Origin of the sequence: Burkholderia lata, from assembly GCF_902499335.1 — a bacterium.
Taxonomy (GTDB): domain Bacteria; phylum Pseudomonadota; class Gammaproteobacteria; order Burkholderiales; family Burkholderiaceae; genus Burkholderia; species Burkholderia lata_B.
This window is the reverse complement of sequence record NZ_CABVQK010000021.1, coordinates 55589-163497: the sequence shown is the minus strand read 5'-3', so window position 1 is coordinate 163497 and position 107909 is coordinate 55589. Positions and strand designations below refer to the sequence as shown.

99 protein-coding genes and 2 tRNA genes (1 of these 101 cut by a window edge) are annotated in these 107909 nt (G+C 67.7%); 50 read left to right on the top strand and 51 right to left on the bottom strand.

What is annotated here, in order from left to right:
* The first annotated feature begins 84 nt into the window (after window positions 1–84).
* Entirely contained in the window at window positions 85–447 is a 363-nt protein-coding gene (locus BCO18175_RS37660; RefSeq protein WP_089440766.1) for a hypothetical protein, read from the top strand.
* A gap of 191 nt (window positions 448–638) precedes the next feature.
* Here BCO18175_RS37660 and BCO18175_RS37655 read toward each other — a convergent pair whose 3' ends face one another.
* The gene (locus BCO18175_RS37655) at window positions 639–965 is read right to left on the bottom strand and encodes a hypothetical protein (RefSeq protein WP_174988641.1); all 327 of its coding nucleotides are present in this window, start codon (window positions 963–965) and stop codon (window positions 639–641) included.
* Window positions 966–1108: 143 nt separating this feature from the next.
* Between BCO18175_RS37655 and eco the strand changes: the two genes are divergently transcribed.
* Window positions 1109–1609 carry a serine protease inhibitor ecotin gene (eco, locus tag BCO18175_RS37650; RefSeq protein WP_174988639.1) on the top strand — a complete coding sequence of 167 codons (501 nt, stop codon included), beginning with the start codon at window positions 1109–1111 and terminating at the stop codon, window positions 1607–1609.
* Window positions 1610–1648: 39 nt separating this feature from the next.
* Here the strand turns inward: eco and BCO18175_RS37645 are convergent, their stop codons facing one another.
* Complete coding sequence (locus BCO18175_RS37645) at window positions 1649–2272, bottom strand: TetR/AcrR family transcriptional regulator (RefSeq protein WP_174988637.1); 624 nt, start codon at window positions 2270–2272, stop codon at window positions 1649–1651.
* A gap of 115 nt (window positions 2273–2387) precedes the next feature.
* On the opposite strand from BCO18175_RS37645, the gene BCO18175_RS37640 reads away from it, so the two are divergent.
* Window positions 2388–3128 carry an SDR family NAD(P)-dependent oxidoreductase gene (locus tag BCO18175_RS37640; RefSeq protein WP_174988635.1) on the top strand — a complete coding sequence of 247 codons (741 nt, stop codon included), beginning with the start codon at window positions 2388–2390 and terminating at the stop codon, window positions 3126–3128.
* A gap of 48 nt (window positions 3129–3176) precedes the next feature.
* Here the strand turns inward: BCO18175_RS37640 and BCO18175_RS37635 are convergent, their stop codons facing one another.
* A complete protein-coding gene (locus BCO18175_RS37635) occupies window positions 3177–3509 on the bottom strand; it encodes a hypothetical protein (protein WP_254608231.1) in 333 nt (110 codons plus the stop codon).
* A gap of 212 nt (window positions 3510–3721) precedes the next feature.
* Window positions 3722–3798 (bottom strand) — tRNA-Met (locus BCO18175_RS37630).
* 229 nt (window positions 3799–4027) lie between these two features.
* On the opposite strand from BCO18175_RS37630, the gene BCO18175_RS37625 reads away from it, so the two are divergent.
* The gene (locus BCO18175_RS37625; RefSeq protein ID WP_254608230.1) at window positions 4028–4363 is read left to right on the top strand and encodes a hypothetical protein; all 336 of its coding nucleotides are present in this window, start codon (window positions 4028–4030) and stop codon (window positions 4361–4363) included.
* Between the two features lie 273 nt (window positions 4364–4636).
* Here the strand turns inward: BCO18175_RS37625 and BCO18175_RS37620 are convergent.
* A tRNA-Arg gene (locus BCO18175_RS37620) sits at window positions 4637–4711 on the bottom strand.
* A 159-nt stretch (window positions 4712–4870) separates the two neighbouring features.
* Entirely contained in the window at window positions 4871–5053 is a 183-nt protein-coding gene (locus BCO18175_RS37615) for a rubredoxin (RefSeq protein WP_006398668.1), read from the bottom strand.
* A 201-nt stretch (window positions 5054–5254) separates the two neighbouring features.
* On the opposite strand from BCO18175_RS37615, the gene BCO18175_RS37610 reads away from it, so the two are divergent.
* The 5 genes from BCO18175_RS37610 to BCO18175_RS37590 all read left to right on the top strand — a co-directional run bounded on the left by BCO18175_RS37610 (window position 5255) and on the right by BCO18175_RS37590 (window position 13239).
* Entirely contained in the window at window positions 5255–5659 is a 405-nt protein-coding gene (locus BCO18175_RS37610) for a DUF4399 domain-containing protein (protein WP_174915795.1), read from the top strand.
* A 312-nt stretch (window positions 5660–5971) separates the two neighbouring features.
* Window positions 5972–7921 (top strand): ATP-binding cassette domain-containing protein, encoded by a 1950-nt coding sequence (locus BCO18175_RS37605; RefSeq protein WP_438820528.1) that lies wholly within the window; start codon window positions 5972–5974, stop codon window positions 7919–7921.
* Window positions 7922–8156: 235 nt separating this feature from the next.
* Window positions 8157–10139 carry a DNA topoisomerase IV subunit B gene (locus BCO18175_RS37600; RefSeq protein ID WP_011352819.1) on the top strand — a complete coding sequence of 661 codons (1983 nt, stop codon included), beginning with the start codon at window positions 8157–8159 and terminating at the stop codon, window positions 10137–10139.
* Between the two features lie 69 nt (window positions 10140–10208).
* Entirely contained in the window at window positions 10209–12530 is a 2322-nt protein-coding gene (gene parC / locus BCO18175_RS37595; RefSeq protein ID WP_174988631.1) for a DNA topoisomerase IV subunit A, read from the top strand.
* A 250-nt stretch (window positions 12531–12780) separates the two neighbouring features.
* Complete coding sequence (locus BCO18175_RS37590; RefSeq protein WP_085041971.1) at window positions 12781–13239, top strand: CopD family protein; 459 nt, start codon at window positions 12781–12783, stop codon at window positions 13237–13239.
* A 53-nt stretch (window positions 13240–13292) separates the two neighbouring features.
* On the opposite strand, the gene BCO18175_RS37585 is transcribed toward BCO18175_RS37590, so the two are convergent.
* The gene (locus tag BCO18175_RS37585) at window positions 13293–14177 is read right to left on the bottom strand and encodes a LysR family transcriptional regulator (protein WP_039370345.1); all 885 of its coding nucleotides are present in this window, start codon (window positions 14175–14177) and stop codon (window positions 13293–13295) included.
* Window positions 14178–14290: 113 nt separating this feature from the next.
* On the opposite strand from BCO18175_RS37585, the gene BCO18175_RS37580 reads away from it, so the two are divergent.
* Window positions 14291–14737 carry a multidrug/biocide efflux PACE transporter gene (locus BCO18175_RS37580; protein ID WP_174967754.1) on the top strand — a complete coding sequence of 149 codons (447 nt, stop codon included), beginning with the start codon at window positions 14291–14293 and terminating at the stop codon, window positions 14735–14737.
* Window positions 14738–14812: 75 nt separating this feature from the next.
* Here the strand turns inward: BCO18175_RS37580 and BCO18175_RS37575 are convergent, their stop codons facing one another.
* From BCO18175_RS37575 to BCO18175_RS37545, 7 genes are all read right to left on the bottom strand, one after another.
* On the bottom strand, window positions 14813–16021 hold the full coding sequence (locus BCO18175_RS37575; RefSeq protein WP_174915800.1) for a chromate transporter: 1209 nt from the start codon (window positions 16019–16021) through the stop codon (window positions 14813–14815).
* A 196-nt stretch (window positions 16022–16217) separates the two neighbouring features.
* Entirely contained in the window at window positions 16218–18557 is a 2340-nt protein-coding gene (locus BCO18175_RS37570) for a bifunctional diguanylate cyclase/phosphodiesterase (protein WP_174988629.1), read from the bottom strand.
* Between the two features lie 218 nt (window positions 18558–18775).
* The gene (locus BCO18175_RS37565) at window positions 18776–19657 is read right to left on the bottom strand and encodes a PhzF family phenazine biosynthesis protein (RefSeq protein WP_174988627.1); all 882 of its coding nucleotides are present in this window, start codon (window positions 19655–19657) and stop codon (window positions 18776–18778) included.
* A 13-nt stretch (window positions 19658–19670) separates the two neighbouring features.
* Window positions 19671–20129: a RidA family protein gene (locus BCO18175_RS37560; RefSeq protein WP_031402925.1), complete on the bottom strand. Its 459-nt coding sequence runs from the start codon at window positions 20127–20129 to the stop codon at window positions 19671–19673.
* Between the two features lie 42 nt (window positions 20130–20171).
* On the bottom strand, window positions 20172–21353 hold the full coding sequence (locus BCO18175_RS37555; protein ID WP_174988625.1) for a PLP-dependent aminotransferase family protein: 1182 nt from the start codon (window positions 21351–21353) through the stop codon (window positions 20172–20174).
* Window positions 21354–21505: 152 nt separating this feature from the next.
* Window positions 21506–22414, bottom strand: a complete 909-nt coding sequence (locus tag BCO18175_RS37550; RefSeq protein WP_174915804.1) for a DMT family transporter — start codon at window positions 22412–22414, stop codon at window positions 21506–21508.
* A 56-nt stretch (window positions 22415–22470) separates the two neighbouring features.
* The gene (locus BCO18175_RS37545) at window positions 22471–23163 is read right to left on the bottom strand and encodes a VOC family protein (protein WP_174988623.1); all 693 of its coding nucleotides are present in this window, start codon (window positions 23161–23163) and stop codon (window positions 22471–22473) included.
* Between the two features lie 230 nt (window positions 23164–23393).
* Between BCO18175_RS37545 and BCO18175_RS37540 the strand changes: the two genes are divergently transcribed.
* From BCO18175_RS37540 to BCO18175_RS37525, 4 genes are all read left to right on the top strand, one after another.
* Window positions 23394–24854: a PLP-dependent aminotransferase family protein gene (locus BCO18175_RS37540; RefSeq protein ID WP_011352807.1), complete on the top strand. Its 1461-nt coding sequence runs from the start codon at window positions 23394–23396 to the stop codon at window positions 24852–24854.
* 158 nt (window positions 24855–25012) lie between these two features.
* Window positions 25013–26911, top strand: a complete 1899-nt coding sequence (gene htpG, locus BCO18175_RS37535) for a molecular chaperone HtpG (RefSeq protein WP_174988621.1) — start codon at window positions 25013–25015, stop codon at window positions 26909–26911.
* Between the two features lie 8 nt (window positions 26912–26919).
* Complete coding sequence (locus BCO18175_RS37530; RefSeq protein ID WP_174988619.1) at window positions 26920–27516, top strand: chorismate--pyruvate lyase family protein; 597 nt, start codon at window positions 26920–26922, stop codon at window positions 27514–27516.
* Complete coding sequence (locus tag BCO18175_RS37525) at window positions 27516–27992, top strand: DNA-deoxyinosine glycosylase (protein WP_174988617.1); 477 nt, start codon at window positions 27516–27518, stop codon at window positions 27990–27992. Before BCO18175_RS37530 ends, BCO18175_RS37525 begins: the two co-directional genes overlap by 1 nt.
* 62 nt (window positions 27993–28054) lie before the next feature.
* Here the strand turns inward: BCO18175_RS37525 and BCO18175_RS37520 are convergent, their stop codons facing one another.
* The 4 genes from BCO18175_RS37520 to BCO18175_RS37505 all read right to left on the bottom strand — a co-directional run bounded on the left by BCO18175_RS37520 (window position 28055) and on the right by BCO18175_RS37505 (window position 30731).
* On the bottom strand, window positions 28055–28378 hold the full coding sequence (locus tag BCO18175_RS37520; RefSeq protein WP_174967761.1) for a helix-turn-helix domain-containing protein: 324 nt from the start codon (window positions 28376–28378) through the stop codon (window positions 28055–28057).
* On the bottom strand, window positions 28375–28737 hold the full coding sequence (locus BCO18175_RS37515; protein ID WP_174967762.1) for a type II toxin-antitoxin system RelE/ParE family toxin: 363 nt from the start codon (window positions 28735–28737) through the stop codon (window positions 28375–28377). Before BCO18175_RS37515 ends, BCO18175_RS37520 begins: the two co-directional genes overlap by 4 nt.
* A 528-nt stretch (window positions 28738–29265) precedes the next feature.
* Entirely contained in the window at window positions 29266–29520 is a 255-nt protein-coding gene (locus BCO18175_RS37510; RefSeq protein WP_174988615.1) for a hypothetical protein, read from the bottom strand.
* A 173-nt stretch (window positions 29521–29693) separates the two neighbouring features.
* Entirely contained in the window at window positions 29694–30731 is a 1038-nt protein-coding gene (locus BCO18175_RS37505; RefSeq protein ID WP_174988613.1) for a hypothetical protein, read from the bottom strand.
* A 378-nt stretch (window positions 30732–31109) separates the two neighbouring features.
* Here BCO18175_RS37505 and BCO18175_RS37500 point away from each other — a divergent pair, with 378 nt between their 5' ends.
* The 3 genes from BCO18175_RS37500 to mctP all read left to right on the top strand — a co-directional run bounded on the left by BCO18175_RS37500 (window position 31110) and on the right by mctP (window position 34015).
* Window positions 31110–32027, top strand: a complete 918-nt coding sequence (locus BCO18175_RS37500; protein ID WP_174988611.1) for a spermidine synthase — start codon at window positions 31110–31112, stop codon at window positions 32025–32027.
* A 198-nt stretch (window positions 32028–32225) separates the two neighbouring features.
* A complete protein-coding gene (locus BCO18175_RS37495) occupies window positions 32226–32468 on the top strand; it encodes a DUF3311 domain-containing protein (protein ID WP_011352801.1) in 243 nt (80 codons plus the stop codon).
* Window positions 32465–34015 (top strand): monocarboxylate uptake permease MctP, encoded by a 1551-nt coding sequence (mctP, locus tag BCO18175_RS37490; protein WP_174988609.1) that lies wholly within the window; start codon window positions 32465–32467, stop codon window positions 34013–34015. The genes BCO18175_RS37495 and mctP overlap by 4 nt, the downstream gene beginning before the upstream one ends.
* Before the next feature lie 67 nt (window positions 34016–34082).
* On the opposite strand, the gene BCO18175_RS37485 is transcribed toward mctP, so the two are convergent.
* From BCO18175_RS37485 to BCO18175_RS37465, 5 genes are all read right to left on the bottom strand, one after another.
* On the bottom strand, window positions 34083–34538 hold the full coding sequence (locus tag BCO18175_RS37485; protein ID WP_174967765.1) for a VOC family protein: 456 nt from the start codon (window positions 34536–34538) through the stop codon (window positions 34083–34085).
* Window positions 34539–34782: 244 nt separating this feature from the next.
* The gene (tal, locus tag BCO18175_RS37480) at window positions 34783–35736 is read right to left on the bottom strand and encodes a transaldolase (RefSeq protein WP_174915816.1); all 954 of its coding nucleotides are present in this window, start codon (window positions 35734–35736) and stop codon (window positions 34783–34785) included.
* Window positions 35737–35904: 168 nt separating this feature from the next.
* The gene (locus BCO18175_RS37475) at window positions 35905–37116 is read right to left on the bottom strand and encodes a benzoate/H(+) symporter BenE family transporter (RefSeq protein ID WP_174988607.1); all 1212 of its coding nucleotides are present in this window, start codon (window positions 37114–37116) and stop codon (window positions 35905–35907) included.
* Between the two features lie 54 nt (window positions 37117–37170).
* The gene (locus tag BCO18175_RS37470) at window positions 37171–38346 is read right to left on the bottom strand and encodes a vWA domain-containing protein (RefSeq protein WP_034184810.1); all 1176 of its coding nucleotides are present in this window, start codon (window positions 38344–38346) and stop codon (window positions 37171–37173) included.
* A gap of 27 nt (window positions 38347–38373) precedes the next feature.
* Entirely contained in the window at window positions 38374–39216 is an 843-nt protein-coding gene (locus tag BCO18175_RS37465) for an AAA family ATPase (RefSeq protein WP_011352794.1), read from the bottom strand.
* A gap of 246 nt (window positions 39217–39462) precedes the next feature.
* Here BCO18175_RS37465 and BCO18175_RS37460 point away from each other — a divergent pair, with 246 nt between their 5' ends.
* The gene (locus BCO18175_RS37460) at window positions 39463–39822 is read left to right on the top strand and encodes a c-type cytochrome (protein WP_174915818.1); all 360 of its coding nucleotides are present in this window, start codon (window positions 39463–39465) and stop codon (window positions 39820–39822) included.
* 40 nt (window positions 39823–39862) lie between these two features.
* Entirely contained in the window at window positions 39863–40222 is a 360-nt protein-coding gene (locus BCO18175_RS37455) for a c-type cytochrome (protein ID WP_027786804.1), read from the top strand.
* A 106-nt stretch (window positions 40223–40328) separates the two neighbouring features.
* Here BCO18175_RS37455 and BCO18175_RS37450 read toward each other — a convergent pair whose 3' ends face one another.
* Window positions 40329–40811 carry a DUF1841 family protein gene (locus BCO18175_RS37450; RefSeq protein WP_438820529.1) on the bottom strand — a complete coding sequence of 161 codons (483 nt, stop codon included), beginning with the start codon at window positions 40809–40811 and terminating at the stop codon, window positions 40329–40331.
* Between the two features lie 286 nt (window positions 40812–41097).
* Between BCO18175_RS37450 and BCO18175_RS37445 the strand changes: the two genes are divergently transcribed.
* Window positions 41098–42027 (top strand): DMT family transporter, encoded by a 930-nt coding sequence (locus BCO18175_RS37445; protein ID WP_174988603.1) that lies wholly within the window; start codon window positions 41098–41100, stop codon window positions 42025–42027.
* 151 nt (window positions 42028–42178) lie between these two features.
* Here BCO18175_RS37445 and nth read toward each other — a convergent pair whose 3' ends face one another.
* Both nth and rsxB read right to left on the bottom strand, forming a co-directional pair.
* Window positions 42179–42823: an endonuclease III gene (nth, locus tag BCO18175_RS37440; protein ID WP_174988601.1), complete on the bottom strand. Its 645-nt coding sequence runs from the start codon at window positions 42821–42823 to the stop codon at window positions 42179–42181.
* Window positions 42820–43821, bottom strand: coding sequence for an electron transport complex subunit RsxB (rsxB, locus tag BCO18175_RS37435; RefSeq protein ID WP_174988599.1), 1002 nt, complete (start codon window positions 43819–43821; stop codon window positions 42820–42822). Before rsxB ends, nth begins: the two co-directional genes overlap by 4 nt.
* Window positions 43822–43977: 156 nt before the next feature.
* On the opposite strand from rsxB, the gene BCO18175_RS37430 reads away from it, so the two are divergent.
* Window positions 43978–44610 carry a TetR family transcriptional regulator gene (locus BCO18175_RS37430; RefSeq protein ID WP_129512661.1) on the top strand — a complete coding sequence of 211 codons (633 nt, stop codon included), beginning with the start codon at window positions 43978–43980 and terminating at the stop codon, window positions 44608–44610.
* An 88-nt stretch (window positions 44611–44698) separates the two neighbouring features.
* On the opposite strand, the gene BCO18175_RS37425 is transcribed toward BCO18175_RS37430, so the two are convergent.
* Together BCO18175_RS37425 and BCO18175_RS37420 are read right to left on the bottom strand one after the other, a co-directional pair.
* Window positions 44699–46180, bottom strand: coding sequence for a polyhydroxyalkanoate depolymerase (locus BCO18175_RS37425; protein ID WP_174988598.1), 1482 nt, complete (start codon window positions 46178–46180; stop codon window positions 44699–44701).
* 212 nt (window positions 46181–46392) lie between these two features.
* Window positions 46393–48222, bottom strand: coding sequence for a glycoside hydrolase family 15 protein (locus BCO18175_RS37420; protein WP_174971757.1), 1830 nt, complete (start codon window positions 48220–48222; stop codon window positions 46393–46395).
* A 166-nt stretch (window positions 48223–48388) separates the two neighbouring features.
* On the opposite strand from BCO18175_RS37420, the gene BCO18175_RS37415 reads away from it, so the two are divergent.
* On the top strand, window positions 48389–49633 hold the full coding sequence (locus tag BCO18175_RS37415) for a lactonase family protein (RefSeq protein ID WP_174988596.1): 1245 nt from the start codon (window positions 48389–48391) through the stop codon (window positions 49631–49633).
* 97 nt (window positions 49634–49730) lie between these two features.
* On the opposite strand, the gene BCO18175_RS37410 is transcribed toward BCO18175_RS37415, so the two are convergent.
* Together BCO18175_RS37410 and BCO18175_RS37405 are read right to left on the bottom strand one after the other, a co-directional pair.
* Window positions 49731–54527: an FtsK/SpoIIIE family DNA translocase gene (locus BCO18175_RS37410; protein WP_174988594.1), complete on the bottom strand. Its 4797-nt coding sequence runs from the start codon at window positions 54525–54527 to the stop codon at window positions 49731–49733.
* Between the two features lie 177 nt (window positions 54528–54704).
* On the bottom strand, window positions 54705–55250 hold the full coding sequence (locus tag BCO18175_RS37405) for an META domain-containing protein (protein ID WP_174915826.1): 546 nt from the start codon (window positions 55248–55250) through the stop codon (window positions 54705–54707).
* Window positions 55251–55463: 213 nt separating this feature from the next.
* Here BCO18175_RS37405 and purT point away from each other — a divergent pair, with 213 nt between their 5' ends.
* The 4 genes from purT (at window position 55464) to BCO18175_RS37385 (ending at window position 59333) form a co-directional block, all read left to right on the top strand.
* Complete coding sequence (gene purT, locus BCO18175_RS37400) at window positions 55464–56678, top strand: formate-dependent phosphoribosylglycinamide formyltransferase (RefSeq protein ID WP_174971748.1); 1215 nt, start codon at window positions 55464–55466, stop codon at window positions 56676–56678.
* An 18-nt stretch (window positions 56679–56696) separates the two neighbouring features.
* A complete protein-coding gene (locus BCO18175_RS37395; protein ID WP_174915828.1) occupies window positions 56697–56882 on the top strand; it encodes a DUF6726 family protein in 186 nt (61 codons plus the stop codon).
* Between the two features lie 81 nt (window positions 56883–56963).
* Window positions 56964–57344, top strand: coding sequence for an MliC family protein (locus tag BCO18175_RS37390; protein ID WP_174971745.1), 381 nt, complete (start codon window positions 56964–56966; stop codon window positions 57342–57344).
* A 408-nt stretch (window positions 57345–57752) separates the two neighbouring features.
* Entirely contained in the window at window positions 57753–59333 is a 1581-nt protein-coding gene (locus tag BCO18175_RS37385) for a DEAD/DEAH box helicase (RefSeq protein ID WP_174988592.1), read from the top strand.
* Window positions 59334–59526: 193 nt separating this feature from the next.
* Here BCO18175_RS37385 and gluQRS read toward each other — a convergent pair whose 3' ends face one another.
* Together gluQRS and BCO18175_RS37375 are read right to left on the bottom strand one after the other, a co-directional pair.
* A complete protein-coding gene (gene gluQRS / locus BCO18175_RS37380) occupies window positions 59527–60420 on the bottom strand; it encodes a tRNA glutamyl-Q(34) synthetase GluQRS (RefSeq protein ID WP_174988590.1) in 894 nt (297 codons plus the stop codon).
* 22 nt (window positions 60421–60442) lie between these two features.
* Window positions 60443–61297 (bottom strand): sulfurtransferase, encoded by an 855-nt coding sequence (locus tag BCO18175_RS37375; RefSeq protein ID WP_174915831.1) that lies wholly within the window; start codon window positions 61295–61297, stop codon window positions 60443–60445.
* A gap of 216 nt (window positions 61298–61513) precedes the next feature.
* Here BCO18175_RS37375 and dnaE point away from each other — a divergent pair, with 216 nt between their 5' ends.
* From dnaE to BCO18175_RS37360, 3 genes are all read left to right on the top strand, one after another.
* Window positions 61514–65047 (top strand): DNA polymerase III subunit alpha, encoded by a 3534-nt coding sequence (dnaE, locus tag BCO18175_RS37370; protein ID WP_174988588.1) that lies wholly within the window; start codon window positions 61514–61516, stop codon window positions 65045–65047.
* Between the two features lie 307 nt (window positions 65048–65354).
* Window positions 65355–66443, top strand: a complete 1089-nt coding sequence (locus BCO18175_RS37365; RefSeq protein WP_174988649.1) for a glycosyltransferase family 9 protein — start codon at window positions 65355–65357, stop codon at window positions 66441–66443.
* Window positions 66444–66627: 184 nt separating this feature from the next.
* On the top strand, window positions 66628–67806 hold the full coding sequence (locus BCO18175_RS37360) for a glycosyltransferase family 9 protein (RefSeq protein WP_174971733.1): 1179 nt from the start codon (window positions 66628–66630) through the stop codon (window positions 67804–67806).
* A gap of 136 nt (window positions 67807–67942) precedes the next feature.
* Here the strand turns inward: BCO18175_RS37360 and BCO18175_RS37355 are convergent, their stop codons facing one another.
* The 3 genes from BCO18175_RS37355 to BCO18175_RS37345 all read right to left on the bottom strand — a co-directional run bounded on the left by BCO18175_RS37355 (window position 67943) and on the right by BCO18175_RS37345 (window position 71074).
* Complete coding sequence (locus BCO18175_RS37355; protein ID WP_174988586.1) at window positions 67943–69223, bottom strand: O-antigen ligase family protein; 1281 nt, start codon at window positions 69221–69223, stop codon at window positions 67943–67945.
* A gap of 135 nt (window positions 69224–69358) precedes the next feature.
* Window positions 69359–70201 (bottom strand): glycosyltransferase family 2 protein, encoded by an 843-nt coding sequence (locus BCO18175_RS37350; RefSeq protein WP_174988584.1) that lies wholly within the window; start codon window positions 70199–70201, stop codon window positions 69359–69361.
* A gap of 120 nt (window positions 70202–70321) precedes the next feature.
* Window positions 70322–71074 carry a glycosyltransferase family 2 protein gene (locus BCO18175_RS37345; protein WP_174988582.1) on the bottom strand — a complete coding sequence of 251 codons (753 nt, stop codon included), beginning with the start codon at window positions 71072–71074 and terminating at the stop codon, window positions 70322–70324.
* Between the two features lie 224 nt (window positions 71075–71298).
* Between BCO18175_RS37345 and msbA the strand changes: the two genes are divergently transcribed.
* Both msbA and BCO18175_RS37335 read left to right on the top strand, forming a co-directional pair.
* A complete protein-coding gene (msbA, locus tag BCO18175_RS37340) occupies window positions 71299–73050 on the top strand; it encodes a lipid A export permease/ATP-binding protein MsbA (protein WP_254608232.1) in 1752 nt (583 codons plus the stop codon).
* 106 nt (window positions 73051–73156) lie between these two features.
* Complete coding sequence (locus BCO18175_RS37335; RefSeq protein ID WP_174971725.1) at window positions 73157–73537, top strand: RcnB family protein; 381 nt, start codon at window positions 73157–73159, stop codon at window positions 73535–73537.
* A gap of 64 nt (window positions 73538–73601) precedes the next feature.
* On the opposite strand, the gene BCO18175_RS37330 is transcribed toward BCO18175_RS37335, so the two are convergent.
* The 5 genes from BCO18175_RS37330 to BCO18175_RS37310 all read right to left on the bottom strand — a co-directional run bounded on the left by BCO18175_RS37330 (window position 73602) and on the right by BCO18175_RS37310 (window position 78707).
* A complete protein-coding gene (locus tag BCO18175_RS37330) occupies window positions 73602–74168 on the bottom strand; it encodes an FUSC family protein (RefSeq protein ID WP_174971769.1) in 567 nt (188 codons plus the stop codon).
* Window positions 74169–74209: 41 nt separating this feature from the next.
* A complete protein-coding gene (locus BCO18175_RS37325; protein WP_174988577.1) occupies window positions 74210–75469 on the bottom strand; it encodes an MFS transporter in 1260 nt (419 codons plus the stop codon).
* Window positions 75466–76434 (bottom strand): PRC-barrel domain-containing protein, encoded by a 969-nt coding sequence (locus tag BCO18175_RS37320; RefSeq protein ID WP_174988575.1) that lies wholly within the window; start codon window positions 76432–76434, stop codon window positions 75466–75468. Before BCO18175_RS37320 ends, BCO18175_RS37325 begins: the two co-directional genes overlap by 4 nt.
* A gap of 316 nt (window positions 76435–76750) precedes the next feature.
* Window positions 76751–77905 (bottom strand): collagen-like triple helix repeat-containing protein, encoded by a 1155-nt coding sequence (locus BCO18175_RS37315; protein WP_174988573.1) that lies wholly within the window; start codon window positions 77903–77905, stop codon window positions 76751–76753.
* Window positions 77906–78371: 466 nt separating this feature from the next.
* Window positions 78372–78707: a YggL family protein gene (locus tag BCO18175_RS37310; protein WP_041492911.1), complete on the bottom strand. Its 336-nt coding sequence runs from the start codon at window positions 78705–78707 to the stop codon at window positions 78372–78374.
* Between the two features lie 295 nt (window positions 78708–79002).
* Here BCO18175_RS37310 and BCO18175_RS37305 point away from each other — a divergent pair, with 295 nt between their 5' ends.
* A complete protein-coding gene (locus BCO18175_RS37305) occupies window positions 79003–79434 on the top strand; it encodes an STM2901 family protein (RefSeq protein ID WP_174915905.1) in 432 nt (143 codons plus the stop codon).
* 1 nt (window position 79435) lies between these two features.
* Entirely contained in the window at window positions 79436–79816 is a 381-nt protein-coding gene (locus BCO18175_RS37300; protein WP_174915842.1) for a DUF1493 family protein, read from the top strand.
* Between the two features lie 82 nt (window positions 79817–79898).
* On the opposite strand, the gene rng is transcribed toward BCO18175_RS37300, so the two are convergent.
* The 9 genes from rng to upp all read right to left on the bottom strand — a co-directional run bounded on the left by rng (window position 79899) and on the right by upp (window position 87766).
* The gene (gene rng / locus BCO18175_RS37295) at window positions 79899–81368 is read right to left on the bottom strand and encodes a ribonuclease G (protein WP_174971716.1); all 1470 of its coding nucleotides are present in this window, start codon (window positions 81366–81368) and stop codon (window positions 79899–79901) included.
* An 8-nt stretch (window positions 81369–81376) separates the two neighbouring features.
* The gene (locus BCO18175_RS37290; protein WP_174988572.1) at window positions 81377–82009 is read right to left on the bottom strand and encodes a Maf family protein; all 633 of its coding nucleotides are present in this window, start codon (window positions 82007–82009) and stop codon (window positions 81377–81379) included.
* 51 nt (window positions 82010–82060) lie between these two features.
* On the bottom strand, window positions 82061–82531 hold the full coding sequence (rlmH, locus tag BCO18175_RS37285; protein WP_011352746.1) for a 23S rRNA (pseudouridine(1915)-N(3))-methyltransferase RlmH: 471 nt from the start codon (window positions 82529–82531) through the stop codon (window positions 82061–82063).
* Between the two features lie 25 nt (window positions 82532–82556).
* Window positions 82557–83003 (bottom strand): ribosome silencing factor, encoded by a 447-nt coding sequence (rsfS, locus tag BCO18175_RS37280; RefSeq protein ID WP_174915845.1) that lies wholly within the window; start codon window positions 83001–83003, stop codon window positions 82557–82559.
* A gap of 4 nt (window positions 83004–83007) precedes the next feature.
* Entirely contained in the window at window positions 83008–83736 is a 729-nt protein-coding gene (locus BCO18175_RS37275) for a nicotinate-nucleotide adenylyltransferase (RefSeq protein ID WP_254608229.1), read from the bottom strand.
* 9 nt (window positions 83737–83745) lie between these two features.
* Window positions 83746–84669: an oxygen-dependent coproporphyrinogen oxidase gene (hemF, locus tag BCO18175_RS37270; protein WP_174971710.1), complete on the bottom strand. Its 924-nt coding sequence runs from the start codon at window positions 84667–84669 to the stop codon at window positions 83746–83748.
* Window positions 84670–84787: 118 nt separating this feature from the next.
* Entirely contained in the window at window positions 84788–86065 is a 1278-nt protein-coding gene (gene purD, locus BCO18175_RS37265; RefSeq protein WP_174988570.1) for a phosphoribosylamine--glycine ligase, read from the bottom strand.
* A 104-nt stretch (window positions 86066–86169) separates the two neighbouring features.
* Window positions 86170–86898, bottom strand: a complete 729-nt coding sequence (locus BCO18175_RS37260) for a YebC/PmpR family DNA-binding transcriptional regulator (protein ID WP_174915847.1) — start codon at window positions 86896–86898, stop codon at window positions 86170–86172.
* Between the two features lie 217 nt (window positions 86899–87115).
* A complete protein-coding gene (gene upp, locus BCO18175_RS37255) occupies window positions 87116–87766 on the bottom strand; it encodes a uracil phosphoribosyltransferase (protein ID WP_043188934.1) in 651 nt (216 codons plus the stop codon).
* 228 nt (window positions 87767–87994) lie between these two features.
* Between upp and BCO18175_RS37250 the strand changes: the two genes are divergently transcribed.
* Complete coding sequence (locus BCO18175_RS37250) at window positions 87995–88774, top strand: SDR family oxidoreductase (protein ID WP_174988568.1); 780 nt, start codon at window positions 87995–87997, stop codon at window positions 88772–88774.
* A 48-nt stretch (window positions 88775–88822) separates the two neighbouring features.
* On the top strand, window positions 88823–89215 hold the full coding sequence (locus BCO18175_RS37245; protein WP_011352738.1) for a methylglyoxal synthase: 393 nt from the start codon (window positions 88823–88825) through the stop codon (window positions 89213–89215).
* A 94-nt stretch (window positions 89216–89309) separates the two neighbouring features.
* Here BCO18175_RS37245 and BCO18175_RS37240 read toward each other — a convergent pair whose 3' ends face one another.
* Window positions 89310–89717: a hypothetical protein gene (locus tag BCO18175_RS37240; protein ID WP_174988566.1), complete on the bottom strand. Its 408-nt coding sequence runs from the start codon at window positions 89715–89717 to the stop codon at window positions 89310–89312.
* Window positions 89718–89984: 267 nt separating this feature from the next.
* On the opposite strand from BCO18175_RS37240, the gene BCO18175_RS37235 reads away from it, so the two are divergent.
* From BCO18175_RS37235 to BCO18175_RS37170, 15 genes are all read left to right on the top strand, one after another.
* On the top strand, window positions 89985–90959 hold the full coding sequence (locus tag BCO18175_RS37235; protein ID WP_174971698.1) for a quinone oxidoreductase family protein: 975 nt from the start codon (window positions 89985–89987) through the stop codon (window positions 90957–90959).
* A 192-nt stretch (window positions 90960–91151) separates the two neighbouring features.
* Window positions 91152–91274 carry a hypothetical protein gene (locus tag BCO18175_RS40920; RefSeq protein WP_258403958.1) on the top strand — a complete coding sequence of 41 codons (123 nt, stop codon included), beginning with the start codon at window positions 91152–91154 and terminating at the stop codon, window positions 91272–91274.
* Window positions 91271–91363, top strand: a complete 93-nt coding sequence (kdpF, locus tag BCO18175_RS37230; protein ID WP_006752209.1) for a K(+)-transporting ATPase subunit F — start codon at window positions 91271–91273, stop codon at window positions 91361–91363. The genes BCO18175_RS40920 and kdpF overlap by 4 nt, the downstream gene beginning before the upstream one ends.
* Window positions 91360–93165, top strand: coding sequence for a potassium-transporting ATPase subunit KdpA (gene kdpA, locus BCO18175_RS37225; protein ID WP_174988564.1), 1806 nt, complete (start codon window positions 91360–91362; stop codon window positions 93163–93165). Before kdpF ends, kdpA begins: the two co-directional genes overlap by 4 nt.
* 54 nt (window positions 93166–93219) lie before the next feature.
* A complete protein-coding gene (kdpB, locus tag BCO18175_RS37220) occupies window positions 93220–95304 on the top strand; it encodes a potassium-transporting ATPase subunit KdpB (RefSeq protein ID WP_174988562.1) in 2085 nt (694 codons plus the stop codon).
* Between the two features lie 25 nt (window positions 95305–95329).
* Entirely contained in the window at window positions 95330–95911 is a 582-nt protein-coding gene (gene kdpC, locus BCO18175_RS37215) for a potassium-transporting ATPase subunit KdpC (protein WP_174988560.1), read from the top strand.
* Window positions 95912–96073: 162 nt separating this feature from the next.
* On the top strand, window positions 96074–98917 hold the full coding sequence (locus tag BCO18175_RS37210) for a DUF4118 domain-containing protein (protein ID WP_174988558.1): 2844 nt from the start codon (window positions 96074–96076) through the stop codon (window positions 98915–98917).
* On the top strand, window positions 98910–99608 hold the full coding sequence (gene kdpE, locus BCO18175_RS37205; RefSeq protein WP_174915856.1) for a two-component system response regulator KdpE: 699 nt from the start codon (window positions 98910–98912) through the stop codon (window positions 99606–99608). Before BCO18175_RS37210 ends, kdpE begins: the two co-directional genes overlap by 8 nt.
* A gap of 158 nt (window positions 99609–99766) precedes the next feature.
* On the top strand, window positions 99767–100051 hold the full coding sequence (locus BCO18175_RS37200; protein WP_174988556.1) for a putative hemolysin: 285 nt from the start codon (window positions 99767–99769) through the stop codon (window positions 100049–100051).
* A 145-nt stretch (window positions 100052–100196) separates the two neighbouring features.
* On the top strand, window positions 100197–100517 hold the full coding sequence (gene sugE / locus BCO18175_RS37195) for a quaternary ammonium compound efflux SMR transporter SugE (RefSeq protein ID WP_174915858.1): 321 nt from the start codon (window positions 100197–100199) through the stop codon (window positions 100515–100517).
* A 211-nt stretch (window positions 100518–100728) separates the two neighbouring features.
* Entirely contained in the window at window positions 100729–101346 is a 618-nt protein-coding gene (locus BCO18175_RS37190; protein ID WP_011352729.1) for a DUF4126 domain-containing protein, read from the top strand.
* Entirely contained in the window at window positions 101343–103958 is a 2616-nt protein-coding gene (locus BCO18175_RS37185; protein ID WP_174988554.1) for an ABC transporter permease, read from the top strand. Before BCO18175_RS37190 ends, BCO18175_RS37185 begins: the two co-directional genes overlap by 4 nt.
* A gap of 43 nt (window positions 103959–104001) precedes the next feature.
* Complete coding sequence (locus BCO18175_RS37180) at window positions 104002–104412, top strand: group II truncated hemoglobin (RefSeq protein ID WP_174988552.1); 411 nt, start codon at window positions 104002–104004, stop codon at window positions 104410–104412.
* Window positions 104413–104517: 105 nt separating this feature from the next.
* Window positions 104518–105249 carry an alanyl-tRNA editing protein gene (locus BCO18175_RS37175; RefSeq protein ID WP_174988550.1) on the top strand — a complete coding sequence of 244 codons (732 nt, stop codon included), beginning with the start codon at window positions 104518–104520 and terminating at the stop codon, window positions 105247–105249.
* Window positions 105246–105863 carry a DUF924 family protein gene (locus BCO18175_RS37170; protein ID WP_174988548.1) on the top strand — a complete coding sequence of 206 codons (618 nt, stop codon included), beginning with the start codon at window positions 105246–105248 and terminating at the stop codon, window positions 105861–105863. The genes BCO18175_RS37175 and BCO18175_RS37170 overlap by 4 nt, the downstream gene beginning before the upstream one ends.
* 180 nt (window positions 105864–106043) lie before the next feature.
* Here the strand turns inward: BCO18175_RS37170 and BCO18175_RS37165 are convergent, their stop codons facing one another.
* Window positions 106044–107909, bottom strand: the 3' portion of a protein-coding gene (locus tag BCO18175_RS37165; protein ID WP_174988546.1) for an ArnT family glycosyltransferase. Its footprint extends 27 nt past the window's final position; 1866 of the gene's 1893 nt are visible here — the last part of the coding sequence; its start codon lies beyond the right edge, outside the window — the gene reads right to left on this strand; the stop codon is at window positions 106044–106046.

Sequence of the window (107909 nt, the reverse complement as noted above, 5' to 3'; positions counted from 1 at the left end):
CCTTTGCCGGCATTATCGCTGGCTCAGGCCCCGGCCGTTCCACTTATCTGGCTGTCCGATTTTGCGAGGCCACCTCTGTCCATCATGAAAAAAATTGCCGCAGTGTGTGTCCTCGCCGGTTCGCTTGCCGTGGCCGGTCCGGCGTCCGCGCATGGCCGCGACGGTGGCGCCGTCATCGGCGCGCTGATTGGCGGCGCGGTGCTGGGCGCGATCGTGACGTCCGCGATGAATCCGCCCGTTGCGTATCAGGCGCCCGCGTACCAGGCACCGGCCTATCAGCCGCCGACGTACTACCAGGCGCCTGCCTACCAGCAGCCTGCGTATCCGACCTACCAGCAGGCGCAGTATCAGGACGACGGCCCGAACTATTGCTACGACCGCTACCAGCGCGCGTATGTCTGCGGCGCGCCCGTATCGGGCGGTTACGCGCAGCCGGCCGGCTGGTAAGCAGGCAGACGCGCGACGCGTAAACGGGCGGTACCGTATGGCCGGCGCCGCCGACGTTCGCTTCACCGCACCGGACGACAAAAGGCCCTCGCTTCAAGCGAGGGCCTTCGTTTTTTTGCGCGGCCGTTCGTGTGCGTGACGCGTCGGCCGTCGGCGGGCCGTGTGCGGATACAAACGGTTGCAAATGCGCGTCAGTGGCGATGGCCGCCGCCGTTTCCGCCGCCGTCGTTCCAGTCGCCGCGGTGTCCGCCGCCGCGCCCCCAGCCGTTACCGCGGTTGCCTCGATCGCCACGATCGCCACGATCGCCGTCCCAGCGATGGTAATCGCGCCGGCCGCGATCCCAGTCGCGTCCGCCGCCACCGCCCCAGATATTGACCGTGCCGTACACGGGCGACGGGCTGTACGCGTAGCCCGGCGAGGAATAGTAGGGCTGGCCGTAGCCGTATCCGGCGTCCGGGGCGACGACGCAGCCGGCCAGCAGGGTGGCGACGCCGGCGGCAGCAATGAGCTTCAGCATGATGTTCTCCGTTGGTTCCCCTATAAGTACCGCGCAAGGGGATTGCCAGCTGTTTGCAATTGTGTCGTCAAATTACAGCGCCGTAAGGTCGTGCGGCGGAAGTGTTAGCATCCGGGGCTCATTTGTTTTTCAGGAGCACATCGATGAAATTCGCGATCCGGGCCGTGCTGGCCGCTTTCTGCGTGACGACTGCCGCCGCCTGCGTGGCCGGGCCTGCGTCGGCGCCCGCCGTGACGGCCGAGTCGATCAAGATGTTTCCGCAGGCAGTGGCCGGCCAGCAGCGCGTCGTGATCGCGCTGCCCGCGCTCGAGAACGAAGGCGATGCACGCGTCGAACTGATGATCGGCAAGACGCTGCAGACCGACTGCAACCAGCAGTGGTTCGGCGGCGAGCTGACCGCCGAGGACGTGAAGGGCTGGGGCTATACGTACTACCAGCTCACCGACGTGAAGGGGCCGGCATCGACGCTGATGGCGTGCCCGGGACAGGCGCCGCAGCAACGGTTCGTGCAGGTGCGCGGTGACGGCCAGCTGCTGCGCTACAACAGCCGCCTGCCGCTCGTCGTCTATGTGCCGGATGGCTTCGAGGTGCGCTATCGCGTGTGGCATGCGTCGAAGGACGTGCAGCACGCGGCGAAGCAGTAACGTTACGGCGCGGTTGCGCGCGGCGGGGGCGTCCGGCCGTTAAGCGCCGCCTGCGCCACCCGTACCGACGAGCGCTGGCCACGCAGCCAGCGCGGCTTGCGCGACGGCCTCCAGATCGCGGCGACTTGCACCGTCGCGCGCCTGGATCGACATCCCCTGCTGGACCGTCACGTAGTACCGTGCGATCGCGTCGAGGTTCGCTTGTGCGGCGATTTCGCCGGTCGCGACACCTTGCTTGAGGCGCTCGCGCAGATTCTGCACCGTGCGCTCGCGCATCGCGATCAGCGTTTGCCGGACCGTATCGGAGCGCTCGGCCGGGTGCAGTGCTGACAGCACGACCAGGCAACCGGCCGGCTTCGAACGCCGCGTGAACACGCGTGCGGTATCCATCAGGTAGTTCCGCACGGCGTCGTGCGCGTTGCCGGCCTGTTCGACGCCCCCCCAGATTTCCCGTCCTTCCGTTGCGCGGTAGTGGTCGAGCGCCTGCCGGAACAACGCTTCCTTGCTGCCGAACGCCGCATACAGGCTCGGCGACGCGATGCCCATCGCGGCCGTCAGGTCGGTCATCGATGCGCCTTCGTAGCCGAGGCGCCAGAACACCTCCATCGCGCGCTCCAGCGCCGCTTCCTTGTCGAAGCTTCTCGGTCGGCCCCGTTCAGCCATTGCGTCCGTTCCTTCGTCGATATCTGTATCGATCGATAAATTAAATCAATTGACTGTGTCGCGCAACCTGCCACATTCTGTGTTGGTCGTTACATAAATGAGGGAAGGAATCGACATGAACCGACTTCAGGGCAAGCGTGCACTCATCACGGGCGGCAGCCGTGGCATTGGCGCGGCGATCGCGAAACGGCTGGCGGCCGATGGCGCGGACGTCGCGATTACCTACGAGAAATCGGCCGAGCGGGCGCAGGCCGTCGTCGCCGGCATCGAGGCGCTCGGCCGCCGCGCCGTCGCGATCCAGGCCGACAGCGCCGATCCGGTGGCCGTGCGCGACGCGGTCGATCGTGCGGCGGAGGCGTTCGGCGGTCTGGACATCCTCGTCAACAACGCGGGGATTTTCCGGGCCGGCGCGCTGGACGACCTCACGCTCGACGATATCGACGCGACGCTGAACGTGAACGTGCGTGCGGTGATCGTCGCGTCGCAGGCGGCGGCGCGGCATCTCGGGGAGGGCGGGCGCATCGTGTCAACCGGCAGCTGCCTCGCCACGCGCGTGCCCGATGCAGGGATGAGCCTCTATGCGGCGAGCAAGGCCGCGCTGATCGGATGGACGCAGGGGCTCGCGCGTGATCTCGGTTCGCGCGGCATCACGGTCAATATCGTGCATCCGGGGTCGACGGATACCGACATGAATCCGGCCGACGGCGAACATGCCAGCGCGCAGCGTTCGCGGATGGCGATCCCGCAGTACGGCAAGGCCGATGACGTGGCGGCGCTCGTCGCGTTCGTGGTCGGGCCGGAAGGGCGGTCGATCAACGGGACCGGGTTGACGATCGACGGTGGTGCGAACGCGTGAATGCGGACGCCCGGCGCGATTTGACCTAGCCGGGCGGTGTTGCGTTCGTTATCGGCAGCCGAGCCGCTGGTGCTCGGCTTCGAGATCGGCCCGCTTGTCGTAGGCGTGCAGTTCGTTGCGCGGCTTGCCGTCCGGGCCCATCCCGCGCACGACCTTCTGGCCGCGGTCGGGGGTATGCGTGACGGCGTCGATGCCGGCGGCCAGTTCACGGCAGCGCGCGTCGGCGGAGGTGGTTTCAGGGCGCGGTGCCGCTGCGCCCGTGACGTTGGCGATGCCGGGGCTGACATAGCGCTGCGTTGCAGGCGCGGTGAGGGTGTCGGCGGCGTTTGCCGTGCCGGCCATCGCTGAAAGCGCGGCGAGTGCCGCGATTGCTCGAATCATTGCGGGAGTCCCGATGCTGAAGAAAGTTCGGAATTCTACGCAATTTCTGGCGCAGGGCCGTGGCGATTGGACAGGGTGTGGTCGTGTGTCGCAGGTGATGCCGGCGTCTGAATATTCCGCAATCCGTGTGCAGTGTGGCCAGTCCGTGCACACGCAGCCGTGCATGCGGAAAGCAAGAAGCCCGCTTGCTTTCGCAGAGCGGGCTTCGGTATTGGTTGCGGGGGTAGGATTTGAACCTACGACCTTCGGGTTATGAGCCCGACGAGCTGCCAGACTGCTCCACCCCGCGGCGCGAAGTGTACTAGGGCTGATGTGGAGAGTCAATCGATCTGTGATTTGCGTCGAATGGAAGCCGCGGTTCACCGGCAGGATCGGCACGCTTCGAGAAGGGTGAACTGCCCACGAAAGCCCAAACTTGGCTGATCGACAACGGTCGGTAGATCGTCAACAATCACGATTCGCTCCACACGCCGTGAAGAGCCAATGTTTGAATGAGAAAAATAACGGAGTAAGTTCGAATGAGCTTTCACACTCAGGTTTCGGTTCATCCGTTCGATGGTGAGCCGTTGAACGTTGCCAGTGTCCGTGAGGAACTCTTGAAGTTTCTTGACGAATATTCGCTAAGCCACGACGTATTGACCAACCTCACCGAAGCATGTGGTTCGGCTCTACCCACTTCAACTCGCTTCTTTCTGGACAGCACGGCGATCGTCATGCTGTTCGACAAGCTGGCTTCATACCTGCCGAATGCGTCGTTCGGAGTAAAGGGCTCTGGCGAGGACCACCGCGATATATGGGTGCGAGAGTATGCCGACGGAGCGGCCACCTTTGAAGCCGGGCCGTTCGACGAGTAGGCTGGCGGCAGTCCAACATCGTCACGCCCCGCCCGTCGCCGGCGGTATGGCGGAAAGGGCGAGTTGGCGCGGCCAATGTTGATGCGTTATCGAGCTGATGCGATATCTGTACGTCAGCCAGAGGCATTGTTGGTATCGGCTGATACCAACAAGCATATCCACACCTTCTCCGACCGTTACTACAGTCTCGGGTAAGGCCGGGAGCTAGAACGTCACCAGACGGGGCGAAGCGGGGAGTTTCTTGTGAATCTTGCGGATGGCTGGAAGCTTGGCTGGTCCCCCCGACAGGAATCGAACCTGTATCTAGCGCTTAGGAGGCGCTTGTTCTATCCATTGAACTACGGGGAGAGCCATGTCCGAATGATCGCGCGAAAAAACGCGAACCGGACGGCAGTGTGGACAGCGCGCAGAGTATAGCAAACGCGCGGCGCGTCGGCGGGGCGGAATGCGTGCCGACGCGCGTGATCGCGCAATCAGCCGCGATCAGAAAACCAGGGAATCAGCGAATCAGAAATCGACGACGACGAAATCTTCCTTGCCCACGTCGCACAGCGGGCAGCGCCAGTCGGCGGGGATGTCGGCGAAACGGGTGCCGGGCGCGATGCCTTCGTCGGGCAGCCCTTCCGCTTCGTTGTAGACCCACCCGCAAATCAGGCAGACCCAGCTCTGGTATTCGGTTACTTCGCTCATGTAGTGCTCGGGAAAAATGGAAATCCGGTGATGCCCGTCCGCGGCCTGGCCGGCGGACGAAAGGCGCAATGGTACCGGAATTTCGCCGAACGGCTCCGCAACGTCGTTTTAAACGTACGCATCGCGAACAACGCAACCGAAACACATATGCCGTGCGTGCGGTGTATGCTTCCCGGGCTGTCCAATCATAAGGAGAATGCGATGCTGAACAGAAAGTGGATCGCAGGTGCGGTGTGCGTGGCGGCGATGGCCGTGTCGACGATGGCGCGGGCCGAGGCGCGCGTGTATTTCGAAGCGCCGAGCGAGGGCGCGACGGTGTCGAACCCGGTGCACGTGAAGTTCGGGCTTGAAGGGATGGAGCTTCGGCCCGCAGGCGACATGACGCCGAATACCGGCCATCATCACCTGCTGATCGACGGCCGGCCGATTCCGAAGGGCGACGTGATCCCTGCGAGCGAGCGCTCGCTGCACTTCGGCAAGGCGCAGACCGAAACCGAGATCAAGCTGCCGCCCGGTCAGCACACGTTGACGCTGCAGTTCGGCGACGGCGCGCACCGCTCGTACGGCCCCGAAATGAGCTCCACGATCATGCTCAACGTGAAGTAATCGCGCATGCCGCGTACGGGCGCCCGAGGCGTCCGGCGCGGAATGGTCGATCGGCCGGCCGCAGGCATCCGGTCGGAATTGGACCTTCCACATAGAGCCTGCGCGCGGCGTCCGCTACCCGAAGCCGGGCGCACCCGATAGGCCATCGCATCGCGCCGATGCGCCTCGATGGACACCGCCGGTCTGCCGCCAAAAGCACGATCCAACCCGCCTCTCAACCCGTTTGCCGGTCTTATCCATCCGGCCATACCGGTGGCGCCGCCCGCGACCGGTACAATGGGCGCTTCCGATTTCTCTCTTCGCCGTCTCCCCATGTCGCTCTATTCCATTTCCGGCGCGCAGCTCGCGTTCGGTCACGTCGCGTTGCTCGATCACGCGGATTTCTCGCTGGAAGCCGGCGAGCGCGTCGGCCTGATCGGCCGCAACGGCGCGGGCAAGTCGTCGCTGCTGAAGATCGTCGCCGGGCTCGCGAAGGCCGACGACGGGCTGGTCACGCGCCATCAGGAACTCGTGACCGTCTACGTGCCGCAGGAGCCCGAATTTGAGCCGGGCGCGACTGTGTTCGATGCAGTGGCATCAGGGCTCGCGCACACGCGCGAACTGCTCGAAGAATACGATTCGATCGCGCACCGCCTCGCGGATATACCCGAAGGCGCCGAGCACGATGCGTTGCTCGCGCGGATGAACGCGCTGCAGTCGTCGCTCGACGCGCACGACGCCTGGAGCTGGCGCACGCGCGTGTCGATGACGCTCGCGCAGATCGGCCTGGCGGACGTCGATGCACCCGTCGACGCGCTGTCGGGCGGGATGCAGAAGCGTGTCGCGCTGGCGCGCGCGCTGGTGCTGCAGCCCGACGTGCTGCTGCTCGACGAACCGACCAACCACCTCGACTTCGACGGCATCCGCTGGCTGGAAGAGCTGCTCGTCGCGCAGCGCGCGGGCCTGCTGTTCATCACCCACGATCGCGCGTTCCTCGACCGCGTCGCGACGCGCATCGTCGACCTCGATCGCGGCCGGCTGCTGTCGTACCCGGGCAATTTCTCCGCGTACCAGACGCGCAAGGCGCAGCAGCTCGAAATCGAGCGCGTGGAAAACGAGAAGTTCGACAAGTTGCTCGCGCAGGAAGAAGTGTGGATCCGCAAGGGCGTCGAAGCGCGCCGTACGCGCAGCGTCGGCCGCATCGCGCGGCTCGTGCAGATGCGCAACGAGCGCGCGGACCGCCGCAACACGCTGGGCAACGTGAAGCTGGATGTCGCGCAGGGCGAGAAGTCCGGCAAGATCGTCGCGGAGCTGACCGACGTGACGAAGCGCTACGGCGGCCGCGCGGTCGTCGATCGCTTCTCGACGACGGTGATGCGCGGCGACAAGATCGGCTTCATCGGCCCGAACGGCGCCGGCAAGACGACGCTGCTCAAGCTGATTCTCGGCGAACTGAAGCCCGACGAAGGCACGGTGCGTATCGGCACCAACCTGCAGGTCGCCTATTTCGACCAGATGCGTGCGCAGCTCGACCAGGAAAAGAGCCTCGCGGATACGATCAGCCCCGGCAGCGAATGGGTCGAGATCGGCGGCGTGCGCAAGCACGTGATGAGCTATCTCGGCGATTTCCTGTTCGCGCCGGAACGCGCGCGGTCGCCGGTGAAGTCGCTGTCGGGCGGCGAGCGCAACCGGCTGCTGCTCGCGCGCCTGTTCGCGCGTCCGGCCAACGTGCTGGTGCTCGACGAACCGACCAACGACCTCGACATCCAGACGCTCGAACTGCTCGAGGAGCTGCTGGCCGACTACGACGGCACGGTGCTGCTCGTCAGCCACGATCGCGCGTTCCTCGACAACGTCGTGACGTCGGTGATCGCGGCCGAGGGCGACGGCAAGTGGCGCGAATACGTGGGCGGCTTCACCGACTGGCAGATCCAGAGCGCGCGTGCCGATCAGCTCGCGCAGCAGGACGCCGCGAAGCGCGCGGTCAAGGACGCGGCGCCCGTCAAGGAAGACGCGGCGAAAAGCGCCGCGGGCCGCAACGCGCAACGCACGGTGAAGCTGTCGTTCAACGAGCAGCGCGAGCTCGATTCGCTGCCGGAGAAGATCGCCTCGCTCGAAGAGGAGCAGAAGACGATCAACGCTAGGCTCGAAGACGGCTCGATTTTTGCGAAGGATCCGCAGGAAGGCACACGCCTGACCGAGCGGTTCGCGGCGATCGACGACGAATTGCTCGAAGCGCTCGAACGGTGGGAAACGCTCGAGGCGAAGCGCAAGCCGGCGTGATACGCGTCGCGCGGCCGGCGGCCGCCGCGCGCGATTCCGCGATTGGCGTGCCACGCGGAACCAGTAAAATACCGCGCGTCCCGGGCAGCGCAGCGCACGCCGCGCGCCCGCTTTCGGAGCAGTCCAAGCACACCGTTGTTTCGATTCGCTTTTTTACGGAACTCAACGTTTTGTCCACGACGTTATCCACACGAGGTGTGGACAACGTCCCGATGAATGACGAAATTCAGCGCCTATGTCAACGAAGAAACCCAGCGCGGCCTATAGCGAAGCATCGATCAAGGTGCTCAAGGGTCTCGAGCCGGTCAAGCAGCGTCCCGGCATGTACACCCGTACCGAGAATCCGCTGCACATCATCCAGGAAGTCATCGACAACGCGTCCGACGAGGCGCTCGGCGGCTACGGCAAGCAGATCACGGTCACGTTGCACGCCGACCAGTCGGTATCGGTCGAGGACGACGGCCGCGGCATCCCGTTCGGCATGCACCCGGAAGAGGGCGTGCCGGTCGTCGAGATCGTATTCACGCGCCTGCACGCGGGCGGCAAGTTCGACAAGGCCGCGGGCGGCGCCTACACGTTCTCGGGCGGCCTGCACGGCGTCGGCGTGTCGGTGACGAACGCGCTGGCGACGCGCCTCGACGTGACGGTCTGGCGCGACGGCAAGATCGCGGAGCTCGGCTTCGCCGAAGGCGATGTGGTGAAGCCGCTCGCAACGCAAGGCGCGGGCCGCGGCGAGAAGAAATCCGGCACGCGCGTGCAGGTGTGGCCGAATCCGAAGTACTTCGATTCGCCGAACCTGCCGCTCGGCGAACTGCAGCGCCTGCTGCGCTCGAAGGCTGTGCTGCTGCCGGGCGTCGAGGTCGTGCTCGTCAACGAGAAGTCGGGCGAGCGCCAGACGTGGAAATATGAAGACGGCCTGCGCGGCTACCTGCTCGACGAAATGAACGGCAGTGAGCTGCTGATCCCGCTGTTCGAAGGCGAGCGTTTCGCCGATTCGCGTTCGGGGGACGACACCTTCGCCGAAGGCGAGGGCGCGTCGTGGGTCGTTGCATGGAGCGAGGAAGGCTCGCTCGTGCGCGAGTCGTACGTGAACCTGATCCCGACGCCGGCCGGCGGCACGCATGAATCCGGCCTGCGCGACGGTCTCTACCAGGCGGTGAAAAGCTTCGTCGAACTGCACAACCTGCAGCCGAAGGGCGTGAAGCTGCTCGCGGAAGACGTGTTCGCGCGCGTGTCGTTCGTGCTGTCCGCGAAGGTGCTCGATCCGCAGTTCCAGGGGCAGATCAAGGAACGCCTGAACAGCCGCGACGCGGTGAAGCTCGTGTCGTCGTTCTCGCGTCCCGCGCTGGAGCTGTGGCTGAACCAGCACGTCGAGCACGGCAAGAAGCTCGCCGAACTCGTGATCAAGCAGGCACAGGCGCGCACGCGTGCGGGCCAGAAGGTCGAGAAGCGCAAGAGCTCGGGCGTCGCTGTGCTGCCCGGCAAGCTGACCGACTGCGAAACCGAAGATATCGCGCGCAACGAACTGTTCCTCGTCGAGGGTGATTCGGCAGGCGGCTCCGCGAAGATGGGCCGCGACAAGGAATACCAGGCGATCCTGCCGCTGCGCGGCAAGGTGCTGAACACGTGGGAAACCGAGCGCGACCGCCTGTTCGCGAACAACGAGGTGCACGACATCTCGGTCGCGATCGGCGTCGATCCGCACAGCCCGGATGAAAGCGTCGACCTGTCGAACCTGCGCTACGGCAAGATCTGCATCCTGTCGGACGCGGACGTCGACGGCTCGCACATCCAGGTGCTGCTGCTCACGCTGTTCTTCAAGCATTTCCCGCAACTGATCGAGCGCGGCCATGTGTGCGTCGCGCGGCCGCCGCTGTTCCGCGTCGATGCGCCCGCGCGCGGCAAGAAGGCCGCGCAGAAGCTCTATGCGCTCGACGACGGCGAGCTCGAAGCGATCCTCGACAAGCTGCGCAAGGACGGTGTGCGCGAGACCCAGTGGAGCATCAGCCGCTTCAAGGGTCTCGGCGAAATGAGCGCCGAGCAGCTGTGGGATACCACGATGAACCCCGACACGCGCCGTCTGATGCCGGTGAAGCTCGGCGAGCTCGACTACGAGGCGACCGTCGCGCGCATGACGATGCTGATGGGCAAGGGCGAGGCAGCCGCACGGCGCGGCTGGCTCGAGGAAAAGGGCAACGACGTCGAAGCGGACATCTAAGCCGAGCACCTGCGCGGCCGGGCCTCACGCCCGGCCCGGCCCCACGCCACTTACGAATACGGAATTCAGATGGACGACAATACTTCCGATCTCTTCGCCGCGTCCGACGCACCGGATGCCGATGCGCTGACGCTCGGCAACTACGCGGAGCAGGCGTACCTCAGCTACGCGGTCAGCGTCGTGAAGAGCCGCGCGCTGCCCGACGTCTGCGACGGCCAGAAGCCGGTGCAGCGCCGGATTCTCTACGCGATGAACGAAATGGGCCTCGGCCCGGACGCGAAGCCGGTGAAGTCGGCGCGCGTGGTCGGCGACGTGCTCGGTAAATACCACCCGCACGGCGACCAGTCGGCGTACGACGCACTGGTGCGTCTCGCGCAGGATTTCTCGCTGCGCTACCCGCTGATCGACGGGCAGGGCAACTTCGGCTCGCGCGACGGCGACGGCGCGGCGGCGATGCGATACACGGAAGCACGCCTCACGCCGATCGCGAAGCTGCTGCTCGACGAGATCGACCAGGGCACGGTCGACTTCATGCCGAACTACGACGGCTCGTTCGAGGAGCCGAAGACGCTGCCGAGCCGCATGCCGTTCGTGCTGCTGAACGGCGCGTCGGGCATCGCGGTCGGTCTTGCGACCGAAATCCCGTCGCACAACCTGCGTGAAGTCGCAGCGGCGGCGGTCTCGCTGATCCGCAATCCGAAGCTCACGCACGCGGAGCTGATGAACCTGATCCCCGGCCCGGATTTCCCGGGCGGCGGCCAGATCATCTCGAGCGACGCGGAAATCGCGGCGGCCTATGAAACCGGCCGCGGCAGCCTGAAGGTGCGCGCGAAATGGAAGATCGAGGATCTTGCGCGCGGCCAGTGGCAGCTCGTCGTCACCGAGCTGCCGCCGAGCACGTCGGGCCAGAAGGTGCTCGAGGAAATCGAGGAACTGACGAACCCGAAGCTCAAGCTCGGCAAGAAGACGCTGACGCCCGAGCAGCTCAACACGAAGAAGGCGATGCTCGACCTGCTCGACGCGGTGCGCGACGAGTCGGGCAAGGAAGCGGCGGTGCGGCTCGTGTTCGAGCCGAAGTCGCGCACGATCGACCAGACGGAATTCGTGAACACGCTGCTCGCGTACACGAGCCTCGAATCGAATGCGACGCTGAACCTCGTGATGATCGGCGCCGACGGCCGGCCGGGCCAGAAGGGCCTGCTGACGATCCTCGACGAATGGGTGAAGTTCCGCCAGCTGACGATGACGCGCCGGTGCCGCCATCGTCTCGCGAAGGTCGACGACCGCATCCACATCCTCGAAGGGCGGATGATCGTCTTCCTGAACATCGACGAGGTGATCCGCATCATCCGCGAGTCTGACGAGCCGAAGGCCGCGCTGATGAGCGCGTTCGGGCTCACCGACCGGCAGGCGGAAGATATTCTCGAAATCCGGCTGCGCCAGCTCGCGCGGCTCGAGAAGATCAAGATCGAGAAGGAACTCGAAGCGCTGCGCGACGAGAAGGCGAAGCTCGAGGAACTGCTCGCGAACGAAAGCGCGATGAAGCGGCTGATGATCAAGGAGATCGAGGCCGACGCGAAGCAGTACGGCGACGATCGCCGCACGCTGATCCAGCAGGAAAAGCGCGCGACGTTCGAGGCGAAGGTGGTCGACGAGCCGGTGACGGTGGTCGTGTCGCAGAAGGGCTGGGTGCGTGCGCTGAAGGGCCACGGACTCGACCCGGCCAGCTTCTCGTTCAAGGCCGGCGACAGCCTGTATGCGGCGTTCCAGTGCCGCACGCCGGATCGCCTGATCGCATGGGGCAGCAGCGGCCGCGTGTATTCGGTCGACGTGTCGGTGCTGCCGGGCGGGCGCGGCGACGGCGTGCCGGTCACGTCGCTGATCGAGCTCGAATCGGGCTCGCACCTGATGCACTACTACGCGGCGCCGGCCGATCAGCAACTGCTGCTCGCGTCGAGCAACGGCTTCGGTTTCCTCGCGAAGGTCGGCGACATGGTGAGCCGCGTGAAGGCCGGCAAGGCGTTCATGACGATCGATGCGGGCGCGGCGCCGCTCGCGCCGATGCCCGTGCTGCCGAACGCGACCCAGGTCGCGTGCCTGTCGAGCGGCGGCCGCCTGCTCGTGTTCGGGATGGACGAGATGAAGACGCTGTCCGGCGGCGGTCGCGGCGTGATCCTGATGGCGCTCGACGACAAGGAAACGCTCGTCCAGGCACTTGCGATCGATCCGGCGGGCGTCGTGCTGATCGGCACCGGCCGCGGCGGCAAGGCGATGGACGAGACGCTGTCGTATGCAGGGCTCGCGCCGCACGTCGGCAAGCGCGCACGCAAGGGCCGCACGCCGGAGACAAAGGTCAAGGTCGTCAACGAGCTGCGTCCGCTGCTCGGCTGACGCCGCGTACGTTCGATCGTCCGGTTCGGCCGCGATCGAAGGCCGCACCTCCGCTTCGGCGGACGTGCGGCCTTTTCTTTTGGCATGGGGATTCGGGTAAGCAAGTGTGGCGCTGTCACGCGGAACTTGCAAAATAGTGTGAAATCGCGCCTGGGGTCTGAACCGCGCAGCGACAATCCGGTCGAACGTCGCTCGATGCCGCGTGCGACGCGGCCGTTCGCCGCACCCAACTCCTCACAGGATTGCCGTCATGTCCCATGCTGTCTCCGTCGCGCTGTTTCTTCATCTGCTGGCCGTCGCCGTGTGGGTGGGCGGGATGGTCTTCGCCAACTTCTGCCTGCGTCCGGCGCTGTCCGACCTGTCGCCGCAGCTTCGGTTGCCGCTGATCGAGGGCGTGTTCGGCCGCTTCTTCAACTGGGTATCGGGTTCCGTGATCGTGATCCTGCTGTCCGGCGGCTTCCTGCTCGTGGAATTCGGCGGCGCGCACGCGACGTGGTCGCTGCACGCGATGGCCGGGCTCGGCGTCGTGATGATGCTGATCTTCGGGCATATCCGGTTCGCGCTGTTCCCGCGCATCCGCCGCGCGGTGCAGGCGCAGAAGTGGCCGGACGGTGCGCGTGCGGTGAATACGGTGCGCCTGCTCGTCCTTGTGAACCTCGTGCTCGGCGTCGTCACGATCGGCGCGGCGGTGCTGTCGCGCGGCTTCTGATCGGACCGGAGCCGGCCGCCGGCGCGTAGCCGCGGGTGCGTCGGCAAGCGCCGCTAAGCAGCCAGCATCGCATCGAGCAGCCATGAGCCGACCGGGCCGAGCGGCCGGTTGCGCGACCAGACCGCATCGACCCGCACACGGCGCGGCCAGCCGCGCGCACGCAGTTCGCACAGCCGATCACGCGCAAAGTGATCGACCATCCAGCGCGGCAGCTCGGCCCAGCCGAACCCCAGCACGGCCATCTCCAGCAGCATCAGGTAGCTCGGTGCCAGCCAGTGCTGCGTGCCGACGACGATCCGGTCGTCGGCGCCGCGGCCTTCCGTTTTCACATAGGTATTGAGGCGCAGTTCGCGCACGTCGCGCAGCGCGGCGTGCGGCACGTCGGCGTCGCCGTATTCGGCGAGCGCATGCGTGCGGCCGACGAACAGCCCGATCTCCGATTCCTCCGCGATGGTCGCCGCGCCGATATCGGCCGGGTAGGCCGCGCGCGCGGCCATCAGCCCGAGCTGCGCGCGCCCCTGCTGGATCAGGTCGAGCACGTCCTCGTGCTCGGCGATCTGGCATTCGAGCTCGAGTGCCGGAAAGCGCCGTTCGAGCGCCATCAACGTTTCCTCGTAGCGCTTCGACTGGTACGTATCGGACACGACGAGCGTCAGCCGCGCTTCCTCGCCACGCGCGAGCCGCGCGGCCGTGCGGTCGATCGCCGCGCCGGCCTCGAGCGCGCGCTGGACCTGCGGCAGCAGTGCGCGCCCGGCGTCGGTCAGCGTCGGCGCGCGCGTCGAGCGGTCGAACAACTGCACGCCGAGATCGATCTCGAGGTTCGCGATCGCCTCCGACACGGTCGACTGGCGCTTGCCGAGCTTGCGCGCGGCGGCCGTGAACGAGCCGAGCAGCGCGGCTTCGGCGAATGCGAGCAGGGCTTCGGGGGCGTGGCGCATGCGGCGCTCCTGGTAGTGATATATCGGTAAAACCGATGATATCAAACTGGATTCATACGGTTACGCCGATCAAAATGGCTGCCATGAACGAAGTAGACGAATCGGAGGGAATCATGAAACAGGTCAATAAAACGGTGACGGAACGGCTGCTGCATGCACTGACGTTCGAACTGGTCGCGATCGCGTTGTGCGCGCCGATCGGCGCTTGGCTGCTCGACATGCCGGTGTCGCACGTCGGCGTGCTGACGGTGATGGTGTCGCTGATCGCGATGGCGTGGAATATGGCGTTCAACACGCTGTTCGACCGCTTCGAGCGACGCGCGGGGTTGTCGCGCACGCTCGGCATGCGGATCGCGCATGCAGTCACGTTCGAGCTCGGCCTCGTGGCGATGGTGGTGCCGGTAGCGGCGTGGTGGCTGAACGTGAGCCTCGTCGAGGCGCTGCTGCTCGACCTCGGCATCGTGCTGTTCTTCCTGCCTTACACGTTCTGCTTCAACCTCGCATACGACGCGCTGCGTGCCCGCTGGATGGCCCGCCGGGTCGCGGTGCAGGCAGGTTGAGGACGGGCGGAACGGGCGAGATGGGCTAGATGGACGAATGCCGGTCGAACCCGGCAGGGCGGCGGCGGTCGCCCGTCAGCGCGCGGCGGCCCACAGCCACACGCCGCACGCAACCGCGACCGTGCCGTACACGGCATAGACGGGCACCTTGAAGCGCGCGAAGCACAGCGTCGCGAAGGCGCCCGTCAGCCAGTAAACGGGGTCGGCCGGTTCGCGATGCAGGATCCTCACGACGGCGACGACGAGAAAGCCCGTGGTCGCCGCACGCAGCAGGCGCATCCCGTGTTCGAAGCGCGAATGGCGCTTGAGCCGGGAAAGGTGATTCTGCGCGAACACGACGAGGCACCCGGACGGAATGAACAGTGCGGCCGTCGCAAGCAGCGCGCCGACCCAGCCGTCGGTCAGGTAGCCGAGAAACGGCACCACGTTCAGCAGCGGCCCGGGCGCGACGGGTGACAGCGCGAACGCCAGCGTGAAGTCGTGATCGGAGATGCCCGTTGCCGGCGTGACGAACAGCGTCTTGAGCACGGGCAGCGCGGAAAAGCCGCCGCCGAACAGCGTCATGCCCGCGCCGGCGAGGCGCGGCCACAGCAGCGTCGCCTGGTAATCGCCGGGCAGCGGCACCGCGAACAGCACGACCAGCACGCCGAGCAGCACGAGCAGGTTGCGGTCGCGCTTCGACAGCGCGAAATCGACCGCGTCCTGTTGCGTCGGCCCTGTCAGCCAGCCTGCCGCGAATGCCGCGAAGAGAATCCCGACGAAGGCGGCCGGATTATGTGCGAAAGCGAGCAGAATCGTCGACAGCGCGGCGATCAGCTGCTCCCGCCGCGTGCGCGCAAGCGAACGCACTTGCTTGACCCACGTGACGCCGATCAGCGCGGCGAGCACCATCCCGAAGTGATTGATCAGCATCGGCGCGGCAAGTGAACGCACGAGCGGCGTCTGATAGAAGATCGCGAACAGCGTCATCAGGAAGGAGAACGGCAGCACGCTCGCGATGCCGGCGACCCATGCGCCGACGCGGCCGTGCAGGATCTGGCCGACCTGTACCGCCACGTTGCAGCCGACGGGGCCCGGCACGAGCCAGGCAAGCGCGACGAGGTCGCCGAATACGTGGGGCTCGATGCGCCTCAGGCGTTCCACGTAGTGGCGTTCGAGCTGCGCCATCATCGAAAGCCCGCCCCACGAGACCGCCGAAATGCTGGCCACGACCTTGAACAGGTCCCACAGGGAAGCCTGTGCCTGTTCGACATCAGCGGTCGCTTCGATTTCGACGGTTGTCATGTTGGTGGTTTGGGCACGGGGCCCGATCTCTCGCGTGTGACCATGCCGGCGGCCCGCCGACACGTCGGCCCTCCTGATTGTCCGCTGCGCGCAGTGACACTGCCATGCGCGAAAACGCTAGTTCATGAACTAAACAATCGGATCGGAAAACGAAACAATGACCGCGCGCGCAACGCCTGCCGCGGTCGCGGTGCGCTTACGCGCCCGTGCTGCCGGTCGCGCGGTGCGCAATCACGTTCGGCGGGTCGCTGCGCACGCCGAAGCGTGCGATCAGCGCGGGAATCGCGTCGGCCGGCACCGGTCGCGAGAACAGGAAGCCCTGCGCCTCGATCTCACCGAGCGCGGCCAGCCACGTGATCTGCTCCTCGGTTTCCGTGCCTTCGACGACGACGGTCAGGCCGAGCGAGCGCGCGAGATGCACGATCGACGACACCATCACGCACACGCTGCGATCGTTCGGGATCGCCTGCACGAACGAGCGGTCGACCTTCAGCGTATCGACGGAGAAGCGGTGCAGGTACGACAGCGACGAATATCCGGTGCCGAAATCGTCGAGTGCGATCCGGATGCCGAGCTTCTTCAGCGCGACGATCTTCTCGGACACGAGTTCCGGATACTCCATCATCGCGGTTTCGGTGATCTCGATCTCGAGCCGGTTCGCGTCGATGCCGGTTTCCAGCAGCGTGCGCGAGATCGTCTCGATCAGGTCGCCGCGCCAGAACTGCACGGGCGAGATGTTGACCGCGAGCGTCAGCGTGTCGTGGCCCTCGTCGCGCCAGCGTGCGATCTGCTCGCACGCGGTGCGGATCACGAAATCGCCGATCGGCACGATCAGGCCGGTCGATTCGGCGATCGAAATGAATTCGTTCGCGGAGATGATCCCGTGCTCGGGGTGATCCCAGCGCGCGAGCGCCTCGAAGCCGGTGATGTAGCGGTGCGTGAGGTCGATCTTCGGCTGGTACGCGAGGAACAGTTGCCCCTCGGCCAGCGCGACGCGTAGTTGCTGCTCCCAGCGCATCAGGTGGTCGGCGCGGTGCGACAGGTGCGGCGCGTAGAACTGGTAGCAGTTCTTGCCGGCGTCCTTCGCGCTGTACATCGCGAGATCGGCCTTCTTCAGCAGGTCGATTTCGCTTTCGTTCGCAACCGAGTGCAGCGCGATGCCGATGCTCGCATGCAGCACGAACGAGCTGCCGCGCACGTCGAACGGCTCGCCGAACATCCGGATGATCGCCTCCGCCAGCCGCACCGCGCGCCGCTCGACGTCGTCGCCTTTCATCACCACGACGAATTCGTCGCCGCCGATGCGCGCGAGCGAGCCTTCGTCGCCGACCGCATCGGACAGGCGCGACGCGGTCATCTGCAGCACGATGTCGCCGGCGTTGTGGCCGAGCGTGTCGTTGACCGTCTTGAAGTTGTCGAGATCGATGAACAGCAGCCCGAGCCGCGACAGGCTCGTCGGCATCGACACGTCGTTGCGCAGCCCGCGCAGCGTCGCATAGCGGTTCGCGAGGCCCGTGAGCAGGTCGAATTCGGCGAGCTGCGTCATTTCGCGCTCACGGCCGAGCAGCTTGCCGATCAGGCCCGTCGCGACGCCGAAGAACGCGAGCATCGCGAGCGTGATGAAGCTCGTCATCAGCAGGTAGACGTTGCGCGTGTGGTAGTAGTCCGCGAATTCCTCGGTTTGCGACAGCCCGACCATCACCGCGAGCGGGTAGCCGTCGAGGTGGCGGTACGACACGATGCGCGTCACCCCGTCGATCGGGTCGATGATCGTGCCCGTCACGCGCTCGGCGATCGGGTAGACGCCCGACGCGGAAAACGCGCCGGGCGCGTTGCTGACCGAGCCCGTGCGCCGCGCGAGCACGGCGCCCGTATCGGACACGACCGCGATCACGCCTTCCTTGCCGATCGCCGCGTTGTTGTAGAAGTCGTTCGTGAAGTAGCTCGGGTCTTCCGACACGACGACGATGCCCGCGAAGCTGCCGTCCGGGTTGTTCAGGCGCCGCGTCATCTGCAGCGTCCAGTGGCTCGACACGCGGCCGAGTACCGGTTTGCTGATGAAGAGGCGGTCGTCGTTGTGCGAGAGGTGAACCTTGAAGTGCTCGCGGTCGGACAGGTTGATCGGCTGCGGATGAAGCTCGGCCGTGTTCGCGAACAGGATGCCTTTCGCGTTGACGAGCGACACCTGGATCAGCGTGTCGCTCGGCACGACGCCTTTCTCGACGGCGCTGGCGAGATTGAAGCGCGCGGGCGACTTCTCGAATTCGAACTTGACGAAGCGGGTGATCTGGTCGACCTGGTGGATCGCCTTGACCGTATGCTGCTCGAGCGCGGAGGACAGGATCGCCGCGGAAGCCGCTGCTTCCTTGTACGCGCTGTCCTTTTCCACCGACAGACGCGCGATGATCACGGCCCACAGCAGCGCGAGCGCCAGCATCCCGAGCAGCGGGATCGCAAATAGCGCACGCCGGCGCGATTTGCGCGGCGCGCGTAGCGGCCGGGTCGGCGGCGTGTGGTTGGACCGGGCGGAGCTCATCGAAGAGGGTGGCGTCCTGCTCGCGTGCGCCATCCGTCTGGATGGCTGACTATGATTGGGGTTGTCCCGACGTCTGTTCGCTCGCGGGACACGCAACCATGGACAGACCTCCGAAACAACGGATTAGGCCCGATATTACTGGCTGGAACGTTTTTGCGATAGTTGGGCGAATCGTAGGGGGCGCCGGACGGGCCGGCGCCATCGCACATCGCGAAATGTCAGGCGGGTGACAGGAAGGTGCCGTCGACGACCGTGACGACATGGCCGCCGATCCACGTGGCGCCGTTTTCGTCATAGCTGACGAAGATGCGGCCGTCGCGGCCGATCGCCGTACCCTGGCGGGCCGTATACGACTGGCCGGGGCGGCGTTCCTGCCGCGTCAGCAGCCCGGCCAGCGCGGCGTTTGCGCTGCCGGTGACGGGATCCTCGCCGAAGCCGAAATTGCCGCCCGTCATCAGGCAGCGGATTTCGAACGTCGTGGGGCCGCCTTCGGCGTGCGGTGCGTAGACCGCGAGGCCGTCCGTGCCGTAGCGGCGCGTGAGGGCCTCCAGCGCGGCCGGATCGGGCGTCAGGCCGATGCAGGCATCGGCCGACTTCAGCCGCACGACCAGCCACGGCGCGCCGTTGTCGACCGCGCACGGCTCGGCCTCCAGGTCGATCGCGTCGCTGCGCAACGCGGCAGCCAGCGCCGCGTAGTCCGAACGGTCGAGCGGCGTGACGCGTGCCGGCGGCGCGGCGAACGCCCAGCCGTCGGCCTGCTCGCGCAGCGCGACCCGGCCGACCCCGCACTGCTGGATCAGCCGGCCCGGCGTGCGCGGCTGCGCGCCGCTTTCCAGGAACGCATGCGCGGTGCCCAGCGTCGGGTGGCCGGCGAACGGCAGTTCGCCCTCCGTCGTGAAGATCCGGACGCGGTAGTCGGCTTCCGGATCGGTCGGCGTGCAGACGAACGTCGTTTCCGACAGGTTCGTCCAGCGGGCGATCGCGAGCATGTCGTCGTCGCCGAGCGAATCGGCGTCGAACACCACGGCGAGCGCGTTGCCCTTGAACGGCACCGCCGTGAACACGTCGACCTGCTTGAAGCGGACGAGATGACCGGACATCGCGCTGCGCCCGTTACGCTACTTCGGCGATCAGCTCGATCTCGACGCACGCGCCGAGCGGGATCTGCGCGACGCCGAATGCCGAACGCGCGTGCTTGCCCGCGTCGCCGAACACTTCCGCGATCAGTTCCGACGCGCCGTTCGTCACCAGGTGCTGTTCGGTGAAGTCGAGCGTCGAGTTGACGAGGCTCATCAGCTTGACGATGCGCGTGACCTTGTTCAGGTCGCCGGTGTGCGCGTGCAGCGTCGCGAGCAGGTCGATCGCGATCGAGCGGGCGGCGGCCTTGCCGTCTTCCGTTTGCAGATCCGCGCCGAGCTTGCCGGCCCAGACCTTGCCGTCCTTCTTCGCGATGTGGCCCGACAGGTAGACCGTATTGCCGCTTTGCGCGCTCATCACGTAGGCGGCGGCCGGTGCGCCGGCGGTCGGGAGCTCGATGCCGAGCGACTTCAGTTTGTCGTAGACGTTAGCCATGTATTCGATTCCTCGTAGAGAGTCGTGACAGGAAAAAGGGGATCAGAGGCGCTCGCGCAGCAGCTTGCCGAGGCGCGCGACGCCTTCCTCGATCTTCTCCGGCGGCACCGTCACGAACGACAGGCGCAGCGTGTTCTGCTGCGCGTTGTCCGCGAAGAACGGTGCGCCCGGCACGAAGGCGACGTGGTCGTCGACGGCCGCGGCGAGCAGCTTCATGCTGTCGATCTGCGCGGGCAGGTTCACCCAGATGAACATCCCGCCTTCCGGGCGGTTCCACGTGACGCCTTCCGGCATGTGGCGCTCGAGTGCGCCGAGCATCGCGTCGCACTGCGCGCTGTACAGCTCGCGGATCGTCGGGATGTGCTCGTCGAGGAAACCGTCCTTGATCACTTCGTGCGCGATGCGCTGCGTGAGCGTCGGCGTATGCAGGTCGGTGGCCTGCTTGGCCTGCACGAGCTTGAAGTGGAGTTCCTCGGGCGCAATGATGTAGCCGATCCGCAGGCCCGGCGCGAGCACCTTCGAGAACGTGCCGAGGTGCACGATGTGATCGGGCGCCATCGACAGCATCGTCGGCAGCGGCTCGCCGCGGTAGTTCAGCGCGCCGTAAGGATCGTCTTCCAGCACCGGGAACGGGCTCGACTGCGCGAACGCGGCGAGCGCGCGGCGGCGCTCGACGGGCAGGCGGCGGCCGGTCGGGTTCTGGAAGTTCGGCTGTGCGTACAGCAGGCGCGCGCCTTGCGTGAGTTCGGGCGTCAGGCCGTCCGGCAGCAGGCCCTGCTCGTCGGTCGGCACCTGCACGTAGCGCGGCTCGTACAGCGAGAACGACTGCAGCGCGCCGAGGTAGGTCGGGGTTTCGACGAGGATCGGGCTGCCCGGATCGACGAGCGCCTTGCCGAGCAGGTCGAGCGCCTGCTGCGAGCCGGTCGTGATCAGCACCTGCGACACGCGCACGCTGTAGCGCTCGGCGATCCATTCGCGCAGCGGCAGGTAGCCTTCGGTCGCGCTGTACTGGAGCGCGGCGGCCGGCGCGTCGCGCAGCACGCGATCGGCGGCGGCGCGCATGCGTTCGGCCGGGAACGTCGAAGGGGCGGGCAGGCCGCCGGCGAACGAGATGACCTCGGGGCGTTCCGTGACCTTCAGGATTTCGCGGATGGCAGAGCTCGTCAGCTTGCGTGCGCGTTCGGAAAGCTGCCAGTGCGGCGGATGCAGGTCGCTCGGATTCATAGTCTCCTCGTTCGGATATCGTGGTCAGTCAAGAAAGGTCGTTCGGGCAAATCGCCTCGACGCTGCCGGGTGGGCAGGCGCGAGCGCGATCGAGCCTTCGCGGCCGGGTGGGCAAAACCGATCAGGCAAAACGTCCATTATGGCGCAGCTGTTCAGCCGGCGCGAGCCGGTTGCGCGGCGGTGGCGACCGCCGAGCGGCGCCCGAGCACCACGGTGGCGATCACCGCGGCCGCGAACAGCCACGTCGTCGACGTGACCGTTTCGCCGAACAGCAGCGCGGAAAAAGCGATCGTGAAGAAAATCTGCAGCAGCTGCACCTGGCCGACGCGCGCGATGCCGCCCATCGCGAGCCCCGCGTACCACGCGAAAAAGCCGATGAATTGCGAAAAGAGGGTCACGTAGCCGAATGCGAGCCACGTGCGCAGGGCGAGCGGGCCCGGATGCGCGGCATGCTGCATCCACGCGAGCCAGCCGACCGGCAGCACGAGGAACGGCGCGGACACGACGAGCGCCCAGCAGATCACCTGCCAGCCGCCGATCTGGCGCGCGAGGCGCGCGCCTTCCGCATAGCCGAGCGCGCCGATGCCGACCGCGACGAGCATCAGCGCGTCGCCGGCCTGCACGGTGCCGCCGCCGTCGCGCAGCGCGAACGCGATCACGAGCGCGCTGCCGGCCACCGCGCTGGCCCAGAACGCCTTCGACGGCCGCTCGTGCGACAGCCAGGCCGCGTACAGCGCGACGAACAGCGGCTGCAGGCCGTTGACCACCGCGCCGTGCGACGCCGGTACCGTTTTCATCGCCCACGCGGAGAACACCGGATACGCGATGATCACGCCGGCCGACGTGATCGCTAGGCTTTTCAGCTGCGCGCGGGTCGGCAGCGGCTCGCGGCGCCACCACAGCAGCAGGCCGGCCGGCACCGCGGCGGCGAGCGCGCGGCCGAGCCCGTTGAGCAGCGGATGGAGTTCGGAGACGACGATGCGCGTCATCGGCAGCGTCAGGCTGAAGATCATCACGCCGATGAGGCCGAGCAGCATGCCCCGGGTTTCGCGCGAATTCATGTGAAGGGTGTCTCCGTGTTGCCGGTATTGGTTTAGTTCAGGGGGCGACAGGGCGCTCAGCGCAGCGTGCGCGGGCCTTGCGGCGTGTCGAATTCGGCGACCAGCGCGGGTGGGCCGTCGGCGGCTTCGAGGTCGAGCAGGTGGGCGGCGCCGAGCCAGTCGAGCTGCTCGCGAATCGCGTCCGCACGCGGGTGGGCGCCCTTGAGCGCCTTCAGCGCGACGCCGTCGCCCGGCAGCGATTCGGCCGGGTGGCGCGCGCTGTCCCACTGGATCAGCGACGGCAGGAGGCCGTCGCCCGTGCCTTGCCATGCGGGGAACGTGCCGTCGTCGGGCACCGTGAGGCCCCAGCCCAGGTCGCCGCGCCGCATTGCGACAACCGGCGGGATGCGCGCCGGGTACTGGCTCTGCCACAGCGCGAGCTGGCGCGGACGGTCGACACGCGCGACCCAGTGCGCGAGAAACGGCCCCTGCGCGAGCCGTGCGTGCATGGCCGGATCGTCGAGCCCGAACAGCCGCGCGCGCGGCGGCTCCGCGCCGTCGTTCGGCGCCGGCGCGTCGGGGTCGATCGCGATCACTTCGAGGTAGAGCCCGCCCCATGCGCCGAACAGCGCATTGTGGGTCCGCATCAGCGGATGGCGGCCGCCGCCGGCCGGTTCGATACCGAGCGCGTCGGCGACGTGGCGGACGCCTTCGTCGAGCGTGCGCGCGGCGATCACGAGATGGTCGAGTGTCAGGGAGCGGGCTGGCATGAACGTCGGTCGGGAAGCGAAAGTGTCATGGTGGGCAGGCGATGCGCCGGGCGGTGGCCGGACCGGCCGGCGTACCGGCCGCGATGCGGGCCGGTGGGCGCGGCGCCAGGTGCGGCGGGGCCGGAACGACGGCCGCACGGTCGCCATTCCGGTCAACTGTAATCGTCGCTACCGGCACAGTAACGGTACAATCGGCGCGATAGCCTTCGGTACAGTTGGAGCTGCCGCCCATGTCCACCGTCCCACTCGCCCAGATTCCCGTGCCGCACGACACGGCCACCCTCACGCTCGTCGACCAGCTTGTCCAGTGGGCAAGGCGACGCATCGACGAACGCGTGTTCCGGCCCGGCATGCGGATGCCGTCGATCCGCAAGCTCGCGCTCGACAAGAGCGTGTCGCGCTTCACCGTCGTCGAGGCTTACGAGCGCCTCGTCGCGCAGGGTTACCTCGACTCGCGGCGCGGCTCGGGCTTCTACGTGCGCGAGCGCACGGCCGCCGGCCCGCAGCCGGCCGACAGCGTTGCACGCGTGGCCGAGGCCGCGCCGGTGCACAACACGATCGACGTCGTCTGGCTGCTGCGCAACATGCTGCACACCGTCAGCCCGGAAAAGGGGCCGGGTCTCGGCTATTTGCCGGGCCGCTGGCTCGACGGCGAACTGATCACCGGCGCGCTGCGTGCGCTGGGGCGCCAGTCCGGCGCGCAGATGCTCGGCTTCGGCACCGCGCAGGGCTTCCTGCCGCTGCGCCAGCAACTGCAGACGCGCCTCGCCGAAGTGGAGATCGGCGCGAAGCCGGAACAGATCGTGCTGGTGTCCGGGATCACGCAGGCGATCGACCTGATCTCGCGGATCTACGTGAAGCCCGGCGATGCGGTGATCGTCGGCGATCCGGCCTGGTTCCAGATGTTCGGCCGCTTCGCGGCGCAGGGCGCGCAGCTCGTCGGGATGCCGTACACGCCGGACGGCCCCGATCTCGACGCGCTCGAGACGCTCGTGCAGATGTGGCGGCCGAAGATGCTCGTGATCAATTCGGTGCTGCAGAACCCGACCGGCACGTCGCTGTCGGCCGCGCAGGCGTTCCGGATCCTGAAGCTCGCGGAGGCGTACGACTTCCTCGTCGTCGAGGACGACGTGTACGGCGACCTGTGCCCGCCGAGCTATCCGGCCACGCGCCTCGCGAGCCTCGACCAGCTGAAGCGCGTGATCTATCTCGGCAGCTATTCGAAGACGCTCGCGGCGAACCTGCGGGTCGGCTACGTCGCGTGCGCGCCGGAGATCGCGAAGGCGGTCACCGACCAGAAGATGCTGGTCGGGATGACGACGCCCGAGCTCAACGAGCGCGTGCTGTACAAGATCCTGACCGAAGGGCATTACCGGCGCCACGTCGAGCGGCTGCGCGCGCGGCTCGACGGCGTGCGCGACAAGACCGCGCGGATGCTCGAGCGCACGGGGCTCGGCCTCTTCACGATGCCGGCGGCCGGGATGTTCCTGTGGGCCGACACGGGCGTCGATTCGGACGCGCTCGCGGCGGTCGCGCACGAGGCCGGCTTTTTGCTGACGCCGGGCAGCCTGTTCTCGCCGCAGCAATCACCGTCCACGTGGATGCGCTTCAACGTCGCGAACTGCGGCGATCCGGCGCTGCCGGGGCTGTTGTCGCGCTATATCGATTCGGCCGTGCGCCGCGCGTCGTGACGCGGCGCGGCACGCCCGCCCTTGAAATCGGGCGTGCCGTCCCCAGATACGCGCGCAAACCGCTTGCGCCAGGCGGCCGCCTTTCACGGGCCCGCCGGCATCGCGCGCCGGGCGCTCGCGCCACACCATTCAAGTTCAAGTAAGAGGAAACAGCATCCATGGCACATGAAACGATGAGCTTTCAGGCAGAGGTCAAGCAACTCCTCCACCTGATGATCCATTCGCTTTACAGCAACAAGGAAATCTTCCTGCGCGAACTGGTGTCGAACGCGTCCGACGCGGCCGACAAGCTGCGTTTCGAAGGGCTCGCGGACAACGCGCTGTATGAGAACGATCCGAACCTGCGCATCCGCATCGGCTACGACAAGGCCGCGCGCACGATCACGATCGACGACAACGGCATCGGCATGAGCCGCGATGAAGCGATCGCGAACCTCGGCACGATCGCGCGTTCGGGCACCAAGGAATTCTTCACGAAGCTGTCCGGCGACCAGCAGAAGGATGCGGCGCTGATCGGCCAGTTCGGCGTCGGGTTCTACTCGGGCTTCATCGTCGCCGACAAGATCACCGTCGAGACCCGTCGCGCGGGCCTGCCGGCGAGCGAAGCCGTGCGCTGGGAAAGCGCCGGCGAGGGCGATTTCACGATCGACGCGATCGAGCGCGCGCAGCGCGGCACGACGATCACGCTGCATCTGCGCGAAGGCGAGGACGAGCTGCTGTCGTCGCACCGCCTGCAGTCGATCATCCAGAAGTATTCCGACCACATCGCGCTGCCGATCCTGATGCAGAAGGAAGAATGGGATCAGGAGAAGGGCGAGATGGTCCTCAAGGACGAGGACGAGACCGTCAATCAGGCGAGCGCGCTGTGGACGCGTTCGAAGAGCGACGTCACCGACGAGCAGTACACGCAGTTCTACCAGCACATCGCGCACGATCACCAGGATCCGCTCACGTGGACGCATAACCGCGTCGAGGGCCGCAGCGAATACACGCAGCTTCTGTTCGTGCCGTCGCATGCGCCGTTCGACATGTGGAACCGCGACTATCGCGGCGGCCTGAAACTGTACGTGAAGCGCGTGTTCATCATGGACGACGCTGAGCAACTGCTGCCGCAATACCTGCGTTTCGTGAAGGGTGTCGTCGATTCGGCCGACCTGCCGCTGAACGTGTCGCGCGAGATCCTGCAGGAAAGCCGTGACGTGAAGGCGATCCGCGAAGGCGTGACGAAGCGCACGCTGTCGATGCTCGAAGAGCTCGCGAACGCGGAAGAGGATGCCGGCAAGGAGAAGTACAAGACGTTCTGGGGCGCGTTCGGCCAGGTGCTGAAGGAAGGCCTCGGCGAAGATCACGCGAACCGCGAGCGCATCGCGAAGCTGCTGCGCTTCGCGTCGACGCACGGCGACACCGACGCGCAGGACGTGTCGCTCGCCGACTACGTGTCGCGTATGAAGCCCGAGCAGAGCAAGATCTACTACGTGACCGCCGACGCGTGGCTGGCCGCGAAGAACAGCCCGCATCTCGAGGTGTTCCGCAAGAAGGGCGTCGAGGTGCTGTTGCTGACCGATCGCGTCGACGAATGGATGCTGTCGTTCCTGCAGGAATTCGACGGCAAGCCGCTCGCGAGCGTCGCGCGCGGCGACCTCGATCTCGGCGAGCTGAACGACGAGGAGAAGAAGGTGCAGGAACAGGCGGGCGAAGCGATCAAGCCCGTCGTCGAGAAGATGAAGGAAGCGCTCGGCGACAAGGTGAAGGAAGTGCGCGTCACGTTCCGCCTGACCGATTCGCCGTCGTGCCTCGTCGCGGACGACAACGACATGAGCGGCTACCTGCAGCGCATGCTGAAGGCGGCCGGCCAGAACGCGCCGGCGATGCAGCCGATCCTCGAGATCAATCCGGAGCACGCGCTCGTGAAGCAGCTGAAGGCAGACAGCGCCGATTTCGGCGACTGGTGCCATCTGCTGTTCGATCAGGCGTTGCTGGCTGAAGGCGGCATGCTCGACGATCCGGCGAGCTTCGTGAAGCGGACCAACGCGCTGCTGCTGTCGCGCGCCGCGTGAACACACGCATGCGATTCGACGGCGGGCAGGCCGGCTGGCGCGAGACGCCGCGGCCTGGCTGCACGCTCGACCAGCGCGACTGGCTGACGCGCGGCGGATCGCTGACCGCGCACCTCGCGCGGCTCGGCCGGGTGGCCGTGCGCGTGACGCGCGAGGCCGTCGACTGCCCGTGGTTCGACGAGCCGGACGCGCTCGCCAGTGCACCGCGTGCGCCGATGTGGGTGCGCGAGGTGATCCTGTCGGTCGACGGCACGCCGTTCGTCGCCGCGCACAGCATCGCGCCGCTTTCCGCCAGCAAGGGTGTGTGGCAGGCGATGCGGCGGCTGCGCACGCGGCCGCTCGCGGAGCTGCTGTACAGCGATCCGCAGGTCGAGCGTTCGGCGCTCGTCAGCCGGCGCGTGATCGCCGGCCATCCTTTGTATGCGCTGGCGAGCCATGCGCTCGGCGGTGCGCGAGCGCCGCATTCGTTCGCCGCGCGGCGCTCGGTGTTCCAGCGTCACGGCAAGCCGTTGATGGTCACCGAATGCATGTTGCCGGCGCTGTGGCGCCATCTCGATGCGTACGGCGACGGGCCGCGCTCGGGCGGGCCGGGCGGGAGCGCGTAATGCTGCGGGGTTTTCCGCCGGTCGTCGCGGCGAACACGCACACGATGATCCTCGGCAGTTTTCCGGGCGAGGCCTCGCTCGATGCCGCGCAGTACTACGCGCATCCGCGCAACCAGTTCTGGCGGCTGCTCGGCACGGTGCTCGGCGAGCACGGGCTGCACGAACTCGCGTACGACGCGCGGCTCGAGCGCGTGCTGTCGCACGGGATCGGCGTCTGGGACGTGCTGGCCGCGTGCCATCGCGAGGGCAGCCTCGATTCGGCGATCCGGCATGCGAAGCCGAATGATTTCGATGCGTTGCGCGAGCATGCGCCGTTGCTCAAGCGCGTGTGCTTCAACGGCAAGACGGCGGGGCGGTTTGCGGAGGTGATCGGCGCGGCGGGGTACGACACGCTCGTGCTGCCTTCGTCGAGCCCGGCGAATGCGATACTGTCGTTCGAGCAGAAGCTGGAACACTGGCGCCGGGTTGTCCTTTGACCGACAGCGCTGCTGGCGTCACGCTCGGCCGGCGATCCGAGGCAATCGGCAGGGCCCTGACGTCAGGCGGCGAATACGACTTCGATATGCCCTTCGACTTCCGACTGACGATCTGGCCCGACGACAATCTGCACGTCGCGTCCGAGCTTCGCCAGACATTCGAGCATCTTCGTTTCACTTACGCCGCGAAACTGCCCGCGCAGCATGTTCGATAGCTTCGGCTGCGTCATGCCGAGCAACCGGGCCGCGTGCTGCTGCGTCCATTTGCGCGCCTTGATGATCTCCGCGATCTTGGCGGCGAGTTGGGCCTTCACTCGCATTTCGTCGGCATCGCGCATGCCCAGATCCGCGTAGACGTTCTCGCTGCCCTGTTCGATTTCGATCATCGCCTTTCTCCTTTTGCGTGTGCTTCGGCCGCTTTCAGACGTTCGCGAACCAGATCGCTGTCCGGCCTCGGTGTCGCGATGCCGTTCGATGATTTCTTCTGGAAACAGTGCAGCACATACACGCTGTTCCCGAGCTTCACCGTGTAGACGGCACGGTACGTGCCGTTGTCTTCCGATTCCACGATCTCGAGCACACCAGCCGATCCGAATCCCCTCAATGGCTTGGCCTGATCATGCTTGCGTCCTGTTTGCGCCAGGTACAGCGCATAACCGAACGTGTCCTGGACGGCTTCGGGCATTGCTTTCAGGTCCTTGCGCGCCGAGCCGAGCCAGTAGAGTGGTTTGGTGTACGGATCCATCGATGAAATTATCCCTATTTGGGTATATTTGCAAGGTGCACGCAGAAAAAGGATGCGCAGTTCGTACTCGGCGGCGGTGCCGTCACTGGGGGATTCGCAGCGTCGGGAGCGGGCAGGCGGGCGGTGACGACCGACGGGCGATGCCGGTTTGGCATCGGGGGCGTGGCATCGAAGGCGAGCGCATAGGCGACATCCCGGCTTGCGGCCGCTCCTTCGCATTTTTGCGTCGTGTGGAGACCTGGGACAATTCAGCCGTTCGACAGGTGCTGTCGCTGCGTATCGATGACGGAGTGGGGCGCTTGTTCCTTGCTTGACGAGCCGGCGCGGTGTGAATTTGCTTATGCCGCCTGGCTGCGGTGCGCGCTTTTGCGCATGCATGACGCGCGCATTTGCGACTTGCGCGTTGCTTACTGTCGTGAAGAGCGGTGTGCTTTGGTGATCGGATATACGTAGCCGAACGACTTCGCGTCGTTACGGAGGCTCGAATTCACTTGCCGATCGGGCAAGCGAGCATATCGCGCTTGATGCTCAATCGTCCTTGCCCCATCGCCAGTGGGGCGTCTCTCCCTTGATCCAGCACACCACGGTCAGCAGCGCGACCAACGCCACGATGCAGGCGCCGTACGCAATCGGAGACCGGCGCGGCGGCAGCAGCCACGCGCTTGCAATGACCCCGATCGCGAACAGCAGCAACACGACCCAGCCTTGCCACGCGACCGGCAATCCCCAGCCCCAGCCGTAGCGTTTGGCCGGAAACCAGATCTTCTTGTCGGTCGATGCCATGGAATCTCCGAAATGCCGCGCAGGCCGGCCGACGCTGAATGCCATTGTGCGCCGATTTTCGATCCGGGCACCGCGCGTCGCCGGCCGATTGCTCCGTCCTTGTTGCGAAGGGCGGCGGCGAACCATCCGCCACCGTTTCCATCGTTGCATGCGCACCCGAAAGTGGCACTGCGTCAGAACGTGATCGCTGCTTTCACGGACTGGACCGCCGCGCTGTTCAGCAGGATGTAGAAGTTCTGCGCCGTCGTGCTGCCGGTAGACGTAATCGCGAGCGTCGTGCCGTCGCGGATCACGACCCCGACGTTGATCTGCCCGTTGTACTGATAGAAGACCCGGTACTCGGTCGTCGGGGCATTGCGTGCCGCATTGGCGACCCAAGCGCGGACACCCGCGAGCGTGACGATCTGCCCGTCGCTCAGGTTGTAAGTCTTGCCGTCAGCTGCACTCGCATACGGGAAGAACGCTTCAAGCGTCGACGCCGTCGTGCTGCACGGTGTCAGGCTCGTACCGGTCGTCGACGGTGCGGCGCAGTCGCCGGTGGCGACCGTGTCGCCGGCCACCTGTCGCGTGATCTTCAAGTAGGCAGCGCCCGATTGCCAGCTCGCCTGCTTGTTGTACAGCGACGTGCCGTTGATTGTGTTCGTGATGGCGCCGAGCGCGCTGCCGTTGAACAGTTCGGCTGGCGAATTCGCAAGGACGCCGGACAGCGGCACGACCGTGTAATTCGTGCCCATCATCGTCATCGCGGCGGTATGGCCGTCCGCGGCGAGATCCGTGAGCAGGACATTTGCACCGCTGTAGCTGACCTGTTCCTGCGTGCTTGTGACGACCGTACCGTTGACGACATAGCGTGAGGCGGCGAGCGTCGGCACCGGCAGCGACGGATCGACCGACGACAGGCCCTTCGTCAACAGTTGCGCGCCACCGGACGGGCTTTGCGCGAGGCTCTGATCCTCCGTGAAGAAGTAGCTGGCCGAGTCGTTGATGCTCGCCGCACCGCTGTTCGACGTGGAAAAAGACAATTGAGCATGCAGATAGTGCAGCCCGCCGTTGGCGGCCAGCGCGAAGCTTTCGTAGTTCTGCTGGGCGGTGCTGAGATTGCTGGCGGGCGTACTCGATGCGCCGTTGTCGCCGCCACATGCGGCGAGCAGCAGGGTGCCGGTCAATGCGGCTGCGTAGCCAGCGTGTGCCAGGCGCGCATTCTGTGTCATGAGGTCTCTCGCTTTTTGTTTGTAATCCGTAAGATTTGAAGCGTCGCGGCGCATGGCCGACGCCGGAGCATAGCGTGTCGCGGGCGCAGTGACGAGCGACAGGCGGGCTGTCTGATGTGGCCGCCGGCATGCCTGGATTACGGAATATTTCCGGAGCGGTGCGAGTGTGTCCGTGCGCTGGCGCGACGGACGTTGCGTGCGAAAGAATCGGCCTGATGGCGAGGCCCTGCTTTCGCACCATCGAGCGGTGCGATTTCGATGAGGTAGCCCTACGGTAATTGCGCAGAAGCGGCGGATGCGCGTCCGTCCGGCGGCGGAATCTCCGCCAATGCTATCCTCTCGTCCGCTAAAACCAGCTTCACCCAGCGAGATTCACACATGACCCGACTGATCAAGCGCGCGTCCGCCGAGGCGCGCGCGTCCAAGCGCAGCAAGCCGTCCGCCTACAACGGCTCCGAAAAACTCCAGCCGCCGCGCGTGAAGCGCCGCCCGGAGATCGACGAACACGACGACGTGCCCGTGCTCGAAGCGCCGCGCAAGCCGCGCTTCGCGCCCGTCACGTTCTCGGAAGAGGGCGGCGTGCGCTTCCTGCATTTCGGCACCGAGTGGGTACAAGGCGCGATGCGGATTTCGAAGCCGCTGCATATCGAGCTCGAATACGCGCAGCAGATGATGGCGTGGCTGCTGTTCCTCGAAACGCCCGAGCGGATCGTCCAGCTCGGGCTCGGCACCGGTGCGCTGACCAAGTTCTCGCACCGCTTCCTGCCGCACGCGAAGATCGAGGCCGTCGAACTGAACCCGGCCGTGATCGTCGCCGCGCGCACGATGTTCGCGCTGCCGCCCGACGATGCACGTCTCGCCGTGCATGAAGCCGATGCATGGGATTTCGTCAACGATCCGGCCAACCGCGGCACGACGGGCGCGATCCAGATCGACCTGTACGACGCGACCGCGCGCGGCCCCGTGCTCGACAGCGTCTCGTTCTACCGCGCGGTGCGCGGCTGCCTCGCCGACGCAGGTATCGCGACGATCAACCTGTTCGGCGATCATCCGAGCTTCGTGCGCAACATGAAGCACCTGAACGCGGCATTCGATCACCGCGTGATCGCACTGCCGGAAGTGCATGACGGCAACCGGATCGCGATCGCGTTCTCGGGCCCCGCACTCGACGTGCCGTTTGCGCAGCTCGACGCGCGTGCGAAGCTGATCGAGGACACGCTGAAGCTGCCCGCACGCAAGTGGGTGAAAGCTTTGAAAGAAACGACCGGCGCACGCGACACCGCGTTCGCGATCTGACGCTTCATGCACCGGCGGCATGCCGGTGCAACCACGCGACAAGGGGCGGATCACCTCGGGTTCGCCCCCGCTTGACCGCGTGCTCGCGGCTCCTATACTGGCGCGAAGCCAGGGGAGCCGCAGCCTACCCGTTTTGCGCTCCTCTCGGCGCCGTACCCGCTCAACAAGATCGATAACCGGGAAAGATGAGGAGACGTCATGGCTCACGATGCCGACGCCAACCGGGCCGCCAAGCGCTGGCTCTGGCTGCTGGTACTGCCGCTGATTGCGATGGTCTGGGTACCGTCGTACAGCAAGATCGAACCGCAATGGTTGGGTTTTCCGTTTTTCTACTGGTACCAGTTGCTCTGGGTCTTCATTAGCGCGGTGATCACCGCGTTCGTATACTTCAAGACCAAGAACGCGTGGAAGGCGAGCGGCCCGCAGGGAGGTGCGCGATGAATCTCGGCGCAACCTTCGTCTTCGTCCTGCTGTTCATCGGCGTCACGATCATCGGTTTCCTGGCCGCGAACTGGCGGCGCGGCGATCTCGCCCATCTCGACGAATGGGGCCTCGGCGGACGCCGCTTCGGCACGATCGTCACGTGGTTCCTGCTCGGCGGCGACCTCTACACGGCGTACACATTCGTCGCGGTGCCCGCGCTCGTGTTCGGCGCCGGCGCGATGGGCTTCTTCGCACTGCCTTATACGATCCTGATTTATCCGTTTGCGTTCGTCGTGTTCCCGAAGTTGTGGAGCATCGCGAAGCGGCACGGCTACGTGACCGCCGCCGACTTCGTCAACGCGCGCTACGGCAGCCGCATGCTCGCGCTTGCGATCGCGGTGACGGGCATCGTCGCGACGATGCCGTACATCGCGCTGCAGCTCGTCGGGATCGAAGTGGTGATCGGTGCGCTCGGCTTCGACACGACCGGCTTCGTCGGCGACCTGCCGCTGATCATCGCGTTCGCGATCCTCGCCGCGTACACGTACACGTCGGGCCTGCGCGCGCCCGCGATGATCGCGATCGTCAAGGACATCCTGATCTACATCACGATCGCCGCGGCGGTCATCGTGATCCCGGCGAAGCTGGGCGGCTTCGGGCACATCTTCGCGAGTGTGCCGCCTGCGAAGCTGCTGTTGAAGGCGCCCGACGCGATGAGCCTGAACGGCTACAGCGCGTATGCGACGCTCGCGATCGGCTCGGCGCTCGCGCTGTTCCTGTATCCGCACTCGGTCACGGCGATCCTGTCGTCGTCGTCCGGCAACTCGATTCGCCGCAACATGGCGATGCTGCCCGCATATTCGTTCGTGCTTGGCCTGCTCGCGCTGCTCGGCTACATGGCGCTCGCATCGGGCGTGAAGGACATGCCGCAGTACGCGCCGTACTTCAAGGCGTTCGGCCCGAACTTCGCGGTGCCCGCGCTGTTCCTCCAGTATTTCCCGTCGTGGTTCGTCGGCGTCGCGTTCGCGGCGATCGGCATCGGCGCGCTGGTGCCGGCGGCGATCATGTCGATCGCGGCCGCGAACCTGTACACGCGCAACATTCACCGCGAGTTCGTGAACCGCAACATGTCGCACGAGCAGGAAACGCACGTCGCGAAGCTCGTGTCGCTGATCGTGAAGGTCGGCGCCGTCGCGTTCATTCTCGGGCTGCCGCTGACGTACGCGATCCAGCTGCAACTGCTCGGCGGGATCTGGATCATCCAGACGCTGCCCGCGATCGTGCTCGGCCTGTACACGCGCGTGCTCGACCATCGCGGCCTGCTGGCCGGCTGGGCGGCGGGCATCGTGTGCGGCACGTGGATGGCGGTTTCGCTGAAGCTTGCCAGCTCGATCTTCACGATCCACCTGTTCGGTCTTGCGATTCCCGGCTACGCGGCCGTGTGGTCGCTGGTCGTGAACCTGGTGGTGGCGGTGGTGGTGAGCGTGCTGGTGCGCGTGATGGGCATGGCGCATGCGGAGGATCGCACGCGGCCGGAGGACTATCTCGACGTGGTGGAAGGCTGACGCTGCCTGCACGGCCACGCAATGAAAAAGCCCGCCACCGGCAAGGTGGCGGGCTTTGTCTTTCGTGTTATCCCTGCGCGCGTTGCGCGAGGTCCTCGCGCTGCGACAGGTCTTCGACGTTGACCATCCAGTGCACGCCGAAACGATCCTTCGCCATCCCGAAGCCGAGCGCCCAGAACGTCTTGCCGAACGGCATCGTCACTTCGCCGCCGTCGGCGAGCGCATTGAACAGCTTCTGGCCTTCCTCGACCGTCGCCGGGTTCAGCGACAGCGAATAGCCGGCGTGCATGCCGCCGCCGGGCTGGCTGCAGTCGCCGTCCGAGCACATGATCATCGAGTCGCCGATCGTGAAGCTCGCATGCATGACCTTGTCGGCCATCTCCGGCGTCATCGGGTAGTCGGGATTCGGCGGCGCATCCTTGAAGTGCATCTTGAACATCGTCTTTGCACCGAGTGCCTTTTCGTAGAACTGAAGGGCTTCGTCGGCGCGACCGTAGAACGTCAGGTACGGTTGGACTTGCATCGTTGTCTCCTGTATTGAGGGGGCCGGCCTGCGCTTCCGCGCGGGTTCGGCGTCGTACAAGACTGACTGGGAAAGGGTGCCTCGGGAGGCGGCCGTCGCACCCGTGACGTGGATTGTAGTGCGCGTGCTTGACGATGGAATGAAAAATAAAAACGGCCGCGAACATGACGTTCGCGGCCGTGTGCGGTGTGCGTGCTGACGGCTGTTGCCAGTGTTGCTGACAGCCGCTGACGCGTGTCGCGGCTTAGCGCAGCGAGTCGATCAGCTTCTCGAGCTTCACCGCATCGGCGGCGAATACGCGGATGCCTTCGGCGAGCTTTTCGGTCGCCATCGCGTCGTCGTTCAGCTGGAAGCGGAACGCTGCCTCGTCGATCGCGACGCGCGCGGCGGGCTTGTCCTGCAGCGCCTCCGGCGACAGCTTGCGCGTGACCGTCTCGTTGCTGTCCTGCAGCTTCTGCAGCAAATCGGGACTGATCGTCAGCAGGTCGCAGCCGGCGAGTTCGGTGATCTGGCTGGTTGTGCGGAAGCTCGCGCCCATCACTTCGGTGTTGTAGCCGAACGTCTTGTAGTACGTGTAGATGCGGCGCACCGACAGCACGCCCGGATCGTTCGCGCCGCCGTCCTTCTCTTCATTCCACTCCGCGCCGGCCTGCTTCTTGTACCAGTCGTAGATGCGGCCGACGAACGGCGAGATCAGCTGCGCGCCGGCTTCCGCGCATGCGGCGGCCTGCACGAGCGAGAAAAGCAGGGTCATGTTGCACTTGATCCCTTCCTTCTGCAGCACTTCGGCCGCGCGGATGCCTTCCCACGTCGATGCGAGCTTGATCAGGATGCGCTCGCGGCCGATACCGGCTGCTTCGTACAGCTTGATGAGCTCGCGGCCCTTGTCGATCGAACGCTGCGTGTCGAACGACAGGCGTGCGTCGACCTCGGTCGACACGCGGCCCGGGATCAGCTTCAGGATCTCGGTGCCGAATGCGATCAGCAGGCGGTCGATGATGAAATCGGTGCTTTCGTTGCGATGATCGCGGACGGTTTTCTCGAGGATCGGCTTGTACGCATCCTTCTGGACGGCCTTCAGGATCAGCGACGGGTTCGTGGTCGCGTCCTGAGGCTGGTATTGCGCAAGCTGCTGGAAATCGCCCGTGTCGGCGACGACGGTCGTGTACTGCTTCAGCTGGTCGAGTGCGGTAGTCATGGCGATTCGGAAGAAGGGCGCAAGGCGCCGGGTTCTCACGGGCCGCGCGAGCGCGGCGGCGAAGCGAGGCGGCGCTGGGCACCGCCTCCGATCCGCTATTCTAGGCCCGATTCGTGTCGCGCACGTTCTGGCGTGTCCGAAGGCCGCGGCGGCGGGCGCCGTGCCGCGTCACGCGGGGCGGCGCGCGTTCAGGATCACCTGCGTGACGATCCCCGCGACGAGCCCCCAGAATGCCGAGCCGATCGACAGCAGCGTGAGGCCCGACGCGGTGACCATGAACGTGACGAGCGCGGCTTCGCGCTGCTTCACGTCCTGCATCGCGTTCGCGAGCCCGCTCATGATCGAGCCGAACAGCGCGAGCGCGGCGACCGACACGACAAGCGCCTTCGGCAGCGCCGCGAACAGCGCGGCGATCGTCGCGCCGAAGATCCCCGCGATCAGGTAGAACGTGCCGCACCATACGGCGGCCGTATAGCGCTTCGCGCGATCCTCGTGCGCTTCCGGGCCCGTGCAGATCGCGGCCGTGATCGCCGCGAGGTTGACCCCGTGCGAGCCGAACGGTGCGAGCAGCAGCGACGCGAGGCCGGTGGTCGCGATCAGGGGCGACGACGGGGTCTGATAGCCGTCCGCGCGCAGCACCGCGATGCCCGGCACGTTCTGCGACGCCATCGCGACGACGAACAGCGGAATGCCGATGCTGACGATCGATGCGATCGAGAACGCGGGCATCGTGAACACGGGCTTCGCGAACGCGATGTGAAAGCCACTGAAGTCGAGCAGGCCGAGACCGCCGGCGACCGCCGTGCCGACGATCAGCGTCGTCACGATCGCATAGCGCGGCGCGAGCCGCTTGACGATCAGGTACGTGAAGAACATCGCGAGCACGAGCGCCGTCTGGAACTGTGCGGCGCGGAAGATCTCGATGCCGATCTCGAACAGGATGCCCGCGAGCAGCGCGGCTGCGATGCCGGCCGGAATCTTGCGCATCAGCGTATCGAACAGCCCGCTCACGCCGACGGCCGTCAGCAGCACCGCGCAGACGATGAACGCACCGATCGCCTCGGGGTAGGGCACGCCGGGCAGCGACGCGATCAGCAGCGCGGCGCCGGGCGTCGACCATGCGACGACGACGGGCGCGCGAAAGCGCAGCGACAGGCCGATCGTCGTCAGCGCCATGCCGATCGACAGCGCCCAGATCCACGACGAGATCTGCGCATCGGTGAGGTGGGCGGCGCGGCCGGCCTGGAACATCAGCACGAGCGAGCTCGTGTAGCCCGTCATCATCGCGACGAAGCCGGCGACGAGTGCCGACACGGAGGTATCGGCGAAAAAGCGGCGGCCGCCGGCGCGGCTGGCGCTCGCGGTGGGCGAGGGGTTCATGCTATCTCCGGGGGGAGGCCGCTCGGACGCGGCCTTCGTGCTGGGTGGGTGTCGTTACTTGCTGAGTGCGCGCATCGCGGTTTCGAGGCCCGCGAGCGTGAGCGGATACATGCGATGGCCGAGCAGGTCGCGGATCACCGCGACCGACTGCCGGTATTCCCATAGCCGCTCGGGCTCGGGGTTCAGCCACGCATGATGGGGGAACTGGTCGGCGAGGCGGCGCAGCCACACGGCGCCCGCTTCCGGGTTGTTGTATTCGACCGAGCCGCCGGGCTGCAGCACTTCGTACGGGCTCATCGTTGCATCGCCGACGAAGATCAGCTTGTAGTCGGGCGTGAACTTGTGCAGCACGTCCCACGTCGCGGTGCGTTCCGAGTGGCGGCGGCGGTTGTTCTTCCACAGGTGGTCGTACACGCAGTTGTGGAAGTAGAAGAATTCCAGGTGCTTGAATTCGGCCTTCGCGGCCGAGAACAGCTCTTCGGTGCGCTTGATGTGATCGTCCATCGAGCCGCCGACGTCGAGCAGCATCAGCACCTTCACGTTGTTGTGGCGCTCGGGCACCATCCGCAGGTCGAGCCAGCCCGCGTTCGCGGCGGTGCTGCGGATCGTGCCGGGCAGGTCGAGCTCCTCGGCGGCGCCTTCGCGCGCGAAGCGGCGCAGCCGCCGCAGCGCGACCTTGATGTTGCGCGTGCCGATCTCGACGGAATCGTCGTAGTCGCGGTACGCGCGCGCTTCCCACACCTTCACCGCGGTGCGGTTGCCGTTCGACGGGCCGCCGATGCGCACGCCTTCCGGGTTGTAGCCGCCGTGCCCGAACGGCGACGTGCCGCCGGTGCCGATCCACTTGTTGCCGCCTTCGTGGCGTTCCTTCTGCTCGTCGAGCAGTTCCTTCAGGCGCTCCATCAGCTTGTCGAGGCCGCCCATCGCTTCGATTTGCGCCTTCTCCTCCGGCGACAGCTCGCGCTCGAGGCGCTTCTCGAGCCAGTCGAGCGGAATGTCGAACGCTTCGGACGGCAGTGCGGACACGCCATGGAAATACGCGCCGAACGCCTGGTCGAACTTGTCGAAGTACTGCTCGTCCTTGACGAGCGTCATCCGCGCGAGAAAGTAGAACGCGTCGATCGACGGCGAGATCAGCCCGGCCTTCAGCGATTCGAGCAGCGTCAGGTATTCCTTCACCGAGACGGGCAGCTTGGCTGCGCGCAGCGCGTAGAAGAAATTGAGCAGCATGGCCGGGCCTTCGCGGATGGGGGAGGATTACCGGTTGTGCCGGTTCATGTAGACGAGCCGTTCGAGCAGGCTCAGGTCCTGCTCGTTCTTCAGCAGCGCACCCGCGAGCGGCGGCACGATCTGCTTCGCGTCCACGCCGCGCAACTGGTCGGCCGGGATGTTCTCGGCGAGCAGCAGCTTCAGCCAGTCGAGCAGCTCGGACGTCGATGGCTTCTTCTTCAGGCCCGACACGCCGCGCAATTCGAAGAAACTCTCGAGCGCCGCGCGCAGCAGCTCCTCGCGGATGTCCGGGAAATGAACCGCGACGATCTTCTGCATCGTCGCCGGGTCGGGAAACTGGATGTAGTGGAAGAAGCAGCGGCGCAGGAACGCGTCGGGCAGCTCCTTCTCGTTGTTCGACGTGATGATGACGAGCGGGCGGTGCTTCGCGCGGACCGTTTCACGGGTTTCGTACACGTGAAATTCCATCCGGTCGAGCTCGCGCAGCAGGTCGTTCGGGAATTCGATGTCGGCCTTGTCGATTTCGTCGATCAGCAGCACGCTCGGGTGCTCGGCATCGAACGCCTGCCACAGCACACCCTTGACGATGTAGTTCGAGATGTCCTTCACGCGCTCGTCGCCGAGCTGCGAATCGCGCAGCCGCGACACGGCGTCGTATTCGTACAGGCCCTGCTGCGCCTTCGTGGTCGACTTGATGTGCCACTGCAGCAGCGGCATGTCGAGCGCGGCGGCCACTTCCTCGGCGAGCATCGTCTTGCCGGTGCCGGGCTCGCCCTTGATGAGGAGCGGGCGTTGCAGCGTCAGCGCGGCATTGACCGCGAGCTTCAGATCGTCGGTGGCGACGTAGTGCGAGGACCCTTCGAAACGCATGGCGGCGCTCTTCTCAATCGGGGAAAAAAACCCAGTATAAGTCAGAAGGGCTGTCCGGTTGGGCCGCGCCCGCGTATCGTTGCGGGGCTGTGGCGGGGCGAACCGGGGCGCCTTGTGGACGCGTTCCCCGCCGACGCGGTACAATCTGGCCGTTTTTTTTGGCCTGCGTGGCGACCTGACAAGCATAACGGCGCGGGCCGTTGCCGCTTTGGCGCCAGTTTCCCCTCAAGCTAGGTTACAAGAGCTATGAACAAATTCGTCGGCAAACACGTCGTTGTCGCAGCGCTCGTGGCGCTCGCGGGCAGCGCGCAGGCGGCCGGTGTGGTCGGCAACCCGAAGGACGGGGCGAGCAAGGCCGCCATGTGCATCGGTTGCCACGGCATCCAGGACTACCGCGCGGCGTACCCGGAGGTCTACCGGGTGCCTGTCCTCGGCGGCCAGAACCAGCAATACCTCGAGAACGCGCTGAAGGCCTACCGCAAGAAGGATCGTCACTTCCCGTCGATGAATGCGATCGCCGGTTCGCTGACGGACCAGGACATCGCGGATCTGTCGGCGTACTACGCCGTCCAGAAGGCCGACACGAAGGACAATCCCTACAAGTAAAGCGCGCGCCGCCGATCTGACCGGCGGGACAGGAGCATTCATGAACAACGCATTCAAGACGGCGGCGGTTGCACTGGCGGCCGGCCTCGCGATCGGTACCGCACACGCGGCGGACATCACGAAGGGCAAGGAACTGGTCGAATCGCACAACTGTGCCGCCTGCCACGGCGCGCAGATGAACAAGCCGATCAACGCAGAATATCCGCGCCTCGCCGGCCAGCATGCCGACTACCTCGTGTGGGCGATGCGCCAGTACCAGATGGGCCTGACGAACCCGCTGCTCGGTCGCAACAACGCGATCATGCAGGCGCAGGTGCAGAGCCTGTCGGTCAGCGACATGAAGGACATCGCGGCCTACATCGAGTCGCTGAAAGAAACCGATCTCGTGTTCAAGAAGTAAGCACGACGGGCCCGACGGGCCCGCGTAGCAAAAATACCCCGCCTCGGCGGGGTATTTTTTTGTCCGCGCTCCGGCCGCCACGTGGCGTGGGCGGGCGTCTCGGCGCTCAGTCGCGCGATGCGCGGCGCAGGATGCGCTGCAGGTACGCGTCGGTGTCGGGCGGCGTGCCGGTGCGCTGCGCTTCCCAGATCGTCTCGCCGAGGCATTCCATGATCGAATGCTGCGCTTCGTGGGTCGAGTCGAGCTTGGCCGCCAGCTTGTCGTGCGCAGCGCGGATGCCGGGCGGCTGGTCGATCGACAGCTGCTCGCTGATCGCGAGGTGCATCGACAGGTGCAGGAACGGGTTCGTGCGGCCTTCCTCGGGCGTGTACTCGCGCGCGGTCGCGCCATCGGCGTCGGCGAGTTCGTCGTGGTATTCGGGATGCTCGACGATCCAGTCGGCTGCCATCGCTTCCAGCGGCGTCAGGATCTCGCCGGCGCGCTGCTTGCGCCAGGTCTCGGTGAAAAAGCGACGCACTTCGTCGCGGCTTGGATTGAACATGGTGGGGGAAACGTCGTGATTCGGACGGCGTGATGCCGCGTCGCGCATTGTACGCCGGGTCGGCGGACGGCGCTGGCGGCGGGCGGGAGCGGGTTGTGCGGCAGCCGTGGCGGCGACGATTGCCCGCCAGCCGCCAGCCGCCAGCCGCCAGCCGCCAGCCGCCAGCCGCCAGCCGCCAGCCGCCAGCCGCACGCAGTACAGGTGCTCGGTGCCGGCCGGTCGCCAGCGTCCTCCCTCGGCATCCGGGAACGGGTAAGCGCGGGCTAGGCTCGCCACCGTCGCACCGTTACACTCCGACGATTTCCGTCGCCACGCCGCTCGCACCCGTTCCGTCATGACCGCCACCGCCCGCCCATCGTCCGCCGCCCTGCAGGGCACGCTCTACGTCGCGCTGTCCGCCGCCGCGTTCGGCGCGATGGCGATCTTCGGCCGCTACGCGTACGCGGCCGGCGTGGATGTGCTCGGGCTGCTGATCGTGCGCTTCGCGATCGGCGGGGCGGTGCTCGCCGCGATCGCACGGCATCGCCGCGTCACCTGGCCGCGCGGGCGCGCGCTCGCGCCGCTCGTGGCGATGGGCGCGCTCGGCTACGTCGGGCAGTCGTTCTGCTATTTCAGCGCGTTGCAACACGCGCAGGCGAGCCTCGTCGCGCTGCTGCTGTACCTGTATCCGGCCTTCGTCACGCTGCTGGCCGCCTGGTGGCTCGGCGAGCGCCTCACGCGCGCGAAGGCCGTCGCGCTCGTGCTCTGCGTCGCGGGTTCGGCGCTGATGGTCGGCGGCGGGCATGGCGAGCCGCTCGGGATCGCGCTCGCGCTGGCCGCCGCGGTGATCTATTCGCTGTACATCGTCGGCGGCACGAAGGCGACGCGCGGCGTCGATCCGCTTGCGACCACCGCGATCATCTGCCTGTCGGCGACCGCGACGCTCGTGGCGATCGCCGTCGTGCGAACCGCGGCGTTCGGCGCGCCGCCGCGCTGGCCCGCGACGTCCGGCGGCTGGGCGTCGATGCTCGCGATCGCGCTCGTGTCGACGGTCGCGGCGATGCTCGCGTTCTTTGCCGGGCTCGAACGGCTCGGGGCCGCGCGCACGTCGATGCTGTCGACGCTCGAACCGGTCGTGACGGTCGCGCTCGCGGCGCTGCTGTTCGGCGAAGCGCTGTCGCCGCTGCAGTGGGCGGGCGGCGTCGCGATTCTGGCTGCCGTGCTGGCGCTGGTACGCGCGGGCGGCGCGGCGGCCGACGACGCAACGGCGACGTCCAACGCGTAGCTTGGAAGGGGAAAGCAGGGGCGATGGCGCGGGTGGCTACGCTGTCGCGGCTGCAGGTTACCGGCGGAACAACGGCCGATGGGGCATGCAACGAGTGTCCGGCCGCATGACGCCGGGCGGCAGCCTGCGGCCGGTCAGCCGCGGCTGCGCGTCACTCCATGGGCGGTGGCGTCTTCGGCCTGAATTCGCACAGCGGCTCGATCGCGCAGTGCCAGCATTCAGGCTTGCGGGCCTTGCACACGTAGCGCCCGTGCAGGATCAGCCAGTGATGCGCATCCTGCAGGAATTCCTTCGGCGTGAACTTCTCGAGTGCGGCCTCGACGGCGCGCACGTCCTTGCCCGGCGCGAGCCCCGTGCGGTTCGCGACCCGGAAGATATGCGTGTCGACCGCGATCGTCGGCTGGCCGAACGCAGTGTTCAGCACGACGTTCGCGGTCTTGCGGCCGACGCCGGGCAACCCCTCGAGCGCTTCGCGATCGGCCGGCACCTCGCCGTCGTAGCGGTCGAGCAGGATCCGGCACGTCGCGACCACGTTCTTCGCCTTGGTCCGGTACAGGCCGATCGTCTTGATGTACTCGGTGACGCCTTCTTCGCCGAGTGCGACGATTTGTCGCGGGGTGTTCGCGACCGGAAACATCTTCCGCATCGCCTTGTTGACCGATACGTCGGTCGCCTGCGCGGACAGCATCACGGCGATCAGCAGCTCGAACGGCGTCGAGTACTCGAGCTCGGTGGTCGGATGCGGATTGAGGCTCTGCAGCGTTTCGTAGATCGCGCGTCGTTTGCTGGCGTTCATGGCGTGTTCTGGTCGGGCGGTGCGGACGGGCCGCCCGGGCCGTCGTTGCCTGCGTCGTTCTCGTCGTCGCCGTTCGCGGCCGCTGCTTCGGCGTCGCGTTGGGCCTGCTGTTCGGCGAGCCGTTTGCGGCGTGCCTCGGCCGCGTCGATCTGTGCCTGGACGGCCGCGCTCACACCTTCGGTGTTCTTCGGCCCGGCGTCTTGCCCGGACAGTTCTTCCTTCTTCTTGCGCGCCCGTTCGAGCGCGGCGGCGATGATCGCGCGCTTCTTCGCTTCGGCGTCGTCAGCGGCCGGTGCGGCGGCCGGCGCGGCAGATTGCGTTTCCGCTTGTGCCGCAGCCGGCTTCGCGGCACTGGCCGCGCGGCGTGCTGCTGCGCGCGCTTCGGCGGCCTCGCGTTCGCGGCGCTGGCGCGCGAGCCGCAGGTCGTGGCGTTCGCGCGCGGCATCGGCCTGTTCCTGCGACCACGCGTCCCAGCCGGTGCGATCGCCGGTCACCGGCAGCATCGCGATGCAGTCGACCGGGCAGGGCGGCACGCACAGGTCGCAACCGGTGCACAGCGACTCGATGATCGTGTGCATCTGCTTCGGCGCGCCGACGATCGCGTCGACCGGGCACGCCTGCATGCACAGCGTGCAGCCGATGCACAGGCTTTCGTCGATGAAGGCGACCGCGCGCGGATGCTCGCTGCCGTTGACGGGGTTCAGCGGAATCACCGGTTTGCCGAGCAGGCTCGAGAGGCGCGCGATGCCTTCGGCGCCGCCGGGCGGGCACTGGTTGTAGTTCGCGTCGCCGGCGGCGATTGCCTCGGCGTACGGACGGCAGCCGTTATAGCCGCACTTCGTGCATTGCGTCTGGGGAAGCAGATCTTCGATGCGATCTGCGAGTGTCTTGGAATCGGTCACGGTGACAACGGGCGCAGCGGCGCCGAATGGCTCTCGGCCGCGTCGGGCGCGGCCGGAAAGGTTTGCCAAAGCTCGATTATCGCCGATTTCCCGCATTGCGCTGGACGCCGTCTGTGCGCATAATCGAACCGCTTTTTTGCAGGGGCTCAGCAGGAGGGCGGCCGCACGCGGCGCGCCCGTTCCAGGGCGGCCGGCGCCAAGGCGGTGGGGGTGCCGGTCCGGATCAAGCGGCTCACATAGCAAAACGCCACCATGAATCAGCCAAAAATCAAAAGAGATCCTGAAGGTACGCGCCGCCGCATCCTGATGGCGGCAGCCGAAGAGTTCGCGAGTGGAGGGCTGTTCGGCGCACGCGTCGACCAGATTGCGCGTCGGGCCGAAACCAACGAGCGCATGCTCTATTACTACTTCGGCAGCAAGGAGCAGCTGTTCACGGCCGTGCTCGAACACGCGTTCTCCGCGCTGACCGAGGCCGAACGCGTGCTCGACCTCGACGGCGTCGCGCCGGTCGAAGCCGTCACGCGGCTCGCGCATTTCGTTTGGGACTACTACCGCGACCATCCGGAATTGCTCAGGCTCATCAACAACGAGAACCTGCACGAGGCGCGCTACCTGCACAAGTCGACGCGGATCCGCGAAATGATGTCGCCGATCGTCGCGAAGCTCGGCAACGTGCTGACGCGCGGCCAGAAGGCCGGGCTGTTCCGCACCGACGTCGATCCGCTGCGCTTCTACGTCACGCTGTCGGGGCTCGGCTACTACATCGTGTCGAACCGCTTTACGCTCGCCGCCACGCTCGGCCGCGATTTCACCGACACCGACGAGCGCGCCGAGATGGTCCGGATGAACACCGAGGTACTGCTCGCGTATCTGCTGCGACGCTGATGCGCTGACCGCGCTGAAGCGGCCGCCGGATACAAAAACGCCGCCGTGCGCAGGCAACGGCGGCGTTTTTTCGTCTGAACGCGGTGCGTCAGGCGGCCTTGCGCGTGCGCACGGCTTTTGCGCGCGGGCTGCCGGTGGCGGCACGTTTCGCGGCCGGAGCAGCCTTGACGGGAGCCGGTGCGGCAGCCTTGGCCGGCGCCTTCGCGCGCGTGCGCTTCGCCGCGGTGGCACGCGACGTTTCGGCCGGTGCGTCGCCTGCCGGCACGGCGGAGAGCGTCGTGGCGGCAGGCGCTTCCGGGACATCCTTCGTCGCGCCGTGCTTCGGCTCCGGCGCATGCTCGCGGATGAAGTCGCGCAGCTGCGGATAGATGATCGTGCGCCAGCGGCGGCCCGAGAAAATCCCGTAGTGACCGCACTTCTCGGCGGTCAGGCTGCGGCGATCGTCTTGCGGGATGCCCGTGCACAGCTCGTGCGCGACGTGCGTCTGGCCGCTGCCGGAGATGTCGTCGAGTTCGCCTTCGATCGTCATCAGCGCGGTGCGCTTGATGTCCTGCGGACGCACGCGCTCGCCTTCGACATCCCACGTGCCTTCGGCCAGCCGGAATTCCTGGAATACGACGCGAATCGTCTCGAGGTAATACTCGGCGGCCATGTCGAGCACCGCGTTGTACTCGTCGTAGAAGCGGCGGTGCGCTTCGGCGTCATCCTCGTCGCCGCGCAGCAGGCTCTGGTAGAAATCCCAGTGCGATTGCGCGTGCCGCTCCGGGTTCATCGCGACGAAGCCCGTGTGCTGCAGGAAGCCCGGATACACCTGGCGGCCTTCGCCCGGATAGTTCGCCGGCACCGTATGGATCACGTTGTTCTCGAACCATGCGGTCGAGTGCTGCGTGGCAAGCGAATTCACCGACGTGGGGCTGCGGCGCGCATCGATCGGGCCGCCCATCATCGTCATCGTGAGCGGCGTGTCCTCGCCGCGGCTCGCCATCAGCGAGATCGCCGCGAGCACCGGCACCGTCGGCTGGCACACCGAAATCACGTGCAGGTTGCGCGCGCCGATGTGACGGATGAACTCCTGGATATACGCGATGTAGTCGTGCAGATGGAACGGGCCGGTCTCGATCGGCACCATCCGCGCGTCGATCCAGTCGGTGATGTAGACCTTGTGATCCTGCAGCAGCGTGCGCACGGTGTCGCGCAGCAGCGTCGAGTGGTGGCCCGACAGCGGCGCGCAGACCAGCACGACCGGTTCGTCCTTCAGCTGCGTGACGGCGTCGGCGTCGTCCGAATAGCGCTTGAAGCGCAGCAGCCGGCAGAACGGCTTCTCGACGATCGTCTGCTCGACGATCGGGATGTTGTGGCCGTCCTTGACGATCTGATGAATGTTGAATTCAGGCTTCTCGTAATCCTTGCCGAGCCGGTACATCAGTTCGTACGCGGCGGCCATCCGCGTCGCGCCCGGCATCAGCGAGAACGGGCTGGACGGATTGGCGAACGATTTGGACGCGGCCTGGGCCCAGGCCGTCAGCGGGCTCAGCATGGCGCGCTGGAATTCGTGCAGTTGGTAAAGCATGCAGACTACTCCCGCGTGGGGGACGGTGCGCAAGGGCGGCGTGGGGCGTCGCGGCGTGCCGTGTGGGTCAGCGACCGGCCATGTTGCACTGCAGCCGGACAATCGCGTCGATCATATCGGACAACGATGGGTGGTGCAATGCAACATTTCCCCGATTTTTCATCAAAGTTTTGTGATTTGACGTTCTCTGACCAAGCCGCTCGTGCCCCCGTTCAGCGCCCCGTCGCGACGGCCGGCGCGGGCTGGCCGGCTGCGCGCGCCATTGCGTCTTCGTGGTGCATCAGATTCATCGCGGTATGCACGAGCGCCACGTGGGAGAACGCCTGCGGGAAGTTGCCGACGAGCCGCCCGGCCACCGGGTCGTACTCCTCCGCGAGCAGCCCGAGGTCGTTCGACAGCGCGAGCAGTCGGCTGAACAGGCGGTGCGCGTCGTCGATTCGGCCCAGCAGCGCATAGTTGTCGACCAGCCAGAAGCTGCAAGCGAGAAACGTGCCTTCGCCGGGCGGCAGGCCGTCGTCGTAGTCGGTCGTGCGATAGCGCATCACGAGCCCGTCGTGCAGCAATTCCCGCTCGATCGCCTCGACCGTGCCGACGATGCGCGGATCTTCCGGCGGCAGGAAGCCGAGCAGCGGCATCAGCAGCACGCTCGCGTCGAGCTCGTCGCTGCCGTAGCTCTGCGCGAACGCCTGTTTGCCTTCGTGCCACGCGTTGTTGCACACGTCTGCATGGATCTGGTCGCGCAGCGCGCGCCAGCGGTCGAGCGAGCCGGGCAGCCGGAACATCTCCGCCGACTTGATCGCGCGGTCGAACGCGACCCACGCCATCACCTTCGAGAACGTGAAATGGCGGCGGCCGCCGCGCGTTTCCCAGATGCCTTCGTCGGGTTCCTGCCAGATCTTCTCGAGATGGTCGAGCAGCGCGCACTGCACGGACCAGACCGTGTCGTCGGCCTGCAGGCCGCCCACGCGTGCGAGGTGCAGCGCGGCCATCACCTCGCCGAACACGTCGAGCTGGAGCTGGTTCGCGGCGCCGTTGCCGACGCGCACCGGCTTCGAGTCCTGGTAGCCGGGCAGCCAGTCGAGCTCCATTTCCGGCAGCCGGCGCTCGCCGGCGATCCCGTACATGATCTGGATCTGTTCGGGCGAGCCGGCCATCACGCGGCCGAGCCACGTGCGCCACGCGCGCGCTTCGTCGTAGTAGCCGCCGCGCATCAGCGCGAGCAGCGTGATCGTCGCGTCGCGCAGCCAGCAGTAGCGGTAGTCCCAGTTGCGGTTGCCGCCGATCTTCTCGGGCAGCGACGTGGTCGGCGCGGCGACGATGCCGCCGGTCGGCTCGTACGCGAGCGCCTTCAACGTGATCAGCGACCGGCGCACGGCGGCCGCGTAGCGGCCCTGCACCTGGCAGCGGCCCGACCATTCGAGCCAGTAGTTTTCGGTGCGCGCGAGCATCGACAGCGGATCGCGCGCGGGCGGCAGCCGCAGGTGCGACGCCGCGTAGCTGAGCGAGAACGGCACGCGCTCATCGGCGCTCACCGTGAATTCCGCGAGCGTATGGAGGTTTTCGCCGGTGAGCGGCACCGGCGTGCGCAGCACGACGGTGTCGGGGCCGGCGATCGCCTTCATGCCGTCCTCGCGGGTCAGCTGCGTGACCCACGGGATCGAGAAGCCGTAGTCGAAGCGCAACACCAGCTCCATGCGCATCTTCATCGTGCCGTGGCGGCCGACGACGATCCGCACCAGTTCGGACCAGCCGTTGCCGGGCGGCATGAAGTCGACCACGGTGACGGCACCGTCGGCGCTTTCGTAGTCGGTTTCGAGAATCAGCGTGTCGCCGCGATAGCGGCGCGTCGTGTGCGTGATCGCGGCGTCGGCGGCCGGCGCGAGCAGCCAGCGGCCGTGCTCGGGGGTGCCGAGAAGCGCCGCGAAGCAGGCGCCCGAATCGAAGCGGGGCCAGCACAGCCAGTCGACGGAGCCGTCTTTAGCGATCAGCGCGGCGGTGTGGCCGTCGCCGACGAGGGCGTAGTCTTCGATCAGGGCAGGCATGGGCAGGCGATCCTTGGGTATTCGAGTTCACAATGCGGACGGCGGTGGCCAAGGCTTCACGCGCTGGCACCGCGCCCCGTATACTCGGCCGGGCGGCGGAGCGCATGAACGGCCGGCGTTTCGTCCTATCTCAACACTTGAAGCGACTCGATGCAAGGAGGATTCAATGCCCAACCGTTTACGCGAGCGTGACGCACGCGCTTCGACACGAGGGTTCCCGCTTAGGCTCGCTCACTGGATGAAAGGTTTCGCGATCGTGCTCTCCCTTTCCGCGACCCACGCATTTGCGCAGCAATCGCCCGCCCCGGCCGACGGCGTCTACAACCTGCTCGTCGGCACCTATACGGGTGGCGGCAGCGACGGAATCTATGTTTACCGCTTCGATACGAAAACCGGCAGCGTCGCGCCCGTGTCGTCGGCGAAGACCGTGAATCCGTCGTACCTGTTGCCGAGCCGCGACGGTCGCACCGTCTACGCGGTCAACGAACTGCCCGGCGACGACGGGCCGGCGACGACGCGCGGCGGCGTCAGCGCATTCCGCTTCGACGCGAAGACGGGCGCGCTGAGCTTCATCGACCGTGTGTCGTCGGAAGGGAACGATCCTTGCTATCTCGCGCTGTCGCCGGACGGCAAGTACCTCGTGACCGCCAACTACTCGGTCGCGAAGGATCCGGGCGGCAGCTTCGCGGTGTTTCCGCTGCGCGACGACGGTGCGGTCGGCCAGGCCGTGCTGACCGTGCACCATGAGGGCACGGGGCCGGTGAAGGGCCGCCAGGACGGCGCGCACGTGCATTCGACGGTATTTTCGCCGGACGGCCGTTACCTGTTCGTGCAGGATCTCGGCGCGGACAAGATCTACGGCTACCGCTACACGGTGGACGGCAGCCGCGGGCTGATCGGCCCGACCGACACGCGCTACACGCCGGTGAAGGCCGGCTCGGGCCCGCGTCACATGGTGTTCGGCGCCGACGGCCGGTACGCGTACGTGACGAGCGAGCTGAACGCATCGGTCGAGGTGTTCGGCTACCACGACGGCAAGCTGACACCGGTCGAGACCGTGTCGATGACCGCGCCGGGCTTCAAGGGCAAGGTCGGTGGCGGCGCGATCCACCTGTCGCCGGACGGCCGCTTCCTGTACGTGAGCAACCGCGGCGACGCGAACGACCTCGTGATCTACGCGGTGAATCAGGCCGATGGGCGGCTGAAGCACGTCGGCCGCCAGTCGAGCCTCGGCAAGACGCCGCGCGAGTTCCTGATCGATCCGACCGGCAAGTGGCTGATCGTCGGCAACCAGGACAGCGATACGTTCTACGTGTTCAGCCGCAATGTCGAAACGGGTCAGCTCGGCCCGAATCCGCAGAAGGTGGCGGTCGGCAAGCCGGTCGACTTCAAGCTGGTGCCGGTGCAGTAAAAGAAAAAGGGCGCTGCCGATGCAGCGCCCTTTTTTTGGGGCGGCCGGTTTCCCGGGGCGCCCGTATCGATTGGGGGCGGCCGACCGGCCGCCGCGCTCAGTCGGCCGCAGCCGGCACGAGCACCTCGCGGCTGCCGTTGATGCCCATCGGCGACACGAGCCCGGCCGCTTCCATCTGCTCGACGAGGCGCGCGGCGCGGTTGTAGCCGATGCGCAACTGCCGCTGCACCGACGAGATCGACGCGCGCCGCGTGCGCACGACGAACGCGACGGCTTCGTCGTACAGCGGATCGGCTTCCGCGTCCGGCGCATCGCCGAACAGGTCCTGCGTCGCGCCGTCGGCGGCCGGGCCGTCAAGAATCCCTTCCTCGTACTGCGGCTCGCCGAACTGCTTCAGGTACTCGACGACCCGGTGTACTTCCTCGTCGGCGACGAACGCGCCGTGCACGCGCTGCGGATAACCGGTGCCCGGCGGCAGGAACAGCATGTCGCCCATCCCGAGCAGCGATTCGGCGCCCATCTGGTCGAGAATCGTGCGCGAGTCGATCTTCGACGACACCTGGAACGCGACGCGCGTCGGGATGTTCGCCTTGATCAAGCCCGTGATCACGTCGACGGACGGACGCTGCGTCGCGAGGATCAGGTGGATGCCGGCTGCACGCGCCTTCTGCGCGAGGCGGGCGATCAGCTCTTCGATCTTCTTGCCGGCGACCATCATCAGGTCGGCCAGCTCGTCGATCACGACGACGATCAGCGGCAGCGTCGACAGCGGCTCGGGATCCTCGGGCGTCAGCGAGAACGGGTTGCCGATCTTCTTTTCCTTCGCTTCCGCATCGCGGATCTTCTGGTTGAAGCCGGCGAGGTTGCGCACGCCGACGGCCGACATCAGCCGGTAGCGCTTCTCCATCTCGCCGACGCACCAGTTCAGCGCGTTCGCCGCGAGCTTCATGTCGGTGACGACCGGCGCGAGCAGGTGCGGGATGCCTTCATAGACCGACAGCTCCAGCATCTTCGGGTCGATCATGATGAGCCGCACGTCCTCGGGCGTCGCCTTGTACAGCAGCGACAGGATCATCGCGTTGATCGCGACCGACTTGCCCGAGCCCGTCGTACCGGCGACGAGCATGTGCGGCGCCTTCGCGAGATCGGTGACGACCGGGTGGCCGGTGATGTCCTTGCCCATCGCGATCGTCAGTTGCGAGGCCGAGTGCTGGTACTGGCGCGACTCGAGGATTTCCGACAGGCGGATCATCTGGCGCTTCGCGTTCGGCAGTTCGAGGCCCATGCAGGTCTTGCCGGGAATCGTCTCGACGACGCGGATCGACGTGAGGCCGAGGCCGCGCGACAGGTCCTTCATCAGCCCGACGATCTGGCTGCCGCGCACGCCGAGCGCGGGTTCGATCTCGAAGCGCGTGATCACGGGGCCGGCCGACGCGCCGACCACCGTCACCGGCACCTTGAATTCCTGCAGCCGCTGTTCGATCACCTGCGCCGTCTGCGCGAGTTGTTCGTCGGTGATCGTTTCGATGTCGCCGGATGGAGGCTCGAGCAGGTCGAGCGTCGGCAGTTCGACGCTGAACGACGCGGGTGCGTGGAATTCGAAGGCGTTCGGGCGCGGCGCGCGCGCGGGGGTGTCGGGGGCTGGGGAGGCGGCTGCGGCAGGTTCGATTGCCGTGGTGGCCGCTTCGGCCGGCGGGGCAGTGGGGATCGCCGGTACGGTCGTGACGGCCGCCGGTGCGGACAGGCTCGCGCCGGGGATCGTTGCTACGGGTTGCGGAGCCGTGGCCGATGGGACTGCCGGTACTGCGGAGACATTCGACACGGACCAGCTTGCCGGCGACGAGGCCGAGGCGGGCGGGGGGGCGAACGTCGTGACTTCGATTGCTGCAGGTGCGGAAGCGGTCGACGGAGCCAGCGCCGCGGTGGTTGCGCCGAAGGACGTCAGCGAGCCGGTCGGAGCGACGGGCGAGCTGGCGATCGGTTGCGCTGGAGTCGCCGCGGCGGTGGTGATCGGTGCGACTGCGCCGGAGGACGTTGCCGTCGTGGCGGTAGGGGCCGGCGGCACGGGCAGGCTTGCGGCCGGCTGCGATGCGATTGCACTGGAAGGGCCGAATGTGCCGAATGTCGTACCCGTCGACGAGGTTGACGGGGTGGCCGGATGCATCGGGGTGGGCACCGACGACGGTGCAGCGACCGAGCCGGACACAACATTCACGGGCGTCGCGGTGGCGATTGCCGGCGTGCTCGAACCGGATGTCGAGGCCGTCGGGCTGGCCGTCGACGGCGTCACGGCGGGCGCGACGGGCGATGCGGGTGTTGATGCGCGGGGGAACGAACCGTAAGTCGCGTTCGCAACGCTAACCGGGGGCGCCGACGCGACGGCTGCAGCGTTCGATGTCGAAGTGGCCGGCTGCGAAAGAGGAGCCGACGCAGCGCCGGTCACGCCAATCGGTGATGTCGGCGCGACGGATGCAGCGGTCGATGCCGGAGCGGCCGGCTGCGAAATCGAGGTCGACGTAGCGCCGGTCACGCCGAACGAGGATGTCGACGCGGCCGGCTGCGAAAGCGAAGCCGACGAAGCGCCGGTCACGCCAATCGGGGATGCCGGTGCGACGGCTGCAACGGTCGATGCAGCCGGTTGAGCCAGCGAACCCGATGCCGTGCCGATTACACCATCCGACGAGGCGGTACCGGTGACAGGCGCAATGCCCGCGGCGGATGCGGGTGCTTGCACCGTCGAACCGTGGGCGGTGCCGACGAGCGGCGACGCGGTGCTGGCCGAAGCCGTTTGCGCGGCGGCAAACGGTTGAGCCGCAACCGGCGATTTCGGCAATTCCGCGGTGACGGGCGTATTCGTCGTGGCCGGCTGCGCTGTCGAAGGCGTCCACGTCCATGCGGCTGCCGGTGCGGTGCCTTGAGCGATTGCCGTCAGCGGCGCTGCAGGTTCCACCGCGTCCGACTTGGTGGCTTCCAGTGCGGCACTCGATGCGGCCGGTGCCGACGCAGCCGCAAACGGCCTGGTTTCGGTAGTTGCGCGCGGCGTCGTTTCGCCGATCGGCGAAGAGGCGAGGGCCGCGAACGGCGTGATGTTCCCGGCGGGTTTTACGTCAGCGTGTGCATCGGCAATACCCTGCGGCACGCTGGGCGATGCCGTGCGATCGATTGCGGGAGCCGGTTGCGCCGTGTACGTGTTGCCAGTATCGAGCGATGCCGGCGGCTTGCTCCCGGCGATATCGGGAGCAGCCTCCGTCCCGGGTTGGGCGGACGCGGCATTGGCCGGTTCCGATCCTGTCACGTCCGTCGTCGACTCGGCGACCGGGTTCCAGGCGGACGCGTCGAACGCGGAAACCGGCCGGCTGGCCAGGTCTTCCCACGGCGCGAGGTCGATGGGCGCGTCGAACGCCGGCGCGGGCGTGACTTCCGGCGCAGGCGCGGCAGGGCCATCGTCGGCGAGCCGGATCTCGTCATCGGCGTGATGCGGGGACGCGGCATCGTCAATGCCGGTATTCCAGTGCGCGTGCGGTGCGGTGGCGTCGAACGCCACGGCGCCCGCATCGGCAACCGGTGCATGGACTGCGGGCGCTGCCGGCATGAACGCGTCGAGCACGATCGGTGCGTTCTCGTCATACGCCGGCGCCGCATCGTGTGCAAGCGGAACACCGGCGTCATGCGCCGCGAGGTCGTGGGCCGCAAAGGCGGTTCCGGTCGGCACGGCCGCTGCAGCCGGCGTTGCAATGCCGGCTGCTGCCGCGGCCATACCGGCCACGGTTGCAGCTGCCGCCGCCGCGTGCCCGGCATCGTCCGACTGCGCACCACTCAGCGTGGCCCATTGTGCGGTGCTGGCCTCGATCGAGCGCAGCGTGTCGTGCACGCTCGGCGCCGGCGTGATCGGCGCCGCGGGCTTTTCCGTCCAGGCATAGAGCGGCGCACGCGCCGGCGTTGGCGGTGCCGGGCGACGTCGTGCCGCATCCGACGGCAGGCCGGCCGAACCGGATCCTGCGGCGGGGCGTACCGGCGGGCGCTGCGGTTGCGCGATGGCTGGCCGTGGCGTGACCGTGGCGCGTGGCGGGGTCGGCTTCAATGCGGCGGTGGCCGGTCGCGCGGCCGTCGGCCGCGGGCGGACGGGTTCGAATCCGACAGGAAGCGGGGCCGGATCGGGGCGCGGGACTTGCGAGTTCGCTGCCGCGCGCGCGAGGCTGGCGGTGCTGCCGGTCGTGGGCGGCGGCATCGCGCTGGCCGGGGGGATCGGCGCGGGCGGTGTCGGCATGGTGCGCTGGGGTGTGGTCGGCTTCAACCAGCCCGACGGCGCCACGGGTTCCACGTGAGGACGCGGGGGCGTGCTGCTGCGCGGCTTCGGCCGCGCCTGCGGGTCGGGTTTCCACAGCGTCGGGCGCGAATACCGGCCGTTCTGGCGCGGCGCCATCGAATTGACGGTGTGCGCGGTGGTCGGCTGGACGACGTCGTCGTCGCGATGCAGCGCGCTGCGCGGCAGGTCGGCGATGCCGCGCGCGTCGTCGTCACCGCCGTCGCGCGACAGCTTGACGCCGAACGACGTATCGACCCACGCGGCGAACTGCCGCCAGCCGATGCCGGTCAGCCAGGGTAGCCCGGCAAAGAACAGCACGACCATCGCGACCGGCGTGCCGATCGGGCCGAGCACGTGGGCGAAGCCTGCCGAGAACGCATGGCCGAGCGCGTCCGTGTCGGGGCCCGACAGCGGGCTCGTCAGCGTGCAGCTCGCCACGAACACCGCGGCGAAGCCGAGCCACAGACGGATCGAACCGCGGCCGGCGAGCCCGCCGCCGCCGGGCAGCATCGCCTGCACGAGACGCCAGAAGAGAAGGAGGAACCAGACGGCGGAGATGCCGAACCAGCCGAAGACTACCGTGTGCATGCTTTGAAACAGGAGTGGGGAGGGGCGCGCGGGGCGCGACCCGCCGAGTTTAACCGGCCGGCGAACAAGACTCTAACGCGGCGTGCATTCGATTCACGCCGCGCGACGCGTGTGCGCGGCACACGCGCGTGGCGCGCCACGCGAAGGCGGTCGGTCGGCCTTCGCGCGCGCCGCGCATCAGGGGCTCCGGTGCGTGAAGGTCAGCGTTGCGCCGGAAGCGGTCACGATCTGCAATTGCTGCGGCTCGCGCATCTGCACGCCGGTCTTGTCGACGTGGGCGAGTGCGTCGAGGTACGCGGCCTCGAGCTGGCCGCCGAGCGTATTCGGGCAGGCCATCCGCGTGCCGGCGAGCGGCCCGAAGCTCAGCAGGCCGTTCTTGATCGCGTAGGTGCCCATGTAGCGGTTGCAGCCCGAGAACCCGCTGGCGCGCCGGATGCCGGAATCGGTCGACAGCGCGAGCTTGATCGGCTCGCCGTTGTCGCCGTGCGGGATCGCGCGCTGCGTGCCGTCGGCGTTCAGCCAGCTGGTGAGTTCCCAGCTCGTGTCGTCGAGCAGCTGGACGGCGGCCGGGTTGTACGGGTCGGGCGCGGGGGCGGCGGAATCGGGATTGGTCGGCATCGCGCAGGCGGCGAGAAGCGTGGCAAGCGTCAACGCGCAGAGCGGCGCGCGCAACGGGCGAAGCAGGCCGGTGCGTGCGCGTGCGGCGGCGGACAGGTGGGACATGAGCCTCGTTCCTCATCGGATTCTGATCAAGGCGTAAGAGTAACGCACCCGCCCCGCGGCAGGCGAGCCGACACTTCGTGCGTGAAAACGTTCGCAGCCCGCTCGCGAGCGGCCCGCGACCGGGCGCCGGCGCGGCGAAACGCGCCAAACGGGTGTCGTGGCGCGTGTTAACATCGGAGCCGTTTTCGTCCTCCACCAGAAGCGGGTAATCACATGCAGATCGGTCAGCGGCTCGGTACGCCGCTCTCACCCTCGGCCACGCGCGTCATGCTGCTCGGCGCCGGCGAACTCGGCAAGGAAGTCATCATCGCGTTGCAGCGGCTCGGCGTCGAAGTCGTCGCGGTCGACCGCTATCCGGACGCACCGGGCCATCAGGTCGCGCATCGCGCGCACGTGATCGACATGACGGACGCCGCCGCGCTGCGGGCAATCGTCGAGGCCGAGCGCCCGCACCTGATCGTGCCCGAGATCGAGGCGATCGCGACCGACGCGCTCGCGGCGATCGAGGCGGCCGGCCTCGCCGAGGTGATCCCGACCGCGCGTGCGACGCAGCTCACGATGAACCGCGAAGGGATCCGCCGGCTCGCGGCCGAGGAGCTCGGCCTGCCGACGTCGCCGTATGCGTTCGCGGATTCGTTCGAAGCGTTCAGCGCGGCCGTCGCGAAGATCGGCATGCCGTGCGTCGTGAAGCCCGTGATGTCGTCGTCGGGCAAGGGGCAGTCGGTCGTGAAGACCGACGCCGACGTGAAGCCGGCGTGGGACTACGCGATGGCGGGCGGCCGCGTGAACCACGGCCGCGTGATCGTCGAGGGCTTCATCGATTTCGACTACGAGATCACGCAGCTCACCGTACGCGCGATCGATCCGGCGACGAACGCCACGCGCACCTACTTCTGCGAGCCGGTCGGCCACGTGCAGGTCGCGGGCGACTACGTCGAGTCGTGGCAGCCGCAGCCGATGAGCGCCGCGGCCCTCGAGAAGTCGCGCGAGATCGCGCACAAGGTCACCGAGGCGCTCGGCGGGCGCGGGATGTTCGGCGTCGAGCTGTTCGTGCGCGGCGACGACGTGTGGTTCTCCGAGGTGAGCCCGCGGCCGCACGACACGGGCCTCGTCACGCTCGCGTCGCAGCGCCAGTCGGAATTCGAGCTGCACGCGCGCGCGATTCTCGGGCTGCCGGTCGATCCGGCGCTCGGTACGCCGGCCGCGTCGGCCGTGATCTACGGCGGGCTCGACGAGCGCGGGATCGCGTTCGAGGGCGTGCGTGAAGCGCTCGCGGTGCCGGGCGCCGACCTGCGCCTGTTCGGCAAACCGGAAAGTTTTGCGAAGCGGCGCATGGGCGTCGCGCTGGCAACCGGCGCGACCGTCGACGAAGCCCGCGAACGCGCGAAGCGCGCCGCCGCGGCCGTCCGGCCCGTGTCGGCCCGCTGACGTAACCAGGAGAGGACGATGACGCCGAACTGGTTGCGTATTGGAAAACTGGCCGCCGCGCTGGCGCTTGTCGCGAGTCTCGCGGGTTGCGGCGTCGCGGCCGCACCCTGCCGGGTGGCCTCGGCCGGGCTCAAGATCGTGCCGCTCGTCGGCCACCTCGCGGCCGCGCCGACCGACGCGTGTGCCGACGTCATCGATCCCTGATCACGACACCCGACGCGATTGCCCACAATAATCGCGCGCCCCGCGAGGGCGCGTTTCCACCCGTCTCGTGAGAGGACCTGCATGATTCGCCAAACCCTCGCCGCGCTCGCGCTCGCCGGCACGGCCGTTTCCGTCGCGCATGCCGCGCAACTGACCGTCGAAGAGATCGATGCCGATGCGCGCCAGTTCGCCGTCTACCAGTGCGCGAACCAGAAACAGCCGGTGCGCGTGTCGTACTGGCTCGCAGGTAACGGCCAGAGCTTCGCGCTCGTGCCGGTCAACGGGAAGCAGATGCTGTTCGTCGACACCGTGTCGGCGTCGGGTGCGCGCTACCAGGCCGGCCGCTATACGTGGTGGACGAAGGGCAAGGAAGCGACGCTGCGCGACGAGATTGCCGACCAGAACTCGCCGCCGCTGCTGGGCGACTGCGTGCAGGTCGAGAAGAAAAAGAAGAAGGGCTGAGCGTCTGGCGCGATCGCGGGGCGCGCCTGTCGGTGCCTGCCGGCGACCGGCTCCCGGGCCTGATGGCCCGGCATGCGTGCTGAGGTGGCAGGCCAGCCGTGGGTGACCGGGCAAGACGAGCCATGATCAGGCCCCTAAAGTCGCCCATTGGCCGATCGGTATCGCCCGACCGGGCCATTCACCGACCGCGCGGGCCTGCCCGGGCCCGCCGCGCGAACCGCCGTTGCGGGTGTTCGCGGCGTTGTCACGGACAGATGGCCGCGCAGTGCTACAATACGGCCCTTTCCGCCGGCATTCGCGCCGAACGGAGTCCGCACGGCCTGGCGTCCAGCGTTCACATTGAACCGGTCCCAAGCGCCAGAGCGGCGCCGCGCGGCGCGCCGCGGCTCCGTCTATTTCCGAATTGTGATGAGCGCAGGCCCGGCTGGCCTGACGCACGATGTCCCCGCCGCGCCTTTTGAGCGAAACGCCACCATGTCCGATTCTGTCGCCAAGCCCGTCGACGCAACCTTCGATCAATTCGGCCTTGCCGCCGATATCCTGAAAGCCATTGCGGAGCAGGGCTATACGACGCCGACGCCGATCCAGGCGCAGGCCATTCCGGTCGTGCTCGCCGGCCGCGACGTCATGGGCGCCGCGCAAACGGGTACCGGCAAGACCGCGAGCTTCTCGCTGCCGATCATCCAGCGCCTGCTGCCGCAGGCCAACACGAGCGCGTCACCGGCGCGCCACCCGGTGCGTGCGCTGATCCTCACACCGACCCGCGAACTCGCCGACCAGGTCGCCGCGAACGTGCACGCGTATGCGAAGCACACGCCGCTGCGCAGCGCGGTCGTGTTCGGCGGCGTCGACATGAACCCGCAGATGGCCGAACTGCGCCGCGGCGTCGAGATCCTGATCGCGACGCCGGGCCGCCTGCTCGACCACGTGCAGCAGAAGACGGCCAACCTCGGCCAGGTGCAGATCCTGGTGCTCGACGAAGCCGACCGGATGCTCGACATGGGCTTCCTGCCCGATCTGCAGCGCATCCTGAACCTGCTGCCGAAGGAGCGCCAGACGCTGCTGTTCTCGGCCACCTTCTCGGGGGAAATCAAGAAGCTCGCGTCGACCTACCTGCGCAATCCGCAGACGATCGAGGTCGCGCGCAGCAACTCGACGAACGCGAACGTCACGCAGATCGTCTACGACGTCGCCGAAGGCGACAAGCAGGCGGCCGTCGTGCAGCTGCTGCGCGATCGCGCGCTCAAGCAGGTGATCGTGTTCTGCAACAGCAAGATCGGCGCGAGCCGGCTCGCACGCAACCTCGAGCGCGACGGCGTGGTTGCGTCGGCGATTCACGGCGACAAGACGCAGCTCGAGCGGATGCAGGCGCTCGACGCGTTCAAGCGCGGCGAGATCGAGGCACTGGTCGCGACCGACGTGGCCGCGCGCGGCCTCGACATCGCCGAACTGCCGGCCGTGATCAACTTCGACCTGCCGTTCAGCGCGGAAGACTACGTGCACCGGATCGGCCGTACCGGCCGCGCGGGTGCGACGGGCGACGCGCTGTCGCTGTGCAGCCCGAACGAGCGCAAGCAGCTTGCCGATATCGAGAAGCTGATCAAGCGTCCGCTCGAAATGCAGACGCTCACGCTCGACAAGCCGGCGCGCCATCGTCACGACGAACGCGGTAACGACCGCGGCGGCGACCGCAACAGCGAGCGCGGTGGCGAACGGGGCGGTGAACGGGGTGGCGAACGAGGCGGCCGTCGCGATCGCGACGAACATCGTGGCGCTTCGGGGCGCCGGCCGGGCAGCTCCGAGCGCGGTCATCACCGTCGCCACGAAGCGCCGGTCGACGATTTCTTCCTGAAGCCGTACGAGCCGTCGGCGCCGGCGAAGCAGCACGACGATGCGCAGCCTGCGCAGCAGCCCGAGAAGAAGGGGCCGAAGCGTCAGGTCGCCGCGCTGCTCGGCGGGTTCGGGATGCCGCGCAAGCCGTCGGCGTAAGTCCGGCGGATGTGACGGAGCGGCGCGAGAGCGCTGCGGGAGAAGCGGGTGCATGCGATGAGCATGTGCCCGTTTTTCATTGGGGCCGTGGTTCGATGGGGAAGCGGAAGAGGGCGTGGGGTACCGGTGGCGAGCGATGCAGTCGGCACCCGGCGGGCACCCGATCGCCGCGAAACCGGCGCGCTGCCGTGCGTTAGCCGGCCTGCGGCCCGAAGCGCGTCGCCCACGCGGCCGTTGCGGCTGCGTAGAACGCATCGAGCGTCGTGCCCGCGATCGCGCCGTCGGGCGCGAGGCCCAGGTGCGCGGCCGCGGCCTGCAGTGCCGGCAGCGGATCGTCGCGTTCGAGCGCGATCGCGCCCGTCTGCTTGCTGAGCTTTTCGCCGTTCGCATCGACGACGACGGGCACATGAAGGTATTGCGGGGTCGGCACGCCGAGGCAGTGCTGCAGGTGGATCTGGCGCGCGGTCGAGTCGAGCAGGTCGGCGCCGCGCACGACGTGCGTGATGTGCGCATCGGCATCGTCGACGACGACCGCGAGCTGGTAGGCCCATTGGCCGTCCGCGCGCTTCAGCACGAAATCGCCGACTTCGGTCGCGAGGTTCTGCGATTGCATGTGCTGCCAGCGATCGTCGAACGTGACGATCGCGTCGCCGCCATCCGGCACGCGCAGCCGCCACGCGCGCGCGGGCTTGCCGTGCAGGCCGGTGCGGCAGGTGCCCGGATAGGCGAGCGTCGTGTGGCGCTCGTGCGCGGCGCGCAGCGAATCGGCGATTTCCTTGCGCGTGCAGCCGCACGGATAGACGAGCCCGGCCGCGACGAGCCGTTCGAGTGCGGCCGTATAGGCGGCATCGCGTGTGCTTTGCCAGACGGGCGGCTCGTCGGGCGTCATGCCGAAATGTGCGAGCGTCGCGAGGATGTCGTCGGCCGCGCCGGGCACCGTGCGCGGGCCGTCGAGATCCTCGATGCGCACGAGCCATGCGCCGCCGTGCGCGCGCGCGTCGAGCCAGCTCGCGAGCGCGCCGACCAGCGAGCCGAAGTGCAGCGGGCCGGTGGGCGACGGCGCGAAGCGGCCGCGATAGGCAGTCATCGGGGCGCGGGGCAGCGCGCGGTTACGCGGCGCTGGCTGCCGGTGCGCAGGCCGGGCACGACTGGCCGGGCACGTAGCTCGGCGACTGTTGCGCTTCCGGCGTGACGACCGCACGGCACGCGAAGCACGTGACGTTCTCGGTGGGCTGGAGTTGCGGGTTCAGCGCGGTGCGATAGTCGAACACGAAGCAGTCGCCGTGATAGTGCGCGCCGCCGACTTCCTCGAAGTACTTCAGGATCCCGCCTTCGAGCTGGTACACGTTCTCGATGCCGATTTCCTTCATGTGGATCGCGGCTTTCTCGCACCGGATGCCGCCCGTGCAGAACGACACGACCGTCTTGCCTTCGAGGTCGGCGCGGTTCGCGTCGATCACTTCCGGGAATTCGCTGAACTTGTCGATCCGGTAGTCGAGCGCGTCGTCGAACGTGCCGACGTCGATTTCGAATGCGTTGCGCGTGTCGAGCATCACGACCGGGCGGCCCGTGTCGTCGTGGCCGCGGTCGAGCCACGTCTTCAGCGTGCGCGCGTCGACGAACGGTGCGCGGCCGAGTTCCGGCTTGATCGCCGGTTTCTTCATCGTAATGATCTCGCGCTTCAGGCGCACGAGCATGCGGCGGAACGGCTGCGAGTCGGACAGGCTTTCCTTGAACTGCAGCGTCGCGAACTTGCCTTCGAACAGCGGATCGTGGCGGATGTACGCGATGAACGCGTCGGCGGCTTCGCGCGTGCCGGCGATGAACAGGTTGATGCCTTCCGGCGCGAGCAGGATCGTGCCGCGCAGGCCGAGTTCGTTGCAGCGGGCGGTGACGAGCGGGCGCCATTGCTCGTTCGCGTCGAGCGACACGAAGTGGTAGGCGGCGAGGTTGACGATGGTCATGATGGTCCGACGGGAAAACGGCCGCACGGCGGCCCGCAAAAAAGGGTGCGAAGCCGGGGCGCTGATTCGAAAAACCGTATTATCCCGCAAACCGCGCTCAGGCCGGCATCCTGCCGTTTGGCCAGCCGCGCGGCGTGTGGTCGCGCGCATCGGCCGAACGGCCAGAGCGGGGATTTTTTGGGCAGCCTGCGCGGCGGGGCGGCTACAATAGCGCCCATGTCAGATCCCCGCTTCGTCCATCTTCGCGTCCACTCCGAATTCTCGATTGCCGACGGCATCGTGCGCATTGACGACATCGTCAAGGCGGCGGCCGCAGACGGTCAGGGCGCGCTCGCGCTCACCGATCTCGGCAACGCATTCGGCCTCGTCCGTTTCTACCAGGAAGCCCGCGGCAAGGGCATCAAGCCGATCGCCGGTTGCGACGTCTGGATCGCCAATCCGGACGACCGCGACAAGCCGTCGCGGCTGCTGCTGCTCGTCAAGGACAAGGTCGGCTACCTGAATCTCTGCGAGCTGCTGTCGAAGGCGTGGCTCACGAACCAGTACCGCGGCCGTGCGGAACTCGACGCGAGCTGGCTCGACGGCGAGCTCGCGCAGGGGCTGCTCGCACTGTCGGGCGCACAACAGGGCGACATCGGGCTCGCGCTTGCCGCGGGCAACGAAGAAGCCGCGCGCCGTCACGCCGAGCGCTGGGCGAAGGTGTTCCCGGGCGGCTTCTACATCGAGCTGCAGCGTTACGGCCAGCCGGGCGCCGAGGCGTACATCCAGCAGGCAGCGACGCTCGCCGCGGCGCTGAAGCTGCCGGTGGTCGCGACGCACCCGACGCAGTTCATGACCGACGACGATTTCACCGCGCACGAGGCGCGCGTGTGTATTTCGGAAGGGGACATCCTCGCGAACCCGCGGCGCCAGAAGCGCTTCACGACCGACCAGTATTTCCGCACGCAGGACGACATGGCCGCGCTGTTCGCCGACCTGCCGTCGGCGATCGCGAACACGGTCGAGGTCGCGAAGCGCTGCAACCTGAAGCTCGAGCTCGGCAAGCCGAAGCTGCCGCTGTTCCCGACGCCGGACGGCATGTCGCTCGACGACTACCTGGTCCAGCTGTCGAAGGAAGGGCTCGAGACCCGTCTCGCGCAGCTCTATCCGGCCGAAGCCGAACGCGACGCGCAGCGCGACACGTACTACAAGCGCCTCGAATTCGAGTGCGGGACCATCACGAAGATGGGCTTCCCGGGCTACTTCCTGATCGTCGCAGACTTCATCAACTGGGCAAAGAACAACGGCGTGCCGGTCGGCCCGGGCCGCGGCTCGGGCGCCGGTTCGCTGGTCGCATACGCGCTCGGCATTACCGACCTCGACCCGCTGCGCTACAACCTGCTGTTCGAGCGCTTCCTGAACCCGGAACGCGTGTCGATGCCCGACTTCGACATCGACTTCTGCCAGCACGGCCGCGACCGCGTAATCCAGTACGTGAAGGAGAAGTACGGTGCGGACGCCGTGTCGCAGATCGCCACCTTCGGCACGATGGCCGCGAAGGCGGCCGTGCGCGACATCGGCCGTGTGCTCGACCTCGGCTACATGTTCACCGACGGCATCGCGAAGCTGATCCCGTTCAAGCCGGGCAAGCACGTGACGATCGCCGACGCGATGAAGGAAGAGCCGCAGCTGCAGGAGCGCTACGACCACGAGGACGAGGTGCACCAGCTGCTCGATCTCGCGCAGCGCGTCGAAGGCCTCACGCGTAACGTCGGGATGCACGCGGGCGGCGTGCTGATCGCGCCCGGCAAGCTGACCGATTTCTGCCCGTTGTACACGCAGGGCGACGACGGCGGCGTGGTCAGCCAGTACGACAAGGACGACGTCGAAGCCGTCGGCCTCGTGAAGTTCGACTTTCTGGGTCTCACCACGCTGACGATCCTCGACTGGGCCGAGCGCTACATCCGCCGCCTCGATCCGTCGAAGGCCGACTGGTCGCTCGCGCAGGTGCCGCTCGACGATCCCGCGTCGTTCCAGATCCTGAAGAAGGCCAACACGGTCGCTGTGTTCCAGCTGGAAAGCCGCGGGATGCAGGGCATGCTGAAGGATGCGCAGCCCGACCGCTTCGAGGACATCATCGCGCTCGTGTCGTTGTACCGTCCGGGCCCGATGGACCTGATCCCGAGCTTCTGCGCACGGAAGCACGGCCGCGAGAAGGTCGACTATCCGGATCCGCGCGTCGAACCCGTCCTGAAAGAGACCTACGGCATCATGGTCTATCAGGAGCAGGTGATGCAGATGGCGCAGATCATCGGCGGCTACTCGCTCGGCGGCGCAGACTTGCTGCGTCGCGCGATGGGCAAGAAGAAGCCCGAGGAGATGGCCAAGCACCGCGAGATCTTCGCCGAGGGCGCGGCAACGAACGGCCTCACGCGCGAGAAGTCCGACGAAATCTTCGACTTGATGGAGAAGTTCGCGGGCTACGGCTTCAACAAGTCGCACGCGGCCGCCTATGCGCTGCTCGCGTACTACACCGCGTGGTTGAAGGCGCACCATCCGGCCGAATTCATGGCGGCCAACATGACGCTCGCGATGGACGACACCGACAAGGTGAAGATCCTGTTCGACGATTGCGTCGTGAACAACCTCGCCGTGCTGCCGCCGGACATCAACCAGTCGCATTACCGCTTCGAGCCGGTCGCCGAAGCCGACGGCAAGCGCTCGCGCACGATCCGCTACGGCCTCGGCGCGGTGAAGGGCAGCGGCCAGAACGCGATCGAGGAAATCCTGCGCGCCCGGGAGGAAAAGGCGTTCACCGACCTGTTCGACTTCTGCGAGCGGATCGACCGGCGTGTCGTCAACCGCCGCACGGTCGAGGCGCTGATCCGCGCCGGCGCGTTCGATTCGCTGAATGCGAACCGTGCGCAGCTGATCGCGTCGGTGCCGCTGGCGATGGAAGCGGCCGACCAGGCCGAGGCGAACGCGATGCAGGCCGGCCTGTTCGACATGGGCGCCGAGTCGCCGCACGCGCATGCGCTCGTCGACGAGCCCGCGTGGGATGACAAGCGTCGCCTGCAGGAAGAGAAGGGCGCGCTCGGCTTCTACCTGTCCGGCCACCTGTTCGACGCGTATCGCGACGAGGTCCGCCGCTTCGTGCGGCAGAAGGTCGGCGACCTGAAAGAAGGGCGCGACAAGCTCATGGCCGGCATCATCGCGTCGCTGCGCACGCAGATGACCCAGCGCGGCAAGATGCTGATCGCGCTGCTCGACGATGGCTCGGGCCAGTGCGAGATCACGATCTTCAACGAGCAGTTCGAGGCGAACAAGGCGCTGTTCAAGGAAGACGAGCTGCTGATCGTGCAGGGGCAGGCGCGCAACGATGCGTTCACGGGCGGTATCCGCTTCACGGCCGATACCGTGATGGATCTCGAACGCGCGCGCAGCCGCTATGCGCAGGCCGTGCGGCTGACGATGAACGGTAACGCCGACGCGGCCGCGCTGCGCCGCGTGCTCGAGCCGCACGTGTCGAAGGACGATCCGGCAGCGGCGAACGTGGTCGAAGCGCCTGCGCCGCGCGGCGGCGGTCGTGATGGCGGTCGTCGCCCACAGGCGCCGCTGCCGAACGGGCTCGCGGTCCAGGTCCACTACAGCAACGCGCGGGCACAAGGCGAAATGCGTCTCGGCGATGCGTGGCGCGTGAAGCCGAGCGACGTGCTGCTCGCGGAGCTGCGTGCGACGTTCGACGGCAGCGTCGTAGAAATCACGTACTGACCCCGCGTCAGCCAGGCGGTTGTCGCACCATGCGGCCCGTCGCATCGCCCTTGTGCGGTGCGGCGGGCCGTTTTTGCATGTTCGGGCAAGCAGGTCTTGGGCTGGCCATCCGGACGCTATACAATCCGGCGCTAGCCGCACGAACGCGGCGCCGACCGCCGCTCGTCCTGCGGGGGGCGCCGGTATCGCGCACATAAACGGGGTTGGATCCGTGCGGCGAACGGCGACATGCGACAAGGCCGTCCCGGAACCGGATGCCGTGGAATGCCCATCGCGTCGACAAAAAACTGACAGTCACCACATGACCATGGCCAATGGGAACCCGACGCAGCGGATCCTCGTGATCCGGATTGATTTTCTGGGCGACATGCTGTGCACGACGGCGTTTCTCGGCGCGCTGAAAGAGCGCTGGCCCGGCGCGGAGCTACATGTGGTCGCGAACCGCTACAACGCGGCCGCGCTGGCCGGAAACCCGGACGTGGACACGATCCACACCTACGTCTATAGCCGCCAATGCGAACGCAACGACCGTCCCGGGCGGATGCGCGCGTTCTTCGACCGGCTGCGGCTCGTGCGCCGTCTGCGTCGCTTGCGGTTCGACCTCGTGGTCGTGCCGAACGGCGGCATGCATCGCAGCAGCATGCAGTTCGCGCGTCAGATCGGTGCGAAGGATTGCCGCTGGCACGATGCCGAGACCGAATTCGACGATCGCAAGCCCGAGCATGTCGCGCAGCGGCCGATGTGCCACGAGGCGCTGTCGGGTTTCCGGCTCGTGCCTGAACTCGGCCGCGCCGATCTCGACCGCCTCGAGTTGTCGGTTCATCCCGATCGCGCGCTGCAGGACGCGTGGTATCGGCTGCTTGGCGCGCGCACGAAGCCGCGCGTCGGGCTGTTCGTGACGAACAAGGCGGCCGAGCGCCGCTGGCCCGCGGACCGCTGGCGCGACCTCGCCGAGCGGCTTGCACCGTGCGCCGACTTGATCGTGTTCCGCGACCCGGCCGTCGGCCATGCCCCCGAGGACGACTCGTGGCGCGACGTGTGCGCGCGCCATGTCGCGCCGTCGTCGGTTGCCGAGCTGGTGGCTGCCGCGAGCCTGCTCGACGCGATCGTTTCGGCCGACAGCGCCCCCGTGCATCTCGCATCGGCGCTCGGCGTGCCCGTCGCCGCGCTGTTCGAGGATCGTCCCGAGAAATACCTGCGCTGGCATCCGCTCGGTGTGCCGCACGTGATCCTGCGTGCCGGCGCGACCGTCGACGCGATCGACGTCGACGCGGTCGAACGCGCGGTGCTTCACCTGCTGCCGCAGGGCACCCATCGCGACGAACCGCCGGTCGACGCAGCACACGCGCGGCCAGTTGCTGCTGCGACACCAGGGATCATGACGATCGCTTCGTAGCACTGCGGGCATCGCAAGCACCGCGTACGGCACCGACGCCGGCGCGCGGTGCGCCTGCCGCGCGGCACTTCACGCGCGGGGCCGTATCGGGGCAGCCGCACGGCCGATTCGCCATGTCGCGCCGGCTGCTGCAAAATCCTGTACATTGCCAGCCTTGTTCAGCCAGCCAGACACACCCATCGCCGTGGCCCTGTTTTCTTCTGCCCGCCCGCCCAGAACCATCCTCGTTGCCGCGCCGCGCCGTATCGGCGACGTGCTGCTGACCACGCCGCTCGTCCGTTCGTTGAAGGCCCGCTGGCCGGAAGCGCAGATCGACATGCTGGTGTTTCGCGGCACCGAAGGCGTGCTCGAGCACAATCCGGACGTGCGGCGCGTAATCGTCGTCGCGCAGCGCGCGGGATTCGGCGAGCGGCTGCGCGACGCGCTGTCGATGTGGCGCCGCTACGATCTTGCGTGCGCGGCGCTGAGCTCCGATCGGCCGCGCTTCTACAGCTGGTTCGCGGGCCGCAAGCGGGTAGGCCTCGTCGATCCGAACCGCGTGACGTGGCTCACGCGGATGATGCTGAACGGGATCGCGATCAATCATCACGAATCCGCGCACACGGTCGTCAGCACGCTCGCACTCGCGCCGGTGATCGGCATCGAGCCGGTGTCCGAGGTCGTTGCGCCCGGCATCGGCGACGATCCCGCACGGCGCGCGCGCTTCGACGCGTGGCTCGCCGAGTCGCCGGCGATCCGCGACGGCAAGCCGTTGGTCGTCCTGCATCCGTATCCGATGTTTCGTTACAAGCAATGGCGGCTCGACGGCTGGGTCGAGATGATCGGCTGGCTGCGCGAGCACGGTTTCGCGGTCGCGCTGTCGGGCGGCCCGGCCGACAGCGAGCGCGAGTATGCGGAACAGGTCGCGGCCGAAGCGGGCGGCGACGTGCTGAACCTGGTCGGACGCCTGACGTTCGGCGAAAGCGCCGAACTCGTGCGGCGAGCACGGCTCTTCATCGGGCCCGACACCGGCGCGACGCACGTCGCGGCCGCGACGGGCACCGACACGATCGCGCTGTTCGGCCCGTCCGACCCCGTGCGCTGGGGGCCGTGGCCGCAGCACTGGCCCGCGACCGAGAATCCGTGGCCGCTGCGCGGCTCGGGGCGGCACGGGAACGTGTGGCTGCTGCAGGGGGAGGGCGATTGCGTGCCGTGCCGGCATGAGGGCTGCGAGCGCAAGGTCGACAGCCGCAGCGACTGCCTCGTCAATCTTGGTGCGCAGCGCGTGAAAGCCGCGGCGGCCGAGATGCTCGGGCTGAATCCGCCGGGCCCGGCCGAATCCGTCGTCGATACGTCGCGACTGCATCGCACCGGGTCCGACTGACGCGCGGGCGACGCGCGTTTCTTGCTGGACGCAGGCGGCTTGTGTCGCGACGCGCCGCGCAGCCCGTTTTCCTTCGAAGGTCGTGAACTCCGCTGCGGCCTAAGCCGGCCGCCAGCGGAGCATGGGCCGTTGCGCGTTACGCGCTGCGCCGGATCGCCGACGTCTCGCGCGGCAGCGCCTCACCGCGCTCGCCGCAGCCGAGCAGGATGCCGGCCAGCAGCACGATCAGGTGCCCTTCGGCGAAATCGAGCAGCAGCGAATTCGCGAGACTGCCGATCGCGAAAATCGCGAGCCAGGCGAGCAGCAGATGCCGCGAGCGCGGATCGAGCGTGCGGCTGCCGCGTGCGATCTGCACGATCAGGTTGATGAACAGCAGCAAGCCGAGCGTGCCGAGCTGCACGGCCATCAGCAGGTATTCGTTGTGCGGGTTCGACGTGAGCTGGCCTTCGGCTGCCGTCTTGCCGGCCGTCAGCCGCTCGAACTCCGACTCCAGGCCGCCCGCGCCATAGCCGATCACGGGGCGCTGGCGATACAGCTCGAGCCCCTTCTTGTACCACTCGAGGCGAAGCCCGGTGGACGTGGCCGCATCGCTCTGCCGGTACTGCTGCACTTCCGTCACGACCTTCGTGAGCCGGCCGTTGTGAACCGTGCACGCGGCGACCACGAGCGCGATGCCGGCCAGTACGAACACGCCGGCGGCGAGCCCCGCGCGCAGCGCCGATTGCCGGCGCAGCAACAGCACGAAACGCACGGCGACGACGAGGATCAGCAGCAGCGCGATGACCTGCCCGGTACGTCCCTGCAGCATCACGAACACGTTGACGAGCGACCACGCGGCGACGCCCGCATACGCGGCGCGCGACAGCGCCGTGCGGGCCGCCAGCGCGAGATCGGCCGCCTGGTAGAACAGCAGCGCGCCGAACATGCCGGCGGCGATGTGGTTCTTGAACACCCAGGCGCGCGACAGCGGCAGCTCGGTCGCATGTGCGGGCCCGATCGCGGTCAGGCCGAGATAGTTGGTGGTCGACAGCAGCAGGATCACGCACAGCGTGCCGAACCAGCAGCGCCGCACGATCGGCGCCCAGTTCGAATGGCGGAACGCGAGCACGGCGAACGGCAGCAGCAGCAGCTTGTCGTATTTGGCGACCCAGTTCCACGCCTTGTTGTGCGGCGCGACCGTATAGGTGACGCTGGCAGCCAGCGCGGCCAGGATCAGCAGCGCCGCGAGTGAAGCCGGGTCGGTGACGAACGAGCGCAGGTCACGCCAGAATTCGGGTGAAATCACGAGCGTGGCGGCGAACAGCCCGCAGAACACGTTGGTCAGCGCGGTCGAGACGGGCACCATGCAGAGTGCGGCGACGGCGAATGCACGGGCGGCGGTCAGGCGCCGCGAGGCGGGAGCGGAAAACGAAAGCATCGGAACCTGTCGAATGGACGAATGCGGCTTGCGGACTTCGTACTGCGCGCCGCGCGCTCCGGCGGGAGATCCGGGGCGAACGGCGCAGAGTATACGCGAAGCAGGGGGCGTTTCCGTGCTGTTTTCGGGGTCTGATCAGCTGAAGGCGCGCTTGATCCGCGAGCGCAGCAGCGCGCGCTTCAGGCGGCCTTCCACAGCCGGCGTGTCGAGCACGATGTTCGTGCCGGCCGGCTCGCCGCGATGCAGGTAGTAGCGGTCGAACGTCGCCTGGGTCATGCCCCATTTGTTCAGGAACTGGCGGCGGCCGTCGTTCTTGACGATCTTGCCCGTGCTCTTCTGCTGGAAGTGGTAAACGAGGCTGTCGCCGACGCCGACGAAGATCCGGCAGCCGGCATCCCAGAATTTCATCGAGAAGTCGTTGTCGCTGCTCATGCCGGGCGACAGTTCGCTGCTGTAGCCGCCGATCCGGTTCCACCAGTCGCGGTGCACGAGCGTCGGCGGCCAGGTCGAGCCGAGCCAGTCCGCGCGCGCGAGCTTCGGGGCCGCCGCGACGAGGCCCGCCGCGTCGAAATGTTCGGCGTCGCGGCCGAAATTGCTGACCACGACGCACGGGTTGCGCGTGTCGACCGGCTCGACCATCGTGCCCGACAGCATGAAGAGGTCGGTCGGCATCTGTTCGATGCGGCGCACGAGCGCCGTGTCCCAGCCGGGGCAGCAGAACATGTCGTCGTTCATGTAGACGACGTAGTCGCGCGTGGCGCGCGCGGCGGCCCAGTTCACCGCGTGGCAGATGCCGATGTTGGTCGGCGACGCGGTGTGTTCGATGCCTTCGCTGCGCACCCAGTCGAGCGTGCCGTCCGAGCCGTCGTTCACGTGTACGATGATCTGGTGGTCGTACGCGGAGTGGCGGCGCAGGCTGTCGACGACGAGCTTGAGGTACGGCAGGTTGTTCCAGGTCGGAATGATGATGGAGAACATGGCGGTCGGATTCGGTGGTCGTCGTGGCGGGCGGCGCGCGGCACCGCCGGTCGGGCGGGCACGCGCGGCGCGGGCAGCCCGGCATTGTAACGCCGGGCCGGTTGCGTGCCGGTTGGGCGCTCAGCGCGCCCGTTCGTGGCCGAGCTTCAGGAAGCGGTAGTACACGGTTTCCGCGTTGAACACGGCGATCATGAAGCCTGCGCGGCCGTCGAGGAAGCCGCGTCGCAGCACGTAGGTGCGCACGAACGCCCAGGCGCCGCGCGCGAGCGCCTTGCCGAAGCCGCCGCGCTGGCCGGCCGTGCGGCGCTGGCGGGCGCCGGCCGTCGAATATGCGTCGAGCTTGCGCACGACGGTTTCGAAATCCTCGTACGAGTAGTGCATCAGCTTGCCGGACAGGCGCTGCGCGGCGCCGTCGAACACGAGGCGCTCGTGCACGAGATCGTCCGAGAAGCGCGCGGCGCCGCGCCGGAACAGGCGCGGGATCCAGTCCGGATACCAGCCGCTGTGATGGATCCACTGGCCGCAGAAGCTCGACAGCCGGTCGACCGCAAAGACCTGCGCGGCCGGCGCGCGGATCGTGTCGCGGATCGACTGCGCGAGTTCCGGGGTGACGACTTCGTCGGTATCGAGGGACAGGATCCAGTCGGTGTCGAGCGCGTCGAGTGCGCGGTTCTTCTGCGGGCCGAAGCCCGGCCAGTCGCGCTCGACGATCACACGCGCGCCGTGCGCCTGCGCGATCGCGACGGTATCGTCGGTGCTGCCGCCGTCGATGACGACGACGTCGTCGGCGAACGACAGCGCGGCCAGGCACTGCGCGAGCCGCGCGGACGCGTTGAGGGCGATGAGGGCGACGCCGAGGGAGGGTTCAGCCATGAAATCGTCGGAAAAGGCGGAGAAAACGGTGAGCGGCAGTATACCCGCGGCCCGGCCGCCGCCCGCGTCGGCCATGACCGTGCCGGCCGGGGCGGTGCGGCTATAATGTTGAGCCCTTTTCGGCACCCGCCCGACAGGGCGAAATCCCGGGCGGCCACGTCCGGGCGCCGCTTCGCGGCTCAAGAAGGATTGCCTTGGAAACCCAGAACACTCTTCGCAAACCGATGGACGGCACGGGCACCTCGCCCGTGACGGTCCTCAAGCGCCTGTGGCCGTACATCCGGCCGCTGATCGGCATCGTGGTGCTCGCCGTGATGACGATGGGCGTCGTCGCGGCCACCGAGGCCGGTATCCCGGCGCTGCTCAAGCCGCTCCTCGACCACGGCTTCGGCGCGCATGGAAGCGACAGCGCGAAATGGTACGTGCCGGTCGCGGTGATCGGCCTCGCGCTCGTGCGCGGCGTGTCGCAGTACACGTCGAATTACCTGCTCAACTATGTATCGAACCGCATCCTGCTGCAGTTGCGGCTCGAAATGTTCCAGCGGATGCTCCACACGAGCGCGTCGTTCTTCCAGCGCGAGACCGCGAGCACGGTGATCAACGCGATCGTGTTCGAGGTCAACCAGATCCTGTCGGTGCTGACGGGCGTGATGGTCACGCTCGTGCGCGATTCGCTGACGGTGATCTTCCTGCTCGGCTACCTGTTCTACCTGAACTGGCGGCTCACGCTGATCGTCGCGGTGATCCTGCCCGGCATCGGCTGGCTCGTCAGCAAGATCAACCGCCGCCTGCGCCGCCTGAACCGTGAGCACCAGACGCTGACCAACGAGCTGTCGTACATCGTCGAGGAGACGGTCGGCGGCTACAAGGTCGTCAAGGTGCACAACGGCGAAGCGTACGAGATGGACCGCTTCACGCAGATGAGCAAGCGCCTGCGCGGCTACGCGATGCGCATGACGGTCTCCGGCGGCCTCGCTCAGCCGCTCACGCAGTTCCTCGCGTCGATCGCGCTCGCGGTCGTGATCACGATCGCGGTCGTGCAGTCGTCGAACGACCAGACGACGGTCGGCGGCTTCGTCGCGTTCGTCACGTCGATGCTGCTGGTGATCTCGCCGCTCAAGCACCTGATCGACGTCAACCAGCCGCTGCAGCGCGGGATGACGGCCGCCGAGCTGATCTTCGGGCTGATCGACGAACCGGCCGAGCCGCAGGGCGGCGGCCGGCCGCTGGCACATGCGCGCGGCGACATCGAGTTCCGCAACGTGTCGTTCGACTACGGCGCGGCCGAGCGGCCGACGCTCGACCGCATCTCGTTCAAGGTCGCGCCGGGTGAAATGATCGCGCTCGCGGGCCCGTCCGGCAGCGGGAAGACGACGCTCGTGAACCTGCTGCCGCGCTTCTTCGACCCGACCGGCGGTGCGATCCTGGTCGACGGCGTGCCGGTTGCCGACTACGACCTCCACGCGCTGCGCAGCCAGATGGCGATGGTGAGCCAGGACGTCGTGCTGTTCAACGACACGATCGCCGCGAACGTCGCGTACGGGCAGACGCCCGACCGGGTGCGCGTGCAGGCCGCGCTCGAGGCCGCGAACCTCGCCGATGCGGTTGCTGCGATGCCCGACGGGCTCGACACGCTCGTCGGCGGCAACGGGATGCGGCTGTCCGGCGGCCAGCGCCAGCGGCTCGCGATCGCGCGCGCGATCTACAAGGACGCGCCGATCCTGATCCTCGACGAAGCGACGTCGGCGCTCGATTCGGAGTCGGAGCGCCACGTGCAGGCCGCGCTCGAACGGCTGATGGAAGGCCGCACGACGCTCGTGATCGCGCACCGGCTGTCGACGATCGAGCGCGCGGACCGCATCCTCGTGCTCGAGGCCGGCAAGATCGTCGAAGAGGGCAGCCACGACGAATTGCTGCGCCACGGCGGCCTCTACGCGCACCTGCACCGGATCCAGTACCAGCAGCAGGCGGCGTAACGCGCGGTCATGTTCGCGGTCATGTGGCCCCGCGAAAGCGTGTGCTAGTCTTCATCGGGTAGTTCGAGTGGTTTCGTTCGACGTGACAACACGGAGGGAAGGCACGATGAAGAAGATGCACGGGATGATGCTGGCCGCGCTGATCGCGGCAGGTTTCGCCGCGCCGGCCGCGATGGCGCAGGACCACGACAACCACAACGACCAGGGCGGCCACGGCATGCAGCGCGGCCATGGCCCGAAACACATGCCGCCCGGCCAGATGCGTCATGAGGACGACGTGCCGCCGCGCTGGGCCGACCAGCCGCGCCGCGAGTGGCACAAAGGCGACCGGCTTCCCCCCGAGTTCCGCGATCGCCAGTACGTGATCGACGACTGGCGCGGCTATCGCCTGAGCCCGCCGCCGCGCGGCTATCAATGGGTCGGCGTCGGCGGGGATCACCTGTTGGTGCAGATCGGCTCCGGCATCGTGCTGCGCATCGGCGACTGAACTTGCCGATCGCCCGGCACGTATCGCGACGCCGCGATGCGGGCCGGGCAGCCGGTCTACCGCGTTACTTTGCCGCTGCGTGACGGAACCAGCGGCGCTCGATTTTCGACATCACCCAGCACACGCCCAGCGCACACACGGTGCCGAGCGTCACCTCGCCGAGCCGTATCAGCGGAATGTCCCACAGCGGGCCGTTGCCCGGAAACAGCAGCACGATCGTCGCGGTCACGCCGCCGAGCCGTGCCGCGCTGCCGACATTCAGGCACCAGCAGCAGACGATCACGACCGCGACGGTAATCGCATACGCGACGAGGCGGTCGCCGCCGAGCGCCGCGCCGGCGAAGCCGAGCACGCCGCCGACCATCGCGCCGACGAACTGGTCGCGCGACAGTGACATCGTGTCCGAGTAGTTGTGCTGGGTCACGGCGATCGCGGTGATCGCCGCCCACACGGCCTGCTCGGAGTGCAGCGCGCGGCCGATCGCATACGCGAGGCACGCGCCGCACACGGCCTGGAGCGCCATCAGCCCGCCTTGCGCGAGCCGTTCGCTGAATGACAGCCCCTTGAACAGATCGAAGATCGACTGCTGGATCTGCTGGCGGGCTTCGTTGAGTGTCCTGATCGTATCCATCATGCGTTGGCCAAGAAGCGGGTAACGATGGCGCGCCGGTGTCAGCGCGCCTGTTCGGGCGATGGGGCGGCCGGTTCGTCGGCGGCCGCGTCGCCATTCTCGACGCGCGTTTCGGGCATCACGAGCCAGACCAGCAGCACTGCGAGCGCACCGGCGCCCGCGAGCCCGAAGAAGCTGACGGCATTGCCGAAATGATCGGCAACATAGCCGGCCGCGGCCGTGCTGAGCGTCGCGCCGATCCCGGCCGCGAGCCCGAACAGCCCGATGCACAGGTTGTAGCGGCCCTTGCCGCCCGCGACGTCGGCCGCGATCAGCGGCAGCATCACGCCGAACACGGCCGCGCTGATGCCGTCGAGCATCTGCACGGGCACCAGCAGGTACGGGCTGCTCACGCCCGCGAACAGCAGCGCGCGCACCGGCAGCGCGGAGAAGCCGAGCAGCAGGATCGGCCGGCGCCCCCAGCGTTGCGCGGAGCGGCCGACCCACGGCGACAGCATCGCGACGATCGCCTGCGGCACGATGATGCACGCGGCGATCACGAGCTGCACGTTCTCGCCCATCCCGGCCGTGACTTCACCGGCCGCGAGGTTCAGCATCGCGGCGTTCGACAGGTGGAACAGCACGACGCACGCCGCGAAGATCAGCATCCGGCGGTCGCGCAGCAGTTCGAGCAGCGTTTCGCGTTCGCCGGCCTCGTCGTGGTCGTCGGGTTTCGACGACTGCGGGATCACCTCGTGCGTCGGCTGGATCATCGCGAGCGCGAACAGCGCGGGCAGCGCCAGCACGGCGGTCAGCCAGAACACTGCGCGCGCGGAGAAGTATTCGCCGGTGAGCCCCATCAGGCCCGCCGCGACCGCGCTGCCGATCGATGCCCAGCGCGCGTTGCGGCCGAGCCGGTCGCCGAGGTCGGCGCGGCCGACGAGCGAGAACGAGATCGCGGCCATCGCCGGCACGAGCATACAGCTCGCGAAGCCGTGGAATACCTCGGCGGCGATCACCGGCACGATCGTCGGGCTCGACGCGAGCAGCACCGCGGACAGGATGATGGCCACGATCGCCCATGCGGCCGCGCCTTTCTTGTTCTTCAGCGCATCGACGGCCGCGCCGCCCGGCACCTGGCTGACCATCGCGCTGATCGTGCCGATCGACAGCACCATGCCGATCTCGCCCTGCGTCCACTTGTGCGACGCGAGGTAGGACGCGATGAACGGACCGAACCCTGTTTGAACGTTTGCAACGAAGAAGTTGAGCCAGTCGAGGGACCGGAGACTGCGTACGCTGACGGAATGCTTGATCGTCATCGGGTCGCACTCGCAGACGAAGCCGGCACCGGTGCCGGGGCAACGGGCGGGAAGACCGCGACGATCGGCTTGTCGGCCGCGTAGGGCGGCGACGCCTTGATCTGTGCGTCGTTGAGGTCGAGTTGCGGGCGCAGCGCCTTGTCGCGCGTGACGAAGCGCAGCGCGCCCCAGCTCGCGGCGATCGAACGGCGGTCGGTATTGACGAGGCCGCCGAGGTCGAGCACGACCGCCTGCGGCTGCGATGCGCGGTCGATCAGCACGTCGACGATGCGGCCGATCTTCGTGCCGTTCGGGCGCTCGACGTCGCTGTCGAGCATCGGCAGTCGCGTTGCGGGCGAGGCCGCGGCCGAACCCGACAGCGGCACGGCCTTGGGCCGCGCGGCCGGCGTCAGGTCGCCCGACGGCACATCGAGCACGATCGGCTCCTGTTTGCCGCCCGGCGTGAAGCGGAACACGTTCCACGGGAAGATGACCTTGCGGTCGCCGACGCCCATGAAGCCCTGCAGGTTGACGATCATCTCCCGCGGCTTGCCGCTCGCGTCGATCACCATGTCGACCGCGCGGCCGATCACCTTGCCGTTGCGGCGCGCGACTTCGCTGTCGAGCAGCGCATGGATCTGGGTGCGGTCGAGCGGGCGCGTCGCCACGATCGGCGGGGGGGGAGGCGGCGGCGGTGTCGGCGATTCGGGGCGCTGCACGGGCTTCGGCCGCGTGACTTCGCGGTGCGGCTTCTTCGGCGCTTCCGGTTCTTCCGGATGCGTCGGGGCCGGCACGGGCGGCATCGTCAGCGGTTCGCCGGCGGTTTCCTCGACGGGCTCGACGAGCGCCTCGCTGATCGGCGCGGGCGGATTCTGGACCGGCAGCAGCCCGCAGCCGGACAGCAGCGTGGCGGCGGCGAGGATCAGGAAGACCGTCGAGGACGGCAACGACTTGCGGGATGCGGGAAACGGAAGTCCGCCGCTCATTGACACTCACTCCATGGGTCGGGGGCGGCCCGAGGGCACGCGGCTGGCGATGGATGGCGGGTGCGGGCGGCGCACCACGCGAGGTGAGATTTTAACGTGTCTTGCTTTCAGGACCGATTTCGATGGCTTTCTGGAGGCGGACTGTCGGGAAAAGGAAGGGATCGCGGGGTGGGGGGAAGTGGTTGGATACCGGCTTCGGCTTCGGCTTCGGCTTCGGCTTCGGCTTCGGCTGAGGCTGAGGCTGAGGCTGAGGCTGAGGCTGAGGCTGAGGCGCCCGATCGTCTGCGACGATGCGGGCGCCGTGCCGGCCGGCCGCTTACTTGACCAGCGCGCCGAGCGTCGTCGTCACGGGCGCGAGCACGCCGCTGCCCGTCTTCGAGAGCGCACCGGTGCCGCTGCCTCCCGTCAGCCCCGCGACGGGCGAGCCGCCGGCCGCGCCCGATACCGCTCCCGTCACCGTGCCGACCGCCGACGTGAGCGCGCCTGCCGGGTTGCTGCCGCCCGTCGCGCCGCCGAGTGCGCCCGTCGACAGGAGCCCCGTAACCGGCGCGAGCGGGCTCGGCGCGGCGCCGCCACCGCCCAGCAGTGTCGTGCCGGCGGTGGCCACCGTGTTGCCGGTCGCAGTTACGACGTTGCCGACGCCGGTCGTCACCGGATTTCCGCCGGTTTTCGCGATCGTCGTGCCGGCGTTCGCGACGCCGTTGCCGACCGTCGTCACGAGGTTCGTGAGCGGTGCGCCGAGCGGCGTGCTCGACGCGACGGTCTGCGTGACCGACCCGACCTGCGTCGTGATCGGCGTGATCGCCGAACTTGCGGCGCCTGTCACCTGCGCGACGGGGCCGGTCGACAACTGCGTGCCGAGCGTCGCGCCGCCGCCCGCGATCGTATTGCCGAGCGTCGTGATCGCACCGCCGACGGGCGACGTGACGGGCGCGAGCGGCGCCAGCGCCGAACCGCTGCCACCGAGGCTCGACACGACGCCGCCGGTCGCCGCGACCGCGTCGCCGAGGTTCGTGACCACGCCGCCGGTGCTCGCGACCGTCGTGCCGACCGGGTTCGACGATGCGCCGAGCTGGCCGAGCCCCGACCCGAGCCCGGTGCCGAGTGTCGTGACGGCGGCGCCGGCGTCCTGCACGACGGTGCCGAGCCCTTGCGTGGTCGCAGCGTTCGTGCCGGGCAGCGACTGGCTGGCGATCGTCGCGCCGACGCCCGACACGGTGCCGCCCGCGGCCGTCACGACGTTGCTCGATGCCGCGGTCGTCTGGCCGACCGAATTGGCCTGCGTGCCGCCGGAGCCGCTGCCGGTGCCGCCGGTCGTGGCCGTCGTGTCGCCCGACCCCGATCCTGCGCCGCCGGTGCCCTGGCTCAGCGAGCCGGAGCCGCCGCACGCGGACAGCGACACCAGCGCTGCGACGCCCGCCGCGATCATGATCATTCGGAGTCCTGCCTGATTGGTGGTCGGCGTATCCATGTCGTCCTCGTATTCATTGAAGAGTGGGGTCAGGCGGTCTTCGCGTGCGTCAATGTGTCGCTGCGATGGGGAAGCGGCTGGCGCATCGTTGGTTGTCTCCCTGATTGACCTGTCGCCGTGTCGCGTTTTCGCCTGTGCCGGAATCCGGAACACCTGTCGGGAGAGCGGTTTGCATTCTTTCGTCTTGCTTGCCGATCGCACCGGAAAACACCGGATTCCTGGCGATCAGAGTAGGTCCGCCGGCGTGAGACGTCTTTTAATCAACGTTAAATTGAAGTAAGCGTCCGATTCACTGCTGGAATCGGGGTAATTACCGTCGACGCGGCGCGAATCGTGTGAGTTGGTGCCGGTGGCGCGGTAGAGCGCGACGGCGGGGGAGGAGCGGAGGGAGCGGGGCGGCGCCGGCCTCACCCGCCGTGAGGGCGGGCAGGCGTGGGCGCTGCGCGAGGGGAGTGAAACTGGAAACTCAGGCTTCCGGGTACCACGCGTCGGTGAATTCGCTGACCTTGACGTCGGTCAGTTCCGGCCGTGCGGCCAGCCAGCCGCGCACGAGCTCGCGGTCGGCGTCGGTCGTGGTGCCGCGCGGCGCACCGGAAATCACGTAAGCGCCGATGCCTTCGTCCGCCGACGCGACGGTCAGCAGCCCGTTCGCTTCGACGAAGTCGATGAACGCGTCGATCAGTTCGCCGCGCTCGAGGTCGGTCATTTCATTGCGGTAATGCGCGGTGGCGTTGAACGCGAGTTCCTGGAATTCGCCGATGTGGAGTTTCTTGCGCTGGCGGCGGTTGTGGCCTTGGCTCATGGTGTGTGGTGAATGAATGAGAGGTGAGAAAGGGTAGCGCGCCGGCTGGCGCAGGCACCATGTCGACGTGCCGCACGGCCGAGGCTGGCGGCGAAAGGGTAGAGCGTCGAGCCGTCGCGATGTGTCGTGATCGCGGGGCTCGTCTGGAAACTGTTCTTAAACAATTGCCCGATGCGCCTTTCGCCGTGTGGCCTGGTCAAGGGGCCCAGTGCACGCATGACCGAATGATACAGGGATGGCGCGCGTGTTCGTCTTTGCTAAGGTCTGCGGCTATTCGAACAACAACGAGGGCCGTATGTCGGACAATCGCTATTCGTACGAGGGGCGTGTCGATCTCACGCCCGGGGATCTGTTTTTCCGGGTTGCCGTGAATCAGGTTTGCAAACGGTTTGGCGTTCACGACCTCGGCGCTGCGGCAGCCGTCCTGTTGGGACAGAACGATGTACCGATTCCCGGCAAGCTGCGCGGCGCGGTGGCCGGCACATCCGTTGCGTCGATTGCCGCTCGCAAAGCGCTGCCGTTCAACGTCGGAATTCGGTTGCCGACCATCACGAAAGCCGGTGCAGGTGGTGTGCGAATCGCGATGACTCGTAACCTCGGTGCGTTCGTCGGGCGTGCCGTGCCGGTTGTCGGCACTATCATGCTTGCCACAGATGCGGCAGTCGTCATGTGGAATACGGTGCAGGTCTACAACAGCATTGCAAAACCGGAAGACAGGGTGCTCTGAAATGACGGACACGGCATGGGATCGGCTCGAAACATTCGCGCGGGAGGAATTGGGGCGCCCGCTCTTCGGCGGTCCGTTGAAGCTGTCACGTTCAAGCCGGATGGAAGAGGACCTCCGCATCACGGGAATCGATGCGATCGAATTTATCGACAAGTGGGGCGAGACCTTCGGGATCGACGTCGAGCGTTTCCCGTATCAGCGATACATCGGTCCGGAAACGCTGGATATGGTCCGAACGTTCCTTGGGCTGCTTTCGTCGAAATTTCGTGATCCGGAACGCGTGCCGCTTACGCTTGGCATGCTGGAGGAAGCCATGCGTCTCGGCCGATGGGATACCGAAGCGATCGAGCGCTTCGCACGGGAAGCAACCCGCGCGGAATAGCCGTTCGCCAACGCATGCATGCAGGCTGCGCGAAATCCGTGCCGGGCCGGGCAGGATTCGCGCAACCGCACTCGAACGGCCGTTACATCAGCACGATATCGTACTGCTCCTGGCTCAGGTTCGACTCGACCTGCAGCGACACCGGCTTGCCGATGAAGTCGATCAGCATCGCGAGATGCTGCGATTCCTCGTCGAGGAACAGGTCGATCACCTGTTGCGCGGCGATCACGCGGAATTCGCGCGGGTTGAACTGCCGCGATTCGCGCAGGATCTCGCGCAGGATGTCGTAGCACACGGTGCGCGACGTCTTCACCTGGCCCTTGCCCTGGCAGGTCGGGCACGGCTCACACAGCACGTGCGCAAGCGATTCGCGCGTGCGCTTGCGCGTCATCTCGACGAGCCCGAGCTGCGAGAAGCCGTTGACCGTCACGCGCGTGCGGTCGCGCGACAGCGCCTTCTTCAGTTCGGACAGCACCGCGTCGCGATGCTCGGCGTTCTCCATGTCGATGAAGTCGATGATGATGATCCCGCCGAGGTTGCGCAGCCGCAGCTGCCGCGCGATCGTGTGCGCGGCCTCGAGGTTGGTCTTGAAGATCGTGTCGTCGAAGTTGCGCGCGCCGACGTAGCCGCCGGTGTTCACGTCGATCGTCGTCATCGCCTCGGTCTGGTCGATCATCAGATAGCCGCCCGACTTCAGGTCGACGCGGCGCGACAGCGCGCGCTGGATCTCCGTCTCGATGTTGTACAGGTCGAACAGCGGCCGCTCGCCCGTGTAGTGGTGCAGCTTCGGACTCACGGCCGGCGTGAACTCGCCTGCGAATTCCGAGAGGCGCTGGTACGTTTCGCGCGAATCGACCTGGATGCGCGTCGTGTCGTCGTTTGAGAAATCGCGCAGCACGCGCTGCGCGAGATCGAGATCCTGGTACAGCAGGCTCGTCGCCGGCAGCCGCTGCGCCTGCGCGACGATCGTCGCCCACGTCTTGCGCAGGTACGTGACGTCGCCGGCGAGTTCGTCGGAGGTCGCATCCTCGGCGATCGTGCGCACGATGTAGCCGCCTTTCTCGTCCGCCGGGATCACGGCCGTCAGGCGCGCGCGCACGGCCTCGCGCTCGGCCTCGCTCTCGATCTTCTGCGAGATGCCGATATGCGGCTCTTGCGGCAGGTAGACGAGCGTGCGGCCCGCGATGCTGACCTGCGTCGACAGCCGCGCGCCCTTCGTGCCGATCGGATCCTTGATCACCTGGACCATCAGCGTCTGGCCCTCGAACACGGTCTTCTCGATCGGCTGGTGCGGCGCGCCCGACTGCGGCTCGCCCGCGAGGCGCGGATGCCAGATGTCGGCGACGTGCAGGAACGCCGCACGTTCGAGGCCGATGTCGATGAACGCCGACTGCATGCCGGGCAGCACGCGCACGACCTTGCCGAGATAGATGTTGCCGACCCGCCCGCGCGACAGCGTGCGCTCGACGTGAAGCTCCTGCACCGCGCCTTGCTGGACGAGTGCGACCCGCGTTTCCTGCGGCGTGAGGTTGATCAGGATTTCTTCGTTCATGGTGGGGTTCAGAAGGCGACGCGCGCGGTGCGTAGCAGCGCGGCAGTCTCAAAAAGGGGCAGACCCATGATACCTGAATGGGAACCGTCGATTCGCTCGATGAATTCGGCCGCGCGCCCCTGGATCGCGTACGCGCCGGCCTTGCCGAACGGTTCGCCCGATTCGACGTAGCGCGCGTACGCGTCGCGCGATGCGGCTGCGAAGCGCACCGACGAGCGCGACAGCGCGAGCGGCAGCAGTTCGCCGTCGGCATCGATCACGGCGACGGCGGTCAGCACCGCGTGTTCGCGGCCCGCAAGGCGCGTCAGCATCGCGAGCGCGTCGTCGGCGTCGGCCGGCTTGCCGAGGATCGCGCCGTCGATCGTGACGGTCGTATCGGCGACCAGCACCGGCGAGGCCGGCTTGCCGCTCGCGACGAGGCGCGCACGCGCGGCCTCGGCCTTCGCGACGGTCACGCGCCGCACGTAGGCATCGGCGGCTTCGCCGGGCAGTTCGGCCTCGAGCGCTTCGGCGTCCTCGTCGGGGCGCGGCAGCAGCAGCTCGAAGCGTACGCCGATCTGCTGCAGCAGCTCCTGGCGGCGCGGGCTTTGCGAAGCGAGGTAAAGGGTCGGGAAAAGCGCGGGGGGCGTGCTGGACGGCATGGTGTCGTTATCTCGGTGTGCGCGCGTGGCGCGCGTCTCGAGGACGACACGTCATGCGCGATGGTAGGGGTGATTCTGCGTGATGCTCCACGCCCGGTAAAGCTGTTCGGCGAGCAGCACGCGCACCATCCCGTGCGGCAGCGTCATGCTCGAGATGCGCAGCAGCGTGTCGGCGCGCGCTTTCAGTTCCGGATCGAGCCCGTCGGCACCGCCGATCACGAACGCGACGTCGCGGCCGTCCTGCTGCCAGCCGGGCAGCGCCTGTGCGAGCTGCATCGTGGTCCAGTCGCGGCCGCGCTCGTCGAGCGCGACAAGGCGCGCGCCCTTCGGCAACGCGGCCTCAATCTTCTGCCGCTCGGCCGCCATCACGCTTTCGGCGCTGCGGCCGCCCGAACGCAGTTCGGGCTTGATCTCGCGCAACTCGATGCGCAGCTCGGGCGGCATCCGCTTCGTGTATTCGTCGAAGCCGGATGCGATCCAGCCCGGCATCTTGTGGCCGACCGCAAGGATGAAAAGCTTCATCGGGAGACGCGTAACGACTCGGGGCTCAACGGCGGCGGGCGGCCGTCTTGCGCGCCGGGCGGGCGGGCGCGGCTTCCTCTTCGTCTTCCTCGCTTTCGCTGGCCGTGGCGAAGCCGTTGCCCTTGCCGCCGCCGAGCTTCATCCGCACGGGCTTGTCGCCCCAGATTTCCTCGAGGTTGTAGTACTGGCGCAGGGCCGGTTGCAGGATGTGCACGACCGCATCGCCGCAGTCGACGAGCACCCATTCGCCGGTGTCTTCACCCTCGGAGCTGACGATGTCGCCGCCGGCTTCCTTGACCTTGTCACGCACGCTCGACGCGAGGGCCTTGGTCTGGCGGTTGGAGGTGCCCGAAGCGACGACCACGCGGTCGAACAGTTCGGTCAGGTGGCTGGTGTTGAACACCTTGATGTCTTGCGCCTTGACGTCTTCGAGGGCGTCGACGATCACGCGCTGCAGTTTGCGAATATCCATGGATTCAGGAATGGTAGAGGCGATGTTGAAGAATATAGGCCCATACGGCGGCCGGCACATGCTCGGCCGACGCGTCGGGCATTTGCGCATGGCGCGCGATGCATTCGCGCAGGTGGGCGCGGATGTCGGTCGCGGCAATGTCGAACGAAAGGGTCGTATCGATCAGCAGGCGGCCAGCCGGCGTGGCCTTCAGCACGTCGGCGCCGGCCTGCCGCGCGGCGATTTCCTGCGCGACGTCCGGCGGCGCCGCGCCGAGGTCGAAACCCGGGCGCGTCGACACGCAGATGTGCGCGTAGTCAAACAGGTTGCGCCAGTCGCGCCACGTATCGAGGCGCACCAGCTGGTCGGCCCCAATCAGCAGCGACAGCGACGCGTCCGGGCCGATCCGCTCGCGCCAGCGCGCGAGCGTCTCGACCGTGTAGGTCGGGCCGACGTGCTCGATCTCGTCGGTGGCGACGGTCACGGTCACGCCCGGCACGGACAGCGAGCCGGCGGCCGCGCGCGTCATCGCGAGCCGATGCTCGGCGGCCGACACGTCGCGCTTCTGGTACGGCTGCCCGGCGGGCAGCAGCACGAGTTCGGTCAGGCCGAGCAGCTCGGCGAACCGGCGCGCGAGCGCGAGATGGCCGTCGTGGATCGGGTCGAAAGTGCCGCCCAGCAAGCCGATACGACGCGGCAGCGGGGCGGGGCGGGCGGTGGTGTCCAGAAACGCGTCCTTTTTTTGAAGCAACACGTGTGCGGGTCAGACCCAGTCGCGCGGCACGATGAAGTCGCTGTACAGGCGCGCTTCCGGCGAACCCGGCTCGGGCTGCCAGTTATAGCGCCAGTTCGCGACCGGCGGCATCGACATCAGGATCGACTCGGTCCGGCCGCCGCTTTGCAGGCCGAACAGCGTGCCGCGGTCGAACACGAGGTTGAATTCGACGTAGCGGCCGCGGCGGTACGCCTGGAAATCGCGCTCGCGCTCGCCGTACGGCAGCTCGGCGCGACGCTCGACGATCGGCAGGTAGGCCTGCAGGAACGCGTCGCCGACGCTTTGCATCATGTCAAACGAGCGTTCGAAACCGGGCTCCGAGAAATCGTCGAAGAAGATCCCGCCGATGCCGCGCATTTCGTTGCGGTGCTTCAGGAAGAAATACTCGTCGCACCATTTCTTGAAGCGCGGGTAGAGCTCGACGCCGAACGGGTCGAGCGCATCCTTGCAGGTCTGGTGGAAATGCCGTGCGTCGTCCTCGAAACCGTAAACCGGTGTCAGATCCATGCCGCCGCCGAACCAGAACACGGGCTCCTCGCCCGGTTTCGTCGCGATCAGCATCCGCACGTTCATGTGGACGGTCGGGCAATACGGATTGCGCGGGTGCAGCACCAGCGACACGCCGAGCGCCTCGAAGCCGCGGCCCGCGAGCTGCGGGCGTGCCGCGCTCGCCGACGGCGGCAGCGCATCGCCCGCGACGTCGGAAAAACCGATCCCCGCGCGTTCGAACACGCGACCGCCTTCGAGAATCCGCGTGCAGCCGCCGCCGCGCAGGCGTTCGGCCGGCCCGCGCTGCCATGCGTCGGTCGCGAGCGGCGTGCCGTCGAGCGCGCCGAGCGCGTCGGCGATGCGTGTCTGCAGGCTCTGGAGGTACGTGCGCACGCGCGCTACGTCGTAGGTCGAATCGGTCATGTCTGGACTGGCTGCCCCCGCTCGAAGCGGGGGCCGTAAAAAAGGCCTCTGCCGGGCATTCTATCGAACCCCGGCAGAGGGGCCGCCACCGCGCGAGGGCGGGGCGGCGATTGCGACGTCACGCGCTCTTGCGGTTGAGCGCGCGGAAGCCGATGTCGCGGCGGTACTGCATGCCTTCGAAATTGATCTGGTTGATCGTCTCGTACGCATGCTGCTGCGCTTCGCGCACCGAATCGGCGAGGCCGACCACGCACAGCACGCGGCCGCCGGACGTCGTCAGCTTGTCGCCGTCGAGCGTCGTGCCTGCATGGAACGTGACTGCCTGTTCGGTCTCGGCCGGGATCCCGTTGATGCGGTCGCCCTTGCGCGGTGCGTCCGGATAACCGTGCGCGGCCAGCACGACGCCAAGCGCGGTGCGGCGGTCCCAGTCGAGCTCGACCGTGTCGAGCGTGCCCGCGATCGCCTGCTCGACGATCTTCGAGAAATCGCTCTTCAGGCGCGCCATGATCGGCTGCGTTTCCGGGTCGCCCATCCGGCAGTTGAACTCGAGCGTGCGCGGATTGCCTTCCTTGTCGATCATCAGGCCCGCATACAGGAAGCCAGTGAAGCGGATGCCGTCCTTCTCCATCCCGCGCACGGTCGGCATGATGATCTCGCGCATCACGCGTGCGTGCATCTGCGGCGTGACGATCGGCGCGGGCGAATACGCACCCATGCCGCCGGTGTTCGGGCCGCGGTCTTCGTCGAGCAGGCGCTTGTGGTCCTGGCTGGAAGCCAGCGCCAGCGCGTGCTTGCCGTCGACCATCACGATGAAGCTCGCTTCCTCGCCATCGAGGAATTCCTCGATCACGACGCGCGCGCCTGCATCGCCGAGCTTGTTGCCCGACAGCATCATGTCGACGGCTTCGTGTGCTTCTTCCAGCGTCATCGCAACGACGACGCCCTTGCCGGCCGCGAGGCCGTCGGCCTTCACGACGATCGGCGCACCCTTCGCGTCGATGTACGCGTGCGCGGCGGCCACGTCGGAGAACGTTTCGTACTCGGCGGTCGGGATGCCGTGGCGCTTCATGAACGCCTTCGCGAAATCCTTCGAGCTCTCGAGCTGCGCGGCTTCGCGGGTCGGGCCGAAGACCTTCAGGCCGCGTGCGCGGAACAGGTTGACGATGCCGGCCGCGAGCGGCGCTTCCGGCCCGACGAGCGTGAACGCGACGCCTTCGCGTTCCGCGAAATCGGCGAGTTCGTCGAGCGCCGTGATGTCGACGTTCTTCAGGCGCTCGTCCTGCGCCGTGCCGCCATTGCCGGGCGCGACGTAGACCATCTGGACGCGCGGCGACTGCGCGAGCTTCCACGCCAGCGCATGTTCGCGGCCGCCGGAACCGACGACGAGTAGTTTCATGGGATTCCCCGCAGACTAGAAAACAGGGCGGCCGGCACGCTCAGGCGCGCCGGCCGCGGATTCGGTCGGGCCGCCGCCGCGACAGGAGCACGGCGGCCGGCACATCATTCCTCGACGATGACGGCGTTCGTATACACGTCCTGCACGTCGTCGAGGTTCTCGAGCGCGTCCAGGAGCTTCTGCATCTTCGCCGCGTCGTCGCCGGCGAACTCGACTTCGTTCTGCGGCTTCATCGTCACTTCGGCGAGTTCGGCCTTGAAGCCGCCGGCTTCGAGCGCGTCCTTCACCGCCGAGAATGCCTGCCAGTCGCACAGCACCTCGATCGAACCGTCGTCGTTCGTGTTCACGTCGTTCGCGCCGGCTTCGAGCGCGGCTTCCATCAGCGCGTCTTCCGACGTGCCCGGTGCGAACAGGAACTGGCCGACGTGATCGAACATGAACGCGACCGAGCCGTCGGTGCCCATGTTGCCGCCGAACTTGGAGAACGCATGGCGGACTTCCGCGACCGTGCGGGTGCGGTTGTCGGTCAGCGTGTCGACGATGATCGCCGCGCCGCTGATGCCGTAGCCTTCGTAACGGATCTCTTCGTAGTTCGCGCCATCCGCGCCGCCAACGCCGCGATCGATCGCGCGCTTGACGTTGTCCTTCGGCATGTTCGCGTCGGCCGCCTTGTCGACCGCGAGACGCAGGCGCGGGTTCGAGCTGACGTCGCCGCCGCCGAGGCGCGCCGCGACCTGGATTTCCTTGATCAGGCGGGTCCAGATCTTGCCGCGCTTCGCGTCGGCCGCTGCCTTCTTATGCTTGATGTTGGCCCATTTCGAATGACCAGCCATACCTTTCTCCGTGCCCGGGCGCGCAGCGCGGGCGATTGTTTCAATGTGTCGTTGAATCGGCGGCCGTTTCGGCGGGCATGAAGCCGCGGGGCCGCGCGTGTCGAGTGGATCGAGATTTTATCACGCGGCGACCGCCGGATCGGGGCCGCCGCGCATGGCCGAACGGCCAGGCAGGCCGCCGCGAGCCGGGCCGCGCGCCGCGCGGCCGTGCCGGTGCTCAGTTTTTGGTGCCGAACAGGCGGTCGCCCGCGTCGCCGAGGCCCGGCACGATGTACGCGTGCTCGTTCAGGTGGGAATCGAGCGACGCGACGAACAGCTTCACGTCCGGGTGCGCGTCCTGGAACACCTGCACGCCTTCGGGTGCCGCGACCAGCGCGACGAACATGATGTTCGCGGCCGGCACGTTGCGGCGCTTCAGCACGTCGACCGCGTGCACGGCCGAGTAGCCGGTCGCGACCATCGGGTCGCACAGGATGAAGATGCGGTCTTCCAGGTCCGGCAGGCGCACCAGGTATTCGACCGGGCGGTGGTCCTCGGCGCGGTACACGCCGATGTGGCCGACGCGCGCGGACGGAACCAGGTCGAGCAGGCCGTCCGACATCCCGATGCCTGCGCGCAGCACCGGCACGATCGCCAGTTTCTTGCCCGCGATCACCGGCGCGTCGACCTCGACGAGCGGGGTTTCGACCCGCTTGGTCGTGATCGGCAGGTTGCGGGTGATCTCGTAACCCATCAGCAGCGTGATTTCGCGCAGCAGCTCGCGGAACGTGCGCGTGGACGTGTCCTTGTCGCGCATGTGCGTGAGCTTGTGCTGGATCAGCGGATGATCGGTGATGAAGAGATTCGGGAAACGGCTGTCCTGTTTCATGACGGGGGCGCCTTGGCGGCAAAAGAGGATCGGGGGCGGTGGCGGGCGCAAGCCGGCCGTGCGCTTATGTCCGCAATTTTACCAAGGCGCGCCGCATGATCCGGATAATATCGACGTCTCACGACAATCCGCGCGCCCGCGCCCGCCCGTTCGCCGCCTGGCCCGCCCGTGGTCCATGCGCCGGCGCGACGGGCCGAGCCGGCGCGCGTCGCTACCAAGGAATCGACGATGGATCTCGGCATCGCAGGAAAGACCGCGCTCGTGTGCGCGGCCAGCAAGGGGCTCGGTCGCGGCTGCGCGGAAGCGCTGGCCGCCGAGGGCGTGAACCTCGTGATCGTCGCGCGCACGCGCGACACGCTGGAGGAAACCGCGGAGGAGATCCGCGCCGGCGCGAACGTGTCGGTGACCGCGGTCGCCTGCGACATTACGACGCCCGACGGGCGCGCGGCTGCGCTCGCCGCGTGCCCGCAGCCGGACATTCTCGTGACGAATGCCGGTGGCCCGCCGCCCGGCGACTTCCGCGATTTCTCGCACGACGACTGGATCCGCGCGCTCGAATCGAACATGCTGACGCCGATCGAGCTGATCCGCGCGACCCTCGACGGGATGATCGCGCGCGGCTTCGGCCGGATCGTCAACATCACGAGCTCGGCCGTGAAGGCGCCGATCGACGTGCTCGCGCTGTCGAACGGCGCGCGCTCGGGGCTGACCGGCTTCGTCGCGGGGCTGTCGCGCAAGGTCGCGGGGCAGGGCGTGACGATCAACAACCTGCTGCCGGGCCTGTTCGATACCGACCGGATCGCCACCACGCTTGCCGCGTCGGCGAAGGCGCAGGGCGTGAGCGTCGACGAGATGCGCGCGCGGCGCACGAAGGACATCCCGGCCGGCCGTCTCGGCACACGTGCGGAATTCGGCGCGGCGTGCGCGTTCCTGTGCAGCGTGCATGCCGGCTACATCACCGGGCAGAACTGGCTGCTCGACGGCGGCTCGTATCCGGGCACGTTCTGACGCGCGCACCGCTTTTCACGACAACAACCTGAAACGAAGGATCTGGAGATGAGCAAACCCCGCATCGCATTGATTGCGCACGACGCGAAGAAGGACGAGATCGTCGCGCTCGCGGGCGAATTCCGCGCGACGCTCGCGCAATGCCGGCTGGTGGCGACCGGCACGACGGGCGGCCGCATCGCGGACGCGCACGGGCTCGAGGTCGAGCGCAAGCTGTCGGGGCCGCTCGGCGGCGACCTGCAGATCGGTGCGGAACTGGCCGACGGCCGCATCGACATCGTCGTGTTCCTGCGCGACCCGATGACCGCGCAGCCGCACGACCCCGACATCACCGCGCTCGTGCGGGCGTGCGACGTGCACGACGTGCCGGTCGCGACCAACGTCGCAACCGCTCGGATGCTGCTCGACGATCTGGCGCGCAACATGCAGGACGTTTGCTAGGTACCGGCCTCGCCGCCCGCTGCTCGAACGATCGCGACGGTGCGGCCGTCGGCGGCCGTTCGTGCGCTTTCAGGGTTGAATCGCCGCGGGCGGATCAGTTGGCCGTCTGGATCAGCAGGGTGGCTTGCCCGGTATTGTCGGAGCAGGCGTCGTCGGTGACGAAGCCCCACAGGGTGAGGACGCTCGCGACGGGGGGGACGTCGACGATGATCGGCTGCTTCGTCACCGACACGCCCCATCGCGAAGTGCCCATGCCGCCCACCACATGCACGCTGTCGATCAGGCAACCGCTTCCGCCCGTGCAGCTCATGGCGTTCGTCGACAGCGACATTACGTAGCGGCCGGGGGCGAGCTGAAAGGCTGCCGAACTGCCGTATGACGGGCCTGGCGTGATCGCGTTTTGAAGGCAGTTCTGCTTCGCGTCGATCATGACCGAAGTGGCGGCTTGTGCGGTGTAGGAGAACAGGGCAAGCAGGACGGATGCAACGACGGGAATGCGCATGACTCGGATCCTCGGTTTGATTGTGATTGAAATTGGACGGCACATTTGCACATCGGCGTGATTGGCCGATCTCTTTCTTTACGGCATACACGAGCCTGTCTTTATGCTTTCAGGCGGATTTGTCGGGCGGGCCTGTTTGATGGATCGCAGCTAGCCGCCTCGCCGCCTTCCCGATGCGAGCAAGGAATTCGCCAACGCGCGACAATCATGCGTTCCGTCGTCAGACGGCCGACTCTCCCTTGAACATCCCATCCAGGAGTACGACGCATGCCGAAAGCAATCCGATACGACCAGCCGGGCGGCCCCGACGTGATGAAGTGGGTCGATGTCGAGGTCGGCGAACCGAAAGCCGGAGAGGTGCGCGTGAAGCAGCACGCGGTCGGCCTCAACTACATCGACGTCTATTTCCGCACCGGCCTTTACCCGCAACCGCTGCCCGGTGGCCTCGGGATGGAGGCGGCGGGCGAGGTGACGGCCGTCGGCGAAGGCGTGACCACGCTCAAGGCGGGCGACCGCGTCGCGTACGTCGGGCAGCCGCCGGGCGCGTACGCGCAGGAGCGCGTGATGCCGGCCGAGCGGCTCGTGAAGCTGCCGGACGGCATCAGCTACGACGACGCGGCGTCGGTGATGCTGCAGGGCCTGACCGCGCACTACCTGCTGCGCCGCACGTATCCGGTGAAAGCCGGCGACACGATCCTGATCCACGCGGCGGCCGGCGGTGTCGGCCTGCTCGTGTGCCAGTGGGCGAAGGCGCTCGGCGCGACCGTGATCGGGACGGTCGGCTCCGACGAGAAGGCCGCGCTCGCGAAGGCGCACGGCTGTGACCATCCGATCGTCTACACGCGCGAGAACTTCACGCAGCGCGTGAAGGAGATCACGAACGGCGCGGGCGTGCCGGTCGTCTATGACTCGATCGGCAAGGACACCTACATCGGCTCGCTCGACAGCCTCGCGCCGCTCGGGCTGTTCGTCAGCTTCGGCAACGCGTCGGGCCCGCTGCCGCCGATCGACTCGAAGGAATTCTCGTCGCGCGGCTCGCTGTTCTTTACGCGGCCCACGCTGTTCTCGTACATCGCGAAGCGCGCCGATCTCGAATCCGCTGCCGCCGAGCTGTTCGACGTGCTGCTGTCCGGCAAGGTGAAGACGAGCATCAACCAGCGCTATCCGCTCGCGGAAGTCGGCCGCGCGCATGAAGATCTCGAAGCGCGCAAGACCACCGGCTCGACGATCCTCGTTCCCTGACCTGCCTCCTCGTGCCGGCGCCATGCCGGCACGCGCTGTTCCGGGCGGCGCCACGGCGCCGTCCGTCCTGCCTCCCGGTTCCTGCCGTCCTCCCCTGAATTCCGCGTTTACACGTTTTTTATACGCGCCCCGATACCTTTGACCCGTCCTTTACGTGCGTTCCCATAAGGTTCTAGTCGTCTGATTTCGACGATGGAGAACAGAAAAATGGATGGGGTTTTTATCGGCGTGCTGGTGCTCTTCACCGCGCTGATCCTCGGTTTGGTTGCCGGTTGCGACAAGCTGGTGCAATACGGTCGCGGGGGGCGAGCATGACCTGGATGCTTTGGCTGGCGGGCGCCTCGACGGCCCTGCTGTTCGCGTATCTCGTCTTTGCGCTGCTGCGCGCGGAGGACATCGAATGAACGCGAACAATCTCTTTCAGACGGCGCTCTTCGTCGTCGTGCTGCTGGCAGCGGCCGTTCCGGTCGCGCGCTACCTGTCCGCGGTGATGGACGGCAGCTCGCGTGTCGTGCGCGTGTTCGGGCCGCTCGAACGCGCGCTGTACCGCATCGCCGGCGTCGATGCCGGCAGCGAGATGAACTGGAAGCAGTACGCAATCGCGACGATCGCGTTCAACGCGCTCGGCGCGCTGTTCCTCTACGGCCTGCTGCGCCTGCAGGGCTTCCTGCCCGGCAACCCGCAGCAGTTCGGCGCGATGACGGTCGACGGTGCGTTCAACACGGCCGTCAGCTTCGTCACCAACACGAACTGGCAGGACTACACGCCCGAGCAGACCGTCAGCTACCTGACGCAGATGCTCGGCCTGACCGTGCAGAACTTCCTGTCGGCGGCAACCGGCATCGTCGTCGTGATCGCGCTGATCCGCGGCTTCGCGCGTCACACCGCGCAGACGATCGGCAACTTCTGGGTCGACCTCACGCGCGTGACGATGTATGTGCTCGTGCCGATGTCGATGATCGTCGCCGCGCTGCTGATGAGCCAGGGCGTGATCCAGAACATGAAGTCGTATCAGGACGTGCCGGTGCTGCAGGCGAGCACCTATGCCGCGCCGAAGCTCGACGCGCAGGGCAATCCGGTGAAGGACGACAAGGGCAACGCGGTCACGGTGCCGACCCCGCTCACGAAGCAGACGCTCGCGATGGGCCCGGTTGCGTCGCAGGAAGCGATCAAGATGCTCGGCACCAACGGCGGCGGCTTCTTCAACGCGAACTCCGCGCACCCGTACGAGAACCCGACGCCGTTCGCGAACTTCCTGCAGATCTTCTCGATCCTGATCATCCCGGCCGCGCTGGCGCTCGTGTTCGGCCGCATGATCGGCGACCGCCGGCAGGGTATCGCCGTGCTCGCGGCGATGACGGTTGCATTCGTGCTCGCGATCGGCGCCGAGGTGAGCGCCGAGCAGGGCGGCAACCCGACGCTCGCCGCGCTGCACGTCGACCAGTCGACGAACGCGCTGCAGCCGGGCGGCAACATGGAAGGCAAGGAAACGCGCTTCGGCATCGCGCAGACCGGCATCTTCACGGTCGCGACGACGGCCGCGTCGTGCGGCGCCGTCGACACGATGCACGATTCGCTGACGCCGCTCGGCGGCCTCGTGCCGATGCTGCTGATGCAACTCGGCGAGGTGATCTACGGCGGGGTCGGCTCGGGTCTCTACGGGATGCTCGTGTTCGCGCTGCTCGCGGTGTTCGTCGCCGGCCTGATGATCGGCCGCACGCCGGAATACGTCGGCAAGAAGATCGAGGCGTACGAGATGAAGATGGTGTCGATCGTCGTGCTGCTCACGCCGCTGCTGGTGCTGGTCGGCACGTCGATCGCCGTGCTTGCCGATGCGGGCAAGGCCGGCATCGCGAACCCGGGGCCGCACGGCTTCTCGGAAATCCTGTACGCGTTCAGCTCGGCCGCCAACAACAACGGCAGCGCGTTCGCGGGCCTGACGGTCGGCACGCCGTTCTACAACTGGATGACCGCGATCGCGATGTGGTTCGGCCGCTTCGGCACGATCGTGCCGGTGCTGGCGATCGCCGGCTCGCTGGCCGCGAAGAAGCGCATCGCGGTGACGAGCGGCACGCTGCCGACGCACGGTCCGCTGTTCGTCGTGCTGCTGCTCGGCACCGTGCTGCTGGTGGGCGCGCTGACCTACGTGCCGGCGCTTGCGCTCGGTCCGGGCGTCGAGCACCTGATGATGTGGCTGGGCGCGTAATGCGCGCCCGCATCGCGACACCTTGAAAAGACTCAAGAGATTGAAGAGATCGCAATGACTCAACATTCCGCAACACGGTCCATGTTCGACCCGGCGCTGCTGCGCCCGGCGATCGTGGACTCGTTCAAGAAACTCACGCCGCGCACGCAGTTCCGCAATCCGGTGATGTTCTGCGTGTACGTCGGCAGCATCCTGACCACGATCCTGTGGATCGCGGCGCTCGCCGGCCAGGCCGAGGCGCCCGCGGGCTTCATCCTCGCGATCGCGCTGTGGCTGTGGTTCACCGTGCTGTTCGCGAACTTCGCCGAAGCGCTCGCGGAAGGGCGCTCGAAGGCGCAGGCCGCGTCGCTGCGCAGCGCGAAGAAAGATGTGGTGGCGAAGAAGCTCAACGAGCCGCATCCGAAGTCGCCGATCCGCATCACGACCGCGACCGAGCTGCGCAAGGGCGACGTCGTGCTGGTCGAGGCCGGCGACGTGATCCCGGCCGACGGCGAGGTGGTCGATGGCGTCGCATCGGTCGACGAATCGGCGATCACCGGCGAATCCGCGCCGGTGATCCGCGAATCGGGCGGCGACTTCTCGTCGGTGACGGGCGGCACGCGCGTGCTGTCGGACTGGATCGTCGTCAAGGTCACCGCGAACCCGGGCGAGGCGTTCCTCGACCGGATGATCGCGATGGTCGAAGGCGCGAAGCGCAAGAAGACGCCGAACGAGATCGCGCTGACGATCCTGCTCGTCGCGCTGACGATCGTGATGCTGCTCGCGACCGCGACGCTGCTGCCGTTCTCGATGTTCTCGGTAGAAGCGATGAAGGCCGGCCACGTGGTGACGATCACCGCGCTCGTCGCGCTGCTCGTGTGCCTGATCCCGACGACGATCGGCGGCCTCCTGTCCGCGATCGGCGTGGCCGGGATGAGCCGGATGATGCAGGCGAACGTGATCGCGACGTCGGGCCGCGCGGTGGAAGCGGCCGGCGACGTCGACGTGCTGCTGCTCGACAAGACCGGCACGATCACGCTCGGCAACCGCCAGGCATCGACGTTCGTGCCGGCGCCGGGCGTGACCGAGGAAGCGCTGGCCGATGCCGCGCAACTGTCGTCGCTCGCCGACGAAACGCCGGAGGGCCGCAGCATCGTCGTGCTCGCGAAGGAGCGCTTCAACATTCGCCAGCGCGACATGGGGCAGCTGCACGCGACGTTCATCGGCTTCTCCGCGCAGACGCGGATGAGCGGCGTCGATCTGCCCGGCCGCGAGATCCGCAAGGGCGCGGCCGATGCGATCCGCAACTACGTCGAGTCGCACGGCAGCCGCTTCCCGGAAGAAGTGCGCCGCGCGGTCGATGAAGTCGCGCGCCGCGGCAGCACGCCGCTCGTCGTGGCCGACCTGCATGACGGCGCGGCTCGCGTGCTCGGCGTGATCGAGCTGAAGGACATCGTGAAGGGCGGCATCAAGGAGCGCTTCGCGGAGCTGCGCAAGATGGGGATCAAGACGGTGATGGTGACGGGCGACAACCGGCTGACGGCTGCGGCGATCGCGGCGGAAGCGGGCGTCGACGATTTCCTCGCGGAAGCGACGCCGGAAACCAAGCTCGCGACGATCCGCGAACACCAGGCCGCGGGGCGCCTCGTCGCGATGACGGGCGACGGCACCAACGACGCGCCGGCGCTCGCGCAGGCCGACGTCGCCGTGGCGATGAACACCGGTACGCAGGCCGCGAAGGAAGCCGGCAACATGGTCGACCTCGACTCGAACCCGACGAAGCTGATCGAGATCGTCGAGATCGGCAAGCAGATGCTGATGACGCGCGGTTCGCTGACCACGTTCTCGATCGCGAACGACATCGCGAAGTATTTCGCGATCATTCCGGCCGCGTTCGTGACCACTTATCCGCAGCTGCGCGTGCTCGACATCATGCACCTGACGTCGCCGGCGTCGGCGATCCTGTCGGCGGTGATCTTCAACGCACTGATCATCGTCGCGCTGATTCCGCTCGCGCTGAAGGGCGTCACGTACCGGCCGCTCGGCGCCGCGTCGCTCCTGCGCCGCAACCTGCTGGTGTACGGCCTCGGCGGCGTGCTGCTGCCGTTCCCGTTCATCAAGCTGATCGACATGACGCTCGCTGCACTCGGCTGGGCCTGAGCCGGCCGCATTTGAAGGAAACATCATGAAAACGTTGATTCGTCCGCTCGTCGTGATCTTTGTCGTGCTGACCGCGGTGACGGGGCTCGCGTACCCGGCCGTGATGACCGTGTTCGGTCAGGCCGTGTTCCCGTCGCAGGCGAACGGCAGCCTGATCGAGAAGGACGGCACGCCGGTCGGCTCCGCGCTGATCGGCCAGCAGTTCGATGCGCCGAAGTATTTCTGGGGCCGGCTGTCGGCCACGTCGCCGATGCCCTACAACGCGTCCGGCTCCGGCGGCTCGAACCTCGGCCCGCTGAACCCGTCGCTTGCCGACCAGGTGAAGGGGCGCATCGCCGCGCTGCGCGACGCGGGCACCGACATGTCGAAGCCCGTGCCGGTCGACCTCGTGACGGCGTCGGCGAGCGGCCTCGATCCGGAGATCACGCCGGCCGCCGCTGCGTACCAGGTCGAGCGCGTCGCGAAGGCGCGCAACCTGGCGCCCGACGCGGTCGCGCAGCTCGTCGCCGCGAACACGACGGGCCGCCAGTTCGGCGTGCTCGGCGAACCGCGCGTGAACGTGCTGAAGCTGAACCTCGCGCTCGACGCGGCACCGGCTGCGCACTGACCGCGCGTCCGGGCTTCCGGCGGCAACCGGCGTCCGGCGCGGCTCGATCCGCGCCGGACGCACCTTTTCCCGACGGCGCATGCGCCGTCTTTGCCTTTTGCGGCGATTTGGAACAACAATGCTCGTACTCGCGCGCATCCGGGCGCTCCGCCTTTCTGACGCATGAATCGTCCCGACCCAGACCAACTCCTCGACAAGCTGCAGCGTGACGAAGAAAAGCAGCGGCGCGGCCAGCTCAAGATCTTCTTCGGCGCATCGGCCGGTGTCGGCAAGACCTACGCGATGCTGCAGGCCGCGCGCCAGCGCCTGCAGGAAGGCGTCGACGTCGTCGTCGGCATCGTCGAGACCCACGGGCGCAGCGAAACCGCCGCGCTGCTCGACGGCCTCGACGTGCTGCCGCTGGCGCGCATCGACTATCGCGGCCGCACGCTCGCCGAGTTCGATCTCGATGGCGCGCTCGCGCGCCAGCCGCAACTGATCCTCGTCGACGAACTCGCACACTCGAACGTGCAGGGCGCACGGCACCTGAAGCGCTGGCAGGATGTGTACGAACTGCTCGATGCGGGTATCGACGTCTACACGACCGTCAACGTCCAGCACCTCGAAAGCCTGAACGACGTGGTCGGCGCGATCACCGGCATCCGCGTGTGGGAGACGGTGCCCGACCGCGTGTTCGACGCGGCCGACGAAGTCACGCTCGTCGACCTGCCGGCCGAGGAACTGCTCGAGCGGATGCGCGACGGCAAGGTCTATCTCGCGCAGCAGGCCGAGCGCGCGGTGCGCAACTTCTTCCGCAAGGGCAACCTGATCGCGCTGCGCGAGCTGGCGCTGCGGCGTACGGCCGATCGCGTCGACGCGCAGATGCGCGAGTACCGTGCCGACCGCTCGATCCAGCGCATCTGGCAGGCGCGCGAGCGGCTGCTCGTGTGCGTCGGGCCGGGCCCCGAGGCGCCGACGCTCGTGCGCGCGGCCGCGCGGCTCGCCGCGAGCCTGAAGGCCGACTGGATCGCCGTCTACGTGGAAACACCGCGCCTGCAGCGGCTGCCCGATGCGCGGCGGCAGCGCACGCTCGACGCGCTGAAGCTCGCGGCCGAGCTCGGCGCGGAGACGGCCACGCTTGCCGGCGGCGACGCGGTTGCCGCGCTGATCGGCTATGCGAAGGTGCGCAACGTGTCGAAGATCGTTGCGGGCGGCTCGCCGAAGGCCGGGCTCGTGCGCCGCCTCGCGCGGCCGTTCGGCGAACAGCTTGCCGAACGCGCGGGCGACGTCGACCTGATGCTGATCCGCGCGTCCGCGAGCGACGAGGCGCGCGCTGCGCCGCTCGACGCGCGTGCACGCGACTGGCGCGATGCGTTCGCGCAGTTCGGCACGCACCGTTCGCCGCCGCGGCACTACGTGTACGCGGCCGCGATCTGCGCGGCGATCACGGTCGTCGCGAGCCTCGTGTCCGAGCGCCTCGACCTCACGAACCTCGTGATGCTGTACCTGCTCGGCGTCGTGTTCTCGGCCGTGCGTCTCGGGCGCGGCCCGGGCGTGCTGCAGTCGTTCCTGTCGGTGGCCGCGTTCGATTACTTCTTCGTGCCGCCGCGCATGTCGTTCTCGGTCAGCGACACGCAATACCTGCTGACCTTCTTCGGGATGCTGCTGACGTCGCTCGTGATCAGCCACCTGACGTCGACGCTGACGCGCCAGGCGAGCGTCGCGCAGCGCCGCGAGCGCCGCACCGGCGCGATCTACGCGATGGCGCGCGAGCTGGGCGCGGCGCTGACTACCGAGCAGATCGTCGAGATCGGCAGCCGCCACGTGGGCGAGGTGTTCCGCGCGCGTGTCGCGTTCCTGCTGCCCGACAGCGCGGACAAGGTGCGGCAGAAGATCGAGGAGCCCGATGCGGCCGTCACGCTGACGGGTGCCGATCTCGACAGCGACGTCGGCCAGTGGGTGTACGACCAGCAGAAGCCGGCCGGCCGCGGCACCGATACGTTGCCCGCGACGGCCGCGCTGTACCTGCCGCTGAAGGCGCCGATGCGCACGCGCGGCGTGCTCGCGGTTGCGTCGCGCGAGCCGCGCGAACTCGAGGTGCCGGAGCAACAGCGGATGCTCGACGCGTTCGCCGCGCAGATCGCGCTCGCGCTCGAACGCGTGCACTACGTCGAGATCGCGCGCGACGCACTCGTCAACATGGAGTCCGAGCGGTTGCGCAACTCGCTGCTGTCGGCGATCTCGCACGACCTGCGCACGCCGCTCACGACGATCGTCGGCTTCTCGTCGATGCTCGCGAACGGGCGCGCGGCCGCGCAGGGCGGCGACGCCGCGGCGGCCGAACGCTTCGCGCAGCGCGAGGGCGAACTCGTCGACGCGATTCACGACGAGGCGCTGCGGATGACGGGCATCGTCACGAACCTGCTCGACATGGCGCGGCTGCAGGCCGGCAGCCTGCAGTTGAAGCGCCAGTGGTCGCTGCTCGAGGAAACCGTCGGCGCCGCACTCGCCGCATGCAAGCGCGTGCTTGCGCGCCATCCCGCGCGCGTCGTGCTGCCGGCCGACCTGCCGCTGTTGCAGATGGACGCGGTGCTGATGGAGCGCCTGTTCACCAACCTGTTCGAGAACGCGGCGAAGTACACGCCGCCCGACACGCCGGTCGAGATCGGCGCGGAACGCATGACCGACGACGGCCTGCCGTTCGTGCGCGTGCACGTCGACGATTACGGCCCGGGCCTGCCGGCCGGGATGGAAACGCGGATCTTCGACAAATTCACGCGCGGCGAGAAGGAATCGGCGACGCCGGGCATCGGCCTCGGCCTCGCGATCTGCCGCGCGATCGTCGAGGCGCACGGCGGTAAAATTGGCGCGCTCAACCGCACCGCGCCCGACGGCCACGTGACGGGCGCGCGCTTCTGGTTCACGCTGCCCGTCGAGACGCCACCGGCCGTACCTGCCGTATCCGACGACGAACCCGATGTGCCGGGTGCATCGTCCCCATCCGAATCATTGCCAGACCATGAGTGAACCCAGCCTGACCGTCGTCCTGATCGAGGACGAAAAGCAGATCCGCCGTTTCGTGCGCGCCGCGCTCGAGGAGGAGGACATCGCGGTGTTCGAGGCCGAGACGGGCAAGCAGGGGCTGATCGACGCGGCGACGCGCAAGCCCGATCTCGTGATCGTCGACCTCGGCCTGCCCGACACCGACGGCCTCGACGTGATCCGCGAGCTGCGCGGCTGGTCCGAGGTGCCGGTGATCGTGCTGTCCGCGCGCACGCAGGAAGAAGAGAAGGTCGCGGCGCTCGACGCGGGTGCCGACGACTACCTGACCAAGCCGTTCGGCGTGTCCGAACTGCGTGCGCGGATCCGCGCGCAACTGCGGCGGCGCAACCAGGGCGGCGCGAACGAGTCGCCGAAGGTGACCTTCGGCACCGTGACCGTCGATCTCGCGATGCGCCAGGTGTGGCGCGACAACGAGATCGTGCACCTGACGCCGCTCGAGTACCGGCTGCTCGCGACGCTCGTGCGGCATGCGGGGCGCGTGCTCACGCACCGGCAGCTGCTGCGCGACGTGTGGGGGCCGTCGCACGTCGAAAGCCACCACTACCTGCGCATCTACATGGCGCACCTGCGCCAGAAGCTCGAGCGCGACCCGGCGCAGCCCGAGTACATCGTCACCGAGACGGGCGTCGGCTACCGGCTCGTCGGTGCGGCATGAGGGGCCCGGCCGGGCCGCAGCGGCGCACGTGCGCGTGACGTTGCGCACCGGCAGGGTTGCGTCGGCGCGACAGTCTCGCGGCCGACGCGCGCGTTGCACACCCGGCGCTCATTCCCCGTTATCCTGACCGTTCCGCGAACGAAAACGAGGAGCGTGCAATGTCCGTCCGTCTGGTCGTCATCTGTGCGCTGGCGCTTGCTGCGTCTGGCGCGTTCGCCCAACCGCTGCCGCCCGGGCAGCAACCGTCGTCGTCCCAGCAGGCGATGGCCAATCCCGCGTCGGTCAATTGCGGCAAGCTCGGCGGCCGCCACACGATCCGCAACCTGGCGAGCGGGCAGGTCGGCATGTGCGTGTTCAAGGACGGCCGCGTGTGCGAGGAGTGGGCGCTGTACCGCGACGACCGCTGCGTCGGCGGCGTCACGCCGAAGCGCGTATCGAACTGACCGGGCCCGGCCGATCGCGCCCCCGACCGGCCGCCGGCCACGCGCCGCGTCCGTAAGCATCTTGTTATACTCGGCGCCGCCCGGGGACGACCCCGGGTCATTCGCTTCAACGGGGACGGCCCCATCCGATACGGAGTACGTCGAGATGGCGTGGGTATTGTTGTTCATAGCCGGTTTGCTGGAAGTGGCCTGGGCGGCCGGCATGAAATCGTCGGACGGCTTCACGAAGCTCGGTCCGTCGGTGTTTACGATCGTGACGGCGCTGGCCAGCTTCGGGCTGCTCGCGGTCGCGATGCGCCAGTTGCCGCTCGGCACCGCGTACGCGGTGTGGACGGGCATCGGCGCGGTCGGTGCGTTCGTGTTCGGCATCGTGATGATGGGCGAGGCGCTGACCGCCGCGCGCGTCGCGAGCGCTGCGCTGATCGTCGCGGGGCTGATCGGCCTCAAGCTGTCGTCGGCTGCCTGAATACGGCTTCCGGGTGCTCACGCGCCCGGGTGCCGCACTGCGGAATTGCGCCGGCCACCCGTGTAGCCTGTCTATAATGGAACGCATTCGGGCCTGAATTCCGTCGTGCTTCTCGCGGCACGCGGTGCCGGCCGCCACGCGCCGCGCGGCCATTCTGTCCGACCCGATCCGATCAATCGGCAAAGCGCACGGAAAGTGCAAGGAGAGGGCCATGATCGAAGCCATTTCGCTCGGCGCGGGGCTCGCGTGGGCGAGCGGCCTGCGCCTGTACCTGACGGTGCTGATCGCCGGCGTGCTGGCGCGGTTCGGCTGGCTCCACCTGCCCGACACGTTGGCCGTGCTGATGTCGCCGTGGGTCATCGGTGCCGCGGCCGTGCTCACCGTCACCGAATTCCTTGCCGACAAGATCCCCGCGTTCGACTCGCTGTGGGATGCCGTGCACACCTTCATCCGCATCCCGGCCGGTGCCGTGCTCGCAGCCGGCGCGCTCGGCCATGCCGATCCGACCGTGCTCGCGGTCGCGGGGCTCGCCGGCGGCTCGCTCGCCGGTGCCGCGCACGTGGCGAAGGCCGGCACGCGCGCGATGATCAACCTGTCTCCCGAACCGATTTCGAACTGGATCGCATCATCGACCGAGGACGGCCTCGTGGTCGGCGGGCTCGTGCTCGCGTTCTTCGTTCCGCTCGCGTTCCTCGTGCTGCTCGCCGCGTTCATCGCGGCGTCGGCATGGGCGCTCCCGCGCCTGTGGCGCGGCGTCTCGGGCGGCTTTCGCGGCATGGCGAACCACATGGTGTCGCGGCTGAACTCGATCGGGGGGAAGCGCGATTGAAGGGGCGGCAACACGCGGCGCAGCCGCCGGCCGGGCAACCCGGCCATGAGGTGCACGCGCATGCTGGCCGCTTCGGCCTGCGCGACCTGATCCGCCAGGCCGCACGCATGACTGCGCGCGACTGGCGCGCAGGCGAACTGACGCTGCTCGTCCTCGCACTGGTGCTCGCGGTCGCGGCGCTGACAAGTGTCGGCTTCCTCGCCGACCGGCTGCGCCAGGGGCTCGAGCGCGACGCGCGCCAGATGCTCGGCGCCGATTTCGTCGTGCGGGCCGATCGCCCCGTCGATCCGTCGTTCGACCGGCAGGCACGCGCATTCGGCCTGCGTACCGCGACGACCGCGATCTTTCCGAGCATGATCGCGTCCGCCACGGGCGGGCAGGCGAGCGACGCGGCACCATCGCGCCTCGCGGCCGTGAAGGCCGTGTCTCCCGGATATCCGTTGCGCGGTGCGGTCGAGATCCTGCCGGCCGGCGCTGCCACCGCGCAGAAGGCGGCCGCGATTCCCGAGCCCGGCACCGTGTGGGCCGATCCGGCGCTGCTCGATGCGCTGCACCTGAAGGCGGGCGATACGGTGCGCGTCGGGCTGCGCACGTTCAAGGTCGCCGCATCGATCTCCCGCGAACTCGATCGCGGGTTTTCCTTCGTCAATTTTTCGCCGCGGCTGATGATGCGCGCGGACGAGCTCGCCGCGACGGGGCTCACGGGCTACGGCAGCCGCGTCACGTATCGGCTGCTGGTCGCCGGCGACCAGCAGGACGTCGCGCGCTTCGAAACCTATGCGCACGCGCGCGTCGATGGCGGGAAACTGCGCGGCGTCGGTCTCGAGTCGTTGCAGGAAGGCCAGCCGCAAGTGCGGCAGACGCTGGATCGCGCTCGCCACTTCCTGACGCTCGTCGCACTGCTCACCGCGCTGCTCGCCGCGGTCGCGATCGCGATGGCTGCGCAGCGCTACATGCGGCGGCACCTCGACGGCTGCGCGACGATGCGCTGCCTCGGCGTGAGCCGCCGCACGCTCGGCGCGCTGTTCGCGCTCGAATTCGCCGGCATCGGGATCGTGTCCGGCGCCGCAGGCGCGGTGCTCGGCTACGGCGGCCACTGGGCGTTGCTGGCCGCGCTCGGCGGCCTGATCGACGTGGTGCTGCCGCCCCCCACGTTGTGGCCGGCGCTGATCGGCGTCGGCGCCGCGCTCGTGCTGCTGCTCGGCTTTGCGCTGCCGCCGCTCGTGCCGCTCACGCGCGTGCCGCCGGTGCGCGTGCTGCGGCGCGAGTGGGGCGACGCGTCGCGCACCGCGTGGGTCGCGTATGCGATCGGCGTCGTGCTGTTCGCGGGGCTGCTGATCGTGGCCGCCGGCAACCTGAAGCTCGGGCTGATCGTCGCGGGCGGTTTCGCCGGCGCGCTGGTCGGTTTCGCGCTGATCGCGCGGCTCGTGCTGTTCGCCGCTGCGCGCGCGGTGCGCAACGCGCGCGTGGCCGCGGGCGTCGGCTGGCGCTACGCGCTCGCGTCGCTGCACCGGCGCGGCACGGCCAGTGCGCTGCAGATCACCGCACTCGCGCTCGGCCTGATGTGCCTGCTGCTGATCGCGATCACGCGCAACGACCTCGTCGCGGGCTGGCGGCAGTCGACGCCGCCCGATGCGCCGAACCAGTTCCTGATCGACATCCAGCCCGACCAGCGCGCCGACGTCGCGGCCTACCTGACCGCGCACGGCGTGCGCGACGCGGTGCCCGCGCCGATGGTGCGCGGCCGCCTCGTCGCGATCAACGGCAAACCGGTGAATCCGGACGCGTACCCGTCCGACGAGGCGCGCCGGCTCGTCGACCGCGAGTTCAACCTGTCATATACGACCGAGCTGCCGTCCGACAACCGGATCGTCGAAGGCGACTGGTTCGGTAACGCCGCCACGCCACAGATTTCGATCGAGGCCGGCCTCGCGAAGACGCTGAACGTGAAGCCGGGCGACGTGCTGCGCTTCGACGTGACGGGGCTGACGGTCGACGCGCCGATCACGAGCGTGCGCAAGCTCGACTGGGGCTCGTTCCGCGTCAATTTCTTCGTGCTGATGCCGCCGCCGGTGCTGAAGGATTTCCCGGCCGTGTACCTGACGAGCTTCCATTTGCCTGCGTCGGACGCCGCGCTGCTCGATCCGCTGATTGCGCGCTACCCGAACCTGACCGCGATCGACGTCGCGCCGATCCTCGCGCAGTTGCAGCGGATGATGCTGCAGGTGGTCGGTGCGGTGCAGTTCCTGTTCGCGTTCACACTCGCGGCCGGTGTGCTCGTGCTGTACACGGCGCTTGCCGGCACGCGCGACGAGCGCGTGCGCGAGGCCGCGCTGCTGCGTGCGCTCGGCGCGTCGCGCGCGCAGGTCAATGCGGTGCAGCGCGCGGAGTTCGTCGTGGTCGGCGCGCTGGCCGGTGCGCTGGCGTCGGCGGGCGCGATCGCGGTCGGCTGGGTCCTCGCGTCGCGCGTGTTCGACTTCCAGCTCGCCGTCGATCCCTGGCTCGTGCCGGCCGGCATCGCGGCGGGTGTCGTGTGCGCCGGTGCAGCCGGCTGGCTGAGCCTGCATAATGTGTTGCGGCGCCCCGCGCTGCAGTCGCTGCGCGACGCATGAGCGTCGCCGGCGGCCCCGAAGATCCCGTTTTCCGACTATCCGTATGACCGATATGAATGATGATGCGCCGTCGCAGCCGACGGCGTTCGAGCTCGTGGGCGGCGAAGCCCGCGTGCGCGAAATGGTGGACCGCTTTTACGACCTGATGGACCTCGAGCCCGAGTTCGCGCAGATTCGCGCGGTTCATCCGGCGTCGCTCGACGGTTCGCGCGACAAGCTGTTCTGGTTCCTGTGCGGGTGGCTCGGCGGCCCCGACCACTACATCAGCCGGTTCGGCCATCCGCGGCTGCGCGCACGGCACCTGCCGTTCCCGATCGCGTCGGTCGAGCGCGACCAGTGGCTGCGCTGCATGGCGTGGGCGATGGACGACATCGGCCTGCCCGAGCCGCTGCGCGAGCGGCTCATGCATTCGTTCTACGACACGGCCGACTGGATGCGCAACCGGCCCGGTTGATCGACCGGTACGCCGCCGCCTGCGCACGGGACGATCTGCGTCTGGGCGCGCGCACCGCACGGCGCGACACTGGCCGCTTCCCCCAATCGATACGAGGCTCGCCCGATGACGACACAAGCGCTGTTTCGCGAAGACGCGTACCTCACGCAATGCGACGCGGTCGTCCTGGCCGTCGGCGACGACGGCATCCGGCTCGACCGCACCGTGTTCTATCCGCTCGGCGGCGGCCAGGCCGGCGACACCGGCACGCTGACGCTGCCCGACGGCAGCACGATCGCGATTGCCGATACGCGCAAGGCCAGGTTCGACGGCGCGACGCCCGACGATGCCGTGCACGTGCCCGCACCGGGGCAGGAGGCGCGCGTCGCGGCGCTCGCAGCCGGCACGCGCGTGGTCGCGGAGATCGACTGGCTGCGCCGCTACCGCCACATGCGCCTGCATACGGCCGCGCACCTGATGTGCGCGGTGCTGCCGTACGCGGTCGACGGCTGCAGCGTGACGGCCGACTACGTGCGCCTCGATTTCGCGACGTCCGACGCGATCGACCGCGACGATGTCGAGCAACGCCTCGCCGGCCTGGTGGTCGGCGCGCACCCGGTCTCGACCGAATGGATCACCGACGACGAGATGGCCGCGCGGCCGGACCTCGTGCGCACGATGAGCGTGAAGCCGCCGATGGGCCTCGGCCGCGTGCGGCTGCTGCGCATCGAGCAGGTCGACCTGCAGCCGTGCGGCGGCACGCATGTGCGCAACACGGCCGAAATCGGCGAGCTGCGGGTCGCGAAACTGGAAAAGAAGAGCGCGCGCACCCGGCGCCTCGTACTGGAGTTTGCATGACGATTGACACCACCCACGCGAGCGCGGCGGCGCTCGATCCGCAAGCGCGGGAGATTCTGGATTTCTGGTTCGGCGAGCCGGGCTCGGCCGAATTCGGGCAGGACCGCAAGGTCTGGTTCAACGGCGGCGCGGCGTTCGACGACGTACTGCGCACGCGTTACGGCGCATTGCTCGACGCCGCGTGCGACGGCGCATGCGATCACTGGGCGGGCTCGCCGTCGGGGGCGCTTGCGTTGATCGTCGTGCTCGACCAGTTCTCGCGCAACATCCATCGCGGCACGCCGCGCGCGTTTGCCGCCGATCCGAAGGCGCTTGCGCTCGCGCGCCGCGTCGTCGCGGCCGGCTGGGACGTGCAGTTGCCGAGCGGGCATCACCGCGCGTTTGCGTATTTGCCATTCGAGCACGATGAGTCGGTCGAGAGCCAGCGCGAGGCCGTGCGCCTGTGCGCGGGCATTCGCGACGAGGCGGGGTGCGAGAGCTATCACCGCTTCGCGTTGCTGCATGCGGCCGTCGTCGAGCGCTTCGGCCGCTTTCCGCACCGGAACGCGATTCTGGGTCGTACGTCGAGCGACGAGGAGACGGCGTTTCTTCGCGAGCCTGGTTCGTCGTTCTGAAGATCCGGGCCGTGGCGTGACGCGGGAAGGGGCGGGCCTGCAGCATCGCGGGCACCGTGTCAGCCGGGAGCGCCGTACGGCGGCGCGGATGGCCCGGTGGCGGTTCGCTGCTCAGGCGATGGAACTCATTGCTCCACGCCAGGCACGCGGGCAGGCACGACGGTGCGTCGTGCCCCCAAATTACTGCAGGTGCTGTTCGGGCGTGCGCACGTACACGCGCAGCAGTTCTTCGTTGTCGCCCGGGCGCGCACCCGTCCAGAACAGTTTCCATTCGCTGCCGGGCGCCGGATCGACGGCCCGTACGCCCTGGACGATCATCCAGGTGCAGCGCGTCGTCTTCGCGTCGGCGATCGGCGTGTGCTGGATGCCGGAGAAGTAGTACAGCATCGGCGCTTCCGATTCGCCGAGCCCGTGCAGGCTCGCCATGCAGTCGCCGTCGTTCCATTCGAGCGCGAGATGCGCATTCAGGTCGTCGAACACCGAGCGGTAGCTCTTCGCGACGTCGAGCCACGGCAGCAGCAGCGTGTAAATGAGCCCCCATGCGACGAGTGCGCCGGCGCCCCACGACAGTGCACCGCGCCAGAGGCCCGTCGTGCGCAGCTTCGGCAGCAGCGTCAGCCAGCCGACCGTCAGCGCGAGCGCACCGATCACGAGCGCCGGTTCGATCGGCATCGTCCAGTCGAGCGGCAGCCAGCGGCCGAGCGGCGCGAGATCCGCGCGCGACGCGGCCGGATCGGCCATCACTGCCCAGATTGCCCACGCGAGCGCGGCGGCCGTGCCGAACAGGATGCGGCTCAGGTAATCCCACGCGAGATGCAGCCGGCGCGGCAGGCGTTCGATGGCCTGCGCGGCGACCAGCGCGAGCGGGGCGAAGAACGGCAGGATGTAGAGCTGGCGCGACGTCGCGGACACTTGCAGCACGGCGAGCCCGATGGCCACGAACATCACGGGCAGCGCGATGCGCGGCGTGCGCCAGTCGCGCCACGCACCGCGCGCGAGCGCGACGATCGCGAGCGGCGCGACCGGGAAGCCGACGAGCAGGAACGCGCGCAGGATGAAGAACGGCTTGTCGTTTTCCGCGCCCAGTTCGGGGACGGAGAAACCGAAGAAGCGGCCGACGTTGTTATCCCAGAACCACGTCATGAACAGCGTCTCGGAGCGCAGGAACAGCGCGATCGGCCAGACGAGCGCGAATGGCGCGAACACGAGCGCGGCGACGCCGAGCGAGCGCGCGAACGAGCGGGTGCGGCAGGCCGGATAGAGCACCAGCGTGCCGACGAGCGTGGCCGCGAACACGAGCGGCACGAACAGCCCCTTCGTCATCAGCGCGATGCCGACGCCCGCGCCGAAGAGCGGCGCCGCCCAGCGGCCCGACGGTCGGACCGGCAGCCCGTGCCGCATCTGCTGCGCGCGCGCGACGTGCTGCATCACGAGTTCGATCAGCCCGCAGAAGCCGATCGCCGTACCGGCGAACAGCGCGACGTCGGTCATCATGTCGTGCATATGCTTGATGACGACGAGCGTGCCCGCGCTCAACACGACGGGACCGATCACGCGCAGGTCGAACCAGGAGTCCGCGCGGCTGGTGACGCGCGCCGCGCGCGCGATGAAGCCGAACGCAAGCGCGGTGAACAGCGCGCTCGCGAGCCGCGCCGCGTCGTGCAGCGGCATCACGCGCTGCAGCAGCCATGCGAGGCTGGTCGCGACCCATGCGTAGAGCGGCGGCTTTTCCATGAACGGCAGGCCGGCATTGGTCGGCACGACGAAGTCGCCGGTCTCGAGCATGTGCTGGATGATGCCGAACGTGTAGGTTTCGTCCTGCTTCCACGGATCGTGACCGAGTACGCCAGGCAGCGTATACGCACAGATCAGCGCGGCGACGAACAGCCACGCGCGCCAGCCGAGCAGGAGCGTGCGTTCGCGCGTCGTGCTGGTTGCGGCAGTCGAGGCGATGACAGGCGTGCCGGCAGCGTCGAGCGTTGCAGTGAGGTCGGTGTCGGCTGTCGAGCGGGTGAGCTGGGCCGGAGCGGGCACAGTCGTGCGTCG

Bases quoted from the DNA above. Each gene is read 5' to 3' on its own strand.
- htpG (WP_174988621.1), top strand. From the start codon at position 25,013: ATGGCACATGAAACGATGAGCTTTCAGGCAGAGGTCAAGCAACTCCTC.
- eco (WP_174988639.1), top strand. From the start codon at position 1,109: ATGAAATTCGCGATCCGGGCCGTGCTGGCCGCTTTCTGCGTGACGACT.
- BCO18175_RS37200 (WP_174988556.1), top strand. From the start codon at position 99,767: ATGTCCGTCCGTCTGGTCGTCATCTGTGCGCTGGCGCTTGCTGCGTCT.
- BCO18175_RS37355 (WP_174988586.1), bottom strand. From the start codon at position 69,223: ATGCTTTCGTTTTCCGCTCCCGCCTCGCGGCGCCTGACCGCCGCCCGT.
- upp (WP_043188934.1), bottom strand. From the start codon at position 87,766: ATGAAACAGGACAGCCGTTTCCCGAATCTCTTCATCACCGATCATCCG.
- BCO18175_RS37365 (WP_174988649.1), top strand. From the start codon at position 65,355: ATGGCCAATGGGAACCCGACGCAGCGGATCCTCGTGATCCGGATTGAT.
- BCO18175_RS37420 (WP_174971757.1), bottom strand. From the start codon at position 48,222: ATGCCTGCCCTGATCGAAGACTACGCCCTCGTCGGCGACGGCCACACC.
- BCO18175_RS37390 (WP_174971745.1), top strand. From the start codon at position 56,964: ATGATTCGCCAAACCCTCGCCGCGCTCGCGCTCGCCGGCACGGCCGTT.
- BCO18175_RS37575 (WP_174915800.1), bottom strand. From the start codon at position 16,021: ATGACAACCGTCGAAATCGAAGCGACCGCTGATGTCGAACAGGCACAG.
- BCO18175_RS37405 (WP_174915826.1), bottom strand. From the start codon at position 55,250: ATGTCCCACCTGTCCGCCGCCGCACGCGCACGCACCGGCCTGCTTCGC.
- BCO18175_RS37175 (WP_174988550.1), top strand. From the start codon at position 104,518: ATGACGACACAAGCGCTGTTTCGCGAAGACGCGTACCTCACGCAATGC.
- BCO18175_RS37590 (WP_085041971.1), top strand. From the start codon at position 12,781: ATGTCCCATGCTGTCTCCGTCGCGCTGTTTCTTCATCTGCTGGCCGTC.
- sugE (WP_174915858.1), top strand. From the start codon at position 100,197: ATGGCGTGGGTATTGTTGTTCATAGCCGGTTTGCTGGAAGTGGCCTGG.
- BCO18175_RS37305 (WP_174915905.1), top strand. From the start codon at position 79,003: ATGTCGGACAATCGCTATTCGTACGAGGGGCGTGTCGATCTCACGCCC.
- hemF (WP_174971710.1), bottom strand. From the start codon at position 84,669: ATGACCGATTCGACCTACGACGTAGCGCGCGTGCGCACGTACCTCCAG.
- BCO18175_RS37645 (WP_174988637.1), bottom strand. From the start codon at position 2,272: ATGGCTGAACGGGGCCGACCGAGAAGCTTCGACAAGGAAGCGGCGCTG.
- BCO18175_RS37190 (WP_011352729.1), top strand. From the start codon at position 100,729: ATGATCGAAGCCATTTCGCTCGGCGCGGGGCTCGCGTGGGCGAGCGGC.
- BCO18175_RS37585 (WP_039370345.1), bottom strand. From the start codon at position 14,177: ATGCGCCACGCCCCCGAAGCCCTGCTCGCATTCGCCGAAGCCGCGCTG.
- BCO18175_RS37660 (WP_089440766.1), top strand. From the start codon at position 85: ATGAAAAAAATTGCCGCAGTGTGTGTCCTCGCCGGTTCGCTTGCCGTG.
- mctP (WP_174988609.1), top strand. From the start codon at position 32,465: ATGAATCTCGGCGCAACCTTCGTCTTCGTCCTGCTGTTCATCGGCGTC.
- BCO18175_RS37555 (WP_174988625.1), bottom strand. From the start codon at position 21,353: ATGAATCCGAGCGACCTGCATCCGCCGCACTGGCAGCTTTCCGAACGC.
- BCO18175_RS37210 (WP_174988558.1), top strand. From the start codon at position 96,074: ATGAATCGTCCCGACCCAGACCAACTCCTCGACAAGCTGCAGCGTGAC.
- BCO18175_RS37345 (WP_174988582.1), bottom strand. From the start codon at position 71,074: ATGGCTGAACCCTCCCTCGGCGTCGCCCTCATCGCCCTCAACGCGTCC.
- BCO18175_RS37350 (WP_174988584.1), bottom strand. From the start codon at position 70,201: ATGTTCTCCATCATCATTCCGACCTGGAACAACCTGCCGTACCTCAAG.
- kdpF (WP_006752209.1), top strand. From the start codon at position 91,271: ATGACCTGGATGCTTTGGCTGGCGGGCGCCTCGACGGCCCTGCTGTTC.
- BCO18175_RS37655 (WP_174988641.1), bottom strand. From the start codon at position 965: ATGCTGAAGCTCATTGCTGCCGCCGGCGTCGCCACCCTGCTGGCCGGC.
- BCO18175_RS37605 (WP_438820528.1), top strand. From the start codon at position 5,972: ATGTCGCTCTATTCCATTTCCGGCGCGCAGCTCGCGTTCGGTCACGTC.
- tal (WP_174915816.1), bottom strand. From the start codon at position 35,736: ATGACTACCGCACTCGACCAGCTGAAGCAGTACACGACCGTCGTCGCC.
- rlmH (WP_011352746.1), bottom strand. From the start codon at position 82,531: ATGAAGCTTTTCATCCTTGCGGTCGGCCACAAGATGCCGGGCTGGATC.
- BCO18175_RS37310 (WP_041492911.1), bottom strand. From the start codon at position 78,707: ATGAGCCAAGGCCACAACCGCCGCCAGCGCAAGAAACTCCACATCGGC.
- gluQRS (WP_174988590.1), bottom strand. From the start codon at position 60,420: ATGACTGCCTATCGCGGCCGCTTCGCGCCGTCGCCCACCGGCCCGCTG.
- BCO18175_RS37545 (WP_174988623.1), bottom strand. From the start codon at position 23,163: ATGCCAGCCCGCTCCCTGACACTCGACCATCTCGTGATCGCCGCGCGC.
- msbA (WP_254608232.1), top strand. From the start codon at position 71,299: ATGGACGGCACGGGCACCTCGCCCGTGACGGTCCTCAAGCGCCTGTGG.
- BCO18175_RS37385 (WP_174988592.1), top strand. From the start codon at position 57,753: ATGAGCGCAGGCCCGGCTGGCCTGACGCACGATGTCCCCGCCGCGCCT.
- BCO18175_RS37300 (WP_174915842.1), top strand. From the start codon at position 79,436: ATGACGGACACGGCATGGGATCGGCTCGAAACATTCGCGCGGGAGGAA.
- rng (WP_174971716.1), bottom strand. From the start codon at position 81,368: ATGAACGAAGAAATCCTGATCAACCTCACGCCGCAGGAAACGCGGGTC.
- BCO18175_RS37540 (WP_011352807.1), top strand. From the start codon at position 23,394: ATGTCCACCGTCCCACTCGCCCAGATTCCCGTGCCGCACGACACGGCC.
- BCO18175_RS37610 (WP_174915795.1), top strand. From the start codon at position 5,255: ATGCTGAACAGAAAGTGGATCGCAGGTGCGGTGTGCGTGGCGGCGATG.
- BCO18175_RS37395 (WP_174915828.1), top strand. From the start codon at position 56,697: ATGACGCCGAACTGGTTGCGTATTGGAAAACTGGCCGCCGCGCTGGCG.
- dnaE (WP_174988588.1), top strand. From the start codon at position 61,514: ATGTCAGATCCCCGCTTCGTCCATCTTCGCGTCCACTCCGAATTCTCG.
- BCO18175_RS37530 (WP_174988619.1), top strand. From the start codon at position 26,920: ATGCGATTCGACGGCGGGCAGGCCGGCTGGCGCGAGACGCCGCGGCCT.
- BCO18175_RS37470 (WP_034184810.1), bottom strand. From the start codon at position 38,346: ATGCTGCTCAATTTCTTCTACGCGCTGCGCGCAGCCAAGCTGCCCGTC.
- BCO18175_RS37510 (WP_174988615.1), bottom strand. From the start codon at position 29,520: ATGGCATCGACCGACAAGAAGATCTGGTTTCCGGCCAAACGCTACGGC.
- BCO18175_RS37245 (WP_011352738.1), top strand. From the start codon at position 88,823: ATGAGCAAACCCCGCATCGCATTGATTGCGCACGACGCGAAGAAGGAC.
- rsfS (WP_174915845.1), bottom strand. From the start codon at position 83,003: ATGGATATTCGCAAACTGCAGCGCGTGATCGTCGACGCCCTCGAAGAC.
- BCO18175_RS37525 (WP_174988617.1), top strand. From the start codon at position 27,516: ATGCTGCGGGGTTTTCCGCCGGTCGTCGCGGCGAACACGCACACGATG.
- BCO18175_RS37325 (WP_174988577.1), bottom strand. From the start codon at position 75,469: ATGACGATCAAGCATTCCGTCAGCGTACGCAGTCTCCGGTCCCTCGAC.
- BCO18175_RS37615 (WP_006398668.1), bottom strand. From the start codon at position 5,053: ATGAGCGAAGTAACCGAATACCAGAGCTGGGTCTGCCTGATTTGCGGG.
- kdpE (WP_174915856.1), top strand. From the start codon at position 98,910: ATGAGTGAACCCAGCCTGACCGTCGTCCTGATCGAGGACGAAAAGCAG.
- BCO18175_RS37635 (WP_254608231.1), bottom strand. From the start codon at position 3,509: ATGATTCGAGCAATCGCGGCACTCGCCGCGCTTTCAGCGATGGCCGGC.
- parC (WP_174988631.1), top strand. From the start codon at position 10,209: ATGGACGACAATACTTCCGATCTCTTCGCCGCGTCCGACGCACCGGAT.
- BCO18175_RS37640 (WP_174988635.1), top strand. From the start codon at position 2,388: ATGAACCGACTTCAGGGCAAGCGTGCACTCATCACGGGCGGCAGCCGT.
- BCO18175_RS37565 (WP_174988627.1), bottom strand. From the start codon at position 19,657: ATGTCCGGTCATCTCGTCCGCTTCAAGCAGGTCGACGTGTTCACGGCG.
- BCO18175_RS37170 (WP_174988548.1), top strand. From the start codon at position 105,246: ATGACGATTGACACCACCCACGCGAGCGCGGCGGCGCTCGATCCGCAA.
- BCO18175_RS37335 (WP_174971725.1), top strand. From the start codon at position 73,157: ATGAAGAAGATGCACGGGATGATGCTGGCCGCGCTGATCGCGGCAGGT.
- kdpB (WP_174988562.1), top strand. From the start codon at position 93,220: ATGACTCAACATTCCGCAACACGGTCCATGTTCGACCCGGCGCTGCTG.
- BCO18175_RS37315 (WP_174988573.1), bottom strand. From the start codon at position 77,905: ATGGATACGCCGACCACCAATCAGGCAGGACTCCGAATGATCATGATC.
- BCO18175_RS37415 (WP_174988596.1), top strand. From the start codon at position 48,389: ATGCCCAACCGTTTACGCGAGCGTGACGCACGCGCTTCGACACGAGGG.
- BCO18175_RS37475 (WP_174988607.1), bottom strand. From the start codon at position 37,116: ATGAACCCCTCGCCCACCGCGAGCGCCAGCCGCGCCGGCGGCCGCCGC.
- BCO18175_RS37560 (WP_031402925.1), bottom strand. From the start codon at position 20,129: ATGGCTAACGTCTACGACAAACTGAAGTCGCTCGGCATCGAGCTCCCG.
- BCO18175_RS37495 (WP_011352801.1), top strand. From the start codon at position 32,226: ATGGCTCACGATGCCGACGCCAACCGGGCCGCCAAGCGCTGGCTCTGG.
- BCO18175_RS37250 (WP_174988568.1), top strand. From the start codon at position 87,995: ATGGATCTCGGCATCGCAGGAAAGACCGCGCTCGTGTGCGCGGCCAGC.
- BCO18175_RS37505 (WP_174988613.1), bottom strand. From the start codon at position 30,731: ATGACACAGAATGCGCGCCTGGCACACGCTGGCTACGCAGCCGCATTG.
- BCO18175_RS37445 (WP_174988603.1), top strand. From the start codon at position 41,098: ATGACCGCCACCGCCCGCCCATCGTCCGCCGCCCTGCAGGGCACGCTC.
- BCO18175_RS37180 (WP_174988552.1), top strand. From the start codon at position 104,002: ATGACCGATATGAATGATGATGCGCCGTCGCAGCCGACGGCGTTCGAG.
- BCO18175_RS37290 (WP_174988572.1), bottom strand. From the start codon at position 82,009: ATGCCGTCCAGCACGCCCCCCGCGCTTTTCCCGACCCTTTACCTCGCT.
- BCO18175_RS37425 (WP_174988598.1), bottom strand. From the start codon at position 46,180: ATGCTTTACCAACTGCACGAATTCCAGCGCGCCATGCTGAGCCCGCTG.
- BCO18175_RS37520 (WP_174967761.1), bottom strand. From the start codon at position 28,378: ATGATCGAAATCGAACAGGGCAGCGAGAACGTCTACGCGGATCTGGGC.
- BCO18175_RS37465 (WP_011352794.1), bottom strand. From the start codon at position 39,216: ATGCGTTTCGAAGGGTCCTCGCACTACGTCGCCACCGACGATCTGAAG.
- BCO18175_RS37410 (WP_174988594.1), bottom strand. From the start codon at position 54,527: ATGCACACGGTAGTCTTCGGCTGGTTCGGCATCTCCGCCGTCTGGTTC.
- BCO18175_RS37260 (WP_174915847.1), bottom strand. From the start codon at position 86,898: ATGGCTGGTCATTCGAAATGGGCCAACATCAAGCATAAGAAGGCAGCG.
- rsxB (WP_174988599.1), bottom strand. From the start codon at position 43,821: ATGCGGGAAATCGGCGATAATCGAGCTTTGGCAAACCTTTCCGGCCGC.
- BCO18175_RS37500 (WP_174988611.1), top strand. From the start codon at position 31,110: ATGACCCGACTGATCAAGCGCGCGTCCGCCGAGGCGCGCGCGTCCAAG.
- kdpC (WP_174988560.1), top strand. From the start codon at position 95,330: ATGAAAACGTTGATTCGTCCGCTCGTCGTGATCTTTGTCGTGCTGACC.
- BCO18175_RS37235 (WP_174971698.1), top strand. From the start codon at position 89,985: ATGCCGAAAGCAATCCGATACGACCAGCCGGGCGGCCCCGACGTGATG.
- BCO18175_RS37460 (WP_174915818.1), top strand. From the start codon at position 39,463: ATGAACAAATTCGTCGGCAAACACGTCGTTGTCGCAGCGCTCGTGGCG.
- BCO18175_RS37515 (WP_174967762.1), bottom strand. From the start codon at position 28,737: ATGGATCCGTACACCAAACCACTCTACTGGCTCGGCTCGGCGCGCAAG.
- BCO18175_RS40920 (WP_258403958.1), top strand. From the start codon at position 91,152: ATGGAGAACAGAAAAATGGATGGGGTTTTTATCGGCGTGCTGGTGCTC.
- BCO18175_RS37485 (WP_174967765.1), bottom strand. From the start codon at position 34,538: ATGCAAGTCCAACCGTACCTGACGTTCTACGGTCGCGCCGACGAAGCC.
- BCO18175_RS37600 (WP_011352819.1), top strand. From the start codon at position 8,157: ATGTCAACGAAGAAACCCAGCGCGGCCTATAGCGAAGCATCGATCAAG.
- purD (WP_174988570.1), bottom strand. From the start codon at position 86,065: ATGAAACTACTCGTCGTCGGTTCCGGCGGCCGCGAACATGCGCTGGCG.
- BCO18175_RS37625 (WP_254608230.1), top strand. From the start codon at position 4,028: ATGAGCTTTCACACTCAGGTTTCGGTTCATCCGTTCGATGGTGAGCCG.
- BCO18175_RS37240 (WP_174988566.1), bottom strand. From the start codon at position 89,717: ATGCGCATTCCCGTCGTTGCATCCGTCCTGCTTGCCCTGTTCTCCTAC.
- kdpA (WP_174988564.1), top strand. From the start codon at position 91,360: ATGAACGCGAACAATCTCTTTCAGACGGCGCTCTTCGTCGTCGTGCTG.
- BCO18175_RS37430 (WP_129512661.1), top strand. From the start codon at position 43,978: ATGAATCAGCCAAAAATCAAAAGAGATCCTGAAGGTACGCGCCGCCGC.
- BCO18175_RS37320 (WP_174988575.1), bottom strand. From the start codon at position 76,434: ATGAGCGGCGGACTTCCGTTTCCCGCATCCCGCAAGTCGTTGCCGTCC.
- BCO18175_RS37570 (WP_174988629.1), bottom strand. From the start codon at position 18,557: ATGAGCTCCGCCCGGTCCAACCACACGCCGCCGACCCGGCCGCTACGC.
- BCO18175_RS37330 (WP_174971769.1), bottom strand. From the start codon at position 74,168: ATGGATACGATCAGGACACTCAACGAAGCCCGCCAGCAGATCCAGCAG.
- BCO18175_RS37550 (WP_174915804.1), bottom strand. From the start codon at position 22,414: ATGAATTCGCGCGAAACCCGGGGCATGCTGCTCGGCCTCATCGGCGTG.
- BCO18175_RS37455 (WP_027786804.1), top strand. From the start codon at position 39,863: ATGAACAACGCATTCAAGACGGCGGCGGTTGCACTGGCGGCCGGCCTC.
- BCO18175_RS37580 (WP_174967754.1), top strand. From the start codon at position 14,291: ATGAAACAGGTCAATAAAACGGTGACGGAACGGCTGCTGCATGCACTG.
- nth (WP_174988601.1), bottom strand. From the start codon at position 42,823: ATGAACGCCAGCAAACGACGCGCGATCTACGAAACGCTGCAGAGCCTC.
- BCO18175_RS37450 (WP_438820529.1), bottom strand. From the start codon at position 40,811: ATGCGCGACGCGGCATCACGCCGTCCGAATCACGACGTTTCCCCCACC.
- purT (WP_174971748.1), top strand. From the start codon at position 55,464: ATGCAGATCGGTCAGCGGCTCGGTACGCCGCTCTCACCCTCGGCCACG.
- BCO18175_RS37375 (WP_174915831.1), bottom strand. From the start codon at position 61,297: ATGACCATCGTCAACCTCGCCGCCTACCACTTCGTGTCGCTCGACGCG.